Below are 115,343 nucleotides of genomic sequence, written 5' to 3'. Positions count from 1 at the left end.
GCTTTTTCTTGTGAAACACCCTGATTTAGCCGATAAACGTAAATCTTATGGTCATCTTTTCCAATCAGGACAGCAAGCGCTTCTTGCTGTTTATTACGACCAAGAACGCTGTAATAGGATTCCAAGCCATTGTACAAATCAACCTGATCAGCCTGCTCTAATCCTGCATACTGCTGAGCTAATTTTTCTCCTTCACTTTTAGCTGTTTGATAGGGTCTCATACTCAGAAACACTAGATACAGAAAGGATGTACTGATAACCACAAACAAAATCGTCATCCCTAGACCATACTGCCACAGTAGATTATTTTTTGCTTTGTTTTGTCTTTTTTTCACTCGTCTATTTTACCATCTATTGGGCTTTATTACAAGTGAATATAGGAACAATCGCATTTTATTTCCACCTTCAAACAAAACAGATTTTTCTTGTTTAAAACCGAGCAAGAAAAGTAAAGACACAAGCGAAATCAACGTATCAAAAAACCTGAGCTTGGCACTCAAGTTTTTAGAAGTTCTTTTAATCTATGGTATTATTTTATCATCTATTCTTTTAGCCATTTTTCCTAAAAATATAGGCAGTAGAAGGCTAATCATGACTAAAAAGAAGCCTAGATAAAGAAATGCTACTACAAAGCCTAAATTGTCAATCAACCAGCCTGTCAGTGGAAAGAACACAATCATACTTAGGCTAAACATCATAGAATAGACACTCAGCATGGTTGCCCTTACTTCACTTGGAAGACGCCCTTGCAAATCATTGTCAAAAATCGGCTTAAAAAGAGCATGCAGAGCATTACTAATCAAATAAATCAGAATATAGATTAGAGGTGTTCCAAAGTAGGACAGCATATAGGTGATTCCAGTCAGCAGGACGAGAATAGGAAAAAGCTTCAAGGCAGCATATTTCTTTCCAATCTTACTCGCTAGATAGATTGCGAGGATATTCAAGAGACTTCCAAGTAGCATAACTGCTGAAATTTGCCAACTACTTAAATCTGGCAACTGATTTTGATAGTAAAAATAAAACATATACATGAGTGTTCCGACAATCTGAGATAAAATCATCCAGTTTAAAAGCATGGGATTTCTCTTCAACTCATCCTTAACAGTCCAAATAATCTGTTTCATGGTCACACTATCAGCTTTTTCTACTTTGACACTGGGTTCTTTCAGCATCCAAATCAGGAAAAGAACTATGATAGAAGTGGCAATCATGATATAGTAGGTCAGGTGCAATTGACCATGAACAAAAAATCCTGCTAGCACTGTCCCCAAAGACTGGGTTCCTTCTGACACTCCTGATATGAAACTTGAAATGGATAGATAACGCTCCTTTAGTCCAGCCTCTACAGCCGAGTCATAGACCATTGCTGCGCTTGTTCCTGAATCAAAATTATAAGACAAGGCACTTACAGCCATAGCTAGTGCATAAATCCAAAAATTTCCCTGACCAGCCAACATAAGAATAGAAGACACAATCCCTGCTATTCGACTTAAATAAAGGTTGGTCTTATAGGAATAACGATCAGCCAACATTCCAGATGGAATTTCACAGAGAAGACTGGTCGTATGAAAAATACTCTCCAGAAGTCCAATCTGCCAAAGAGACATTCCGTTTTGACTGAGAAAGAGAATCCAAAAACTGGTAATCCCTAAAAATGCAAAAAACTCAACTCCGGCCATCAGGCCAATATTTTTCCGATAATTTCTTATTAACATCTTTTCTCCTTAACAAGTGTATTATCATTTCTTTTGTCCGTCACTTGTTAATCTGTGTCTTACATGATCTCCACCCCTTTTTAGAAGCATTCTTCAATGCCATGATTGTTCCTTTAATTATTTATGAAATGATACCAGAAAATAGCTGTTCTGCGGTTTCTATTGCGAGTTCTCTTGTTTATTTTAGCACTTATATCATCATATTACAAGAGAATGTTAGAATACTCTTCGAAAGTCAAATGCATTTCAGTCACAAATGACTAGAGCTTCTGTAATTTTATAATTTTCAAATAAACTCTGAGCAAATTTCTTGCAAGTTGTTTTATTTTGTTGTAATATATTTTATAACAACTAGAGAGTTCTCGTAAATTTAAATAAAGGAGACACATCATGTCTAAAAAAGTATTATTTATCGTCGGATCACTACGCCAAGGTTCTTTCAACCACCAAATGGCACTCGAAGCTGAGAAAGCACTTGCTGGCCAAGCGGAAGTTAGCTACCTTGATTATTCAGGCCTTCCTCTCTTCAGTCAAGATTTGGAAGTTCCAACTCATCCAGCCGTGGCTGCTGCTCGTGAAGCAGTTCTCGCTGCGGATGCTATCTGGATTTTCTCACCAGTTTATAATCACTCAATTCCTGGAACAGTAAAAAACTTGCTTGACTGGCTATCTCGTGCCCTTGACTTGACAGATACACGTGGTGCTTCTGCCCTTCAAGACAAGTTTGTCACAGTATCATCTGTAGCCAATGCAGGTCACGATCAACTCTTCGCTATCTATAAAGACCTCTTGCCATTTATCCGTACACAAGTTGTTGGTAATTTCACTGCTGCACGTGTCAATGACTCTGCCTGGGCAGATGGAAAATTGGTTCTTGAAGAAACAGTCCTAAATTCACTTGAGAAACAAGCTCAAGACTTGGTCAATGCTATCAAGTAACTAAACTAACTAACATAATAAAAGCGAACAAGACTACTTTTCTGACACTCAGAAGGTTAGCTTGTTCGCTTTTTTCTCATTTATAAACTAATACTCAATGAAAATCAAAGAGCAAACTAGAAAGCTAGCCGTAAGCTGCTCAAAGCACTGCTTTGAGGTTGTAGATAGAACTGACGAAGTCAGTAACATATATACGACAAGGCGAAGCTGACGTGGTTTGAAGAGATTTTCAAAGAGTATAAAATAGCTGATGATAGCTGATGATACCTATTGTCCAATACAAAATATCTTTTATACTTCCTTAACAAAAACTAATTCCTGTTGCTGTGACAGGTCTTCTCGGAAGCTAAATCCTGCAAAGCTTAAACGACGAGCTTCCTCCACCGTCTGTACTTGATTTTCTATCAGGGCTGTCAGGAAGGCACCACGCGCTTTCTTAGAAATAGTTGAGTGAATTTTCAGCTGACCGCCCTTATCCTCCATAAATTTGAAGGTCACCATTTTTTCTCTAATTTCCTTAGAAAATACAGTCTCAAACTCGGATGACAAGAGAGAAAAAATCACTTCTTCCGTCTTCACAGCTTCATCATAGGCTACCTTCCAATGACTCTTCAAAGTCTTACCAGCGACTTTTAATTTCATCAAAAAGTCCAAACGGTGAGGGGCTATGGGTGACAAGGCTGGAACGACACCATACAAAGCCGAGGTAATGAAGACATGATTTTCAAGATAGGCTTGTTCTGCCTCGATCAATTTATCTCGCTTGATATGGCGGTACATAAGCCCATCAAAAAGTTTTAGAGCTGGATAGTGTTGAGCAGTTTGTGTTTTCAAGGCTTGGATATTTTGAAATTCTTCCGCCGCCTTCTCAGCTGATACCTTATAAAAACTCTCCAATTGACTGGCAGAATAGAGAGCCAAGGCATCAAGCACAGCCTGACTTTCTGGTCTTAAAGGAGCAGCTTTGATACTTGGCAAATCTGTGTTCATTTCTTTTGCGGTTGGGATTAAAATTTTCATATTGATAGTGTAGCATATTTTTTAACCACTACCAAGAAATTTACCTGAAAAACCTCGGTTTGACCGAGGCTTCTCTGTTTATTTTGGCTATCCTAACCAGATAGCTACGAGAACAAGGGCTGTATCAGCCAAGCTTGTTAAGTCTGAGAAAACCTATTTTTACTGTACTTTAAAGGTCTTGAGATAGTTGTCTTTCCCTACTTGACCTTCGAAGCCTTTACCATTTTCAAGGTAAGGGAGGTCATCGGATACAGAGGCCTTGACCTTGTAAATCTTGCCATCAACTTTAAAGAAGTAGACAGTATCGCCCTTGATGACAGCTGATTTAAGGTCTGCTACCACACCCTTGATAGTTTCTGTTGTTGCATTGTCAATTTCAAGGTCGTTTTTATTGGCGTACTTACTGAGAAGTTCTTCCACTGTAGTAGCTACGATAACATTTTGGTATTCGACTGCGTCCACCAGAGCATACTCTTTGACCAAGCCAGCATTGTCCTTCAAGCCCATGATGTAGAGAGGCTTGTCATTGAGGTTGATGAGGATTGGGAAGGTTGCCTTGTAGGATTTCTCTTGGACAGCACCTTCGGCTGATTCCCGGGCTGATTCTTCGGTCGCAGAAGCCAAGCTATACTTAGTGATTTCTCCTGTTCGCATATTTTCAAGAATGAAACCAAGATTACTTTCATCCGCATTAGCAGAAGTTACACCTGTGTAGAGGTAGATGTCATTGCCTATAGACAAGTAGTTATATCCCTTGGTAGTCTGGGTCACATTTTTCTTGGAAATCAAGGCATTCCAAAAACCGTCCTTGTACTTGCCGTTGTAGTTGATTTGCTCGATGGTTTCCTCAGCTGGATAGACCCTGTCCACCCATTCTGGAACATCTGCCAAGCTGTATTCCTGACTTTCTCCATTGGTAGCATCCAAGATAATGACTGAAACAGGACGAGGCACTGCTAGGCCAAATTTTTTTTGATAGACGGTTGCAACATAGAAAGGATGACCCTCATCATCTACTTCGAAAGATGGAGTCTTGAAGATTTTGGTTGGGTATTGAAAACGGAGGTGGCGTTTGACATCACGATTAAAGTACTCTGAATCCGAATACTTGATTGGTGTCTTCAAGTCCACCAAGTTGGCATTTCCTGTGACCATGTCCACCTTGATATACTCGCCGATTCCCTTAGCTTGATTATTAAACCACTTGATAGGGTCTGCGTATTCTAGTGGCGTAACCCGATAAGGCTTCCCATCAATCGTCAATTGGGTATAGGTGTCTGCCGCTACGTACTGCGACACCTTATCCGTTAAGGAACCCAAGTAGCGGTCGCCAATTTTTTCAGCAGTACTTCTATCTAAAATAGGAACCTTACTGGTGTCAGTCTTAGGAAATTCAGTAAACTCTTTTTCCGTAACCGTGACTACATTGGCATAATTTTTAGCCTGAAAAATGCTGGAAGTCACCAAGGAAACCAAGGCTGCTAAGAGAAGAATTCCTCCAATAGAAGCAAAAAGAATTTTCCCTAACCGATTGATTTTGAAATCCTCAAAATTTAAAGCAGCCTCCACCTTACCGTGGCGCACATGAACCGTTTTAAGCAGATTGATTCCCTTGCCAAAGCCAAATAAGATTGCCACAACTAACAAATGCCCACAGAGGAAAAAGAGAAATTCCCAGCTGGTCAGGTTAAGGGGGGGTAAGAAGATATACCAAGTCGTTGCAATAAAAATAAGTTCAAAGATTATCCGTTTCATTTGCTTTCCTCCTATATGATACGTCCATCTAAGTGATCCAGTTCATGCTGGCAAATCTGAGCTGGGAAGCCTGTCAAGGTAATGGTCTGTTCCTGCCACTTGCTATCACGATAAGCAACCCTTATGGTTTCATAACGCTTAGTAGGTCTCACACCTATCAAGGACAAACAGCCTTCCTCTGTCTCATAAGCTCCTTCAGAGGACAGGAGCACTGGGTTAAACATGATCATGGGAACCATGCCCAGATTAAAGATAATCACACGCTTCTGCACCCCAATCATATTGGCAGCTAGACCAACACAGGTCTCACGATTAGCAAGCAGGGTATCCTGCAAATCTCTGGTAAGATACAAATCATCCTGACTTGCCGGCTGAGATACTTGAGATAAAAACAAAATATCCTTCACAATTTTCTTTTCCACTTCCTCACCCTCCTCTTGATCTTTACTATATTATAGCAATTATAGCACAAAAGCCGATAACTGCAAGCCCTTTCCCTCAACTGTAGCAAAAAGCCATCCGAAGATGACTTTCATACATTTCTTTAAATCGCATTCTTATCAAAGCCGAGTTTTCGTTGCATAAACTTGACAATTTCTACAATAAGAATCATTGAGAAACTTCCTGCCATAACAATTGCCCATTGAGACAAGTCTAGTTTGGTTACGTGGAAGATACCTTCAAGAGGTTCTACCACGATTGTTGCCATAAGAAGAATGAAGGATACTAGGATAGACCAGTTAAAGGTCTTAGACTTGAACGGGCCAACTGTCAAGATGGATTGGTAGACAGATTTGACATTGTAGGCATGGAAGAGCTGAATCAAACCAAGGGTTGCAAAGGCCATAGTAAGGGCATCTGCGTGAATGGCATGATTGTCACCCACATGTACTGGGTAAGCAATCGCAAGACCATAAACACTCATAACAATAGCTGCTTGGAGTACACCTTGATAGATGATAGAAGTCAAAACACCACCTGAGAAGAAGCTTGCCTTGCGTCCACGCGGTTTATGATTCATGACACCAGGCTCAGCAGGTTCAACACCAAGAGCGATAGCTGGGAAGGTATCGGTTACCAAGTTGATCCACAAGAGATGAACTGGCTGCAAGACATCCCAACCAAACAAGGTTGATAGGAAGATAGTTAATACTTCAGCAGTATTGGCAGAAAGAAGATATTGAATAGTCTTTTGAATGTTTGAGAATACCTTACGCCCTTCTTCAACTGCAACGATAATAGTCGCAAAGTTGTCATCAGCAAGAATCATGTCAGAAGCTCCCTTAGAAACCTCTGTACCAGTGATTCCCATACCGATACCGATATCGGCTGTTTTCAGAGCTGGCGCATCATTGACACCGTCACCTGTCATGGCAACGACCTTACCTTGTTTTTGCCATGCTTTCACGATACGAACCTTATGTTCTGGAGACACACGCGCATAAACAGAGTATTGACCCACTACTTTTTCAAAGTCTTCATCAGATAATTCGTTGAGTTCAGCACCAGTTAAAACGTGTCCTTCTGTATCATTTGCATCAATGATTCCCAAACGTTTGGCAATAGCTTCTGCGGTGTCTTGGTGGTCACCCGTAATCATGATTGGACGGATTCCCGCTTCCTTAGCTACACGAACAGCCTCAGCAGCTTCCGGACGTTCAGGGTCAATCATTCCAATCAAACCAGTGAAGATAAGATCATTTTCTAATTCTTCAGAAATCAAGTTTTCTGGAATACTATCAATAATCTTATAAGCACCCGCAAGGACACGCAAGGCTTGGTGAGCCATTTCAAAGTTGTTTGTATGGATGAGGTTTGTAACCTTCTCATCAATGGGAGCAATATCCCCAGCTTTATCACGAAGAACACAACGTTTCAAAAGTTGGTCTGGCGCACCTTTGACTGCTACAAGGAAACGACCATCTGGCAACGGGTGAACCGTTGACATGAGCTTACGTTCAGAATCAAATGGCAACTCAGCCACACGAGGATATTTCTCTAAAAATCCTTTAACATCATAGCCCTTATCCAAGGCATACTGGATGAAGGCTGTTTCGGTTGGGTCACCAATCAGGTTGCCTTCCACATCGATTTTCGTATCATTTGCCAAGACAACTGAACGAAGAAGGGGCATTTCAAGACCTAGTTCAATATCATCAGCTGAGTCATGTAGGACTGCATCGTAGAAGACTTTTTCAACTGTCATCTTGTTCATAGTCAGCGTACCAGTCTTATCAGAAGCGATGATTTCTGTTGAACCAAGTGTTTCTACTGCTGGCAACTTACGAACGATTGAGTTTCGTTTGGCCAAAACTTGAGTACCAAGGGCAAGAACGATGGTTACGATAGCTGGGAGCCCTTCTGGAATAGCTGCAACAGCAAGGGCAACAGAGGTCATCAACTCACCAAGTGGATTTTTTCCTTGAATGAAGACACCCACTACAAAAGTAACAAGGGCAATGACCAAAATTGCATAGGTCAAGACCTTAGAAAGGTTGTTCAAGTTTTGTTTGAGTGGCGTGTCTGTCTCATCCGCATCTTGAAGCATGCCCGCGATGTGACCAACTTCAGTGTACATACCTGTATTGACAACAACACCTATCCCACGACCATAGGTCACGTTAGAGTTTTGGAAGGCCATGTTGACACGGTCACCAATACCTGCATCTGCAGCAAGATCGACTGTCAAATCTTTTTCAACTGGAACAGACTCACCTGTAAGAGCTGCTTCTTCGATCTTAAGAGAGTTGGCTTCTAGCAAACGTAGATCTGCAGGTACTACGTCACCTGCTTCAAGGGCAACGATATCACCTGGTACCAATTCTTTAGAGTCAATCTCTGCCATGTGTCCATCACGAAGAACGCGAGCAGCTGGACTAGACATGGATTTAAGGGCTTCTATAGCTTCTTCTGCTTTCCCTTCTTGGTAAACACCAAAGGCAGCGTTGATGATAACCACGGCTAGGATGATAATGGCATCTGCGATATCTTCCCCACCAGAAGTCACGACTGATAAGATAGCTGCCGCAACTAGGATGATAATCATCAAATCCTTAAATTGCTCGATAAATTTAACTAAGATAGAACGCTTTTCACCTTCTTCGAGTTCATTGTGACCAAATTCGGCAAGACGTTTTTCCGCCTCGCTTGATGACAGACCTTGCTCGGTCGCATCCACAGCCTGCAAGACCTCTTCAGGACTCTGAGTGTAAAACGCTTGGCGTTTTTGTTCTTTTGACATGTGTCTCCTCCTTGACATTGTGTGCAAAACAGACTCTCCTTTTTCATCGTATCTTTTTACGACAAACAAAAAAGAGACCTGTTAATCATAACAAGTCTCGCTGTTTAAGATAGTGCCGGAAAGCATACTTTTCAGTATAAAATTCGGAATGACGACACTATCACAGGTTTCTGCCAGCTACTCCCTTGAGTAGTACTATTATACCAAATTTTGAACAATTTTCAAGAATTAATATCCGATGAAACACTATCTGTATCAAAAGTACGATCGCTGATAATATATCTAGGACGACGTTTCGTTTCTAAATAAATCTTTCCAACATACTCACCAATTACCCCCAAACTAATCAATTGAACTCCACCAAGTAGGTTAACTATTGCATAGGTACTTGCCCATCCAGCCACGACTGTACCCGCAAACTTACTCCATACAACCCAAATAATCAATAAAAAACTAAATAGTGATGTCAAGACACCAAGACTTGTAATCAACCGAATGGGTTTGATTGATAAACTGGTGATACCATCCATAGCCAAACCAAGCATTTTAGATAGTGGATAATGGCTCTCACCAGCAATTCGTTCATGACGTTTATATGAAACGTAAGAGTATTTAAAGCCAACTAAGGGCATTAAACCACGAAGAAAAAGATTAACTTCTTGGAACTTCTCTAACTCCTGCAAAAATCTTTTTGATACCAATCTATAGTCGGCATGATTGAAAACAACTTCTGCTCCAAATAGGCGTAGCACCTTATAGAAACCTTCAGCTGTAATTCGTTTAAAAGCAGAGTCTGTATCACGGTTATCACGTACACCGTATACAATTTCAGAACCACTTTTATATTCTTCAATCATTTTATCCATACAATTAATATCATCTTGCCCATCAGCATCGATAGTAATAACAATATCAGCAAACTGAATAGCCTCATACATACCTGCAAGAACACTACTCTGATGCCCCCTGTTACGACTTTGTGACACACCAACCACAGAAGGAATAGATTGAGCATAACTTTCTATCAGTTCCCAAGTCCGATCCTTACTACCATCATTTACATACATAATTTTACTAAGATGATGGATTTCTTCTTTATTTACTAATTGTTCAATTTTTTCAACAAACATTGGATTAGTATGTGGTAGGACTTGCTCTTCGTTGTAACACGGAATAACTATATATAAAATTGGCTTCTGTCTACTCATCTTTTTCTCCTACTCTTTTTATCCCAAAAGGAAAGTTAGTTCCTCTAAACATCCAAACTATTGATTCACAGCCTAAAATTGTCAGTATGACCACAATACTTGTCGTTATATATTGATTTATAAAAATTCCAGTGTATTTATTAGATAATTCTTTAATCAATTTCTCTACTAATACTAAGACTATCGGTGAATGTACCCCATAGTAAATCAATGTTTTTTGTCCGATTGATTTTAAAATCGAACTTTCAGGCAGTGCTTTAAAAAATATCAGAACACTCCAAATTCCTGAAATAGCTGCTATGTAAAATAATAGATGATTTCCTATTTGTTGATAATATAAATCCACAGTCTGTTTACCACTTAACCTATAGTTTATCCCTCCTATAAGAAGGGTTAATAATCCCCCTACTGGTAAAAAATAAACTGAGAAGTACTTTTCTAATTGATGTAAATTATTCTTAGTCCATACTCCCAACAAGATAAAAATCATAGCTACAGGAACTAAATCAATATTCCAAATTAAATAATAATCTTTCTCATATACCTTCTGCCCTAAGTAAACTAAAAATAAGAGAGAAACAATTATCATCAACCACTGACCTGCATTCCATCTTCTCTTTAAAATAAAATAGCTGAAAATATGTGCCAAAAATAAAACATTCAAAAACCATAATTGATAATAAATATGTAAACGATCTGAAATCAGTAACTGTTTTATAAAATGAAGAATATTAAAAGCAAGAACTTGATCAGGATACATGACAAAAAGTTGAAACAAAAATACAAAACTGTTCAATATGAAAAAAGGAACTACTAAACTTTTCAACTTATTTAAACAATAGTCTGAAAAGGTCTTAAATTTTCTTACATTTAAAGTAAATCCAGATAAGAAAAAAAATAATGGTATATGAAATATATATAGAATCATTCTAGCAAGAGGAGGAACAAAGTTACTATGTCCAACAATAACTAGTATAATAGCTAAACCTTTAGCCATGTCAACATATCCAATTCGTTTTTTCATCTTATTCTCCTTTTTCTAATTTTAATCGATAAACGCTCATATCTGAAGTGACAGATTCAACCTCCTCAAAGTAAACATCCTTCTGATAATGTTCTTTCATAATTTTTTTAACACTATCTATATTCCCTGAGGAAGTGGACCAAAAGAAGAGAATATTCTGATTGTTGATTGCAGAAGATAACAGATTTTCAGGTTCTTCAACTCCATATCTCTTCATTTGTTGATAATAATGAGGAGAAAAAGTTTGCCAATTTCCTAATGTTGTCGTATTTGTCACTAACTGATTGGATCTTAATTTAAATGTTGCCAATGTAGGCTGTGAAGATACCAAAGTGTTATATCCACCGATAACAATAAGCTTATTCGAATTCCTTTGTATAAGAGACTGGTACTCTGATACTACTGACGATTGAATATAGGGAAACCAATACAGTTCTTGTCCAAGCTTATTTATCCATACTGCTCCTCCTAATATTCCCATTATTTGTATGCTAAGGAACACCTTCCTCTTATCAAATAAACTTCTTTTTTCATAAAATGACCGAGCATAAAAAATAAATACTAATAAGAAACATACTATTAGAGGGATATATACGCGCTCTACTACCCTCTGTCTAACAAAAAGAGCTCCAATTAAAAGTAAAGGGAAAATCGGTACAAACCATCCGTATAGCTTCTTAGGCTTAAAAATCAAGAACCAACCAATCAGCATTAAAGAGAAGGTTGTCAGAATACTATTCTTAAAAAAATCTGATATCATTTGATGCAGATTAAATGAGTATTTCTCTGGAAGAGAACGAACAGATTGAATGTTTGTTAAAAGAGTATTGCTTAAAGCTTTTTTTTCAGCAAATAACCAATAGGTGGAGACATTCAAATCATTCTCACTTACCCCCAAAGTTTTAAATTCATTCGCATGTCTTTGATAATCAATAGCAGGATAATCTCTCAAATTCGTACTTAGGGAATTCCATGTCAAATACTCCTGTACATCAGCTTTCCCTAGTGTATATAGTTTATTGGAAGCAAAAATCAGCAAAATGACGCTAAATAATAAAACAATTTCTTTTCTTTTTTTAGAAGATATCCACTCGAAGAGCAGAAACGGTAATAAAAGTAAGATAAAACTAGATATTATTTGTGGTCTAATTGATAAACCAATGAACAATAATGATAGTCCTGAAATGTACTTTTTATCAAATAGTAAAAAAGTAGCCGCTGTAGCTGACAAATATGCAATAACGGAAAAAGAAAAATATTTAATAAGTATCAATTGAACTAAAAACACTATTGGAAGCAAAAGATACAATTTTTTCTTATAAAAAAAGATTGCATAGACGCCAAAACTAATACAGTAAATACTAACTAAAAAACAAAAATAAATATTCCAATTTGTAAAAATTTGTTGCAATAAAACTAAACCGGAAGATAACAGAATTCCCATATAAGGTAATAACATATTTTCCCCAGATAATATGGTTTGATTTACCATGATATCATCTACAACAGGATATTCAAAACCTCTAAATAATATATAGAGATAAAAAAATAAAAATGGAAAGAATAAAACACTTAAGCTAATTAGCCTACTGAGCATATTTTTATTTATCATTACAGACTCGCTTTCGAATAAATATTACCCTTTAATTCTAGCACATTTCCTTATAAAAAACTAGCTCACCTCCAACCTTGTAACCCTATATCGTTTGAATTTTCCCTTGAAAACCAGTATAATGGTAGAATGCTATATGACTAGAAAGGAAGTTGAATGAAGCAATCTATCTCAAATCTGAAATTGGCTGAACGTGGGGCCATTATTAGTATTTCGACCTACCTACTCTTGTCTGCAGCCAAGTTAGCAACTGGTCATCTCCTTCATTCATCCAGTTTGGTGGCCGATGGTTTTAACAACGTATCGGACATCATTGGAAATGTGGCTCTCTTGATTGGAATTCGTATGGCTCGCCAGCCTGCAGACCGTGATCATCGTTTTGGCCACTGGAAGATTGAGGATTTAGCTAGCTTAGTTACTTCCATCATCATGTTCTATGTGGGATTTGATGTTCTTCGAGATACCATTCAAAAGATTCTTAGTCGAGAAGAAACGGTTATTGATCCTCTGGGTGCGAGTCTAGGAGTCATTTCTGCAGCGGTTATGTTTGCAGTTTATCTCTATAATACTCGCCTCAGTAAGAAATCCAACTCCAAGGCCTTAAAGGCCGCAGCTAAGGACAATCTTTCCGATGCCGTTACCTCACTTGGTACTAGTATTGCCATCCTAGCTAGCAGTTTTAATTATCCGATTGTGGATAAATTGGTTGCTATCATCATCACCTTCTTTATCTTGAAAACTGCCTATGATATCTTCATCGAGTCTTCCTTTAGTCTTTCAGATGGTTTTGACGACCGTCTGCTGGAAGACTACCAAAAAGCTATTATGGAAATTCCAAAGATTAGCAAGATTAAATCACAAAGAGGTCGTACCTACGGTAGCAATATTTACCTGGATATCACTCTTGAAATGAATCCTGACCTGTCGGTTTTTGAGAGTCATGAAATTGCAGATCAAGTTGAGTCTATGCTAGAAGAACGATTTGGTGTTTTTGATACTGATATCCACATTGAACCTGCTCCCATTCCTGAAGATGAAATCATGGACAATGTCTATAAAAAACTCCTCATGCGCGAGCAATTGATTGACCAAGGAAATCAGTTAGAAGAACTCCTAGCCGAAGACTTTGTCTATATCCGCCAAGATGGAAAACAGATGGACAAGCTTGCTTATAAATCTGAAAAAGAGTTAGCTTCTGCTATCAAGGATATTGAAGTTACTTCCATCAGCCAAAAAACCAAGTTAATGCGTTATGAATTAGATGGCATTATTCATACCAGTATCTGGCGTCGCCATGAAACTTGGCAAAATATCTTTCATCAAGAAACAAAAAAAGAATAGAAAAATCCTGTCCATGAGACGGGATTTTTCTATTCTTCTAGCTATCAAACTCACTTAGATACTCATAGCGTTCGTATTTTTCAAGGAGTGCTTCGTTTTTCTCATCTAGCTCTTTCTGAAGAATGGCTAATTTCCCAAAATCAGAACCATTGGCCTGCATCTCCTCTTCAATAGCAACGATACGGTTTTCCAAGGCTTCAATATCGCCTTCAATGCTTGCCCACTCCTGCTTTTCTTGGTAGGTCATGCGTTTCTTATCTTCACGGACCTTGACCACTTTTTCTTTTTCTGCCTTTTGCACTTGATTGACCATATCTGTTTCAAAGACTTTTTCATCTAGGTAGTCGGTGTAATGACCAAAGAAAGGACGAATCTTGCCATCCTCAAAAGCGAGAATCTTGGTCGCTACCTTATCCAAGAAATAGCGGTCGTGACTAACTGTCAAGACAGGTCCCGCAAAACCTTGCAAGAAATTCTCCAAGACTGTCAAGGTTGCAATATCCAGGTCATTGGTCGGCTCGTCTAAGAGGAGAACATTTGGTTTTTCCAAGAGCAATTTGAGGAGATAAAGACGTTTTTTCTCTCCCCCAGACAATTTCTCAATCAAGGTTCCATGCGTCGAACGTGGGAAAAGGAACTGCTCCAGCAACTCTGCAATCGAAGTCGTAGAACCACCAATGGTCTTGACCTCTTCTGCCACTTCCTGCAGGTAATTGATCACTCGCTTGCTCTCATCCAATCCCTCAATTTGCTGAGAGAAATAGGCAATGCGAACTGTTTCCCCAATCACAACTTGTCCTGCTGTCGACTCAAGACTTCCTGCAATCAGATTAAGCAGGGTTGATTTCCCAACACCGTTATCCCCAACGATTCCGATACGGTCTTTGGCCTGCACCAAGAGATTAAAATTCTGTAAAATTGGCTTATCATCATAGGCAAAGGAAACATCCTTAAACTCGATGACTTTCTTCCCGATCCGACTGGTTTCAAAGTTCATGGTCAAGTCTGTCTCAGCACTACTGCCTGAAACTTCCTTTTTCAGGTCATGGAAACGATTGATACGAGCCTGTTGCTTGGTCGCACGCGCCTGTGGTTGTCTGCGCATCCAGGCCAGTTCTTGCTTATAGAGTTGTTCCTTTTTATGGAGAAGAGCTGCGTCGCGCTCGTCCTGTTCTGCCTTAAGGCGAACATAGTCCTGATAATTCCCTTGATACTCGGTCAATCCAGCTCGATCCAACTCGAAAATACGTGTTGACAAAGCGTCTAGGAAATAACGATCATGAGTGATAAAAAGGACGGTCTTCTTGGAATTTTTTAAAAAGAGGGTCAGCCACTCAATAGTCGCAATATCCAGATGGTTGGTCGGTTCATCCAGAAGCAAGAGGTCGTGGTTGCCAAGTAAGACTTGTGCCAACTGAACCCGTCTTCTTAGACCACCTGACAATTCTCCAACTAGTGTAGACAGTTCTTGAATTCCTAGTTTACTGAGAACTGTTTTAACCTGACTCTCAATTTCCCAAGCATGAAGTGAATCCATCTCTGCCATAACTCTTTCCAAACGAGCTTGTTTATCTTCACTATAGTTGAGCATAAGGAGTTCATACTCACGAATGAGTTGGATTTCTTTTAAGTCACTTGATAAAACAGTATCTAGGACTGTCTTACTGTCGTCAAAATCTGGATCTTGGGTCAAGTAGCCAATCTGATAATCATTTTTAGCAGAAAAAGGACTGACATCCCCATCAAAGCCAGAAATACCAGAAAGGACATCCAAGAGAGTTGTCTTACCTGTACCATTAACACCAATGAGACCAATCCTATCCAAATCATGGATAATAAAAGAGATATCTTTAAAGACAGTCTTATCTCCAACAGATTTGCTTAATTTTTCAACAATAAAATCACTCATTTTTTCTCCCTCAAATAAGCATGAATGGCTTCTAGGTCGTTTTCCAAATCTCCATCTACAATGGCATACTCAATCTCTGTTAAAATTTCTCCCAAATCAGGGCCCGGCTGGTAACCATATTCCTTGATGAGAATACCTCCATTGATCTTGATTTCTTTTTTATCATGAATGGTCAGACTCTGGTAGGTTTCTGTGATGACTTGTGGGTTGACTAGTTTTCCCTGAGCCTGACGAAGATTTTCAGCCTGAATGAGTAAATCCAAGTCAAAACGATAACAATCGCGCTTGCTTAATTCTCCTTGTTCCCGCAAAGCTAAAATAGTCAGTAAATCCTGTACCTGCTTGGCAAATTGGCGTGAAGTCTTCCAAGCTTTCAAAAATGGCTGTGCATTTTCAATCTCCAAAACCCACAGTAAAGCCGCCCATGCTTGTTCAGAGGATTCAAAAGTAAAATCAGTCTCCAAATCAAACAGTCTGTTGAGCTTGTCCTGGCTAGATGCCATATCAGGGAGATAGTCATAAGCTTGACTCTCAATCATGGAAGCCAAGCCCCTTCTCCAAAAGGGAGCCAGCAAGAGTTTATCAAACTCGACGAAGGTACGCTCTACAGAAATTTTCTCCAACAAAGGAGTCAAGGTCTGCATAGCTGTAAAGGTATCTTTCTCAATATTAAAACCAAGACTAGCTTGAAAACGAAAACCACGCATAATACGAAGTGCATCTTCATTGAAGCGTTCGCTAGCAATTCCTACTGCCCTCAAGACTTGATTTTCCAAATCGTCTAAACCATGGAACAAGTCAATGATTTCCCCTGTCTCGTCCAAGGCAAAGGCGTTGACTGTGAAATCACGACGCTTGAGGTCTTCTTCTAGCGAGCGAACAAAAGAAACCGCACTGGGTCTGCGATAGTCCACATAGACATCCTCAGTTCGAAAAGTAGTAACTTCATACTCCTCATCTCCATCTAGAACCAAAACTGTTCCATGCTCGATTCCGATATCGGCCGTGCGGGAAAAAATCTGCTTGGTTTCCTCTGGATAGGAGGAAGTAGCGATATCCACATCATGAATGGGACGATTAAGGAGGGCATCTCGAACAGAACCTCCAACAAAATAGGCCTCAAAGCCCGCTTCTTTAATTTTTTCTAATACTGGTAAAGCCTTCTGAAATTCAGAAGGCATTTGTGTTAATCTCATAATAAGTGTTCTAATCCATAGACAAGCTCATGACGCTTGACAACTTCTTTAATTCCCAAATTCACCCCTGTCATGAAGGAGCTGCGATCATAGGAGTCATGACGAAGGGTCAATCCTTCTCCCTGATTGCCAAAAATGACTTCCTGATGAGCTACCAAGCCTGGCAAACGAACTGAGTGGATGCGCATGCCATCAAAGTCAGCACCACGGGCACCTGCAATCAGCTCTTCCTCGTCTGCTACACCTTGCTGGATAGACTCTCGAACCTCTGCCATCAACTCAGCTGTTTTAATGGCTGTTCCACTCGGAGCATCCTTTTTCTTATCATGATGGAGCTCGATAATCTCCACATTTGGGAAATATTTGGCAGCCTGCGTTGCAAATTGCATGAGCAAGACAGCACCCAAGGCAAAGTTAGGAGCAATCAAGCCACCCAAATCTTGTTCACGAGAAAATTCTTTTAGCTCTGCAATTTCTTCACTTGTGAAACCTGTTGTTCCAACTACTGGAGCAAAGCCATTTTCAAGAGCAAAGCGTGTATTTTCATAGGCAACAGCTGGAGTTGTGAAATCTACCCAGACATCCGCTTCAAATCCTGCTAAATCAACCTTATCCTTGAAAACAGGAATACCCTGCCATTCTGACTCAGACTCAAAAGGATCCAAAACTGCTACCAAATCCAATTCTGGATCAGCCAAGACCATCTGACAAGCAGCCTGCCCCATCTTTCCCTTAAAACCAGCAATAATTACGCGAATACTCATCTCTACTCCTGTCTAAGATACAAAGCCTGTAAGAACACAAAGTGAAAATAGGAGTTCTGATCAAGGAGTGTCTACTCCTTGGAAGAACTATCTTTTCACACAGGGTTCCAGGCGTATTCAATTATCAAGATACAAAGGACCTTAGCTGTCCATGAAAAATAGGGAATGGCGCTGACTTTCCATGAAAGGCAAGACAGGCATTTTTTCAAGATGCAGATAGTCCATGTTCAATTTCTAAGATACAAGCCTTCTTAACTAGTCTAGAAGTGCTCACTAAATCACTGGAATATAACCCAATGCAATACTTCCTGCTCCCAAGTGTGTTCCAATGACACTACCAAATGTAGCAAGTGAAATATCCGTACCTACTCCAGATTCAAGTAAGTGCTGACGCAATTCTTCAGCCTTTTCAGGAGAATTTCCGTGAATGACAATGACACGGTATTGACCTGAAGCTGTGGTTTCCTTGATGATTTCAATCAAGCGCTTGGTTGCTTTCTTTTCTGTACGAACCTTTTCATAAACTTCAATCACACCATGTTTATTGAAATATAGAATTGGCTTGATACTAAGAAGATTTCCCAATAGAGCAGCACCATTTGAAAGGCGCCCTCCTTTAACCAAGTGATCCAAATCATCAACCATGATAAAGGCTGAGGTATGACTGATTTGAATAGCTAACTTATCTTGGATAATAACAAAATCATCCCCTTGGTCTCTCCAACTAAAAACACTCTCAACCATAATTCCTAGAGGTGCACTTGTAATCAAGGTATCTGGAAAAGCAATAGTTAATCCTTCATAGTCATCTACCATATATTGAATATTTTGATAAAATCCTGAAATTCCTGATGATAGGAATAACCCCAATACATGCGTATAACCCTTTTCTTTCAATGATGTTAAGATTTCATCCAACTTAGCAATACTTGGTTGACTTGTTTTAGGTAATTCAGAAGCTTGAGCCATCTTTTGATAAAATTCTTCAGCAGTAAGATTGACACCTTCAATATATTCCTGACCATCAATATTAACAGGGATATCTAGGACAAATAAATCTTCTCTGTTCAAAATTTCTTTATTAAGATAGGCAGAAGAATCTGTGATAACAGCTAGTTTCATCTTAGAACTCCAAATTAATTCCTGGTAAGTCTAGAGCAATTTCAGTTACTTCATAAGTCAAACGGTTCAACATATTCAAACATGGTCGAGCCAAAGTCTCAACTTCTTCTTGACTCAACTCACTTGGTTCATTAACGATACGATCGTTTACATGATTGACCTGAGAAATGGTTCCACTGATAACAAACTTGTCAAAAACAATCATGAAAGTTAAAATGACAATCAACGAAGTCACTTGATTTTCTTGGTCATGTTGGAGCAATTGAAAATTGACATCTACCTTTGTTTCAGGTGCGCCATTTTCATTTTCCCACTCAAAATTACGCGCATCAAAATGATACTGACTCACAAATTCTTGTTCACGTTTAAGATTCATTTTTCTCTCCCTTGGCTACAATATTCTAAGCTATTGTACCATATTTTTTTATTTTCATCTAGTTTTCTCAGTTTTAGTCAATCCCAATTTCAGCACGAACAAGGTCTGCAATGGTATCAACATAGTAGTCCACTTCTTCGATTGTTGGAGCTTCCGCCATCACTCGTAAGAGAGGTTCTGTCCCACTTGGACGGACAAGGATACGACCGTTACCAGCCATCTCTTCTTCCATCTTTTCGATAACAGCTTTAATAGATGGAACTTCCATGGCTTTCTCTTTCATAGCATTTTCTACACGAATATTCACTAGTTTTTGAGGGTAGATAGTTACTTCTGCTGCAAGCTGAGAAAGACTCTTTCCTGTTTCTTTCATAATTTTAGTCAATTGAACCGCAGATAACTGACCATCGCCTGTTGTATTGTAATCCATCAAGATAACATGACCAGACTGTTCTCCACCTAGATTATAGCCTGATTTTCTCATTTCTTCAACGACATAACGGTCACCAACTGCAGTGACTACTTTATTAATACCTTCACGATCTAAGGCCTTGTGAAAACCTAGATTAGACATGACAGTTGTTACGATAGTATTTTGAGTCAGTTGTCCTTTTTCAGAAAGGTATTTCCCAATGATGTACATAATCCTATCACCATCGACAATCTCACCATTTTCATCAACTGCAATCAAACGATCGCTGTCCCCATCAAAGGCTAAACCAATAGCTGACTGGCTCTCTCTTACCACTTTCTGTAAGGTTTCTGGATGTGTTGAACCAACATTTAAGTTAATGTTGAGACCATCTGGAGCTTCACCAATGACAGTCAACTGAGCACCAAGATCTGCAAAGATTTGACGAGCACTTGTAGAAGCTGCTCCATTTGCCGTATCTAAGGCTACTGTCATTCCCTCAAGAGTAGTTCCTGTTGAAACCAGATATGCTTCATACTTACGCAAGCCTTCTGGATAATCCACCAATGTTCCCAAGCCTTCTGCACTAGGACGAGGTAGAGTATCTTCAGCAGCATCCAGTAAGGCTTCAATTTCTGCTTCTTTATCATCGTCTAATTTAAAACCATCTCCACCAAAGAACTTAATCCCATTGTCTAGAGCAGGATTATGGCTAGCTGATATCATGACACCAGCACTTGCTCCTTCTGTCTTTACCAAGTATGCTACAGCTGGTGTTGCAAGGACCCCCAGCTTGTAGACATGAATCCCTACAGAAAGAAGTCCTGCCACCAAAGCAGATTCTAGCATTTCTCCAGAGATACGTGTGTCACGTCCCACAAAGACTTTAGGCGCTTCCGTCTCATGTTGGCTAAGAACATAACCTCCAAAGCGCCCCAATTTAAAGGCCAACTCTGGCGTCAGTTCTACGTTTGCTTCTCCACGGACACCGTCGGTTCCGAAATATTTACCCATTTTTTAATAAATTCCTTTTCTGTTTTTACTTAGTTTGGTTTAGAACTATTAGCTTTAGTCGTAGAAGAATTTTCTGATGAACTAGAGCTACTTGAACTTGGAGCTACTGGTTTAGTTGTTATCTTCATAATAGTATCAAACGGAGTAATCACTACTGGTAAGGCAACACCATTTCGATCAATAGCTTGAAGAGGTACTGAACCAGTATAGTTCCCAGTAATTCGTTCACTAGTTGGTAGAACGGCAATAATCCGATCAATTTTAGTTACTGTTTCCTGATCTGTTGTGACAGAAACTCGTTCGTTAGATACTGCTACGCTATCAATTTGTAACTTAGGATCAATTTGACTTTGTTCAATTTGTGGCACAACAGTCATATTATCACGTCTCACCTTTTTACCAACTTTGACAGTAATTTTTTGAGGGGTTGCCACAGCAGTTAGGCCGTTGGGGAGATTTTCAATTGTCAAAGGGACTTCAATAGTTCCTTCACTAGCATCTTTCAAATCGGCTGTCACTTTAAATTTCCTTGTACTTTCTTGCATTTCGCTAGCTAAGGTTACCCTATTGGCACCTGTCAATATTACAGACACCTCTGAAGCAAAGCCACTGATAAAATATTGATTATTATCGTATTGAATATCAATTGGTACATTTGGTATTGTATTGCTATAGGTCTCAGATTTTACCTGCCTTACAGTAGTGCTATTTTGAAAATTTGTAGAAGTTGCATAGACAAATAAAACAAAAGCAAAAAATAGAGAGGAAACAATATATAAACTATTTTTTCTCATATTTCCTACCTCCTAACAAACGATCTTTGAAAGTAACTTTTTCCTCAACCACTGGTAAAAGAAGGGCGCGTAGTTCAGCTTCAAATTCTTCAAGACTTAGGTTATGCTTAAATACTCCGTTGTATGTGATAGAGATGCCTCCTGTCTCTTCCGAAACAATGAAAGTCAAGGCATCCGAAACTTCAGATAAGCCAATTGCAGCTCTGTGCCTAGTTCCAAACTCTTTAGAAATTCCTGTTCTTCCTGTCAAGGGTAAATAAGCTGATGTTACTGCAATACGATTGTCCCGAATAATCACTGCCCCGTCGTGTAAAGGTGTGTTGGGGATAAAAATATTAATAAGGAGTTCTGCTGAGATTTTTGAATCTAAGGGAATACCTGTAGCAATATATTCCTGCAACGTACGAACTCGCTGAATTGCAACAAGTGCTCCAATTTTTCGAGGACTCATGTATTCAACAGACTTTACGAAGGAGCGAATCATTTGCTCTTCTGCACTGACTGTAGAATTAGAGAAAAAATCTGTCGCTCTACCCAATCGCTCCAATCCCGTCCGAATTTCTGGAGAAAAAATCACTACTGCGGCAATAACTCCATAAGTAATAATCTGATTAATCAACCAAGAAATAGTTGTTAACCCTAGGATATTTGCCACAAATTGCGCCAATACAAAAATGATTACCCCACGTACCAGAATCATAATTTTGGTACCTGCTATCGCTTTTGTAAAACGATATAAAATATAGGCAACAATCAAAATATCAAAAATATTGATGGCGATACTTAAAGGACTGGAAAATAAGCTAGTCCAATATTGCGAGTTGGTTAATTGTTGAAAATTCATCCACTATCTCCTCCTCATTCAAACAGGTTCTTTTCTATTATATCATTTTTCTGAAAATTCTTTAACTGATTTTGAAACAGTCCGTTCAAAAAAATAGATTTTGAGAAAAAGTATAGATAAAACTAAGATTGAAATAAACATTCTCATGACTTTATTTGATCAAATTCCAATTTAAAACTTTACAAAACTTTTTTAACGGCTATAATCTAACTTTAGTCATAGCTTTTCATGAACCAAAAATAAATAATAGAAGCCTGTTCATTTCGAAAGAATTAAAACTGTGAAAAACTATTCTCAACATCAATCATCTTTATTTCTGCTACTGTCTTAGTAGCTTGCTCACATAATAAATCAACTACCTCTGAAAACAAGGAATAGCCCAAAACCGAGCAAAGCACTTCTACCTCGTCTATCGAGCAAACAAAAGCAAAGAATAGTCAATATAAAGAAGTTACTTCCTTACTCAAAGGTCGTTTAAATCCTGGTGACACTGAAGCCGCTACTATTTCAATTGAAAATAATATCACGACACCAGATAATACTGAACCACATGATAATATCAAGATTTCGCTTATTGGACAAACAAAGGAATCTACTCACCAATCTCTTGATGCCCTAAACGCACATTCTGCTATAAGGGATCAAAACAATGATATCGTATTCATTTGCATGAGTATTTCAGAGTTTGCAAAATAATTACCCGATGATAAAACTACGATAACCATCGGCTATGAAAAAGCTGATGGACAATTTGAAATTGTTGCAAAATCTTCAAAAGAAAAAGATTTTATCCCTATCGGTGAATTCCAATAATTGCTTTTCGATTAACAAGTTATGCTCGAAAGCTATCTTAAAAAGAATTTGAATCATATTTTCTAATTTTAAATAAAATATGATAAAATAGAATCATTAGAAAAATAAGGAGAAATCATGTCTCAACTATATGATATTACTATTGTAGGCGGTGGCCCTGTAGGGCTCTTTGCAGCCTTTTATGCTCACCTTCGCCAAGCCAAAGTTCAACTTATTGACTCTCTACCTCAACTTGGAGGCCAACCTGCTATCCTCTACCCTGAAAAACAAATTCTTGATGTCCCAGGTTTTCCCAACCTAACTGGTGAAGAATTGACAAATCGTCTCATTGAGCAATTAAATGGTTTTGAGACCCCAATTCACCTCAATGAAACAGTTTTGGATATTGAGAAAACAGACAGTAGCTATACCATCACAACCAATAAAGGACAGCATCTGACAAAAACTGTCATTATCGCAATGGGAGGTGGTGCCTTCAAACCGCGTCCTCTAGAATTAGAAGGTGTAGAAGGTTATGAAAACATCCACTACCACGTTTCCAACATTCAGCAATATGCTGGTAAGAAAGTGACCATTCTTGGTGGCGGAGACTCCGCTGTAGATTGGGCACTGGCTTTTGAAAAAATTGCACCAACTACCCTTGTTCACCGTAGAGATAATTTCCGTGCCTTGGAGCATAGTGTACAAGCTTTGCAAGAATCTTCTGTAAGCATCAAGACACCATTTGTCCCTAGCCAACTCCTTGGAAATGGAAAAACGCTCAATAAACTTGAAATCACAAAAGTCAAATCTGATGAAACTGAAACCATTGACTTAGATCATCTCTTTGTTAACTATGGCTTCAAATCTTCTGTCGGTAACCTTAAAAACTGGGGTCTGGATCTCAACCGCCACAAGATTATCGTAAATAGCAAACAAGAATCTAGCCAAGCTGGAATCTATGCTATCGGAGACTGTTGCTACTATGACGGTAAGATTGATTTAATTGCTACTGGTCTCGGAGAAGCACCAACTGCTGTTAATAACGCTATTAACTACCTGGATCCAGACCAAAAAGTACAACCAAAACACTCTACAAGTTTATAAGAAAAGAACCACGAGTCGCATAGGATTCGTGGTTTTATAATTCTAATGTTTTCTATGAATTTGGGTACCGTCAAGCACTTGGTAAACTTGTCATTCCTATCATAGAAGAAGGACACTCTATCCTATTTGATGTCACCACTTTAAGAGCTATAAAATATGCTACAAATGATTTAGATAAAGCTAACACTGCAATAAAACGACTAAAGGAAACAATTGAAATTTTTGATTTTGAGAGCCAGTCTGATACCTCAACTCTCTCTTCATCAAATATAGATACATCTTTTTTGACAACTATAAATAATAAATTAGATGCCATCATGGGTCTTATCGCTCAAAATAATGCGACTATTATTAACACGGTAGCTGAACAAGTCGCTAAACACTCTAAACCAGAACAAACTATAGAAGAGCGTATGCTAGCTTTGATACTCCCTGAAATGATTAAAAACCCCGAATTGCTCAATGCTCTTACGAACTTAGCTCAGAAACAAACTGGTCAGTCCTAAGTTTTAAAGCATCTACGCTACCTTTTAAGAATGACGTAGTCAACTCTACTTCATCCAACTTCTCAGCAATATATATCACCGTCCTCAATATCTCACTGAGGGCTGTTCTTTCTAGTTCACTCATTTCCCTATTCCTTATCTTTTTTATCACATCGGTACTTCACTATCTGACGAATAGTAAAAGATACAATCACAAATCCTGCTAGGATTATCAATCCAATTTCTTCACTCATTGCTTTTCACGGCAAATGATGGTACACTATCAAGTAGAGGTTGGGGCTTCTGCCCCTTTCTCTACTTTTTCTTAAGCTCTTTGTCTTTGAGCTTGTAAGCTAAGTACTGCTTATGCCAAAGACGAGCTTCGTTGACTAAGCCTAGTACCAAGATGACGGTTGTGGTGTCCTTGGTTGCTAGGCTTTTTATGATGTGTTCCATCATTTGCCTTACCTCCTTTTCCTTAAGCTTGATTTAATTATAATACGATTTTTTCGTATTATAAATAGTTTTTTATCAAAAATAGGATTTTTTCGTATTTTTTATTGTTTATCAATCAAAAATGATATATAATGTAATTATAAAAAAATACGAGGTAATCGTAAATGGATGAAAAAAAACGAATGCAAATTATTGCTGAAAACATTACACACTTTAGAAAGCAACGTGGCATCACCCAAAAAGAGTTGGCTAAAGAAGTTGGGATTTCAGCAAGTACTATGACAGACTATATGAAGTTAAGAAGCGCTCCTTCTTTTGGTGTTATCCAAAAATTGGCTGATTATTTCGGTGTTAGAAAATCAGATATAGATACTACTTTTAAAGTAGAATCCACCGACTCCCTCGCAGACGCTCCAGATTTCCTCACACAACAGATAACAGATAAGGTAGTACAATTAACCCCAGATAATAAAAAAATCGTCCTATGGACTTCTGAGGAGCTTCTGAAGAGCCAAAAAGCAAACAGCGAGATGTACACAGAGCAAAACGAAGAAGAAACGAAGATAAACGAAGTATCGGAAGTTATCAGCTTGTACCAAGTTGAGGTTGTATCTGAGACGGCAGCAGCTTCTGGATTTAACTATGGATTTGGTTACGACGATACAGACAGAGAGACTATAGAGGTTGACGAGCAACCACCACGTCACGACATTGCTACTAAAGTCAGCGGAGATTCCATGCAACCTGACTATCAAGACGGAGATATTCTATATTTAGCAGACAAAGGACTGACCACCTACAACGGTGATTTAGCAGTTATCGCCTACGGAGACCGTTCTTACTTCAAAAAGATCTATACCGAAAACGGACGCTTACGCCTAGTGTCGCTCAATGACAAGTACGAAGACATCATCATAGACTTCCCACCAGCCGAAGACACACACATCAAGATTTTTGCGGTTGCTGGGGTGTATAGAGAGAAATAAAAACCATAGCCGACGAACTTATGGTTAAGGAAGAGTTTTATAGATTAACTGGTAGTTAAATATTTTAAAAAAGGAGTAAAATTATGGGAAGTAATAGAACAAACGAAGAAATAGCTATATATACTGCAACGATAATACAAGAACTGGAGGATTATCTTCACCACCTTCAGAGAATGGACGACGAAGAGAATAAACGATCTGATAAAATAGCGCAATGGATAGAGAATTGGGTAAAATACCTAAAACTTGAGAAAGTTTTTAACTCGCGAAGTATTCCAGCTTTAAAAAGAGGAAGTATCGTTTATGCTGATTTTGGTTTCAATGTTGGCAGAGAATATGGGGGACTTCATTATGCAATAGTTCTAAATAAAACAGATGCACGTTCAAACCATCTTCTTCATGTATTGCCTTTAACCTCTGTAAAAGAAACAACTGATATGTCTAATTTAAAATATTTTCAATTTCCAATTGGTGGCGAAGTGTTTCAGTTGTTAAAAAATGAGGCTACTCAAAAATTTATAGAATTAACTAAAATTCATCATCGTTTTTCAAAAAAAGATGATGAATTACATGAAAGAGCTTTAATGGTTAGATCGTTAATCGAAGATAATAAAAAAGCTTTGGAAGTAATTAAAAACTTACCAGCTTCTGATAGAGACGATTCTTTTCTCGAACAAATACAAACTATTGATAAAAATATAGACTTTACAAATGCTGAAGCAGATAAAATAAAACAGGAATTGAAAGATAATGCAGCTTTGCTTTCAGAACTTGGGGAGAAAATAGAGTATGCTAATAAATTTATTCTAAAAATAAAAAACATGAACAAAGATAGCATTGTTCTATTGAATCAAGTTACAACAATTAGTAAAATGAGGCTCTACGATCCCAAAAATAATAATTCAATTTTGAATGGTATTGTACTGTCTAATGATACTATGAACAAAATAGATGAGGCTCTGAAAAATATTTTTTAAAATTCGAGTATTTTTATTGACTTTTCTTAAAATTAGGGTTAGAATAGAATCATAAGGTCGCTTGACGACAAAATATATGATACTGTCCCAAGAGGACAATTCTAGCCCTGCTCTTATGAGTAGGGCTTTTAGTTATTAAAAAATCCCCCATATTCGCCAATAGCAACCATCTTTTCATGGTCTATTGTGCAAAATTGATATTTTTAGAAAATTATATTACAATACAGCTATCAGGAGTTTAGCTCCATAAAGTTTAGGTTTGGATTTTAGATCCATAACGTGATGGTAGCCGTATCAAATACAGCTACTTTTCTTTTTATCTAGCAACTATTTCCATTTTGGAAACAACTCAAAAAATCCCCACGCTCTCAAACTTTGGCGAGTCTGAGCGTGAGGATCAGCATTATAAGAAACAACCATTAAAAAGGTCGTTTTCTTATACCCATTTTATCAAAAAAGTGAGGTAAATACAATGTGGATGGAAGAACTTCCCAACAGAAAATACAAATTCTTTGAACGATACAAAGATCCTTATACTGATAAATTGAAAAAAGTATCGGTTACGATGGAAAAGAAAACTCCGCAAGCGAGAAATCAAGCTGCTATCTTGTTGCAAGAAAAGATACAACAAAAGCTTAATACGAAACAAGTAGAGAATATTACTTTCGGAGAAATCTATGAACGTTTCTATAAAAGTTGGGAGCAAACAGTAAAGGAGTCAACGAAATGCAATTGTAAGTCATTAGATAAGACTATGAAGCAAGTCGTACCATCTGATACTTTATTAGCCAATTTGGACAGACGTTTTCTTCAGGAAGCTATCGAAAAAATTATAGAATCTAATGGGCATATCGTAGCCAAGAAAGTCAGACACCGACTAAGAAGCATATTCAAGTACGCCGTTCAATACTCCTATATTGAAAACAACGAGGTCGATTATACTACGATTCCTCAAAAGCCAAAGACTTTAGAAGAACTGGAAAAAAAGCGTAACAACTTTCTCACCATGCAAGAAATAAAAGCACTTGTCGATGTCCTTAATCGTCGAGAATATCACCAAAAGTACGCTGATATGGTTCTTGTGCTGGCATTAACTGGTACGAGATATGGTGAGTTAACTGCCTTACAACTGAAGAATATAGACTTCGAAAACAACAAAATTGAGATCACAGGTAATTTTGATTCAGTAAACAAAATCAAGACGCTGCCAAAGACTACAAATTCAATACGGACAATCAAAGTATCAGAGAGTGTCATAGAAGCTATTCAAAGACAAATAGTACGACTTAGCGAACGTTTCCAGCCATTGTCAAGCGATGATTATATTTTCTGTTTTGAAAAATGGAATCAACCTACAACCATAGCTTGCTTCATACAGATATTAAAAAAATATGGAAAACAGGCTAAAATAGAAAAAAACTTATCTAGCCATATTTTTAGGCATTCTCATATTTCGTTTTTAGCAGAGTCTGGCCTTCCAATAAAATCGATAATGGATCGAGTTGGACACTCAAATGCAAAGATGACTTTGGAAATCTATTCTCATACAACTGAGGATATGGAAGATAAACTGGTCAATAAATTAGATACTATTTTTTAATTCTGCCCCTTGGTTGCCCTTTTTTGATTTCACAACACAACAAAACCCCTTGAAGATATTGATAATTCAAGGGATTGCTTTATATCGTTATAATTCATCGGCCATTTTATTTATTTTTCTTAATCTGTGGTTAACTCCGCTTTTAGTAAGAGGTTGACTTAAACTATCAGCTAACTGTTGAATAGAATAGTCTGGATGCTGAATTCGCAAGCGAGCTACCTCCTGTAAATCTACTGGCAAATTTTCCAAACCCAATCTGTCCTTAATTTTACTGATGTTATTAATAGTCTTCATACTAGCTGAAACTGTCCTAGCAATATTAGCTGTCTCAGCATTATTAGCTCTATTGAGATCGTTTCGAGTCTCACGCAAAATTTTGACCTTTTCGAAAGTGTCACGAGCTTGCATAGCTCCAATAACAATTAAGAAATCCATTATATCCTCTGCTCGCTGGAGATAGGTTACAGCTCCCTTCTTGCGCTCAAGCACCTTAGCATCCAGTAAAAAATGCTGTAGAAGGGAGGATAGTCCTTGCGCGTGATCCATATATACTGAATTGATTTCCAACTGGTATTTCCCAGACTCTGGGTCACGGATACTCCCATTAGCAAGAAAGGCTCCACAGAGATAGGCACGACCGGCTTCCTCATCAGATAAAATCTCTGCGTCAATCCCCGTTTCTAGGCCAAAGAAAGAGTCTGCCAAATGCATATCGCTCAACAAATCTTGTACCTTTTCATCTGTAAAAACTGTATAGACTCTATTTTTACGAAGATTGCTCCTTTGGTGATGGCGAATCTCGGACTTTATGCCATAGAAATGAAGAAACGATTCGTAAAGATGGCGAGCGAGCTTGGCATTCTCTGTAACAACTGATAAGGTTAAACCTGAACTTGACAGACCGATGCTACCAGACATCTTAATAATAGCTGCTAATTCATGACGACTTAAATGATGCTGGCCTAAAATTTCTTCTTTAACTGCAACTGTGAAACTCATTTTCTCACCTGTATGATTCGCATCAAATCATCAACAATTAAATCGCCATCATGAAAAGCACCACCATTTTCCAAACGTAAGAAGTTTGATGAAATGACTCGCGGTACTTGTTGACACAATCCAGCAAAATCATGTTCTACCTGTACCAAGTATTCATCAAATCTATTAGAATTCATATATTCTTTAGGTACCTTTTCAATATTGACCAAAACAGTATCAATAAAAGGTCTGCCAAGATGGCGATGCAATACTTCCACGTGGTCACTATCTGTAAAGTGTTCTGTTTCTCCGCGTTGAGTCATGATATTACATACATAGGCAATTTCAGCCTTAGTCTCAAGAAGTGCTTGACCGATTTCTTCAATCACAATATTGGGCAATATAGAAGTAAATAGAGACCCAGGACCTAAGACAATCATATCACTTTCAAGAATCGTATTGACGACTCGACGACTAGCTTCTGGTTTCTCATCTTCGAAAGTGTTTGTCACATAGACATAATCAATCATCCCTGGGTGATCCGCAATATGACTCTCTCCAGCGATTTCAGTCCCATCTTTAAAGACAGCATGGAGAGTCAAGGGATAATCACTAGAAGGATAAATTTTCCCCGTCGTATGAAAAAATTTACTCAGCAACTGCATAGCGTTATAGGTTGATCCTTGCATCTCAGATAAGCCAGCAATGATGAGATTTCCCAGTGGGTGACCAGCAAAGGCACCAGCCTCCTCAGAAAAACGATACTGAAATACCTTTTCATAAAACTTTGGCATATCAGACATAGCCACTAAGACGTTTCGGAGATCACCTGGTGGTGTCAATTGGTGCATATTTTTTCGAAGTTCACCCGAAGAACCACCATCATCAGCCACCGTTACAATGGCTGCAATATCAACATCTTTTTCCCGCAGGCTTTTTAAAATGACAGGAATCCCAGTACCTCCACCAATTACCGTAATTTTAGGTTTTCTCATGAACGGTTTACCGTTTCCTTTCTTCTGTCTTTATCTCGGTGACTTACATTTACGATCCAATCTTTACACAAATCATTTGACAAACGTTGAGCAAAGGCCACACTCCTATGTTGTCCACCAGTGCATCCCATAGCAATCGTTAAAACGGACTTCCCTTCCTTTTGATAAGAAGGTAAAATTGGTTCGATCAAAGCTAATAAATTCTTATAAAAGTCCTCTGACTCAGGCTGATTCATGACATAGTCATAAACGGGATTATCCAAACCTGTCTGATTGCGTAATTCTGTATGATAATAGGGATTAGGCAAAAAACGAACATCAAATAACAAGTCAGCATCAATAGGAATTCCATATTTAAAACCAAAGGACATGACTTCAATACGGAAAGACTGGCTCTGTTCTCGGTCTGAAAACTGCTCTACAATCGTTTTACGAAGTTCACGTGGTGTTAGTTCAGTCGTATCAACCACATTTTGACTCATGTTTTTGAGTGGAGCCAAAAGTTCTCTCTCTAACTTAATCCCATCTAAAATTCTGCCATCTGCAGCTAAGGGGTGACTGCGCCTCGTCTCCTTATAACGAGCTACCAATTCCTTATCCACAGCGTCCAAGAAGAGAATTTTAAAGTCTAAACCTTCCTTGTTTTCTAAATCATCTAAGACTGCCTGAATTTCTGAAAAGAAGGAACGGCTCCGCATGTCTACTACCAAAGCTAACTTATGGTCATCATCTTTAGTTTCTACCAACTGTAAAAATTTAGGCAAAAGAGCTGGAGGCATATTGTCAATTGTAAAATAACCTAGATCCTCAAAAGATTGAATGGCTACTGTTTTCCCTGCACCACTCATCCCTGTTACAATTACCAGATGAAGTTGTTTCTTTGTCATTATTCTCTCCTTATATCAAAAGAAGCTTGGTAGAACCAAACTTCAACTTACCTAGCTTATCTAATCTCTGCGATGACTTCAATTTCGACTTTTACATCACGAGGAAGACGAGCTACCTCCACAGCTGAACGAGCTGGGAATTCCTCTTTAAAGGCCGTTTGGTAAACCTCATTAAAAGGAACAAAGTCGTTCATATCGCTCAAGAAGCAAGTTGTTTTGACAACATGGTCAAAGTCAGTTCCTGCTTCTGCCAAAATAGCAGCAATATTTTTCAAGACTTGCTCTGTCTGTTCTTGGATCGTTTCTCCAACGATTTCCCCAGTTTCAGGAGATAGGGGAACTTGACCACTTGCAAACAAGAGATTACCAACGATTTTTCCTTGAACATATGGTCCGATCGCTTTTGGAGCTTTGTCTGTATGAATTGTTTTTGCCATTTTCTTTTCCTCACAATTTTTCTAAGATTGCATCCCAAGCCTCATCCATCCCTGCCTTGCTGACAGATGAAAAGAGGATAAAGTCGTCACTTGGGTCAAAGTTTAATTTCTTTTTGATTGCTGATTCGTGCTTGTTCCATTTACCACGAGGAATCTTGTCCGCCTTGGTCGCAACGATGATGACTGGAATTTCATAATACTTGAGAAATTCGTACATCTGCACATCATCTGCTGATGGGTCATGACGGAGGTCAACTAAACTGACCACTGCACGAAGATTTTCCCGAGTTGTTAGGTACTCTTCAATCATGAGTCCCCACTTTTCACGTTCCTTTTTGGAAACGCGGGCATAGCCATAACCAGGCACATCCACAAAGCGCATCTTATCATCGATATTAAAGAAGTTGAGCAACTGAGTTTTACCAGGTTTCCCTGATGTACGAGCGAGATTCTTGCGATTCAGCATGGTGTTGATGAAGCTAGACTTGCCAACATTTGAACGCCCTGCTAGGGCAATCTCTGGTAGTTCATCCTGCGGATAGTGGGATTTATTGGCCGCACTGAGCAAGATTTCAGCATTGTGTGTATTCAGTTCCATAGTCACCTCTAGGCTGTTTCTAGGATTGGTTTATCCGTTCCATCGACAGCTTCTTTTGTGATGCGGACCAATTTCACATTTTCCTGACTCGGTACTTCAAACATGACATCTAGCATGGTTTCTTCGATGATGGAGCGAAGACCACGCGCACCAGTTTTGCGTTCGATAGCCTTATTGGCGATTTCTTGTAGGGCTTCGTCGTCAAATTCCAACTCAACATCATCATAAGATAGCAAGGTTTGGTATTGTTTTACCAAGGCATTTCTTGGCTCTTTCAAGATGCGAACCAAGTCATCGACCGTCAATTGCTCAAGAGCCGCAAAGACAGGCAAGCGCCCAATCAACTCAGGGATAATCCCGAATTTTTGAATATCTTCTGCTATGATTTCTTGCATGTATGAGCTATTTTCATCAATCGCCTTATTATTTTGACCAAATCCGATGACTTTTTCACCCAGACGTTGTTTGACAATTTCTTCGATGCCATCAAAAGCACCACCCACGATGAAGAGGATATTTTTAGTATCCACCTGAATCATCTCTTGTTGTGGATGCTTGCGTCCACCTTGAGGCGGCACGCTAGCAACAGTTCCCTCAATAATCTTGAGAAGGGCTTGCTGCACCCCTTCACCAGAAACGTCACGTGTGATCGATACGTTCTCGCTCTTCTTGGCAATCTTGTCAATTTCATCCACATAGATAATCCCACGCTCTGCACGTTCGATGTTAAAATCAGCAGCCTGCAAGAGTTTGAGGAGGATATTTTCCACATCCTCACCTACATAACCAGCCTCAGTAAGAGCTGTTGCATCCGCAATCGCAAAAGGCACATTCAAGCTCTTAGCCAAGGTCTGAGCAAGGAAAGTTTTCCCAGAACCAGTTGGGCCAATCATCAAGATATTTGACTTCTGCAAATCCACATCTTCTGACTCTTCACGCGTATCGTGGAAATTGATGCGTTTGTAGTGGTTGTAAACCGCCACAGCCAAGGCACGCTTGGCACGATCTTGACCGATTACATAGTGGTTCAAGATATTGAGAAGTTCGATTGGTTTTGGCACTTCAGACAAGTCTGCCAAGACTTCCTCAGCCAACTCCTCCCGAATGATTTCTTGGGCTAACTCCACACATTCATTACAGATAAAGGCGTTGTTGCCTGCGATTATTTTTTGTACTTCTTCTTGGCTTTTGCCACAAAATGAGCAATAAACCATCATATCATTATTCCTATTTGTAGGCATGATTTCCTTCCGTTCTATTCTATACTGTCATTCTATCTAAAATAAGGTCATGTAAAAAGCATGGATACTATTGACCAAATTGGTAAAGGCATTTAACCAGAGCAGAACAGAAAGTCCATAACGCTTTTTACGAAAAGCCTGTGCTCCAGCAAGCAAGCAGACCAAACACAGCATGGCTGTGAAAAAACCAAATATACTACGTTCCATTAGACTTCCTTTCTCTTGCGGTATTGGATGGTAAAATCATAAGGATTCTTCTCATCTTTGGCGTAAAATTTGCTTGAAACTATCTCAAAAAGAGACAAGTCGAACTCTTCAGGAAAATAGGTATCGCCCTCCACCCGAGCATGAATGTGAGTCACAATCACTTCATCCAAATAAGGTTCAAAAGCCTGAAAAATCTGCTTCCCACCGAGAATATAGAGATTCTTGTCTTGAGCCTGATACCAGTCCAAGACAGACTGGACATCCTGAAAAGTAGCAACTCCGTCTATCTTTTCTTCCGAATTACGTGTCAAAATCAGGGTCTTCCGTTTTGGAAGCAAGCGACGCCCCAGCCCATCAAAAGTAACTCGTCCCATCAAAATAGCATGATTGAGAGTGGTTTCTTTAAAGTGTTGCAATTCTGCTGGTAAATACCAAGGCAAGCGATTATCCTTACCGATTATCCCCTCTTCATCCTGGGCCCAAATAGCTACAATTTTCTTTGTCATGCTTCCATCCTTTTTACTGATACTACTATTTTATCAAAAAACTCAAAAAAAGACTGGTTTGGAATAGCTTACAGAATAGAAAAAATCTGTAAGAAATTTCTTACAGATTTATATACATTGCTATTATTTCTTACAACCCAGGTGCTTGTCCAAGTTCTGCTGCAATCATCCAGATTGTTTTATCCGTTTCAGTTTTGGCATCCGCAAAAATACCATTTGTCACATCATCACCTTCTTCGTCAGTTACATCCAAACCTTTTTGGAACAACTCTGATAAGTAACGGAAGATAGCAAGAACACGCTCCAAACTTTCTTCAACATTACGGTATTCACCAGCTTCTTCTTCAATTTCACTGTGTTCAAGGAATTCTGTCAAAGTAGAATATGGGTTACCGCCAAGCGTAATCAAACGTTCGCTGATTTCATCCAAGTGAGCATCAAGGGCATCTTTGTACTCATCCATTTTTGGATGCCATACTAGGAAACCACGACCACGCATATACCAGTGTACTTGATGAAAAGCAACATGTGCTACATACAAATCTGCTACAGCTTGATTTAGAACTGCCTTTGTTTCAGCCAAAGCTATTGGTGCTGCCTTAGTTAGTGTTGCTACGTCTTTTACTGCTTCTTTTTTAATTTGAACCATTATTTTTACCTCATTCATTATTTTTCTAAGCAACCACATATTAGTGATTACATACTTAGTATACTACTCTTAAAAAACAATAGCAAGCCAAAAGACTCATATGAGAAAAGTTGCAATAGACTGATAATTTAAGGATTTATTAGAGAAAATTTTAAATCAAAAAACCTTTCAAATATCTCTTTAAAAAAGATTGTGATTTCAATTTCCTATAAAACAGCGAAGAGATTTTAAGTCAAATAAGTATAGTTTACTTTATCAAACTATTTTGAAATTGCATACTACTGTACTAGAAAATGAAAAAGAGTAGGCAAATGACTTGCATACTCCTTCTTCAAATATAGGTTTTAATACCAAACGCTGACGTCCACATTTCCTCGAATACCTGTTATTGATTCAGTAGATGTATATTGCCAACCTTTTGGTCCAGAATAATATGGATTTGTCCAATCAAGCGCATCTGTGTAGGCTGCAACCCAGTTGACATGTTGTAGAATATCAGGATGATTTAAACGTGTTTGCAATAAACTACGGTAACTATAAACTTTCACATTTTGATAACCCGCTTGTCTCATCTTTGCTATATACTTGTTAATAATCTTAACCCAGGTTCCAGTATCTGTTGGAGCTTTTTTGGTTTTATTATTATACTCCCAGTTTTCAACGTCATAGTAGATAGGGTAAGACAAATTCATATTATATTTTTTCAATAATGCAATAGTTTGTTTGGCATCATTTTCAGCATCTGTCTCATCTTCAGCGTAGGTATAAAGATAAACACCATAAGGTATACCTAATCTGTTTAACTCTTTGATATTGTATGCCAATTGCTTATCTTCAGCACCGCTATAACCCAAGCGAACAATAACCCCGTCTACGCCATTTTCATCAATTACTTTTTTCCAATCTGAGATATGACCATTATGTTCACTGATATCAATTATCTTTTTCGCTTGATCAGTTCCAATCTGTTCTTCTCTACGATTAAAGAAATAACGACTACCATCTTTATTAATCCATCCAGAATTCAAATCTTTCTTTTCTTTTAACTCACCTGAATCTGAAAAAATATAGCGAACTCCATCCAAAACCAACTCACCAGTAGCCATGGCACCACTACTTGTCAAATAGTAGTTACCTTGCCACTCATTTTTAGCCATATAGCCCCATTTCTTAAGGTAGTACCATTTCCCATCAACTTTTTGCCATTCTTGATTGGCATAAGAACCATCAGATTTTAGATAAAACCAACTTTGGTATGTATTATCATAAACCCATTCATTTTTAGCCATGTATCCACCCGATTTTAGGTAGTAGTTACCTTGCCATTCATTACGAGCATAGCGTCCATCAGATTTTAAATAAAACCAACTTTGGTAAGTTTTATCATACACCCATTCATTCTTGGCCATCGAACCATCGGATTTTAGATAATAATTACCCTGCCACTCATTACGAGCGATTTTACCATCAGATTTTAAATAAAACCAACTCTGATTAGCTTTATCATAAATCCACTCATTCTTGGCCATATAGCCACCCGATTTGAGGTAGTAGCCATCCTGCAACTCATTCTGAGCATAGCGTCCATCAGACTTTAAATAAAACCAGCTTTGATAAGCTTTATCATAAATCCATTCATTCTTGGCTAGGTAGCCACCTGATTTTAGGTAATAGTTACCCTTCCATTCATTACGAGCATAAGTTCCATCGGATTTTAAATAAAACCAACTCTGGTAAGTTTTATCATAAATCCATTCATTCTTGGCCATGGAACCATCATTTTTAATATAATAGTCACCTTCCCAATGTGCGATTTTCTGGGCAGGTTTCTCTTCTTCGGTTTTTTTATTTACACTAGCTTCATTTGTTTCATTTGTAGTAGTAACTGTTTGTTTGCCTTCTACCTTACTTACAGAATAGCGAATACTATTCTCGTCGGAGGATACTTGTGTTTCAGTTTCATTTGCAGCTACCTTACTAACTGCTAATCCTAGTACGACAACACTTACTAGACCAAGTTTTCAAATTTTTGTATTTAACATTTGATCTCCTATAAAAAATGGAACTGACACTTTAAATGTCGTTCCATCTATTATTTGCTTAAGATTATTTTACAAAATTAAGCAAAGCCAAGAAGCTTTCTGCTTCAAGTGATGCACCACCTACAAGGGCACCGTCAACATCTGGACAAGCCATATATTCTGCAACATTTTCTGGTTTAACTGAACCACCATATTGAACACGTACTTTATCAGCAACTTCTTGACCAAAGTCAGCAGCTACAACGTCACGTACAACTTTACACATTTTTTGTGCATCGTCTTGTGAAGCTGATTTACCAGTACCGATAGCCCAGATTGGCTCGTAAGCGATAACTGAAGCTGCAACTTGTTCCGCTGTCAATCCAGCCAATGCAGCAGAGACTTGAGCACCTACAAATTCCGCAGCTTTACCTGCCTCGTAAGTTTCAAGTGACTCACCACAACAGATGATTGGAAGCATACCGTTTGCAAAGATTGCTTTTGCTTTTTTGTTGATATCTTCATCAGTTTCATGGAAGTAATCACGACGTTCTGAGTGACCGATCACTACATAGTCAGTACCGATTTCTTTCAAAACTTGCGGACTAGTTTCACCAGTGAAAGCACCTGCATTTTCAAAGTAGCAGTTTTGAGCAGCAACTTTAAGACTAGAACCTTTAGCAGCAGCAAGTACAGTTGTCAAATCAAGAGCTGGAGCTGCGATCCCTGCTTCAACTAGATCTGATGAAGGAAGTTTTGATACAACTGCTTCAACGAACGCTTTTGCTTCTTCTGGATTTTTGTTCATTTTCCAGTTACCGGCGATAAATGGTTTACGTGACATTTCACATACCTCTTTTTTAAAAATTTATTTTCTTCTTATTTTATCACAATTATAAACAGCTTGCAAATCTTACTCAGATAGCAAGGTTAGTTTCAAAACCTAATCCTTCCAAAGATTCATTGCATTTATAAAATCTTCAGATACTTGTGTTTGTTGAGGCTGACTTGCTACTCTTTCTGCTCGCTTAGCTTCTACCTGAACCACACTTCTAATCCCCTCGTGACGCCAGTTCCGTAAAATAGCCTGAATGTATTTCCAATTAGTTTTTCCATTTAAAATAGCTTCCCGAAGAGCTTCCTTGATTACATCGACATTTGTTCCGTCGTCTTTGACAGTTTTAGTCAGATCTTCAATTTCAAAAGGTGTTAACAAGCGACCAAGTTCCTGCTCAAAAGTTTCAACCAAGTCTTTTAGTTGATTTTGTGGCGTCACTTTCTCAAGCGTTGACTTATGAACACCTAGTAAGTTATCCAAGCGTTCCAAGGCAGAACTCGCATCAAAAATTAACTCTATTTCACCATTTAATTCAATGGTTCGATATTGAAGTAAACCGTTCTCTGTCAAATTAGAAATTGCTTGATTGACATCTGGCAATTCTTTGCCAATAATCTCAGCAATTTGACTTGGAGAGAGCTCCTCCATAGAGGAGGTATTTACTAAATAGAAAAATTGCCAAACCAGAAAATCATCACTGGAAGGAAAGAGTTCCTTAAAATGCAATAGCAGGGCACTCGGCAAAACCAAGTTTCCTGATTTAAAAGCGTCTAAATATGTCATAATTCCTCTTATAAATATCCAAATGAAGATGCATCATCTTGAATTTTTCTCCAATCAAAGGGTGTTTCTTGATAGACAGCATAGTTAACCCAGTTACTGAAAAAAAGAGCCGCAGACGAAGACCAACAGAGACACGGGGTTTGATTAACATCATCATTCTTAAAGTAATTTTCCGGAATGTGCGGATTTAAACCAGCATCACAATCTCGAAAATACTCTTTTGCCAAGGTATCTCGATCATACTCCAAATGTCCAAAACTATAAATTTCACGCAAATCCCGACTAGCCAAAATTGAGACACCAACTTGGGGGCCTTCCGACAGAATTTCCAAATTGGTCTTATTCAATATCTCTTCTTTAGAAATCTCCGTATGCCGAGAATGAGGGGATACGTAGCTATCGTCAAACCCTCTAAAGAGAAGGTGTCCTTCCTTTAAAGTATCCTGAGGATAGATACCTGATAACTTACTGTCCATCTGGTATTTTTCCACCCCATATCGCAAATAGAGCCCAGCCTGAGCACCCCAACAAATATGAAGAGTAGAGTAAACATGGGTTTTAGACCACTCAATCACTTGACTAAACTCTTCCCAGTAATCTACTTCTTCAAAAGGTAGATGTTCGACTGGAGCACCAGTAATAATCATCCCATCAAAAAAGTCATCCTTCACTTCTCCAAAGGTCTTATAAAAAGTTTCCATATGCTCTGCACGAGTCGTCTTGGAACGGTGACTCTCCATATAGAGAAAGTCTATGTCCAATTGCAAAGGAGTATTTGCTAAATGCCGTAACAACTGGGTCTCTGTAACCACTTTTTTGGGCATTAAGTTCAAAATCAAAATCTTCAAGGGACGAATATCTTGGTGGGCAGCACGTTGATCATCCATAACAAAGATGTTCTCTGTCCGTAAAATCTCAACAGCTGGTAATTTTTTATCAATTCGAATCGGCATAACCCTCTCCTAACTGTACTCTTTCAGGAATCATGGCAGGTGTTTAAACATCCAATGTTAAACACTTCTTTCCTTTATTATACTGTAAGAAGATATAGTTTTCAATTATAGTTTTTCTCTAACTAGCTATAGTCTATTTTTATATCCTAATGTAGAGAAAACAGCCCTAAGGACTGTTTTTTAATAATGCATAAGAACCTTGTAATCGTAATCACCGATTTTCTCACGGCCTTTCAAGTCATCTAATTCCACAAGGAAGGCACAACCAGCTACAACACCACCAAGTTTTTCAATCATCTCGATGGTTGCCTTAACAGTTCCACCTGTTGCCAAGAGGTCATCTACGATAAGAACACGTTGACCTGGCTTAATAGCGTCAGCATGCATAGTCAAGGTATCAACACCGTACTCTTTCTCATAATCAGCAGAAATGACTTCACGTGGTAATTTTCCTGGCTTACGAACAGGCGCAAAACCAATTCCCAACTCAAAAGCGACTGGGCAGCCAACGATAAATCCACGAGCCTCTGGCCCTACAATCATATCGATTTTCTTGTCAGTAGCATACTGAACAATTTCACGAACAGCATAACTATAAGCATTTCCATCAGCCATCAAAGGGCTGATATCACGGAAGGTAATACCTTCCTTCGGGTAATTTTCAATAGTTGCAATATAATCTTTTAAATTCATCTTTTTCTTTCTTTCAAAGTTTTTTACTCTCTATTATAGCATATTTTTAAAGAAAGGAAAAGTTAACTTCAATGATTATCTAACGATTTGACGATTTATAACTAGCCATAGCAATAAAGCCCAATTTCTTTTTATTCTTATCAAACATTTTATACATCGTTAAAAACTGCTTTCTATTCTCTTTTTTACAAGCATTTATACAAATTTTCAAAGTCCCTAGCCAACCTTCGTCATAAATCATACCTGATAATTTCATTAATGTCATTTCACCAGTTAATACTTTCACATCACGATAACCTGATTCTATCATCACCTGTTCCCAACCATCTTGAGTTAAAGGACCTACATTTACATGAATTGCTTGTGACAATTCCTGTCTGACAGACTCTTTAGCTTCCTTAAGAAGCACATCATGTGTCAATAGAAGACCTCCAGGTTTTAAAACCCTTAGATACTCCATTACACATTTTTTCTTAGCTTGATCGGCTTGCATAGTCAGCATAGCTTCATTTATAACAATATCAAAACTAGCATCTTCATAAGGAAGTTTCATTGCATTGGCTCTTTCAAAACTGATTAAATGAGCAACACCTGCCTTTTCAGCAGATTTTTTTGCCACTTCTAAAGCTTGACCATCCATATCAACAGCAGTTATCTTACAACCAAAACGCTGTGCCAACTCAATTGCTGTGGTTCCTCTATTACACGCAACCTCTAGTATTCTCTTTTCTTTTGAAAATTCTCCTTCTGCAATTAACCAATCTGTGGCACGTTTTCCACCTGGACGTAAGCGTTTTTTCCCCAATTTTGCTAAAAACTTATGACCTGCTTCTGACATTTGAACACCTCTGTTTTTTCTTTATTATAACATAAAATTATATTATCTGACAATTCTAATCTATTATTTGATAAAAGAATTAAAATCATACAAACTACCATGACTATAGCATAAATCTATTAACTACCTCTCTAGTTCGAATTCAATTGCTCCCATCATTTACACGTATGGATTACGACTTCCTATTTTGACTTTAGTATTTCTAGTGCCCTCATCCGCTATATATGCCTAACTATCACGTTTCTATTCGTAGAGCCACGATTTCGCTATTCCTTCCTCTGACGATTCTTATTTTCAAGGTCAGACTTAAGAATTACTTTTGAGTTACTGGTAGCATGCCTACAGAGGACTTGCGCATCAGATGCACGGTATGCCCGTCGTATACTAAAAAATCAAAGACCCTGCCACTCACGTAAAGTTAGCACAATCTTTGATTTATTTTTTAATAATTGTATACTCATTTGCTAGTGATTTATTCAATATTACTAATAGAATATTGGAATACTCATCGTCATACTAAAACTACGAACACATCTTGCTCCTAAATCTTTATATTTATAAAAACAATTAATTTGTTAAAGAATAAAACTAAGAATCTTGAAAGTAATCTCATTTACTAACTTACAATTCCGTACGATTTTCAATCGCTCTTAATAACGTGACTTCGTCAGCATACTCAATATCTGCTCCTACAGCTAATCCTCGAGCCAAACGCGTCACTTTTATACCTGCTGGTTTAAGCAAACGAGATAAATACATGGAAGTCGCTTCCCCATCTGCTGTCGCATTGGTTGCTACAATGATTTCTGTAATTTCACTATCCATGAGACGAGTCATGAGACTTTTTAGATTGATATCATCAGGACCAACACCATTCATTGGAGAAATCAATCCATGTAAAACATGGTAGAGCCCGTGATATTCTTGGATATTCTCCATAGCTGCAACATCTCGGCTATCTTCGAGTACCAAGATGGTTGTCTGATCCCTAGTCGAATCAGTACAAATTGAGCACGGATCATCATCAGTCAAACGACCACAAATAGAACAATAGGTCAGCTCTCTCTTAGCAGAAAGGAGATTTTTTGCAAATTCATTGACATCGTCATCAGACATCCCAATCGTATAAAAGGCCAGACGCGTAGCCGTCTTAATCCCGATACCTGGTAACTTAGAATAACTGTCAATCAGCTTGGCAATGGGTGTTGGATAAAGCATGGCTTCCTTTCTAATTCATTGGATGGTGTTGGTTGTATAGATTGATAATGTCGCGAGCAATTGCTGGCCCAACATTTTTGGTTAAATTGGTATTATGAGGAAAGACTACTGCAACTGCAATTTGAGGATTTTCTGTTGGAGCATAGGCCACGGCATTGGTATTATTAGCTTCTTGACCACCAGCTACATAGCTTTCACCTGTACCGGTCTTACCACTGATAGAAACAGTGGCGCCATCTGAAAACGCCCGTCCTGTCGTAAGGGGACTAGTTCCATGCGATACTTGGTAAAATCCTTGGTGCAAGATTGCCATATCTGATTCAGAAATATTGACCTTGTTGATTTCCTTGGTATCTATTGCTTGGATTAATTCCCCAAGGCCACCCTTATCATTGTTGTCGTATATTCCCTCGACAATATGTGGAGCTAGACGAACACCATTGTTAGCAATAGTTGCAACGTACTGGGCTAATTGCATCGGTGTGTAGTTATCAAACTGGCCAAAAGCATTGGTGATGTAATTAGCAAAGCTATACTCTTTGGGAACAAATCCAGTAGATTCATCTGGTAGGTCAATTCCGGTCGCAGCCCCCAAGCCATATTCGCCAAAGGTCGCACGAAGTTTTCCCATAGCTGTTTCCAAATTGCTGGTTCCAACAAACATATTTGGTTGATAGGTCTGGCCCATGATTCCAAGAGCGGTTTGAACCATGTAAGCATTGGATGAATACTCCAAGGCTTCCACAGCTGTAATAGGAAAAGATCCATATGCCAATTTATACCAAGAATAAATTGGAGCTGAACCTTGGAAAACAATAGGCTGATCTGTTAAGGTTTGGTTTCCTGATAAAACACCATTTTCCCAACCGGAACTGATGGTCGCCGCCTTGACAACCGAACCTGGGACAAAGACATTGGTTACCGTTCCCAAGGAATCTGGCGTCAACTCTCCCGTTTTCAGGTCATGTTTGATCCCTGACATGGATAACACAGCACCTGTTTTTGGATTAAGGGCGACTGCATACACACCCTCAGAATACTTGGCTCCACCATTTCCTAGCTCGGAATTGAAATAACTTTTCAGCAAAGCATCCACACTATCTTGGAAGGCCAAATCAATGGTCAGCTTGATATTGTTTCCCTTACTACCTTCCTCAATTGTATCCACGCTTTCCATATTGCCATATTTATCCAGATGGATTTCTTTTACCGAGCGTTTTCCTTGTAAGGTCTCTTCATATTGCTTTTCCAAATACGAGGTTCCAACACGGTCATTTAGAGAATAGCCTTTTTTAAGATAGGCTTCTGCTTCTTCCGCTGGGAGACCAGCTTTTTCACTGGATACACTCCCTACTATAGAAGAAAGGGAAGTTTCCAAAATCTTTCGATCCCAAGAAGTAGAAATACTAATGCCAGGCATCTCCTTTGAAATAGAGGCAATAACAGCCACCTGAGAATCATTTAGAGGATCTGTCGCAATGGTTCCTGTCGCAAAGTTTCCAACAGCATTTAACTGACTAAAAAGATAGATTTCTTTCTTTTCATCCTCTGTATAGTTTAGTTGACTTGTTGGGACACTATCGACCGCATTGTTATACAGTTCTGATTCGGATAGGCGATTACCATCTGAATCCAAGCGTTTCTCCCTTGGGAGAGCTTCCACTGTTTTTTTATAGATTTCAGGATCAGCCAAATAATAATCAGCCAGCTGGCGTTCTGTCAAATTTGGCGAACTGATGCTCACATAAGTCAGTAACTTTTTAGCTGTTTCTTTTAAGTCTGTAGCCGTCATTTTATTGCTACGCGTAAAGGAAACAACCTGCTTTAACGTATTTTCTACCAAAGGTTTTCCACTAGCATCATAGATTTCCCCACGAGCAGAACTGGTTGTGACCTTGGTCTGACTAGCTGAGGCTAGCTTTTTTTCGTAAAAATCCTTGTTCAAAACCTGCATATACAACAAACGACCAATAATGGTCATAAAGAGTAAAATGACGATTGAAAACAATAAATTAAGCCGAATCGGAATCGAATGGCTGTTAAATTTTCTCATACAAATCAGTCTCATTTCTAACTTAAAATCTTACTCTTAATTGTACCACAATTTGAGCAGAAAATTATGGAAAAGAAAGAAGCTTTTTTTCGTTTTTACAGTAAGATACGTTTTTATTTATCCATCTCTATATTATATGTTATAATGAATGTAAAAGTTCAATAATCTAGTCTTTTTCCAACACGACTCATTTAAAGGAGCCTTCCCTATGGACAAACCAGATATCGCAACTGTCATTGATTCGCACTTTGAAGAAATGACAGACCTTGAGCAAGAAATTGCACGCTATTTTTTACAAGTAGAAACATTTACTGATGATTTATCTTCTCAACAAGTAACTAAAAAATTACATGTCTCTCAAGCTGCCCTCACTCGTTTTTCTAAAAAATGTGGTTTTACAGGATATAGAGAATTTGTTTTTCAATACCAACAGCAAGCAGGCAATCAAAATACTCATCTACCTAATCATAGCCCTCTTACCAAACGTGTTCTAAGAAGCTATAGCAATATGCGAGAACAAACACAAGATCTGATTAATGAAAAGCAACTCGAACGTGTTGCTCAATTAATCGAAGATGCAGAACGTGTTTATTTTTTTGGGACAGGTAGTTCTGGTCTTGTCGCTCGGGAAATGAAATTACGTTTTATGCGTCTGGGTGTTGTCTGTGAAGCTCTAACGGATCAAGATGGATTTGCATGGACAACAAGTATAATTGATGAAAATTGCTTAATCATTGGCTTCTCACTTTCTGGTACAACTCTTTCTATTTTAGATAGTTTACTCGATGCAAAAGAAATGGGAGCAAAAACTGTCCTTTTCACCAGTGTTCCTAATAAAAACAGTCAGGCTTATACAGAGATGGTTCTTGTCGCCGCACATAGTCAACCGTCTTACATTCAGCGCATTTCCGCTCAACTTCCTATGCTTTTTTTCATTGATTTAATTTATGCTTACTTTTTAGAAATCAACCGTGAAAATAAAGAAAAAATCTTTAATAGCTATTGGGAAAATAAAAAACTAAATGGTTATCGTAGACAAAATCGTGTTAGAAAATCCTAGTTTGGCTTAGCCAAACTAGGATTGTTTTGTTTTAAAATGATAGTAGGCTCCCAACATACCTGCAGTATTTTGATGCTGGGCGAATTCTAATCTTGTTTTCTCAGCCAAACTTGGTACCAAGGCTTCTTTCAAAGCTGCACGAATTTTTGGTTTCAGAATCGCTTCCTGTCCCATAATTCCGCCACCTAGAATAACTACTTCTGGATTGGCAACATAGCAGATATTAGCTAATCCTTTTCCAAGATAGTCTACCATGCGGTCAATACCTTCCATACAAAGCTTGTTCCCTTCAGTAGCTTCTTTGAAGATGCGTCGACCATTCCACTGATCAACTTCTTCTCCATGTGCCTCAGCTACATATTTCACTAAAGCTGTTGTAGAAGCTAAATCTTGGAATGCTCCATCCTGCATATGCATATATCCAACTTCACAAGCTGAATTGCTAAATCCATGGAAGACCTTACCATCCATAATCAAGCATCCACCGATACCTGTTCCGATTGTCAAGCAGACCGTCACACTTGCTCCCTTACCTGAGCCAGATACAGCTTCAGCAAGACCTGCACAGTTGACGTCATTTTCAATCTCACAAGGGATTTCAAAGGTAGTCTCAACTTCTTTTTTAAACTGAGTTCCAGCATAGTTAGGAATTTGAGGGCCTGCATAGAAGATCTCCCCTTTATCCGGATCCACCATTCCCGCTGAAGAAATGGCTACCCCTGCTACAGAACCTTTTTCTAAATAGCTGGCTACAATATCTTTGGTCTTTTGTAAAATGTGTGGACCACCCTTATAGGCCTCAGTTGGCATTTCATGCGATTCAACAAGTTGGCCTTCTTGGTCGATTAAACCATATTTGATATTAGTTCCACCGATATCAATTGCAACGTAGTGTGTCATATATACCTCCTTTTGGATTAGAGGAAGCGCTCCTTAGTTTCACGAATTAATTGCGCTGCTGCTTCTACAACTGGACGATCTTCTTCAGTAACTGGTGTTAATGGAGAACGAACAGATCCGATGTTAAGCCCTTCATTGATTTTTAATACTTCTTTAATAACGCAGTACATATTACCATGTGCAGAAGTTAATTTACCGATAATCGCATTGATTGCATATTGCAATTCACGCGCAGTTTCCAAATCTTTGTCTGCAATCAATTGGTTGAGTTTCAAGAAGAGTTCTGGCATCGCTCCATATGTACCACCAATACCAGCTTTGGCACCCATTAGACGGCCACCTAAAAACTGCTCATCTGGACCGTTAAAGACGATGTGGTCTTCTCCACCAAGGCTAACAAAAGTTTGGATATCTTGAACTGCCATAGATGAATTCTTAACACCGATAACACGTGGGTTTTTCAACATTTCAGTGTAAAGACTTGGTGTCAAAGCAACACCGGCTAATTGAGGGATGTTGTAGATAACATAGTCTGTATTTGGTGCAGCAGAGCTGATATCATTCCAATATTTAGCAACTGAATATTCAGGCAAACGGAAGTAAATTGGAGGAATAGTGGCAATGGCATCTACTCCCAAGCTTTCTGCGTGACGAGCGAGCTCCATACTATCTTTAGTATTGTTACAAGCTACGTGAGCAATAATCGTCAATTTGCCTTTAGCAACTGCCATAACTTCTTCCAAAATCAATTTGCGGTCTTCAACGCTTTGGTAGATACATTCACCAGAAGAACCATTAACATAAAGACCTTGAACACCTTTATCAATGAAGTATTGAACCAAGGCACGCGTACGTTCTGGACTCACTTCTCCTTGATCATCATAACATGCGTAGAAGGCTGGAATGACACCTTCGTATTTTTTCAAATCTGACATAGATTTTCTCCTATTATTTTTTATTTTCTGCTAAAGCAGATTCTTTCTTTACTATTTAAGTATACACTTTACCGAAAAGGCTTTCAATATCTTATAGGCACTTAGATTTTAGTTTCTTGCTTATAGAATAGCATTTGGAGCATTTGAAAGTAGTTTCAGAAATAATTGCAACCCTTACTCATACTTAGCAAATAGCTTTTCCATCACTCCTACTTGTAAAAAAGCAAGAAGTCCAAAACCAAAGAGAATAAAAGCGGATCCTCCCAATAGAAGGGTAAAGGCTGATAGATAGAGAACCATAATGATTAGTAAAAGAATGATCAACATCAGGAAGAACCATGGAAAGTTTAGACTTGCTAAAATCAATCCTTTTTGAAGAACTTCCTTCCAAGATAAATCATAACGTGCAGCGATAGGATAACTAGCCAACATCACAATGGTAAGGAAAATTAGAATACCTAAACAAATAGCTTTAACTAATTGAAAAGGAAGAGCTGTTTGTCCCCAGAAGAGATAAAGGTCAGACAGGCTTAGTAAGACAACGCTCAACTCTAAAAGACCCAATTGAAAACCCAGCTTTATATTTTGCCTGAAAACTCTTAGATAGGTTCTAAAAACTGGAACACGTCTACTTTTCTTTATCTCAAAAATTGTCTCGTAAAGGCTAATCTTAGCTACTCCAATCGTAACAATAGGCAAACAAGTTACTACAAAGAGAAGATTGACTGTTACAATATCTAAAACCTTCTCACTAATTCGCATTAGAAAATTATCTGTATCAAATGCAGCCTTTATGAGACTTCTTCCTTTTTGTGACATGTTTGCTCCTCCATCATTTTTCTTTGTAAACTGTTTTCTTTTTGTCAGTAAAGCTTTCATCAGTCTCTACCATGAACAAATCTATTTTTTCTTTTGGACTTTTTTCTATTTTTATCTATGGACATATAATCTATATATATCCCGGACAGCGAAACAATTAAAATAGTACTCCAAGTATGCTCATTAAATCCATCTAGCCCTCCACGGATTATCATTGCAAGCACTGTCCAAGCTAACATATTCAATAAAAAAATTAAAAGTACCTTCATTCTCATATTTTAAAAGTTTAGACGATCATTGCTCTGAACAAACATAGTGACAATAAGACCTCATCTCTCTACCTCACAAAGATCAATTTCATGGTAGAGCATTATAAAAGCTTTACAAAAAAACAGTTCTTATTATTTTTAATCAATCAAAATTTTAAAGAGATATTTACGAACTTGATCTTCCATACCTGCATAACCATTTGGTTGATGTGGCTCTCCTGGGAAGAAAATCGCAAAATTGTGATAACCTAACAATAGGGGATACTGTTCATGACAATGGACAAAACCAATGTCACTTGCTTCGTCAAAAGCTACTGCTTCATCTTTGATACGTGAACCGTAGCTCGAATATTCATGCCCTTCTACCAACAAATGCAAGTCAGCATAGTTCTTGTGATGTTCAAATTGATCATTTTCAACTTTATTTAGGACATTTTCTTGAACAACTAGAAAGACCTTATCTCCATCAATATCATATTTTCCTAATTCGAACGAATCTTTACGATGTTCATAAAGATAATCAATTGCCTTGTCAAGATTTGGATGGATTCCTTTATAAAAGCTAATATTTTTTAAATCGTCAAAAATCATTATTTTCTCCTTTAAAAATCGTCATTAAGCGATTAAAACTAACACCTCCAACAGTGTCATTCACTGTCGGAGGTTTTTAGATCATGCTAGCAATAGCAAATTTATACTGTGAAAGAAATCGTTTCTTATCCTTTAACAGCTCCCATAGTGATACCTTGTGTGAAGGATTTTTGGAAGACTAAGAAGACTGTTACGATTGGCACGGCTGCAAGAGCGGCACCTGCCATGATTAAACCATAGTTGGTTGCCATTTCGGCCTGCATGGTCGCAACCCCAAGTGAAATAGTCAAATTGTTACGTGAAGTCAACATAACCAACTGCATGAAGTAGTCGTTCCATGTATTGATGAAGGTAAAGATTGCAAGAGCCGCAAACCCTGGTTTCACAATTGGGAAGGCTACGCTCCAGAAAGTACGAATCTCACCACAACCATCAATTTTAGCTGATTCAAGCAACTCTGTTGGGATATTTTCACTAAATTGTTTCATGAGGAAGACCCCAAATGGCCATCCGATTAATGGCAAGATAACTGCCCAGAGAGTGTCATGAATTCCCATAAAGTTGACAATACGTACCAAAGGTACAAGAACAACTTGCTTTGGAAGTGCCATGGCTGCAATAAAGATTGCAAAGAGAATGCGTTGACCATAGAAACGTTTTTTAGCTAGTACATAACCTGCTAGAGAAGAGGTTGCACAGACTAAAAACATGGTTACAAGTGAGATGAACACTGAGTTCCACATCCACTGCAAAGCAGGGTTTTGCACCATAAGTTGTTGGAAGTTTTCCATGGTTGGCATTTTAGGGAACCATTGTGGTGGAATTACGATTGTATCTGGCTGAGATTTAAAGGCACCTGTCAAGATCCAGTAGAATGGAAAGATGAACAGCACAGTCAACAAGAGCAAGATAATAGTTGAAATAACAGTGAAAGCTGTTAAGGGTTTCTTTTGTGTAGATTGCATAGCTGTCTCCTTTCGTTAGTATTCTACATCGTTTCCAAGCACTTTAAATTGAACAAAGCTGACGATAGCAATCATAACCGCTAGGAATACACCGATTGTGTTGGCATATCCATACTCTGTCAATTGGAAGGCTTTTTCGTAGAGATAGTACATCAAGGTACTTGTTGAGTAGTTTGGACCACCTGAAGTCAAAAGCTGAATCAAGGCGAAACATTGGAATGAGTTAATTGTTGTAATAATAGCGATGTAAAGTGTTGTTGGAAGGAGGCTTGGCCATTTAATCTTCCAGAAAACTTGTAGCTCAGTCGCACCATCAACACGCGCTGCTTCGACTAATGAATTGTCGATATTACCCATGGCAGCGATATAAAGGATAATCGGTTGACCAACAGACGTTGTCAAAAGGATAATCATAATCGCCATCAAAGCCCAGTTTTTATCACCCAACCAAGAAATATTTTGACTGATAATATGACTTGACTTAAGGACAAAGTTCAAAATCCCTGATAGTGGATCGTAGATCCATTTCCAAACTACCGTAACGGCAACACTACCTGTTACAACTGGTAGGAAGAAGACAAAACGATAGAAAGATCTAGCAATGGCATTTTGATGATAGGTTTGAGATGCCACGAAAAGTGAGAATAGTACAACAACTGGTACAGATCCTATAACCAAAATAACTGTATTAATCAATGATTTTGTAAAGACTGGATCTTTAAACATACGAATATAGTTATCCAAACCTACAAACTCAAATTTAGTCATAGAGTAGTTAAAGAAACTTGTAATGAATCCCATAATCATAGGAGCCAATACAAAGATGACAAAGAAGAATAACACTGGTGCTAGGAAAGCATAGGAAATAACTGTTTCCCTCATACGAATTTTGTTAACTTTCACAGTCGGCACCTCTCTTTCAAATAGAATAGTTTTTTGATATTTTGGACTGTTTTAAAATCAAAATGAAATTTTTCAAACTCAACTTATGTAAGAACTTCATTTTAATTTTCATACGACAGTCCCATGCTTTTAAAATAAAAGCCTCCCTTTTCTTACATGGGCTATGTACAGGGAAAAGGGAGGACTCAATCTGACTTAGTGCTTATTATTTAGTAGCTTTTTTAATTGTTTCGTTAGCTTTTTCAGTGAAGGCTTTCAAAGCATCCGCTGGTTTTTCGTCACCATTTGATACAGATTGCAACATTGGGAACCAAAGTGTTCTCATTTCAGCAAAGCCATTGATAGTGTTGTAGTATGGTGAGTAGTATTTAGTCCAACCACTGATTGTTTCCATACGTTTGTCTTCATATAGTTTACCAAATGAAGTACGAACTGGGAATGCACCTGTACGTACAACGTCTTTTGGACCCCATTCTTTATCATCCGCGATAAATTGTACAAATTTCTTAGATGCTGCAACTTTCTTGTCATCTTTATTGTTAAATACCGCAAATCCGTTTACAAGGTACTCAAGAGCTGGTTTACCAGAATCTGATGGGAATGGCACTTCTACCACTTCTACTTTACTTGCTTCCAAGAGTTTCGCTTGGATTCCGTTTTGAGCTGGTGCCCAAAGGATTGTGTAAGATGTTTGTCCGTTCGCAAAGTTTTGGATATCTGCTCCACCGTCAAATTGTGAACCATTGTTCAACAAGCCATCTTTAATCCAGCCTGCTGCTTTTTCAAGACCTTTTACAAATTTAGGATCATCAGTTGTATATTTTGTTACTTCTTTATCTGTTACAGAAGCTCCATAAAGGTTAGAAATGAAGGCACGTGTTCCTTGGTCTCCCCCTTGACCAGAACTGAACAATGAACCTGGAGTATATCCTTTGCCTTTAAGAGCTTTCAAAACTTTTTCAAAGTCATCTGTTGTCCAACCTTCTTTTACAAGATTAGCAACTCCAGCCTCTTCCAACATTTTCTTGTTCATAGCCATATAGAATGGTGCTGAACTGATTGGATACATATACGCTTTATCTCCAGCTTTACTTGCTTGTACGATATTTTCGTTGTTAACATCCTTGACAAATTCGTCTGTGAAGAGGTCATTCAACTCAGCCAATTTACCATTCTTACCGTATTGGATGATACGTCCTGGTGCGTCAAAGAGTACGTCTGGAGCAGTTCCTGCTTCAATAGCTGTAGTGATTTTTTCAGGACCAGACTTAAAGTCGATTGTTTCCAATTTCACTTTGACATCTGGATTTGCTTTTTCAAAAGCTTCGATGATTGATTTTTCATAAGTACCAACACCGTCACCAGTTTTTTCTTGAGTGAAGACTGGGAATGCCCACCATGTAATCTCTGTTTTTCCGCTATCGCTACCAGATTTTGCAGCGTCTTTGCTTCCTCCAGAATTTCCACAAGCAGCAAGGCCAAGAACTGCAGCACCCGCAAGTACTGTACAAGCTAGTTTTCTAAATTTCATTTGTATTCTCCTATTTTTTAATTAGCGTATCCATATGGGATAGTGAGTAATTGACATTATATACGTTTTCATTTGTTTTGACGCATCTACCACTCTCCTCTGTTTTGAGATTGTGTTACTTGAGTCCGGCAACAAAACGTTCTGTAATCTCTTTTGGTCTAGTGATAGCTCCACCTACAACAATGCCTCGAACTCCATATTCATGGATTTGCTTAGCTTGTTCTGGTGTATGAATTTTTCCTTCAGCTATTACATCAACTCCTGCTTCACAGAGCTTTTTAATTAGTTCAAAGTCTGGACCATCCACCTTTGGACTATAAGATGTATATCCTGATAAAGTAGTACCTACAAAATCAATTCCTGCTTCAACTGCTGCTATACCTTCTTCAAAGGTACTTGTATCAGCCATCAATAGCTGGTTCGGATACTTCTCTTTAACCTGACGAATAAATTCTTGAATTTCTAGACCATCATAGCGTTCGCGCTTTGTACAATCCAGAGCAATTACCTCAATGTCGAGTTCAGCTAGTTCATCAACTTCTTTCATAGTAGCAGTGATGAAGGGTTCTTGTGGTGGATAATCTCGTTTGATAATCCCTATAATTGGAAGTTTAGTTACTTCCTTAATTTCTTTGATATCACGAACACTATTGGCTCTGATACCGACTGCTCCACCTTGCTCAGCCGCTTTGACCAGCAAGGGGATGACTCCTCCCGCTTCTGTATAAAGCGGTTCGTGAGGAAGGGCCTGACAAGAAACGATGATTCCATCTTTAATTTGTTCAATCAAAGCTTCTTTGCTAATTTGTGGCATCCTATCTCCTCCTTTTCTTTGTTTTTATGAGTTTATTATACCTCATTTTAAAAGCGCTTTCAATACTTTGTTATATGATAGATTGCAGTTTCAATAGTATTTTATTGAACAGATCAGCCTGAAAGTAGTTTTAGAATTTTAATTTTACTATAAAAGAGATGAACGAAATTAAAAAGACAGCAAGAATTAAACTTGCCATCTTTTCGTTGTGAATGATAATGATTATTTAATTAAGCAAAAACTAGTATTTTCGTTTCTTTCCTAAAGTTAAGATAGACAAGAAAGCAGTTATTAAACCAAGAGAAACTAATGTAGCAGTTTCCTTACTTCTAGTATTCGGAAGCACTTTTTCACGAATCACGGGAACTTGGTAAGTTTTATCTTGGCTTACAAATCGAGGAACAAGCGATACAGGTTCCTTATACTCTGAATATTCGGGTACAGCCGTATCAGCAACACCTGTTAATCCTGGATTTTCTTTTACAGTAACTACATTAGATGTGTGTTCTGGAAATTCATGGATTGCTACTTCTGTTCCATTGACGCCACCTCTGTACTCAGGCAACTCATTCAAAGTTGCTAAAACAAAATTAGCACCTCCTGTAAATTCTAGAATCTCAGTAACTAGAGTTTCTACTCCATTTAATCCACCTGTAAATTCTGGAACTTCATTTGTCGTAGCTTCACTTCCATTCATGCCATGAGTAATCTTAGAACCAACTACTGAAACTGGTAAATTATGCATACTTTCGATAGCGCCTTCTGCTAAGCCTGTAACTTTTTGACCAATATCCTCAGGATCTACTGTAAACAACAGAGTCTTGGTATCATACTGCGTCATAAACGTAGCTGTCTTGCCATTTGCAAGCTGTAATGTTGGTGCTTGATTGACCAATACTTCTGAATCAAATTCCATGGCAATAATGCCTTGCCCCATATGAACTGCATGTGTAACTCTTGCTTCGGTTGGAGAAACCATATCCTTACTTAAGAAATCCCAATTGAATTTCTTATAAGACAAGGTATATTCGTTTTGGTTGTTATCTGCATGCTCATAAAGCAAACCATATTCACCATTTCCAAGATCTTGAATAGAATTGTAGGCAAACTTACCACTTTGAATAGGGTTATGCTTAAGCCAAGTCAGCTCCCCATTTTCTTCGACACGAGCTAAGTGTACCAATCCGTTGAAACGCCCTGGTCCACCTGCGTTACTAAGAACAATATATTCCTTTCCATCATGCATCGTATGAATAGCGGCCAATTGAACATAAACATCCTTGACATCAGCATAACGTTTTATATCATTTTCCCAAGTTACCCCACCATCTTTACTAGTAGCAACTTGAAGATCCCCCGTCAAACCACGCATGAAGAGCTTGAGATCTCCATTATTTAATTGTACAACAGAAGACTCAGTATTTTGAGCACCTGGATTATTCATGGTACTTGAATCAATCACAGTTCCATCAGTCAGTGTACGCTGATCATTCACACCACCTCCCATATGCCAAGTCTTGCCATGGTCATCTGAGTAGATAATTCGAGATGATTGAGAACCGTTTAAGTGGTTGGTCTGGTTTGTTGTATAAACAGGTACAACGATTCGACCTTTATGAGGTCCAGTATGAAGAGTAATCCCTGTTCCAGGCCCAACCCCTAAGAATTTCATCCAATCAGCTTTTACCATTGGGGTAATATCTTGAGGTGCTGACCAAGTCTTACCATCATCATCACTGTAAGACATCCATAGATAAGAATCCTTAGCAACTCTAAATGGAGACGTTTTATTACTTGTGAAATAAATATTTCCTAATAGTTGATCTCCTTGATACAGATCTCCTTTATCGCTATAAGCTGGTTTCACTGGATTTACAACAACACGGTAATCTGTTGCTTTGCCATCTGGTGTATACACTGTACCATTTTCACGAATTGTGTAGGAACCTTCTTCGCCTTCTTTGTAGAGGATTTGGTAAGTTTTTCCATCGATTTGTTTATAGGCTTCTTCTCTTTGAGCAGCCATCCCAAAGATTCCTTTCCCTTCTGGGAACATATCATAGACTGAAAAAATTCGTTTTGTTGCAGGATCTTGAACCAAAACCATATCGATGTTCACTGGTGAACCGAGTGATGGATCAGAAGCTTTTGGATTGTCTCGTAAATTTGTAATAGTTACTCGGTCGCTCCATGTTTGCCCCTTATCCTCACTTCGTCTAATGACCATACCGATATCGCCCCAGTCATATTGGTGTAAGCGTCTCTCATCTGCACCAGCAATCAAAGTACCTTTATCTGTCTTAAGAAGTGCAGGAATACGATAACTCTTGATACCATCTTTATTTGGTTTGTTATGCATACCACCTTCAAAGACATCTTGTTTTTCAGTAACTTTAGCCCCTTCTGGTAGCTTTTGTTCCAGATCAGATCTCTCAAACAATTGACTCCGTTTTTGAACTTCCTCTGGAGTTAATACACGATCATAAACACTTAAATTACGAATCTGTAAATTTGCTCCCCAAACTGAGCTCCCTGCCCGATTTGTTGCACCAAGTTGAGCATGGGTAATATCTGGCATATCCTTGATAAATTTACCAGACTTCAAGCTAGTACGCGATAAAACACCATTTACATAGAGTCTAACTTTTCCTCCTGGATTTTCTGCATTCGGTCTTTCAACAGTAAAGGTAACTGAATTCCACTGTCCAGGCTTAATTTTCAATGGAGCATCTGTATATTTATCATAAAATTGTGTTCCATTTGCATCACGTCCCTCAATTAAGGCTGTATTATTGAGAACAGCCATGGTAAAGTACTCATCTTTTTTCTTATCACTAGACACTGAGAATAAATTATAAAATGCTGGAGCTTTTGCATCTGGCTTGAATTCCATATGAATGGTCGCATTTTGAAGTTTCTTTAATGTATCTAATTCACTGGCTAAGTCTACACGCTGACCATTCTTCGAATTTGTTTCAACATCTTCTTTTTCCACTACTGGAGTTGCGTTTGCGATGTCTCTAGCATAATAATCTCGAGGAATCACTCCCTCTTCTTCTTTATCTTGTTCCTTGTTAGTAGCTTCTGTGGATGTAGAATCTCCTTCTGGTCTATCAGTAGGAGCTGGTGTATTGTCAGCTACAGGTGTATTTGTTGGAGTGGCCGTCTCTGCTTCAGTAGTCTCGTTTTTCTTCAACTTATCTTGATCAACTTCCACACCATTGTCTTTCGCTGTTGCCAATTTTCCAGCTAGTTCACTATCTAAATGGGCAAGACTTCCTGAAGAGGGTTCTTTTGGTAATTCCGATAAGCCTGGATTGTTATTTTCAGCAGCGGTTACAGTTGAGTTTCCTTGTTCATTTGCCAATACAGGATTTACTCCAAAGATCACTGCACCAATGGTTACAGAGGCTACACCCACTGCAAATTTACGAATTCCATATCTCTGTTTTCTGTCAACATATTTCTTATCCATCTTTTTTCCTTTCACTTCTATATAATTAAAGCGCTTTCTTTTTATTTTAAAATTTTTACTCCCCATAAATATGGAGATACTATAAGAAAGTAAGAAACAAGCGGGAGCCCCCATCAGTCTCTCTTTCTCTGTCTAGCTATCTGAATGGCAAACAGTAGCTATTTTACTCCTTTCCTAGTGACTTTTCCTTTATTATACAATAAAGTTATTGTTTTATATCGGACTTATCATAGAATAGATTTTTCTTTCAGAGATATTTTGATATTTTAATATTTCTGAAAGTACTTTCTGTTTTTGAAATAAAAAGAGTGAACTCTATTGCACTAAATCCAAAAAGCTAGACTAAAATATCTAACTTTTTGAGGCTGTACAATAAGAATCTCTCAATAATTATTTCATATATTTAAAAGGAATTTCACTTCCACATAGCCAGTTGTAGACTTGGTCATTGACAAAGACATTCATGGCTTCGTGGGCATACTCAGGCATGATGCGATAGGACTTATCGCAGGTCAGGCGGTTGTAAATCGCAAACTGGGTAATAGGATAGCAAACATCATCATCCAAACCTGTAATCATCTTGACCTCACCCTTGATACGATGGGCAAGATTTTTCACATCGATATAGGCAAGGGTTGCCATAATTTCTTCTTCTGTCTCATGGAAAGGATCGTGAAACTTAAAGTATCGAAATAATTCATCATAGGCTTCGCTAGTATTACCAATTTCTAGAACACGTCTAAAATCTGACAAGAATGGATAGATAGCTACTGTTCGTTCAATACGAGGGTTGAGTGCTGCAGCAACCAAGGCTAGTGCTCCACCTTGCGAAGCACCATAGCTAGAAAGTCTCTTCTCATCGACTTGAGATAGACTAGCAATGATTTCAACCAACTGGTAAGTATCCAGATAAACATCCTTATAAAAGAGCTGGTCTCGTCCTTCCACTGCGCCCCTGATAATGTGCCCTTTCACAGTATTTCCCAGAGGTGAGCGCAAACCATCTTGAGAATAACCTGATTGACCTCGCACATCCATAGACACAACACCATAACCAGCTACAGTAAAGGCCAGCATATCTGTCCAATCCCAACCACGACCCATATAGCCATGGAAATGGAAAATCACAGGAACTTTTTCTTCAGTCTTTGGAAGGACTAGGCGCGCATAAACTTGACCTTCATTAGTACCTTTAAAACTTAGCTCATAGCACTTGACATGGGGAATGTGAAAATCTTGTTCCTCTAGCTGATATTCAGGAAGGGCTAATACATTTTTCAATTCTTCATTCCAGAAAGCATCAAAGTCCTCAGGAACCTCATCTCGTCCAAGATAAGTCTTCATTTCCTCTAACAAAGCTGGATTTTTCATAATATGCTCCTTTTAATTTTGTAATCGCTACCACAACTGTAGCATAACTAAGAAAGCAATGCAAGAAATAAAAGTAAATAGAAAGTGATTTTAACTCCTTTGATTATAGAAAAAGCTACTGAAAGTAGTTTTAAACAAGAAGAGCCTGGGATAAAAAGATTTTGATTTTAGGAATTCTTTATTATAATTTTTTAAAATCAATAGATTAGACAAAAAAACGAACAAGACAGAATTCTGAGTATCAGATAACTAGTTTTGTTCGCTTTTTATATTTAAGGTTAGACTTTTATCTCAGACTCTAATCTATTCACAATTTAGTTTTTGTCTTCTTTCTTTTGGAATGTACTTTGATAATGTACTTTAATCGTTACTGTCATGTGAGAGTCCTCATTTCTTTTTGATGACTCTAGTATAAGGGCCAAACCTGAAAGCTAGCTTAAGATTTCCTTAGAGAAAGCTTATACTCAATGAAAATCAAAGAGCAAACTAGGAAACTAGCCGTAGGTTGCTCAAAGCACTGCTTTGAGGTTGTAGATAAGACTGACGAAGTCAACTCAAAACACTGTTTTGAGGTTGTGGATAGAACTGACGAAGTCAGTAACCATACCTACGGCAAGGCGACGTTGACGTGATTTGAAGAGATTTTCGAAGAGTATTAATCTAAATGTTCTTTCTTTTCTAAATGAAGGGCAATCATACGCCATTCAGGATCCTCTTGCCATCCATCAATAGAACTGATATAGCTAGCCACCTTTCTAGCTTCTTCTAAAATCGGAAAATCTTCGATAATATCAGCTACTTGAAACTCAGGAAGTCCAGACTGTCTGGTTCCGAAAATTTCTCCAGAACCTCTCATTTTCAGGTCCTCCTCAGCAAGAACAAAACCATTAGTTGTTTCTGTCATGATTCGCATGCGGTCTTTCCCAGAATCCGTCTTGGGATTGGCAACGAGAACAGCATAGGACTGCTTGTCCCCCCGACCGACACGACCTCTGAGCTGGTGAAGCTGGCTGAGACCGAAGCGATCGGCATCCATGATGATCATGACGGTCGCATTGGGAACATTGACCCCGACCTCGATAACCGTCGTCGAAACCAGAATATCCGTTTTTCTCTCTTTAAAATCCTGCATAATCTGGTCTTTTTCATCACTCTTCATCTTACCATGTAGAAGAGCCACCTCTGCCTTACCTGCAAAATGAGCTGTCAGCTCCTCTGATAAAGCAATGGCATTTTTCAAATCCAGAGCTTCAGATTCTTCAATCAAGGGAGAAATGACATAGGCTTGGGAACCTTTTTGAATTTCCCCCTCTAACCAAGTCAAGACCTGAGGTAGTTGCTCATGCTTGATCCAGCGTGTCACAATGGGTTTCCGACCCGCCGGCAACTGGTCAATCATCGAAACATCCATATCTCCAAAGGCTGTGATGGCTAGCGTCCGTGGAATGGGAGTCGCCGTCATCATGAGTACATCTGGATTGTCGCCTTTTTCCCGTAAAATACGCCTTTGCCCCACACCAAAACGGTGCTGCTCATCGATGATAATCAAACCCAGGCGAGCATAATCCACCCCATCCTGAATCAGAGCATGAGTTCCGATAATCAAATCAGCCTCACCCTTGGCAATGGTCTCCAAAACTTCCCTCTTTTCTGCAGCTTTCAAGGATCCTGTCAAGAGAGCGAGTTTCAAGTCTGGAAAAAGGTTCTGTAAACTCTCAAAATGTTGCTCTGCAAGGATTTCTGTCGGTACCATGAGGGCTGCTTGGTAGCCAGCTGTCACTGCCGCAAACATGGCCAAGCCAGCGACTACCGTTTTTCCGCTCCCAACATCTCCTTGTAGGAGACGATTCATGTGGTGGTCCGACTTCATGTCTGTCAAAATTTCCTGCAAACTCTTTTCCTGAGCTTGAGTCAGAGAAAAAGGAAGATTTTCTTTGACAGCTGTCACTTTTTCCTGAGACCAGTTCAGAACCAAACCGCTTCCATGAACTCTATTTTCAGACTTGAGCGTCTGCAATTGCATTTGGAAATAAAAGAGTTCCTCAAATTTGATACGGCGAAGGGCCTGCTTGTATTCTGCCAAATCCTTAGGAAAATGCATGGCACGAACAGCCTGACAACGGGACAGGAGTTTGTATTTGTCCAGCAAAGACTGGGGAAGATTTTCCTCTATCAAGAGGTCCAGTCCCTGATCAAAGGCCGTTTTGATGACCTTAACCAAACTGACCTGACTGATTCCCTGAGCCAAGCGATAAACAGGTTGGAGGTCATCTTCCACCTGAGCCAGAACCTTCATCCCAGTCAAACTAGCCTTGGCACGGTCCCATTTTCCAAAGACGGCAAGAGTTGCTCCCAACTCTATCTTATCTGCTAGATAGGGCTGGTTAAAGAAATTCACCGCAAAAACGACTTCTCCCTGCTTGAGGCTAAAGCGTAGGCGATTACGCTTGAAACCATAGTACTGGACACTAGCAGGAGTCACGACTTGACCAGATAGGACTGCCTTCTCCCCGTCTTCCAGTTCCAGCACTTGCTTGGTTTTGAAGTCTTCATAACGGAAAGGAAAGTAGAGCAAGAGTTCTTGCAAGTTTTCAATTCCTAGTTTAGCGTATTTTTCTACTGATTTTGGTCCCACACCAGGTAAGACATGCAAGGGTTGATGTAGATTCATGCTCCACTCCTTTCTTTTCTAATCATATTCTCTCGGAATGCGGTCGCTGAGAAGACAAACCACCTCATAGTTAATAGTCCCGCGATAGGCTGCTACCTGAGTAGCTGTGATTTCCTTGCCCCCGTTAGAACCAATCAAAGTTACCTTGGTTCCCAGTGGGTAAGGCTTAGGCAGACGAATGGTGATTTGGTCCATAGAAACCCTGCCGACGATTGGGCAAGCTTGGCCATCTACCAAGACAGAAAAATTCTGCATGTCTCGTGTCCATCCATCCGCATAGCCGATTGGCACAGTCGCGATGACTTGCTCGCTATCCGCCTGATAGGTAGCTCCGTAGCCCATACAAGCTCCAGCTGGAACTGTCTTGACGTGAACCAAGGCAGATTCCAAGGTCAAGGCTGGAGTCAAGTCATAAGGCAAGTCCAAAACCTCTCCGCTTGGATTGAGACCATACATAGCATCTCCCATACGAACCGCATTGAAAATAGTCTCTGCATGCCAAAGAGTCGTTGCCGAATTACTGGCATGAATCAAGTCTGGAAGACCTTTCATACTTGACAGAATGGTTTTAAACCGTTCCAACTGCTCATTAAAGTAGGCATCTGATTCCTCATCAGCCGTAGCAAAATGGGTAAAAATCCCTTCAACACGAACCCCCTCTTGCTTAAGTATATCTTGAGCCTGATCAGCCTGACTTGCTTCTCTAAATCCAATCCGACCCATTCCAGAATCAATCTTGAAGTGGACCGTCAAGCCAGCTAAATCTGATTCCTTAGCTATAAGTGATTGAACCCACTCCAATCCTGCTACTGTCAAGGTGATCTTAAATTCTCGAGCTAGTTTAACGGATTCAATCTCCGTCACTCCTAAAATAAGTATTTTCTTGTCAATTCCAGCCTGACGAAGTTCAATGGCTTCATCAATATTCGAAACGCAAAAACCGTCTACATCTTCTTGGATCGCCTTGGCAACAGCGACTGCTCCATGACCATAGGCATTGGCCTTGACCACTGCCCATTTTAGCGTGCCTTCAGGGATATGATGTCCTATCTGCTCAATATTTTGTCGAATAACTCCAAGATTGATCAAAGCCTTGGTTGGTCTATGTGGACTAGCTTTCATGATTTTCCTCCAAGATGACACTGGCTGTCACAAACTGATCTGTATGGCTGATAGACAGCCAAATTTTTCCTGAAAATGGTGACTGACTAAAATAAGGCGCCCCGCGTTCATTGTTCAATACTTCCAAATCCTGAAAACCTAGTTTTCCAATACCAGTTCCCATAGCCTTGGAAAAGGCCTCCTTAGCCGACCAGCGACCAGCCAAATATTCTATTTGTCTGCGCTCTTTAAGACTGTTAAACCGTTCCATTTCCTTTGCAGTTAAGACTCGCTTGGCAAAATCTGCATGCCGTGCAACTGCTCTTTCTATCGAAGCCAACTCTTCGATATCAATTCCATGTCCAACTATCATACTCATCAAAAGGAGTTGAGAATCCCCCAACTCCATCCTTCTCACTTATTTTGTTAAGCTCTCATAGATTTCTTCTACCAAAGCTTCTGTATTTTCCCAACCCAAGCAAGGATCCGTAATTGAGCAACCAAAAACCTCTGGTTGATTCTGACGACCATCTGCTAAATAGGATTCAATCATAAACCCACGAACTGTCTTCTTAATTTTCTCATTCCAATCACGATTTTGTAAGGTCTGGCGAACAATCCGAATTTGCTCCATATATTGCTTACCTGAGTTATCATGGTTGGTATCAATGAGGATAAAAGGATTCTCAAGGCCCATAACTTCATAGCGCTCAATGGCATGTAATAAGGTTTCATAATAGAAGTTAGGTTCATTTTCCCCATATTCATTAACCGCCCCACGAAGGATAACGTGAGCCAAAGGATTTCCTGAAGTTTCTACTTCTTGTCCATGAAAGAGGAAGGTCTGTTTGTTCTGAGCAGCGTATATTCCGTTAAACATAACACCCAAATTTCCAGAGGTAGGATTTTTCATTCCTACTGGCGCATCAATCCCTGAGGCCACAAAGCGATGTTCTTGATCCTCTACAGAACGGGCACCAACGGCATGGTAGCTGACCAAATCATCTACCAAAACCAAGTTTGATGGATAAAGCATCTCATCTGCCGTCGTCAAACCAGTCTCTGTAATCACGCGGTAGTGCAACTGGCGCACAGCCTGTAAACCATTAATCAAACTAGGCGCCTTTGACGTATCAGGCTGGTGAACCAAACCCTTATAACCATCTCCATTGGTGCGAGGTTTAGCAGTATAAACACGCATAACCATGAAAATCTTGTCCGCCACCTTCTTCTGCAAGGCAGATAAACGGCGTGCATATTCCAAGACAGCCTCTTCGTTATCAGAAGAGCAAGGACCAATCACCAAAAGGATACGGTCATCTTCTCCTGAAATAATGTCTGCCAATTCTCTATCACGACGCTCCTTTAGACACAAGGCTTCCGCAGACAATTGGGTTTCTGCCTTGATTGCTTCAATATCGATTTCTTGACCTTTTTCAATAAATGCCATCTTATTCTCCTAGCGTTTGGTATATTTCTCGAACGAGGGCTTCCGTATTTTCCCAACCTAGACAAGGGTCTGTAATGGACTTACCAAAAACCTCTGGTTCGTTTTGACGGCCGTCTTCTAGATAAGACTCAATCATAAAACCTCGAACGTACTGCTTGATTTTTTGATTCCAGTCACGATTGATTAAGGTCTGACGAACAATCCGAATCTGGTCCATATATTGCTTACCAGAATTGTCATGATTGGTATCCACAATAATAAATGGATTTTCCAAGCCCATTTTCTCATAATGGGCAATGGTATCTAACAAATTATCATAGTAATAATTAGGAATGTTTTTCCCATAATCATCGGTTGCTCCACGAAGAATAGCATGAGACAGGGGATTTCCAGTTGTCTCTACCTCTTTCCCATGAAATAGGAAACTTTGCTTGTTTTGCGCTGCATAAATCCCATTAAACATAACATTGAGATTACCAGATGTAGGATTTTTAAAACCAGTAGCGAAATCTGCCCCACTTGCCACAAAACGATGCTGTTGATCTTCTACCGAACGAGCCCCTACCGCCATGTAAGAAATCAAATCATCCACTAGCGGAAGATTTTCAGGATAAAGCATTTCGTCAGCTGTCGTCATACCTGTTTCCGTAATGACACGATAGTGAAGATGGCGCACGGCCTTAATGCCATTAATTAAGCTAGGTGCTTCTGTCGCATTTGGCTGGTGAATCAAACCCTTATAGCCATCTCCGTTGGTACGAGGTTTAGCAGTATAAACTCGCATCACCATGAAGATACGGTCTGCTACTTCTTCTTGTAAAATTGCGAGACGTTTGGCATACTCAAGAACAGCCTCTTCATTGTCAGATGAGCACGGGCCAATTACCAAAAGAATACGTTGATCTTCCCCACGAATAATAGTTTCCAACTCTTGATCTCGTTGAGATTTTCTCTCCAAAGCCAGTCCTTCTAACTTAGATATGGAACGAACTTCTTCAATATTAATTTTAGGACTTTTCGCTCTAAATACCATAACTCATCTCCTTATAAAGTAAACGGACACCAAGTAAAAATTTACTTTTCACAAGGTATCCGCCTTTAAACTATCTCATTTTATTGTCTTTTTCCGTGACAGTTTTTAAACTTCTTACCAGAACTACATGGACAAAGTTCATTACGTTTGATTTGACTCAAATCAAGATTTTCTGGCATGTTTGCTTGTTGAGCAGCAATATTACGAGTAGCTGTTGTACTGATATGGTGTTCAGCTTGTGGTCTTTCTTGCTCATGAATTTGTGCTTTCATCATCAAACGAGTCACATCAAACTCAATGGAACCAATCATATCATTAAACATGCGGAAACCTTCTGCTTGATACTCAACAACTGGGTTATTTTGAGCATAACCACGGAGTCCAACTGCATTACGCAGTTGATCAAGGGCATCAATATGGTCTGTCCACTTGTTATCAACAACACGTAGAATCAAGACTTTTTGGAATTCCTTCACCGCTTCTTCATCGCGCAGTTTTGAAACCTGACTATCGTAAACTTTCAAAGCACGTTGGAAGAGTTCATCCTTGATTTCTTTATCAGACAAGTCTGACAAATCTTCAGAAGAAATTGAATCTTCAGGAAGCAAGTTGTATTTGGCAAAGTTTAAAACAGCCTCAAGTTTTTCATCTTGCTTGGCACGCACATGACCATCCACAACACGCTCAATAGTGCGTTTAATCATAGCATGGATTTCTGGAGCCAAGTCACGATCAGCAGTAATGACATCGTAACGTTGAGCATAGATGATTTCACGTTGTTCACGCATGACATCATCGTATTGAAGGACTTGTTTACGGGTATCGTAGTTATTACCTTCAACACGTTTTTGAGCCGCTTCAACTTGACGTGTCAACATACGAGACTCAATCGCCTCTTCAGACATGTTCAAGCGTTCAAAGATTCCCTTCAAGCGTTCAGAACCAAAACGTTTCATCAAGTCATCTTCAAGAGATAGGTAAAATTGGGACTCACCTGGGTCTCCTTGACGACCTGAACGACCACGTAACTGATTATCAATACGACGGCTTTCATGGCGTTCCGTACCGATAACGCAAAGACCTCCAAGTTCACGAACTCCTTCACCAAGCTTGATGTCGGTACCACGACCAGCCATGTTGGTCGCAATGGTAACTGCACCACGTTGACCTGCGTTCATGATAATTTGAGCTTCTCTATAGTGGTTTTTAGCATTCAATACTTCGTGAGGAACACCAGCTGCGACCAATTTCTTAGAAATATAGTCACTTGTTTCAACCGCAACTGTACCAACCAAGACAGGCTGACCTTTTTGGTAACGAGCCTTAACGTCTTCGACAACTGCTTTAAACTTAGCTTCAATGCTTGCATATAGAAGGTCTGAGTGGTCAATACGTTGAACTGGACGGTTGGTTGGAATTGGAATGACACGAATATTGTAAATTTCACGGAATTCTTCTTCCTCAGTCTTACCAGTACCCGTCATCCCCGACAATTTCTTATACATACGGAAAAGGTTTTGGTAAGTAATAGAGGCAGATGTCTTAGTTTCATCCTGAATTGGTACACCCTCTTTAGCTTCAATAGCTTGGTGCAATCCATCAGAATAACGACGTCCTTCCATAGTACGACCTGTAAATTGGTCGACGATCAAAATTTCCTGTTCTTCGCTCACCACATAGTCAATATCGAGAAGCATGATGTAGTTGGCACGAAGAGCGTTATCGATAAAGTGAGTAAGAGCCACATTTTCGATATCATAAAGATTTTCAAGTTTGAAGTAACTTTCAGCCTTGTCAATCCCTGAATCAGACAAACCAATAGTCTTAGACTGCACATCGATGATATAGTCGTCTTTGTCCAAAGATTTTACATAGTGGTCTGCCATGTGGTAGAGCTGACTTGTTTCAACTGCATTAGCGCCTGATACAATCAAAGGTGTACGAGCCTCATCAATCAAGATAGAGTCAACCTCATCGACCAAGGCATAGTTAAGCGGACGTTGTACCATGTTTTCAGCACGAACGACCATGTTGTCACGAAGGTAGTCAAATCCGATTTCTGAGTTGGTTGAGTAGGTAATATCACACTCATAGGCTTCTTTTTTCTCCATTGGAGACTTGGCAGCCAAGTTAATTCCCACTGACAAACCAAGCCATGAGTACAACTCACCCATTTCAGTCGCATCACGTTCTGACAGGTATTCATTGACCGTAACTACGTGAACCCCTTTACCTGAAAGGGCATTGAGGTATACTGGCATGGTCGCAGTCAAGGTTTTCCCTTCCCCTGTACGCATCTCTGGCACGTCACCATGGTGAAGAACGATTCCTCCCATAACCTGTACCTTATAAGGGAAGAGTCCTAGGACACGTTTGGCACCTTCACGGACAACCGCAAATGCTTCATAAAGCAATGAATCTAGTGATTCTCCATTTTGATAACGTTCTTTAAATTCAACTGTTTTTGCTTTTAGTTGGTCATCTGTCAAAGCAGCCATCTGGTCTTCGTATTTGAAAACCTTGTTAGCCATCTTTTCCAGACGACGGAGTTCTCCTTTATCATTTTCGATAATTGTTTTTAAAATATTAGCCATGTTTTTCCTTACTTTAAATTCCGAATATTTTAGAATGTTCTTTTAATTTTAGCACAATTACTGATTATTTTCAAGGAAGAATCCCTATTTTGAAAAGGAAAAAGAGGCTAGTTTTCAAGCTAACCTCTCTCTATTTTATGAAAATTTAATTACCAAAAATGGGTAAAATGGCAAAGAGGATAAATAGATTAATCCAAAGAGAAAAACAGCAGATCAATCCAAAAACAAAGAGACTGACTTTCTTGGACAGCAAGGCCATCAAAATAGACAGAATACCAAAAACTAGCAAGACTTTCTGTATGATGAAGAGGTCAATCTTTCCCCCCAGAATCGGACTGCCCCAAGGAAGAAAGAAGAAAGCAAGCCAGATAAGTAGGACTAAACCAATATAGACCTTAGAATAGCGTGTAATAAATGATTTTAGATGTACCATAAGCTACCTCCTATCAACAAAAACCATATAAATCAATGTCTCCCCGCTTTAGACTTCCCTAACTCCTTTCTTAGTCTAAGCATTTTTTTGAAAAAGATATAGGTTAACCAATCACTGGCAAAAGCGATAAGTAGTAATAATAACCAAATGCCCCAAGACTTGATGTCTGCCACATTTCTCAATAGAATATTGAAAAACAGGACTGAAAAAACTGTCCAAGCAAGGCTAAAAAGAGCATAGAGGGTGATGTAAATCCAGTAAAAATAGTAAAAAAATGGGAAAATTTTATTATCTCTATTATCCTTGTCAATCCAGCTGAAAAAGTAAATACAGGGGAATATGAGCAAGAATTTAAACAAATGTTCCATCATCAACACCCCTTCTTTGATAGCGTTTTCTTCACTTTCATTCTATCAAAAAAATCTGGAAATGTCATTCCAGATTCTACTTTTTTATTTGCGTTTTCTTGCGATCAGGTGAATCGGTGTTCCTTCAAAGACAAAGGCCTTGCGGATTTGATTTTCCAAGAAACGCAGGTAAGAAAAGTGCATGAGTTCTTCTTCGTTGACAAAGATAACAAAGGTTGGTGGTTTGGTTGCCACTTGGGTCGCATAGAAAATCTTGAGGCGTTTCCCTTTGTCTGTTGGTGTTGGGTTGATGGCAATGGCATCCATGATGACATCGTTCAAGACAGCTGATGGAATACGTGTGTTTTGACTTTCGCTGATTTGCTTGATCATCTCAGGAAGTTTGTGGAGACGTTGCTTGGTCAAAGCGGATACAAAGATAATCGGTGCGTAAGGCAAGTATTGGAACTGCTCACGGATATCTTCTTCCCAGTTTTTCATAGTGTGGTTGTCTTTTTCAAGCGTATCCCACTTGTTGACCACGATAATCATCCCTTTACCAGCTTCATGGGCAAATCCTGCGATACGCTTATCGTATTCACGAATACCCTCTTCCGCATTGATGACCATCAAGACCACATCTGAACGGTCAATAGCACGCATGGCACGCATAACAGAGTATTTCTCAGTGTTTTCATAAACCTTACCAGACTTACGCATACCAGCCGTATCAATCATGGTAAACTCTTGACCATCTGCATCGGTAAAGTGGGTATCAATAGCGTCACGCGTTGTTCCAGCAACAGGACTGGCAATAACACGGTCTTCTCCCAAGATAGCATTAATCAAGCTTGATTTTCCAACGTTAGGACGACCAATCAAGCTAAACTTAATGACATCTGGGTTTTCTTCCTCATATTCATTTGGAAGATTTTCTACGATGGCGTCTAGCACATCCCCTGTACCGATACCATGAACAGATGAGATAGGCAAGGGTTCACCCAAACCGAGGGCATAGAAATCATAGATATCATTTCGCATTTCAGGGTTGTCCACCTTATTAACCGCGAGGATAACTGGTTTGTTGGTTTTATAAAGCTTACGGGCTACGTATTCGTCTGCATCGGTAATTCCTTCCTTACCAGACACGACAAAGACGATAACATCGGCTTCTTCCATGGCAATTTCTGCCTGGTGCTTGATTTGTTCCATGAAAGGAGCATCGACATCATCGATTCCTCCTGTATCAATCATGCTAAAGGAACGATTGAGCCACTCACCCGTTGCATAGATACGGTCACGTGTCACTCCTTCGACATCTTCTACAATGGAGATTCGCTCACCAGCGATCCGATTAAATAGGGTTGATTTCCCAACATTGGGACGTCCTACAATGGCAATAGTTGGTAGGGCCATAATTTCTCACTTTCTACAATAACTTCTTCTGCTCAAGATTTTTTCTAGTTGAGCTTGGTTCAGCTTGACCAAACTGTTCTGCTAGGCGCTGACTCCAGCTTGTGGTCGCACGCGCTCCAGCATAGTCATCCTGTACACGGTCATAAGACTAAATCACATCAACTGTCTGCTCCTGATATTCTTCCTCAAATACCACCTGATTCAATGGCAAGCGAGGTTTGACTTCATGTTCTTCATTTGGTATTCCTAGTGCCATCCCAAAGACAGGATAGGTGTAGTCAGGCAGGTTAAAAAGCTCTGCCACTTCTTCTGACTTGTAACGCACCAAACCGATAATCACACCACCATAGCCCAAGCTTTCAGCTGCCAACAAGGCATTTTGACCAGCAAGAGCCGCATCGACCGAACTAATCAAAAGTCCTTCCACCCCTTGGGGTTGGAATGAATCCGTATGAAGTCGTGCTCCCTTTTCTGCTCAGTTCAAATCTCCGACAAAGAGAAGAAAAACAGCAGACTGGCGAATGGCTTCTTGAGGCACCAATTCATACAAGGAATCTTTCTTCTCTTGACTTCGAACCACAATCACAGAGTAGGATTGGAAATTCTTCCAAGACGAGGCCATCTGGGCCGCTGTTAGGATTTCAGTCAAGTCTTCCTGAGGAAGGGCTTGCTCCTTAAACCTGCGTACTGAAGTGTGAGTCTTCATTAATTTGATTGTTTCTGTCATCGACGGTTTACTCCTTCTAAACGAGTCTCCTCAGCCAAATAACGGATGCGTTCCATGACCCGTCTGGCTTCCCAGGTTTCGTCATTTCCATGTTTCCCTTTAGCAAAATGCTTCTCCAAATCTTCAAAGTTGAAGTTGGAGGTGAAAAAGGTCGGTAAATCTTCCTGCATCCGATATTGGAGAATAACTTGCAGGATTTCATCACGTACCCAAGCTGTTGATTGCTCGGCACCAATATCATCTAAAATCAGGACTTCAGAAAGCTTAAGCTCATCTACCAAGGTCTTGACATTGCCATCACTAATAGCATTTTTGACATCAATGACAAAACTAGGATAGTGGAGGAGAGTGGAGGAGACACCACGTTTTTCTGATAAATCATGGGCTAGGGCAGCCACCATGAAACTTTTGCCCACACCAAAGTCTCCATATAAGTAAAGACCTTTTCGAATAGCTGGATATTGCTCCACGAAGGCTAATAGCTTTTCAAAAACTGGCAAGCGCCCCAAATCATCCAAATCTACTTGAGCCAAACTAGCTTTCTTGAGACTGGCTGGCAGATTGATTAACTTAAGACGGTTCTTAATAGCCGCTTCTTTTTCAGCCGCAATTAGTTCAGGAGTTTCTTCATAAGAAACATCCGCATAGCCGTGATTCATAACTAAAATAGGCTTGTAGCCCTTGGCAATATAATCCGTATCACCACGAAGGAACTTGTCGCGCTCGGTTATGTACTGATTAAACTTGGAGATACTGCGATTTAATTCCTCTGGAGTCAGGGATTCTTGCTGGATAAAGGCCGCAACATCAGGGTCCTTCATGATTTTCTGGACCAAATCTTGATAATGAAAACGGCTAGGTTGACGCTTGAGTACGTCTCCGACACTTTCCATCTAATCTCCTCCTTTTTCTAATCGAGCTAATAGTTCTTGTTTTTTACGCTCTAATTCCAGACGAGTTTCCTCGCTGGTTTCATTCTTATAATCTGGGTTACTCCACTTGGGTACATTGGACTTGGTAGGACTAGAGTTACTGCTTTTTTGAGCCTGGCTCTTCTGCCCTCGATCACGAATGCGAAGAACTGCCTCTTCTGCCGAATGAATCTGTTGATAGGCATAGTCATTGGCTACCTTCATGGCATATTTCTCATTGATATTTGCCGAATCCACCTTATTAAAGGTCAATAAAAGAATAATATTAATAACTTCGTCCAGCAAGCCCAAGCCAGCCATCTGTTGCAAAAGTTCTCTTTCTGTTTGGGTAATGGTTCCCTTGCGTGTTTGCTTGATTTCTACTAAGAACTGCAGGGCAGTTTTGCTTTTGGCTTCTTTGATAATGGTTGCTTCCTTAGGACTAAAGTCAGAAGAAACAGGTTTTTGAGCAATTTTTTCCCGCATGCGCTTGGTTGAAATAACCTGAGAAACAGCTGTTGACTTAGCCAATTGATAGGTCTCAAACCAAGTCCATTTCTTTTCCTCAGCAATGGCAAAGAGGTTTAAGACATCGGACTGCTCATCCGCAAAACGAAGCCCATCTCGAGCCATAAGCTGACGAAAATGATCCAAGTCAAAATCATTGGCCACTTTCTTCTTGGGGATAAGGTCTTCTCCACTTCCTAGTTCTGGCAAATCTGGAAAGACTTGATTGAGTGAGACAGGTATTTCTTGACCTTCAGCACTCTCAACTTTCAAATCCTCCACAGCCGAGTCACCAATCTTCTTCTCCAAAAGTCTGCGATAAACAGGATGTTCCAAGAAGTCCTGACTAGATAGAGGGGCATGGAGGGCTAGCTGATAAACGTCTCCCTTTTGATAGAGGGTCAAGAGATTGAAAGCAGATAGGATTTTTAAGGATTTTATCAGTCTATCCATCCCAAAGTTAAGATGGTTAAGAATGCTTGAAAAAAGGTATTCCTTTCTGCCATTATCCCAAAAACTGATCGTATAAAGATAAAGGCTCAGTGCCTCCTGACCGATAATCGGGAGGTAACACTGCACCAGAGATGAGGTATCTTGCGACACCCGATTATTCTCTAAATAAGAAAAACGGTCAATTGGCTTCATTTAGTTATCCTTTTTCTTCTTTGAGGACTGAGTGATTTGTTGGAGCAAACTCTCAAGCTCGCTCACATCCTTAAAACTACGGTAAACACTGGCAAAACGTACATAAGTAATCTCATCCAATTCAGCCAATTCTTCCATTACCAATGAACCGATGTCCTCACTTAAAATTTCATTCTCATTTCGACTACGGAGTTTCTGCTCGATACGGTTGACGACCGTGTTAATTTCATCACTAGACACAGGACGCTTCTGGGCTGAACGGATAATTCCGTTAAAGATTTTATCTCTAGAAAATTGTTCTCGAGTGCCATCTTTTTTAACGACCACTAAGGTTCTCTCTTCTACACGTTCATAGGTTGTAAAACGGTGTTGGCATTCATCACACTCACGTCTTCTACGAATGGTGTTCCCTTCTTCTGCTTGGCGACTATCAATGACACTAGACTTTGTAGATTCACATTTTGGACAACGCATCCTTTCCCTCCTTGTCGTTTTTCTTTTCATTATACCATTTTTTAAGTAATTCCCAAAACAATTCTTATTTTTGCTTGACAAGTTTTTTGTTTTATTGTATTATTTGATTAGAACAAAAAAACATGCCAGAAAGGAGTACCCAATGTCCTGGATATTTGATAACAAAAAACCCATCTATTTACAGATTATGGAGAGAATCAAACTACAGATTGTTTCCCATACTCTCGAACCCAATCAGCAACTTCCAACCGTGAGAGAGTTTGCCGCCGAGGCCGGTGTCAACCCAAACACCATCCAAAGAGCCCTGTCAGAACTCGAACGTGAGGGATTTGTCTACAGCAAGCGCACCACTGGACGTTTCGTGACAGAAAATCAGGAACTGATCGCCCAATCGCGCAGACAGCTATCAGAAGAAGAATTAGAACACTTTATTTCTTCCATGACCCATTTTGGCTATGAAAAAGAAGAACTACCTGGCGTAGTTGCCGATCATATTAAAGGAGTTTAAACCTATGGCATTACTAGCATTTGAAAATGTATCCAAATCTTATGGAGCAACCCCAGCCCTTGAAAATGTTTCTCTTGACATTCCAGCGGGAAAAATTGTTGGTCTCCTTGGCCCAAACGGATCAGGAAAAACAACCCTGATTAAACTAATCAATGGCCTCTTGCAACCAGATCAAGGACGCGTCCTGATCAACGACATGGACCCAAGCCCAGCAACCAAGGCTATCGTAGCTTATTTGCCGGATACAACCTATCTCAATGAACAAATGAAGGTCAAAGAAGCCCTAACCTACTTCAAGACCTTCTATAAAGATTTCAATCTTGAACGCGCCCATCATCTACTTGCAGACCTTGGCATTGATGAAAATAGTCGTCTCAAGAAACTATCAAAAGGTAACAAAGAAAAGGTACAACTGATTTTGGTTATGAGCCGTGATGCTCGTCTCTACGTTCTGGACGAACCCATTGGTGGGGTGGACCCAGCAGCCCGTGAGTATATCCTCAATACCATTATCAACAACTACTCCCCAACTTCTACCGTTTTGATTTCTACCCACTTGATTTCTGATATCGAGCCAATCTTGGATGAAATTGTCTTCCTCAAAGACGGAAAAGTCGTCCGTCAAGGCAATGTAGATGACATTCGCTATGAGTCAGGTGAATCCATTGACCAACTCTTCCGTCAGGAATTTAAGGCCTAAGTAAAGGAGATTATTATGTTTTGGAATTTAGTTCGCTACGAATTTAAAAATGTTAACAAGTGGTATTTAGCCCTCTACGCTGCCGTGCTAGTCCTTTCTGCCCTTATCGGGATACAGACGCAAGCCTTTAAAAATCTATCTTACCCAGAAAGTCCATCTACTATGCTACTTTTTCTAGCTACAGTCTTTGGTGGCTTGATGCTTACACTTGTGATTTCAACCATTTTCTTGATTATTAAACGCTTCAAAGGTAGTGTCTATGACCGACAAGGCTATCTGACTTTGACACTACCAGTATCCGAACACCTAATCATCACAGCCAAACTAGTCGGTGCCTTTATTTGGTCGATAATTAGCACTGCTGTCTTAGTCCTATGTATTTATATTATCTTACTATCAACAAATTCTGATGAAGTTCAACTTTCTACTCTTCTATCATTTGTTGGAGAACATTTTACCGGCTTTGGTCTTACTGGCTTATCCTTCCTGCTTAGTACAATTTCAGGGATCCTCTGCATTTACTTGGCCATTTCCATCGGACAGCTTTTCAACGAATACCGCACAGCACTCGCTATTGTAGCCTACATTGGAATCCGAATCGTCATTGGATTTATTGAACTCTTCTTCAATACCAGTTCTAACTTCTATGCCAATTCACTAGCAGGATTTAATGATAATTTCTATATGGGAGCAAGCATAGGCATTGTTGAAGAACTCATTTTCATAGCTATTTTTTACCTCGGAACCTACTATATTTTGAGAAACAAGGTTAATTTGCAATAATCTTAGAGTCTAGCGACAATAACTCGCTAGGCTTTTTTCGTTCTCAGGAATTACATTTTTATATGAAGTATTTAATAAAAAGGAGTATAATGACTTTAAAACTGATTACATGTATGTCGATAAGGAGGTCAACTCTTTATGCTGAGAAGATTTGTTACCAAGAAGCACCTCGTACTTTACTTCTTTTCTATTGCCATTACTTGGCTGGAAGCAATTATCACGCCAGCCCTTGTTCAAAATATTATTGCTAGTTTTACCAATCAAGAACTAGGCCTTCTTTGGAAAGTTTTGATTTTGGGAATCCTTGGAAACCTCATCCTCTTACTAGGCTTGGCTGGGAAACGCTATTACTATGCCCGTTTGATTACGGATTTCAAATATGGAATCAAGAGTGCTATTTTCAAGCGATTTTTAAACAGTTATGAGATTGCTGAAAAGGATATTTTGTCTGACCTAGAAAACGACGTCAAGCAACTAGAAGAAAGCTATATTGAGCCAACGGTTATCATCATTTCTTCTCTTGGCTTCACAACTGTGTCCATTCTCTATGCCTTATGGACCAATTTTTACCTGGGCTTGATTTTCATTCTCTTTTACTCCTTTCCTGTCCTCTGCAGTGCTATCGGGGCAAAGCGTTTGGATTCACTTTCTGAAAAGCGGTCAACTGTTAACCAGAGCTACTTATCAAGCTTGACAAATTTTATTGGCGGTAGCCAACAAATTCGCCATTATCAGGGGCAAGGCTTCTTTTTTGCTCACTACCAAAAGCAATTACAAACCAGTCTAGATACCGAAATTAACTATGAAAAGCAACGAACTTTAAACAGTCTCTTGATCAATAGCATCGATGCCTTTTGTTCTGTCACACCAATCGTCATCGGTGGCTTTATGACCTACTATAATTATTTAGATGCGGCGAGTTTTGTGGCCATCTATCTAGTTTCCCATAATATCGGCTATCAATTCCAAGAGTTGGCTTACTTTACCAACACCCGAAAAGCGAATCGAACTCTTCTCAATAAATACCAAAAACTTTTGAACCAGTCTGATCCCATCTCGCCTAGAAGCATAGAAAACATTTTCCCTATCCAGCTTAACAGCATCTCCCTAGAAAAAGATGGGAATAGCCTCTTATCTCCGATTTCCATACACATCAAGCAAGGAGAAAAAATCGCCATTATCGGGGAAAGTGGCTCTGGTAAAACAACCCTGCTCAATATCATTCATGGAGAAGAGACACCGACAAGTGGACAGATTAGCTTTGCTGGTCAAAACCTGTCACGTCAAGAAATCACAAGTCTTAGTTCCTATATCCTCCAAGATAGCCATTACTTTGACACGCTCTCTCTGGACGACAATATTCTTCTGGGACTGGATAAAAAGGAGGAACGTCTAACTTACATCCTCAAAAAAACGGGATTAGATCATTTGAAAAATCGAACACTCAGCAATGACAGTCTATCTGGTGGCGAGAAACAACGACTTGAAATCGCTCGCGCCCTCTACCATGATAGCCAACTCATCCTAGCAGATGAGATTAAGGCCAATCTTGACTTGAAAAATAGCAAAAAGATTAGTGACTTGCTCTTCTCCCTACCTCAAACAGTCATTGAAGTCATTCACCACTACACGGAAGAAGACTTAAAACACTATGACCAAGTCATTCACTTAAGCAGAGAAAAGTAGTATTCTATATCATACGATTTTAAAAAGCAAGGAACCCGAATTCCTTGCTTTTTAACTCAGTATCAAACTGGCTACAATAGGGCTGACAAAGACATAGAGAATACCGGTGACACCGATAGCCAAACCACCCATGGCTCCTGCTACAGAGCCATATCGAAAGGCTGTTCCCGTTCCGACAGCATGACCTGTTCCTCCAAGGGAAAGACCAACAGCTACTGGATCATCTATTTTCAACCACTTCAAAAGTGTTGGTCCGATGACACTGGTTAAAATCCCAGTTGCCACTACAACCACCAAGGTCACAGTGGTCAGACCTTGCAATTTTTCTGTGATTCCCACTGCCATGGCGGTTGTCACTGACTTAGGAAAGAGAGAAATGGCTAAGAAAAAGTCCATGCCAAAGATTTTAGCCACAAGGGCTGTGAAAGATGTATTGACCACTACCGCTAACAGACTACCAAAGAGAATACTACGTGCATGGTGCTTCATCAGGTGAAAACTCTTATAAAGCGGAATCCCTAGAGCAACAGTCGATGGGACAATCAAGTTGTTCAAATAAACCCCACCTTGGTAGTAATCTTGGTAAGAAATACCCGTCACTTTTAGAAAGATGATAATAAAAACAGCTGACAAAAGCAAGGGCGTTGTCAATGGATGGGGAAAGCGTCTGTAAATCAGCATTCCCACTAGATAGGCTAGGATAGACAGGGCAAGCCCAAACAGGGGATTGGAAACAAATTCACTCATTTGGCATCTCCTTTCTCATAATCTCCCTCAAACCGTCTCTTGATGAACTGAACCACCAAGGCTATGAGGATAATATTGATGACTGCTGCAAAAAAGACAATCAAAACAATGGGCAAAAGATAGGGAGCAATCACATCAAACTTTTCCATGATTCCCACTGCTGGGGGCAAAAAGAGAATGGTCATATTGGCCAGCAAGAAATTCCCCACCATGTTGACATGCCTGGTTCTCAGCAACTTGAATTGCAGGGCTAGAAAGAGAATCATCAAGCCGATAATACTGCCTGGGATGGGCAGATGAAAGAAACTGGAAATTCCCTCTCCGATTAGAGAAATCACAAAGAGAATCATTAATTGCACATATAATTTCATCCTAAACTCCACGAAATAGACTTCTTGCATACCAGTTTACTCTTTTTTCAGAAAATTTCAAGGAAATTCACAAAAGTTAATAAAAATAGGGAGAAAAGGGAATACAGACAATTAAAGACTAGTGAAAACAGCGTAATTTAGGATAAAAGATTCAGTGTCTTTCTTGTCAGCTTTCTTGAAAAGTAGTATAATTATTGCATGCGCAATCAATTTATGAAATAAGGATTGTTCCAAGATCTATTTAATGTTTACAATTTTAATGAAAGGAGATACTATGACCTATTTGGAAAAATGGTTTGACTTCAATCGTCGGCAGAAAGAAATTGAAGGTCTCTTGGAAGAGACCATTGCCCAGCAGAGTGACCAAAGTCTGACCTTGAAAGAGTTCTACCTGCTCTACTATCTGGACTTGGCTGAAGAAAAATCTCTACGCCAGATTGACCTGCCAGATAAGCTTCATCTAAGCCCAAGCGCTGTTTCTCGGATGGTGGCTCGCTTGGAAGCTAAAAATTGCGGTCTGCTTAGTCGCATGTGTTGCCATCAAGATAGACGCTCTAGCTTTATCTGCCTGACAAGTGATGGGCAAAAAACTCTAGCCTCTCTACAAAAGGCTATCGAAGAAAGCTTGGAAACTGGTTTGGATTTCTTAATTTAAGATGATTTTAGAAAAAAGTTGCGTGCGCAATCATTTTTCTTGACATTCTCTTTTACAAGGAGTAAAATAAAGTCATCATTAAACAAAGGAGTTTTTAAAATGATTGAAATTACCTATCTAGATGCCAGCAAGAACGAAAGAACTGTGACTTTCGAGTCTTATGAAGATTTTGATCGTTCACAACAAGCTTGCCTTATCGGAGTCGCAGACTACTACCCTGTCCAAAAATTAACTTACAACGGTCATGATTTGGACTATCATGGGACTTACGGAGATGTCTTCTTCTATCTCATGAAACAAGATTTAAGCCAATATAACTAAAAAAGGAGAAATACAATGGCAAAAGCAATTACAGATGCAACATTCGAACAAGAAACAAAAGACGGTTTGGTCTTGGTAGACTTCTGGGCAACTTGGTGTGGTCCATGTCGTATGCAAGGTCCAATCTTGGATAAATTGTCTGAAGAACTTTCAGAAGATGTCTTGAAAATCGTTAAAATGGACGTTGATGAAAATCCAAACACAGCTCGTGCCTTTGGAATCATGTCTATCCCAACTCTTCTCTTCAAAAAAGACGGCCAAGTTGTGAAACAAGTTGCTGGTGTTCACACAGCAGAACAAATCAAGGCCATCGTTGCTGAATTGAGCTAATCAAACGAGAGACCAAGTACTTGCTTTGGTCTCTTTTTTCTTGCCCTTTGCCATTTTTCAAAAAATATGCTAGACTGTAGATAGAATATTACGATGTTTGGGACATGCCATCGCTAAAAAAAACCTTGACTTGGTATTTTTTAGCTCCCTCAAGGGAGCTTTTTGCGTGCTCTGAACATTTCCCATTTTAGAAGGAGTACTATGAAACGTCAATCTGCCTTGGTCGTCTTTAGTGGCGGTCAAGATTCTACAACCTGCCTCTTTTGGGCTAAAGAACACTATGAAACGGTCGAAGCCGTTACCTTTGCCTACGGTCAACGCCATCATCTCGAAATTCAAGTCGCTAGAGAAATCGCTGAGGAACAGGGGATTCGTCATCATATCCTAGATATGTCTCTGCTGGGGCAAATCACTGAAAATGCCTTGACTTCTGATCTAGAGATTGAGCAAAAAGAGGGAGAGGTTCCCAATACCTTTGTTGATGGTCGCAACCACCTCTTTCTATCCTTTGCGGCAGTCCTTGCTAAGCAACGAGGTATTAAAGATATCGTGACAGGTGTCTGCGAGACAGACTTCTCAGGTTACCCTGATTGTCGAGATGTCTTTGTCAAATCCCTTAATGTTACCCTCAACCTTGCTATGGATTACGACTTTGTTATCCAAACACCTCTCATGTGGCTAGACAAGGCTGAAACTTGGGAATTAGCCGACCAACTCGGTGCCTTTGACTATGTTCGTGAAAAGACCTTAACCTGCTACAACGGGATTATCGGAAGTGGCTGTGGAGATTGCCCAGCCTGCCATCTACGTCAGCATGGTCTAGATGTTTATCTCTCACAGAAAGGAGAGGACTAATGTTTTTTGCACCCAAAGAAATCAAACAGGAAACTGGGGAGTCTCTTATCTACGATCCTCACAGAACCTTGGTATCAAAAGAATTTACCTTTGATGCTGCCCACCACCTCTTTCACTATGAGGGAAAATGTAAATCCCTTCATGGTCACACCTATCATCTGCAGATTGCTGTCAGTGGATTTTTAGATGAACGGGGTATGACCTACGATTTCGGAGATATCAAAGCAATCTACAAGAACTACTTAGAGCCCCACTTGGATCATCGCTATCTAAACGAAACCCTTCCCTATATGAACACGACTGCTGAAAATATGGTTTACTGGATTTTCCAAACCATGAACCAAGAGTTGCCAGACGAACGTGGTCTCCGTTTGGAATACGTTCGCCTCTATGAGACTCCGACTGCCTTTGCGGAATTTAGACGGGAGTGGTTAGATGACTAGGGAACGTGTCCTCAAACTACCAGTTTTGGAAATTTTTGGCCCAACCTTTCAAGGCGAAGGCCGTGCAATCGGGCAGAAAACCATGTTTGTCCGCACTGCTGGTTGCGACTACCACTGCGACTGGTGCGATTCTGCCTTTACTTGGGATGGCTCTGAAAAGCCAACTCGCATGACAGCTGATGAAGTAATCGCTGAGTTAGATAAACTAGGAAGCTATGACTACGTCACCCTATCTGGGGGAAATCCTGCTATCCTAGCAGCCAACATGGCTCAATTGGTCACTAAACTCAAGGAACGTGGTGTCACTCTGGCTGTTGAGACCCAAGGCTCTCGCTGGCAAAATTGGTTAAAAGACATCGACCAAGTCACCCTGAGTCCCAAACCACCTTCATCAAAAATGGAAGTCAACTTTGAAACTTTGGACTTTATCGTTTCCCAACTAGATCCAGACAAGGTCACCTTTAAAATCCCTGTCTTTGATGATGCAGATTTAGCCTTTGCCAGAGGCATACAAGAACGCTACCAACCAGATGTTCTCTTCTTATCAGCAGGAAATCCTGAGCCTAAGGCTACGGGTAATATTGTCCAAGACCAACTGGACCGTCTCAAAGAACTCTGGGAACGCATCGCTGCCGACGATAACTGGGGCAATGTCCGCGTCCTTCCTCAACTGCATACCCTCCTCTACGATAATCAACGTGGTGTTTAAAATTAGAAAGAAAAAATCATGTCACAACAAGAAGAAATGAAAAACCTTAGCCTCCTCGGCAACAAAGAAACCAACTACATTTTCGAGTATCAACCAGAAGTCCTCGAATCCTTTGACAACCGTCATGTGGAAAATGACTATTTCATCAAATTCAACTGTCCTGAATTTACCTCACTGTGTCCAATCACTGCTCAGCCAGACTTTGCGACGATTTATATTTCCTACATTCCTGACAAGCTCTGTGTCGAGTCAAAATCCCTCAAACTCTACCTCTTTAGCTACCGAAACCACGGAGATTTCCACGAAAACTGTATCAACACCATCGGGAAAGACTTGGTCAACTTGCTAGACCCTCGCTATTTGGAGGTTTGGGGAAAATTCACACCGCGCGGTGGCATCTCAATTGATCCCTACTACAACTACGGTAAGCCAAGAACTAAGTATGAAGACTTGGCAGAACAACGCCTCTTCCAACACGACCTTTATCCAGAGAAAATTGACAACCGCTAAACTCATACTCAATGAAAATCAAAGAGTAAACTAGGAAGCTAGCCGCAGGCTACTCAAAGCACTGCTTTGAGGTTGTAGATAAGACTAACGAAGTCAGCTCAAAACATGATTTTGAGGTTGTAGATGAAACTGACGAAGTCAGCTCAAAGCACTGCTTTGAGGTTGTAGATGAAACTGATGAAGTCAGTAACCATACATACAGCAAGGTGAAGCTGACGTGGCTTGAAGAGATTTTCGAAGAGTATCATACGAAAAAGCCCTGTTCCTCAAAATGAGGAGCAAGGCTTTTTAAGTTTCAATTATTCTTCTGTTCCAAGGAAGTTTTTAGCAACAAGGGCTGCAAGAACTCCACCAACAATTGGGGCAAGGATGAAAATCCATACTTGTTGAAGGGCTGCGCCACCTACCAAGACAGCTGGTGCCAAGCTACGAGCTGGGTTTACTGAAAGTCCAGTAATGTTCAATCCGACAAGAATCATCGCCATCAAGGACAAACCGATTACCAAACCAGCAATCGCGCCATTTCCTTTACTTTCTGAAGTAACAGTCATGATAACCAAAACAAACAAGAAGGTTGCGATAACTTCAAACAAGAAACCACCGAATACAGTAACACCGCTTGCCAAAGCATTTTCACCAAGACTAGCAGTTGACATGCCTGAGTTAGACAAGAGGAAGAATACCGCAGCTGACGCAAGGAAAGCTCCAACTACTTGTCCAAGGATGTAGTTTACAAGCTCTGAAGATGACAAACGTTTGTCTATAAACATAGCGATTGAAACATCTGGATTCAAGCGAGCACCTGAAACAGTTACGATTGAGTAGGCTGCGACTACGATTCCCAAACCAAAGTCAAAAGCAATTCCAAGGTGAGCAAGACCATCAAGACCGTTTCCAAAAACAACAGCTCCTGTGCCGACGAACACAAGCATGAAAGTACTGATTAACTCAGCAACAAATTTTTTCATTTTCTTTCTCCTTTTTTCAAAAACTAGATATTAGTCTATCAAAAGAAGGAAAGGGGGCCAAGAAAATTGATTGGAAAGTTTCTTGAAAATCTGACTCGCTTTTTCTTAGTATTGAAAAGACTGAATAGCTTCTTTCAAGTCATCTTGTAAACAATTTCTCTGGTCAAGTTGGACATAGACTTCCAACAGACAGGATCTAAAGTTGGAAAATTTATAAAAATCTTCCCTTTCTTCTATCGGAAAGTCAACAGTTTTTATCCAAGAAGCTACTTGCTCTTGCTCCAACTTTCCTTGTAAAATCGGTTCATAGATTACTCTCGCTAAACGCCAATCTTCATCATCTGTAAAACGAATCGCAATTCTTTTAAACAGTTGGCCAAGTATGTCAAATACTTCATGAATTTTGTTTATAGGAAAGTCTGGATGACAAACTACCTCTGTCAGTAGATCAGCTCCATGCGCAAAAGCGTGAACCCAACCATACTGACTTGAAAAACCTGTCGTGTCCTTTTCTTTTGAAAGATAGGACAAACCTTGATTTAAAAGGATATTGCGAATTTCTGCTTTTAATCCCTGATAAAAAACCGATTGCTGGTTGGCATCCGCAGACAAGAGATTTGCATAAATAAGCGCCCTAAAAGAACGTTCAAGTGTTGACAAGCCTACCTTATCAATCTTTTTATCTAATCCTCCATCAGATAAAATTTCCTCAGCAATGAAATGAAATTGTTCCTGTGTAAATAGTTCTTCCTGAATCCCTCTAGCAAAGCTTGTAAAAACAAGATCATCACGAATTTCTGAAGAAGGATCTCCCAAATGGTCAAGCAACCACTGGATTTCTTCCTGATGATAACTTGGTTTTTCTTCTGTTATTTTTCTAAGTAACTCTTGATACATGGGCAATACCTCTACATTTCTAGCAACTGTTCAAAAAGCCATCCTTAAACAACTCAATATTGAATTTTCAATCAAATACAATCTGATATAAAATGAAGTAAATAACTATCAATATCAACTCTAGAGCAAGTTAAAATGTAACATCACAACCCTCAACGACATTTTTGAAAATAGCTACAGCTAAAACAAATAGAATGACGCTTAACAAGCTCATAAACATCATTCTAGAACAACCTCTCTATTCCCCTACTCTCCCAACTGGGCACTGTAGGCGATAATCTGGTCAACTGTGTCTGACAAGAACTGGATGGTATCACGAAGTGGTTTGTCTGTTGAAATATCGGCTCCGATAATCATGGCTGACTCAAGCGGTGTCTTACTACCACCTGATTTAAGGAGACTGAGCCAATCTTCAGCTCCAGTTTCTGAATGTTTCAAATGAAGGTAACCCGCAGTCGAGATGACTAGTCCTGCTGAGTAAGTGTAACTATACAAGCCCATGTAGTAGTGAGCTTGGCGCATCCAAGTCAAAGCTGCATCATCGTCGATTTCAATGGCATCTCCCCAGAAATCCGTCAAAACTTCCTTCATAATGCTGTTGAGCTTGCTTGCTCCGAAGGTTTCTCCTTCTTCAATCAATGTATACACCTTACGCTGGAAGGCTGCTTCCAAGAGGTGAGTGATAAAGTTATGGAAGTAGGTGTCTGTCAAGCGGTGGGCAAGGGCAAAGCGTTTTTGACGTGGGTCGTCAGACTGGTGCTCCAAGTAGTCACTGAGGAGCAATTCATTGAAGGTTGACGGTGCTTCAACATAGTAGGTTGACATATGGGCATTGAAGTAACTTTGATGATTATCTGAAAAGATAAATTGACCAGAATGCCCGATTTCATGAATCAAGGTATAGACATCACTCAAACGGCCTGTCCAGCTCATGAGGACATATGGATGCACGCGATATGGATCCGCCGCATAACCGCCAGAATCCTTGCCACTGTTGGCAGCAAAGTCCACCCAGCGCTCTTCTTGATAGCGATCAACTTCCTGACAATATTCTTGTCCCAAAGGTTCTACCGACTTCATGACCAAATCATAGGCATCGTCAATAGTCACTTCAGGATTCAGGGCACTATCCAAGTCCAATTTCCAGTCTGCAAAGGTCATCTTTTCAAGACCATTTACCTTAGCAACATGCTTGAGGTATCTCTGAGCGACTGGCGCAAAATCCTTCATGATAAGGTCAATCTGGCGGTCAAACATGGCACGATCCACTTCTTGTTCAGCCAGAAGATAATCAAAGACTGAGTCGTAGCCCTTCATATCAGCCAATAGTTTTTCAGACTTGACTTGGGCTAAATAGGCTGCTGCAGCCGTATTTTGGTGCTTACGAAGTCCCTCTGAGAAGGAACGGAAAGATTTTTCACGAACCTCAGCATCCTCATGGTTTTGGTAGAAATTCTCATAAGTCACAAAGCTGTTTTTGTAGATCTTGCCATTGACTTCAAAGTCGGCCATTTCAAAATCCCCAGCTCGCATCTTAGTGTAAATATCCTGCGGACTGTAGAAAACTTCACCGAGATTGGTCAAGGCCTTCTCCACATCAGCCCCTAGATAGTGGGCTTTTTTGATTTTGGCCTGACGAATGGCAGCTGTTAAATGTGGCAATTTACCCAAACGGTCCAAGACTTCCTCATCAGCTTCCACCAAGGCATCGTCAAAAAAGGTCAATGCTACGCTGGCATCTGTTTCAAATTCCATCCCAGCTTGAGCAATATTAGCAAATTCTTCATTACTATAGTCTGTCGTCTGCGGCATAAAACCATAGTTACCAATATGGCTCATCTGAATATAGATTTGTTCCAATTCCGCAAAGGCCTTTTCAAAATCCTCAAAAGTATGAAGATTGCCCTTGTAATCACGGCTAAACTGGTTGATGTCTTCGCGAGCCTTCTCGATCGCACGTAAGAAATCCTCACGGTCTTGGTATAGGGCTGTTAAATCCCAAAGTTCCTTCTCTGGAAATTCTGAACGGTGTTTTTGTTCCATTTTCTTCCTCTTATTTCTCTAATTCTAATAAAACACTAAGGGCTGATAAGGCGTAAAGTGGTGCTGTTTCTGCTCGCAAAATGCGAGGGCCAAGTCCTGCCAATACTGCTCCCTTAGCTTCAAAACTCTCAATTTCTGCAGGTGACAGACCACCTTCTGGACCAAAGACAAAGAGTAATTTTGCTCCTTTTTCAAGACCACTAACTGCTTGTAAAAGTGCAGCGGATTCTCCTTCTTTGGCCGACTCTTCATAAGCCACTACGATCGAGTCAAACTGGTCAAGCTGAGCTAGAAAGTCTGATTTTTTCTCGAAAAGCTGAATACTTGGAACGATATTACGCTTGCTTTGCTCTGCTGCTCCAAGGGCGATTTTTTCTAATTTTTCAACCTTTTTACCCAATTTCTTGCCGTCCCACTTAGCAACGGACCAATCGGCAGGGAAGGCCCAAATCTGGCTGGCACCCAGTTCGGTTACTTTTTGAGTGATAAACTCCAGCTTGTCCCCCTTGGGAAAGCCGGATGCGATGATCACTTGGACTGGTAGTTCCACATTGTCAGCTAACTCTTCAACCAACTCAAACTGACGATTTTCAACATCCAGCACGCGCGCCAAACGTTTAATGCCATCATCAAAGACCAAAGTAACCTCATCATTTTCTTTCAAGCGCATTACCTGAAACATGTGCTTGCTGGTTTCCTTGTCCTCTATGGTGACAGGAGAGACTGCACTCCCCTTGACAAAATACTGCTGCATGCTAGCCTCCAATCACACCGGAAATATCCTTGGTTTTCTTAAAGACACAGGCATTCCATTCCCCTTGAACCATATGGGTTTCAAGGAAAAATCCAGCTGACTCAGCCGACTCACGCACCATATCCCACTTATCCTTGATAATCCCACTCATGATCAGGTAGCCTTCGTCCTTAACCAAGCGATAAGCATCATCTGTCAGATGAATCAGGATATCCGCCAAGATATTAGCTACAATCACATCTGCCTCAATCTCAACCCCCTTAAGCAAATCTCCTGCTGCTACGTGGATGTTTTCCATGCCAGGGTTGAGCTCAATATTTTCCTGAGCGACACGAACTGCCACATCATCTAGGTCATAGGCGAAAATTTCCTTAGCACCAAGTAGCGAGCTGGCAATAGAGAGGACACCTGATCCAGTACCCACATCCAGCACCGTTTCGCCACCACGAAGGACCTGCTCCAAGGCAAAGAGGCTCATCTTAGTGGTTGGATGGGTCCCCGTACCAAAAGCCATACCTGGATCCAGCTTGATAATCTTTTCTCCCGCAGTCGCCTCATAGTCTGTCCACGACGGCACGATGGTCAAATCATGAGTGATACGAGCTGGCTCATAGTATTTCTTCCAGTTGTCTGCCCAGTCTTCCTCAGCCAAGGCAGTCGTCCCCATTTTGACCTCTCCCAAATCCATAAAATCCGTCAATTCTGCTAAGCGAGCCTGCAAGTCTGCCTCAACCACTTCCACTTCTACCGTGTCAGGGTAGTAGGCTGTCACAACGATTTCTTCTTGCTGCTCGACCTCTGGGAAAATCTCGCCGAAGCGGTCAACGTTTCCCACATAGTCCATACTATCTTCGATCGCAACACCTTGCGCTCCTAGCTCAATCAAGAGATTGGAAACCAACTCCTCTCCCTCACGCTTGACTGTAACTTTTAACTCTTGCCATGTTTCCATATTTAAGATACCAAGCCCGTAAAACACAAAGCCAAAATAGGAAATTCTCTGAAGACGCTTGTGTCTAAGAGAAGTTTATCTTTTTGGCACAGTGTTTAGGGCGGGTTCAGTTTAGAAATGTAACCGAACCATCCTTTCTAATCACTTACTTTTAAATAATCTCTCACTCTATCCTGTAACTGAGGGACAACTTGACTGGAACTAAGAAATTCCTCAACATTCATGAGCTGATAGCCCTGTCCCTCGTCTCCAAAGATGATATTGTCAAATTGTTCTTGACTTAACTGACCAGCCATAAAGACAGACTGCCGACCTTCAAAAAGCATGCTTGGATAAACCTTACTCCAATGCAGACAATCCTCAGTCAAATGAATTCCCAGTTCTTCATAAACTTCACGCGCCGCGCACTCAAAAGGACTTTCATCCCCCTCGCGTCCCCCACCAGGCAGTTCCCACATATTGGGCCAGGGAATGCTTGCCTTATCATCGCGTAAGATGGTCAAGAGCTTATCCCCACAAAATAAAGCAATCTTACAACCTGTAAAATCAGAAATCTCTATTTCCATGTTAGACTCCTTCGGTTAATTCCTTTTCCAGCTCGGCTAACCAGTTTTGATAATAGATTTTCTCATCCCGTAACATCCGGCTGCTATTCATTTTCTGTCTAGCAATCTTCATAGCCTTGTGAGTTTGAACTACATCTTTCTTTACCTTAAATTGATACCAAGCTTGAATGACCTGCATATCTGCTGTTTTTATAGATAAAAAGGATTTGACCCCTCGAATACTTGCATATTTCTCTGCTTTCTCATTATCATCTTCTAGCAAGGCGATTTGAAGAAGGCATAGCTGGCAAGAAGTTTCAGATAGCGAGTGTTCTGTTCTCTCTAGTAAAGATTGAAATAGCTTTTTAGCTGCCTCTAACTGACCATCCAATATGAGAACCACTCCCTCAAGAGTCTGAACACTTTCTGCAAGGCTCCCACTTGCATCCTCAGGAACAGGCATGGTAAAGTCTTTCAAATCATATTCTTGAGGAGCCAGCAAAGTTTGAGCAGAATGCCTCAACACCAAGTAAGCGTATTTGGTATTTTCAGGGTGTTGTAACAATTCCCAGATTTTCGCTCCATCGGTAATGTCGACTGGCAAAGCGTTGTTTAGGAAGAAAGACAAATTAAGAAAAATCAAAGTACCAGCAAAATACCAGCTTCTTGTCAAAAATCCAAACAATATCGCCAATAATATCAAGCTAAGATGAACCAGCAAACCTCCTGAAAGCATCAAGATGATTCTTTGATCGCTTTCATCTTCTTTCAATCCGATGTACTGAGCACCAACATTTTTCAGAATGGCTGTTCGACTAAGATGAAACCTGCCTGACTTTTTTGTCAAAAGAAAATGTCCTAATCCAAAAGCCACCAGCCGATAGCCTGTCAAGTAGCCACAAAAAGCATGACCCAACTCATGAAGAATAAAGATTACATACATGCTTAGAAGAGCGAAGGTATAACCAAAAGTAAAGGCTAAAACTGCGGAATACCCCAACTCTGCAAATGCGATAGTGCCACAAGCAAAAGCTAGCATAATAAAGACAAAAGCTAGCACATAAACCAAATACGTCCCAAATTTTTTCATACTACCTTCTCCAAACTCCTAGTATCTCGGATAAGGATAAAACTCTCCCTCTTCCAAGAATTCTTCCTTAAGGACTTTCTTCATTCTCAAAGTAATTCTTAGCAAAAATAAATGACATAACATTACCAAAATATTCTTTAGTTCATTAAAACATCTAATCAATCATGACTAACTATAAAAATAATTTTTAACACATCTATAAAACGCATACTTAGCATGTTATAATAGAAAGATTTAATCGATTATTTATGAATCCATAGACAAAACGATTAAACCTCCAGCAATTAAAATAGTTAAAAAAGCGGTGACAATTGGATCCCAAAATATAACCCAAAAAATAATTAAGAAAACAATATAAATCAAAGATGCTATATATTTTCGTTCTTTAATCCCCCAAAAAATAAGAACTATAAGGGATAGCGCCCATAATAATCCTAAAATTAAATAAAAATAATACCCATTTACTTGCACAATTTCAAACGCTTCACGAAGTGCTCCTAATTTTTGTTGTTTTATACGAGTAAGTTCTTGGCTATGCTTAAATGTGTATATCACACAAGACATGAAAATCTCAACAATAGATATCAATCCTAATTTCATTGGATTTTCAACATAATCTTCAAAGTTGTTCATAAATTCACCATCATTTCTATTTTAAAAGTAATCCTAAGAGAAAAGCAATAATTGCCCATATAAGTGATAGTTTCGGAGCTTCAATACTTTTATTTGTTCCAATTAACCATTTATAAATCGCCTCAAAAGTATCATACACTATAAGTGATACTACAAAAACCGTGACCAATAGAAGGACTAAAAAACAAGAATTTCCTAGCACGCTCTTATCTATCTTCAGAAAATAAAAGCCACTACTGTCAAAATTAACAAATGAATCTTTGTCTATCCAAAAGAACAATAAATCTATAGCCAGCACAACAAACATTAATATAACATTGTATTTTTTCTTTGGAATAAGAAACAAAAGAAATAGAATACAAAAAATTGTAAGCATCAATGGTAAATTCATAAAATTATCAATTTTAGATGCATGATTAATTTTTATATGAGATAGATAAGAAATATTGGTCCCCATCCAACTTAAAGTCGAATAATTTATCAGCCCCGTAATCGCAAATATTCCAAGTACTTTTACCCTAATTTTCTTTAAGAAATTTACTAAATTTACGTATGTTTGCCCAATTAAGTCATTTAATTGAATGAGTAATGAAAATTGAGTTTCTTTTGATGAAAAAATTTCACTTAAACGCCTTTCCATCCTCTTTGATAATTGTACATGCTTCTTTTGTAATTTTTGTTGTGCATCCACATAGTCTTTTGCAAATATAGAATGCGTAGCTATCTTTTTGGTACCTATGACAACAACCTTTGTCTTATCTTTTTGGTAATATATTTTCTTCATATACTCCCTCGCTAGTTTCTAATACCTAGGATAAGGGTAAAATTCTCCCTCTTCCAAGCCAACTTTTCCTTCTTCAAAGACTTCTTGGTTCCATTCCATGACGAATTCTTCTGCTTCTGGATCTTCCAAAAAGTCCATAAGCGCATCTAGCCCAACCTCAGCAGTATCTTTAAGGAATAGCGTAAAATAAGCTAAAAATTCACGAGAAAAACCTTTTTTAGGCAGGTAAGGAATAACCGTCAAATAGTCTTCCTCATTGACGGTTGACTTGGCAGGATTGTAAAAAAGCACTGCTTCTTCAAAGAGAATGTCATCTGATGAAACCTCTCCGTCTTCATCCACCATCTCTACACCTGCAGCATTTTGCGCTTCCAATAGAAAACTCACTTCAACCGCGTGGTTACGCTTGTCCCAACTAATCTCAAAGTCAAAGGGAAAGTTCTTCTCCAACTCTTCCTCTAAAACATCTAAAAATCCATATGTTGCCATTTTGTCCTCTTTCTATGCGACTCTTTAATCGCCCCGATTGCTCGGAAATATGCTAAAATAGATACTACCATCTTACCACATATACATCAGAAAATCCACGTTAGAAAGGACTGCTATGCCAGACAATCTCGCGCTTCGCATGCGCCCTAAAACCATCGACCAGGTCATCGGTCAGGAGCATCTGGTCAGGCCTGGAAAAATTATCCGCCGCATGGTGGAAGCCAACCGCCTGTCCTCCATGATTCTCTATGGTCCTCCGGGAATCGGCAAGACCAGTATTGCCTCTGCCATCGCAGGGACGACCAAGTATGCCTTTCGTACCTTCAATGCGACAGTTGATAGTAAAAAGCGACTGCAAGAAATCGCCGAAGAGGCTAAATTTTCTGGTGGCTTGGTGCTACTGCTAGACGAGATTCATCGTCTTGATAAGACCAAACAAGACTTTCTCTTACCTCTCTTGGAAAGTGGTCTGGTCATCATGATTGGGGCTACGACTGAAAATCCTTTCTTTTCTGTCACTCCTGCCATTCGTAGCCGTGTTCAAATTTTTGAGTTGGAACCTCTGTCTAACCAAAACGTCAAAGAGGCTCTTCAGATAGCTCTAAATAATCCTGAGCGTGGTTTTGATTTTCCAGTAGAACTAGATGAGGATGCGCTGGATTTCATCGCAACTTCTACAAACGGAGACCTGCGCTCTGCCTTTAACTCACTGGATTTGGCTGTTCTCTCTACTCCCAAAAATGACAAGGGCATCCGCCATATCACTCTAGACATCATGGAAAATAGCCTGCAACGGAGCTACATTACCATGGATAAGGACGGAGATGGACACTATGATGTTCTCTCAGCCCTGCAAAAATCCATCCGTGGCTCCGATGTGGATGCCAGTCTTCACTATGCTGCCCGCTTGATTGAGGCTGGTGATTTGCCAAGTCTCGCTCGTCGCTTGACTGTTATCGCCTATGAAGATATCGGCTTAGCCAATCCTGAAGCCCAGATTCACACCGTGACTGCTCTGGATGCTGCTCAAAAGATTGGTTTTCCAGAAGCCCGCATTCTCATTGCCAATGTCGTGATTGATTTGGCCCTTTCTCCAAAATCCAACTCAGCCTATGTAGCTATGGATAAGGCACTTGCTGACCTCAAAACATCGGGGCACTTGCCTATTCCGCGACACCTGCGTGATGGGCACTACAGTGGAAGCAAGGAACTGGGGAATGCCCAAGACTATCTCTATCCACACCACTATCCTGGACATTGGGTCAAACAAGATTACCTACCAGAAAAAATCCGCAATCATCACTATTTTATAGCAGAAGATACAGGTAAATATGAACGCGCCTTGGCACAAAGAAAAGAAACGATTGATCGTTTGCGTGAAAATTGAAATCCTTTTCAAAAAGTTAAATTTTCCTCTTGATTTTTTTTAAAAAAGTGGTATCATATAAACATAGAAACGCTGTGGTGTACGACTTCACACTTAAGTGTTGACCGACTATTTTTTGTATTTTTAGGGAAACAAAAGTCTTCTAACAGCATGTAGGCCGTCTCACACGGAAACAGCTTCAGTTAGAGCGAGTTGCCCACCTGCTTAATTGCGCGGGTTCAATACAAACCGTGAAGTTTCGGCACCAATACAGCTTTTTATTTGCCTCCTTAGCTCAGTTGGTAGAGCAGTAGACTCTTAATCTATGGGTCACAGGTTCGAGCCCTGTAGGGGGTATAAATACAACAGGAAAAGCCTTAGTACAAGGCTTTTTTGTGTATCTGTTCTACTTTTGGTCAACCAATGGATATTAAAGATATAATTTTGTAAACACCCCTTCCAGACAGCTCTAATATGATTGCACTTAAAATTTTAAACAAAAGTCTTGCTTTTCTTTTTATTTTTGATATACTTGTTCTTGTACCTGATACAAGTTTATCAAAAGAGGAGTTCAGATGGATACAAAATTCTCAGTTGCTTTGCATATCCTAACAATGATCAGTGAGAGCAAGGAAACCTTAAGTTCTCAAGCATTAGCTATTAGTGTTGGTACTAACGCTAGCTACATTCGAAAGGTGATTGCCTTATTGAAAAATGCAGATTTGATTCATTCCCAGCAAGGAAAAACAGGCTATCAACTCAGTAAGTCTCCAAAGAAAATGACTTTACTAGAGATCTACTATGCTACTCAAGAAATCAATCACATTAGTTTATTCCCTGTTCATCAAAATAGCAATCTCGATTGTCCCGTTGGAAAACATATCCAAGGAGCAGTCTCACCGCTTTTCGCTAGTACCGAATCTCAATTAGAGAAGGAATTAGCAAACCAAACCTTAGAAGATGTCATTGACAATCTATATAAACAAGCCAAACAAGTCCGAAACTGATTTGCTAGCAAGTCAGTTTTTACTGGAAACATAGTGTACTTGTATTAGATACAGGTATATTAAATAAAAAGAAAAGAGATTACACATGAAAGTCGCACAACATACTACTTATAACAAAAACAATATCACACTGAACATCACAGAAATCGCTAAACCAAGTATTACAGACAAACAAGTCTTGGTGAAAGTATCCGCAGCTGGCGTTAACCCTCTCGATAACATGATCTCTCGTGGTGAGGTCAAGATGATTGTTCCTTACAAACTTCCTCAAACTGCAGGTAACGAAGTGGTTGGAATCGTTGAAAGAATTGGAAAGAAAGTTAATAACTTTCAGGTAGGAGATCGTGTCTTTGGCCGTCTGCCACTTAATCATATCGGCTCCTTTGCAGAATACCTAGCTGTCGATACCCAAGCCTTAGCCAAGGTTCCAGACTATCTATCAGACGAGGAAGCTGCTGCTGTGCCGCTTACTGCCTTGACTATCATGCAGGCTCTTGACCTCATGGGCGCTCAAGCTGGGAAAACGATCTTTATTTCTGGTGGTACTGGAGGTGTCGGTGGCATGGCCATTCCGATTGCCAAGGCCAAAGGATTGAAAGTCATCACCAATGGAGCTGAAGATAGTGCTGAGCGTGTATTGAACCTCGGAGCAGATAGATTTATCGATTACAAAACAGAGGATTATACAAAAACTGTTAGCCAGGTTGATTATGTCCTCGATACTCTCGGTGGAGCTGAAACTGAAAAACAAATGTCTATCATGAAAAAAGGTGGACAGCTTGTTTCCCTTCGTGCCATGCCAAACGGTGCCTTTGCCAAACGTATGAATCTACCAAAATGGAAACAGATGATTCTTGGCTTAGCGGGTCGCAAATTTGATAAAATGGCGGAAAAATATGACGCCCACTACCATTTTATCTTTGTAGAAAGCAATGGTGCTCAATTACAAGAGGTAGCTGACCTCTTTAGTAAATTAGAAATCAAACCCTCTATCGATACAGTTTATCCATTTGAAGAAGTGAATAGCGCCTTAGACAAGGTAGCTAATGGTCGCTCTCGTGGAAAAACTGTCCTCAGCTTTAAGAAATAAACAGGAAAACACAATGTCATATCTTACAACTAAAAATCAATACATCACTGTCCAAGGAAATCAAATTGCCTATCGCGAACTTAGTAAAGGCAAATCAAAACTACCTCTTCTGATGCTGGTCCATTTGGCAGCAACTCTCGATAACTGGGATCCTAAACTCTTAGACCTTATTGCTGAAAAGCACCATGTCATTGTAGTCAATCTTCCTGGAGCAGGAGCCAGTCAGGGCAAAGTTGCTTCGACTATTCCTTGAATGGCTAAGCAGACAATTGACTTTGTAAAAGCGCTTGGTTACGATAAAATCAATCTTCTTGGCCTCTCTATGGGAGGTATGATTGCCCAAGAAATCATCCGAATCAAGCCTGCTCTAGTCAATCGTTTAATCTTGGCTGGAACAGGACCTCGAGGCGGAAAAGAGGTCGATAAGGTCACAGGGAAAACCTTTAACTATGTGTTTAAAGCGGGACTCGAGCGCATCGATCCTAAACGCTATATCTTCTATAATCATGATGAACAAGGAAAAATTGAAGCTTTGAAAGTCCTAGGACGAATGAGGATGAGAACAAAGAAATTTGCGGATAAAGATATGAACCTATCAGGATTCCTAACTCAACTCAAAGCTATTAAACGTTGGGGGAAAGATTCGCAAGACGACCTAACATTTATCACTCAACCAACCTTAATCGTCAACGGGGATAAGGATATGCAGGTTCCAACAGAAAATTCTTATGATATGCATGAGAAAATAAAAGATAGTAAGCTGATTATCTATCCAAATGCTGGTCACGGTTCGATTTTCCAATATGCAGAGGAATTTTCAACAGAACTAATAGCTTTCTTGGAGGACTAAGATGATCAAAACGATTCTGATTCAGGAGAAAACGAAGCAAATCTTCCCACAATAAAATAAAACGCATAATATCAGGTGTTGAAAGCCTAGATACTATGCGTTTTTTCTGATTTCAAAGACTTTTTCTAGCCTCTTTTTTTGCTTCTATCTCCCCTTTTTCATAATGTATTTTCGTACAGGTGCTTCAACTATTTGAACGATTTCAAATCCTTCTTTTTGATAAAGGTGCTGGGCTGCTTGATTTGCCTCGAAGACATTTAGAGAGATGCTGTCTATATCTCTATTTTCAAAGGCCAAACTAACAAATTTCCTTAAAGCCTGCCTACCTAAGCCCTGCCCCTGTTTCTGGGGGTTGATAAAAAATCTTCCAATATGAAGATTGCTGTCTTCTAGCCTAATTTTCTGGATAAGGCCCACAAACTCTCGTCCATCAAAGATAGAAAAGATTCCTTCCAAATCTTGCAAGACTTGAATGGTTAAGGGAAAAGGAATCATTGTTCCCATCCATTGTTCTTGAAAGGATTTGCCAAGGGAGTTGGACCATTGGCAGACGAGCTGAGCATTTTCTGTGCTCACCTTTTCTTCAAAACGAATTGTCATCTTGACCTCACTATCTTGTTTATGTTTCTCCATTATACTACTTCTCCTATTTTTTACGAATAGATAAGTATGATTGATATTTATTTTTTTCTTGTAGGGAGCATTCTCGCTTCTTTTCTTGGTTTGCTCATTGACCGTTTTCCTGAGCAATCCATTATCAGTCCAGCTAGTCACTGCGATTCCTGTCAGACTCGCTTGCGCCCCTTAGATTTGATTCCGATTCTCTCGCAGGTCTTCAATCGCTTTCGCTGTCGCTACTGCAAGGCTCCTTATCCTGTCTGGTATGCCCTCTTTGAACTAGGCTTAGGACTCCTCTTTCTATCTTGGTCTTGGGGATTTCTTTCCTTGGGGCAAGTCATCCTAATCACTGCTGGTTTGACCTTGGGCATCTACGACTTTCACCATCAGGAATATCCCTTACTGGTCTGGATGATTTTCCACCTAATCCTCATGGCTTCCTCTGGCTTGAACCTGGTCATGGTCTTCTTCCTTGTCCTTGGAATGTTGGCTCATTTTATCGATATCCGCATGGGCGCAGGGGATTTTCTCTTTTTAGCTTCTTGTGCTCTCGTCTTTAGCGTAACGGAGTTACTGATCTTGATTCAGTTTGCTTCTGCAACAGGGATTCTAGCCTTTCTCCTGCAAAAGAAAAAGGAAAGACTTCCTTTTGTGCCTTTCCTCTTACTCGCTGCTTGTGTGATTATTTTTGGTAAGCTACTGCTTGTTTTATAAAGTCCTGAATCGGCTCTCCTTGATGGAGAGCTTTTACAATTTTTGAACCGACGATGACACCATCTGACACCGCATTGAAGCGTTCTACATCGGCTTGACTAGATACACCAAAACCTGTCAAGACTGGGATATCGGCCACTTGATGCAATTGTGCCAAGTGCTTATCCAAGTCTGCACGGTAATTGCCCGATTTCCCTGTCACCCCATTGATGGCAACTGCATAGACAAAGCCTTCTGCCCCTTTAATCAACTCTTTCTGACGCTCAATTCCTGTTGTCAAACTAACTAGGGGAATCAAGGCAATGTCTGTGTCTGCTAAAAAGGGCTCCACAAAGTTGGCATGTTCATGGGGCAGGTCTGGGATAATCAAGCCCTTCACAGCTGTATCTGCCAGATCTTTGACAAAATTCTCCACACCGTACTGAAAGAGGGGATTGAAGTAGGTCATGATGACAAGTGGAACTTCTGTTTGAATGCTTTTCAAGGTTTCAACCAAAGCCTGAGTAGAGGTCCCGTGGGCTAAACTGCGCAAGCCAGCTTCTTCGATAACAGGTCCATCTGCAACAGGATCAGAAAAGGGAATACCCACTTCAATGGCAGAGACACCCAAATCTTCTAAAAAGTGGATTGTTTCTCCGAGTCCATCCAAACCTTTTTCGTGGTCACCAGCCATGATATAGGGAACGAAAATTCCCTTTCCAGCTACTTTTATAGCATTTAATTTTTCTGTTAGTGTCTTAGGCATGAGCTTCTCCCTTCTTTGCTGCATCTGCTTCCAAGCGGTCTTTGACTTGAACCACATCCTTGTCCCCACGACCTGATAGACAGACTATCATGGATTTGTCTGGACCGAGTTCTTTGGCCAATTTCACCGCAAAGGCGATAGCATGACTAGATTCCAAGGCTGGGATAATCCCTTCCACACGAGACAAGAGTTGGAATCCCTCCAAGGCTTCTTCGTCTGTCACAGGAACATAGCTGGCACGTTTAATATCGTGGTAGTGAGAATGTTCTGGACCGATACCAGGATAGTCCAAGCCTGCTGAGATAGAGAAGGCTTCAAGAATTTGACCATGGGCATCTTGGAGCACATCCATGAGAGAACCGTGAAGAACACCAGGACGACCCTTGGTCAAGGTAGCTGCGTGGTGCTCCGTATCCACACCAAGCCCAGCTGCTTCAGCCCCATACATAGCTACAGACTTATCTTCTACAAAGGGATGGAAGAGCCCGATAGCATTCGACCCACCACCAACACAGGCTACTAGGGCATCTGGTAGATCTTGACCTGTCAAGTCACGGTACTGTTGTTTAGCTTCTCGACCAATGACACTTTGGAAGTCACGAACGATTTCTGGGAAAGGATGAGGCCCTAAGGCAGAACCAAGGATATAGTGGGTATCATCGATATTAGCCACCCATGAACGAAGGGCTGCATTGACCGCATCCTTGAGCACGCGCGAACCATCTGTTACAGCCTCGACCTTGGCTCCTAAAAGCTCCATGCGGAAGACATTGAGAGCTTGGCGTTTGACATCCTCTTCACCCATATAGATGGTACATTCCATGTTAAAGAGGGCTGCAGCTGTTGCAGTTGCCACACCGTGCTGACCAGCACCTGTTTCAGCGATAATTTTCTTTTTACCCATGCGTTTAGCCAGAAGAACTTGTCCCAAGGCATTGTTAATCTTGTGGGCCCCTGTATGGTTGAGGTCTTCCCGTTTGAGGTAAATCTTGGCTCCGCCGATATGCTGGGTCAAGTTTTTTGCGTAGTAAAGGGGAGTTTCACGTCCTACATACTGGCGTAAGAGCTGGTTTAATTCCTCTTGGAAACTTGGGTCTGCCTGACTTTCACGGTAGGCCTTCTCCAACTCTAAAACTGCTGTCATCAATGTTTCTGGGACAAAACGTCCGCCGAATTTCCCGTAAAATCCATCTTTATTTGGTTCCTGATATGCCATGCTTTACCCTCTCTATAAATCTTCTAATCTTTTCATGATCTTTTTGTCCATCTGTCTCCACTCCGCTTGATACATCTACTGCATAGGGAGTAAAGTGTTGAATTGCTTTTACAACATTATCTTCATTAAGCCCACCTGCGATAAAGAAAGGCTGAGTTAATCCAGTCGTATCCAGTTGACCCCAATCAAAGGTCTGGCCACTCCCAGCTACAGGGGCATCAAAGAGTAGATAGTCTGCCTGAGAATTGGGCACATGACCCTCTCCATCCACCTGCACAGCCTGAATACTGGCACAAGGCACATTCTCAAATAAATTATCCGCCACTTGACCGTGAACTTGAACTAAGTCCAAGCCAACTTTGTCAATGACTTCTAGCAGTTGAGCCCGACTTGGTGAAACAAATACACCAACCTTTTTTACATCTGCAGGAATGAGCTTTGCCAACTCGACAGCCTGATTCAAGGTCACCTGTCTTTTACTAGGTGCAAAGACAAAACCGATGTAGTCGGCTCCTGCTGAAACGGCTGTTACCACCGCTTCTTTGGTCGATAATCCACAAATTTTAACCTTTGTCAATCTGCAACTCCTTGATTCTCTGGGCCACATCTTCTGCCTGCATGAGAGCTGTCCCAACCAAAATTCCGTTAAAGTACGGTGCTACTCGCTCCGCATCCTGCCCTGTGAAAATAGCAGATTCAGAAATGTACAAGCAATCATCTTTGAAATGTTTAGCCAAGTCTACACTGGTCTGTAAGTCAACCTCAAAGGTGGTCAAGTTTCGGTTATTGACCCCAATAATCTGAGCACCAAGTCTGTGGGCTACTTCTAGTTCAGCAAGATTGTGAGTTTCCACCAAGACTTCCAGACCAAGCTCTGTCGCATAGTCATAGAGTTCCTTAAGACGTTCTTCGGATAAGGCGGCGACAATGAGCAAGATGACTGTCGCACCTGCATTGCGAGCACGGATGATTTGCTTTTCATCGATGATAAAGTCCTTGTTGAGCGTTGGAATCTGTACCTGACTGGAAATCTCCCGTAGATAATCCAGGTGCCCTTTAAAGAAAACTTCATCTGTCAGAACAGAAATCATCACTGCTCCGTTCGCTTCATAAGTCTGGGCCTGTTGCACGATATCCACATCGAGATTGATATCTCCCAGACTAGGACTAGCTTTCTTGACCTCAGCGATTACCTGCAAGCGTTCCTGATGATTCTTCAAAAATTCTGCCAAGCGATAGGTTTGACGCAGGGGCTGGATTTGCTCCAGCTTCATCTGCTCGACCTCACGCGCCTTCTGCTCCAAGATTCGTGCTAAAAATTCCTGACTCATTTTTGGTACTCCTGTAACAGTCTGAGTTTTTCAAGAGCCTTGCCACCAGCAATCACTTGACGGGCCAAGGCAACACCTTCCTTGATACTAGCTACCTTACCATTAGCATAGAAACCAAGACCAGCATTTAAAACTGTCGTTTCCAAGAATGGACTTGCTTCGTTCTTCAGAACGCTGAGCAAAATTTCTGCATTTTCCTGGGCATTGCCACCACGGATATCTTCGATAGCGTAGCGCTCCATCCCCAAATCCTCTGGACTAAAGCTTGATAAGGTGATTTCGCCATTTGCAAGAAGTGCAATCTTGGTTGTTCCATTCAAACCAGCTTCATCCAATCCTTCTGGCCCAGCAACCACAATGGCACGTTTGCGACCCATATTTTTCAAAACCTGAGCTGTACTTTCTAGCAGTTCTGGACGACTAATTCCAAGAAGCTGTGTTTCCAAAGCCATTGGGTGAATCAGGGGACCAGTCAAGTTCATGATTGTTGGAATTCCTAGTTCCAAACGAGCTGGCATGATGTATTTCATAGCTGGGTGCATATTTTTAGCAAAGAGAAAGACGATTCCAGTCTTATCAAAGACTTTACCTAGATCAGCTGGTTTGAGGTCTAGGTTGATACCCAAGGCTTCGAGGACATCTGCAGAACCAGATTTAGAAGAAATCGAGCGGTTACCGTGTTTTGCCATGTGAACACCACCACCAGCCAAGACAAAGGCTGCAGTTGTCGAAATGTTAAAGCTGAAAGACTTGTCCCCACCTGTACCACAGTTATCCATGGCATCATGAATTTCAGTTGGAATATGTTGAGCATGGCCTCTCATGACTTGGGCAATGGCTGTGCGTTCTTCAGGTGTTTCCCCCTTCATCTTAAGCGCCAAGAGAAGAGAAGCAATCTGTGCCTCTGTTACACGCCCAGTTACGATACGCTCAATGACATCCGTCATTTCCACACCTGATAAATTTTCAAATTTTGCTAGTTTTTCAATAATCTCTTTCATCCTAGTTCCCTCACTTTACAACCTTCTCGATAAAATTCCGAATAGACGACAAGCCATCTGGCGTTCCGATACTCTCTGGATGGTACTGGAAGCCATAGATCGGCAGGTTTTTATGTTGAATCCCCATGATGGCTTGGTCATCAGTCGAACGAGCTGTCACTTCAAAGTCTTCTGGCATTTCTTCAATCAAAATACTGTGGTAACGCATGACCGCACGGCCATCCTCGATGCCTTGATACAAAACAGATGGCGCTTCAAAGCTGATATTGCTCTGTTTCCCATGCATGACTTTGGGAGCCAAGCCTAACTTACCACCAAAGACTTCTGCGATGGCTTGGTGGCCCAAACAAATCCCTAAAATCGGCTTCTTGCCAGCAAAATCACGAATCATGTCTTCCATCTTTCCAGCATCAACTGGCCAACCAGGACCAGGAGAAAAGACCAGACCATCTGCTTTTTCAGCTTCTTCATACAGCTTGGGATCATCATTTCTCAAGACCTGCACTTCTGCAAAATTCCCAATGTATTGAGCCAAGTTATAGGTAAAAGAATCATAGTTATCAATCAATAAAATCATGGTCTTAGTTCTCCAATTCTAGTCATAGATTTTGCTTTGTTAATGGTTTCTTGGTATTCGTTTTGGGCGATGGAGTCGTAGACAATCCCTGCCCCAGCCTGCACATAGGCTGTTTGATTTTTTAGAATCATCGTTCGAATGGCAATGGCGAAATCCATATCACCCGTCGCAGACAAGTAGCCAATCGCTCCTGCGTATACGCCCCGTTTTTCCGTTTCCAGTTCATAGATGCGTCTCATCGCCCGAATCTTTGGTGCTCCAGAAACGGTTCCAGCTGGAAGTGTTGATTTCAAGGCATCCATAGCAGTGAGTTCTGGAAGCAAACATCCCTTGACCACACTGGTCAAATGCATGACATAACGGAAAAGTTCCACTTCCATATACTTGGTGACTTGGACACTGGCCGTCTCAGAGATGCGGCCAATATCATTTCGTCCCAAGTCTACTAACATCCGATGCTCTGCTGTTTCCTTCTCATCCGAAAGCAGGTCTGTCGCCAAAGCCTTGTCTTCTTCATCCGTAGCGCCTCTTGGTCGTGTACCCGCAATCGGATTGGTTGTCACGATGCCATTTTTGACAGAAACCAAACTTTCTGGACTGGCACCGATGATTTGATAATCCCCAAAGTCATAGAAATAAAGGTAATTAGATGGATTGGTCACGCGGAGATTTCTGTAGAAGTCAAATGGATTTCCAGTAACCTCTGCTGAGAAGCGCTGACTGAGCACGCACTGGAACATGTCGCCATTACGAATCAAGTCACGAGCTGTTTCCACCATTTCCTCAAACTTTTGAGGAGCGATATGCGGTTTGAAGTCTAACGGAGATAGATCCAAGTCTTCAAATTCATTTGGAGCAGGGATACGTAATTCCTCAAGCACTTGATTCAAAGCTTTTTCCAAGTCTTCTTGACTGCGCTCGCTATAAAGAGCATCCTCGATGACATGGATTTTTTCCTTCTTGTGGTCAAAGACAATGTAACTCTCATAGACGAAGAAATGCATGTCTGGCGTTCCAATTGTATCTTCAGGAATTTGACCAATTTCTTCATAAAGCGAAATCATATCGTAACCCACAAAACCAATGGCTCCCCCACCAAAAGGTAGATCTGAATGGTGCTGGCTCTTATGAGTCACTTCATAAAGGAAATCCAAGGGATCCCGATCAATCACTTGACCATTTTGATAAAGGACTCCATTTTCAAACTTAATCTCAAAAACTGGATTATAAGCTAGGATAGAAAAACGAGCTGTTTCCTTGTCTCTCGGAATACTTTCTAAAATAACCTTATGTTGCCCCTTTAGACGCATATAAGCCAAGATTGGTGATAAGACATCTCCATGAATGATTCGTTCCATTGTAATTTCCCTTTCAGTTCTAATTCTAGTTCGTGGCGACTGTATGAAAAATCCCCACGCAAAATAACTTGCGTGAGGACGAAATTCGCGGTGCCACCTCAATTATAGGACTTCTCCTATCTCTCATTCCTGTCTCAGATACCTCCTGTAACAGGCTGTGCGATAAAGGGCACTCCCTTGAGAATTATGTTTTCTTCTCCCATTTCAGATAGACCCAACCTTACAGCTTTCTCTGCTTGTTCCCAGCAACCACAAGCTCTCTGTGAGAGAAAAGACTGTAATTTTTCCATCTATTATTTTTTAGCTTCTAGGTAGTCTGCAATCGCAGCTACGTCCTTATCTCCACGACCAGAGACATTGATGATGATTTCATCTTTACTAAGTTTTAATGCTCGTTTGACTGCTTCATTGATAATTCGCATATATGAAAAAAAAGCCCACACACAGAAAATTACTCTGCGTGAGGGCGTTAGTAACGCGGTGCCACCTCAATTGTAAAGGGACTATCCCCTTTACATCTCTGCCTTGTCTAACAACAAGTTGCACTGTAAGGTGTGCGCACCGAATTTTCATTGTTTCAAACTCATTTTTAAAATCAGCCCACTTTCACTACTTCCAACCACCTGTTCACAATCACCACAGGCTCCCTGAAGATCAAAAATAGTTACTTTTCTGATTTGTTGAATTTATTTTAATACTTTGTTTTTTCTTTGTCAATACTTTTTTACGATTTTTTTGATGAAGCTAGCACTTTTTCAGAAACTGTTTTGAAAGTCTCAATGATATAGTCCACTTCTTCATCGCTTAGTTTAGTGTGAAGAGGAAGGGTAATTTCATTTTCAAAGAAGGCATAGGCCTTGGGATAATTCGCCATATCAAAGCCAAGATTCTTATAGGCTGTCAAAAGAGGAAGTGGTTTGTAGTGTACATTACTTGCAATTCCTGCTTTGGCCAATTCTTGGATGATAAGATTGCGTTCTTCTAGACTTGCTCCTTCTACATGGGTGATGTAGAGGTGGCGTGAAGATTCTACAGTATCAGTCTTGTGTGCCAAAGGATGGATGCGAGAACCTGCAAAACCACGATCATAGCGATCCACAATGTCCTTACGGCGTTGCAACAAACTTGGGTATCGATCTAATTGGACCAAACCAAGTGACGCCATGATATCGGTCATGTTGCACTTGTAAGCTGGTGTTACGATATCGTATTCCCATGAACCCAGTTGCATCTTAGCAAGAGCATCTTTAGTCTGACCGTGAAGAGAAAGGATTTGGAATTCTCTGTACATCTCTTCGTCATCAATAGCTGGATTGGCCTTCCAAGTCGCACTTCCACCCTCTGCCGTTGTAAAATTCTTAACAGCATGGAATGAGAAGGAAGTAAAGTCAGCGATAGAACCAGCTGGTTGTCCTTTATAAGTAGATCCCAAGGCATGGGCACTATCAGAGACAATCACAATACGGTTAAAGGCCTTTTGCCACTTGCTTGAAGCAGTAAAGAGGTCACGTTTGTTTTCCACAACTTGGAACAAGCGGTCATAGTCGCAAACAATCCCTGCAAGCTCTACTGGGATGATCACCTTGGTTTTTTCAGTGATAGCTTGCTCAAGTTGGTCATAGTCCATCTCAAAGGTATCTGCTTGGATATCTACCATGACAGGAGTCGCTCCTACGTGAGTGATAACACTACATGAAGCTGTATAGGTCATGGCTGGAACGATGACTTCATCACCAGGCCCCACTTCCAATACTCGCAAAATCAACTCAAGAGCTGCAGTCGCTGAATTCAGGCAGACCGTTTTGGGAGTCTGTGTGTAGAGAGACAGACGACGTTCCAGTTCTTTTGTCTTAGGACCTGTTGTAATCCAACCAGAACGAAGAGTATCTGCTACTTCAGCAATTTCTGCTTCTGTGATATCGGGTGGCGAAAATGGAATATTGTAATTTGGCATTGATTTGCTCCTTTTATCTGTACTCATTTTCTCATGACTACTTTACTTTAGCACTTCAAACACGGTTTGAAACATGATTTTAATGTCCCCAAGAAAACTAAACTCTCGGAGATAGGCAAGGTTATAGCGCATCTTCTCAGGAAGGACGTGCTCCATATAGACTTGGTCGACGGACAGACCTTTCTCCGTCATTTGACTGATGATAGTATCCTCATCCTTGTAGTTGATGCTGGCTGGAGAGGTAATCCCTGCCGGTAAGAGCAAGGTCGCCATCATCTCAGGACTATACTGGTCTGTATAGTGTGGCACTTCAGGTCGTGTCCCCACAAAGGACATCTCTCCTTTGATGACATTGACTAATTGTGGCAATTCATCCAAACGCACACGACGGATGAAATTTCCCACCTTGGTAATCCGACTGTCGTTAGCAGATGTCACTAGGCTACCCTTTTTATCTGCATCTGTCACCATGGTACGGAACTTCCAGATTTTAAAGCGACGGTTGTACTGGGTCACTCGCTCTTGTTTGTAAATGACCGGCCCCTTACTGTCTAACTTGATCCATAAGCCCAAGATTAGAAAGACTGGGGAAGTCAAAATTAACAAAATCAAAGCCAGAAAACAATCTAGGAACCGCTTGAAAATCAGCGAACCTTTCCTTTTAGAGACAAGCTGGTAGTAAGACTCAACCTCGCTTGATTGCATTTCTACGGGCAAGTCTTCCCATTTCAGCATCTTGTTTCTCCTTTGTTTTTAGTATAGTATTTAGCAACAGTTTTCATTATACCACAAAATGGAAAAGGTGGAGCAAGAAATCTGTGTTTTAAAGGATTCCCTCCTTAAGACATGGCCCCAGCCTGCAAGCTATACATCTTGTGGTAAGTACCTCCCAAGTCCAAGAGTTCCTCATGAGTTCCACTCTCGATAATGCTCCCCTTGTCCAAAACATAGATACAGTTGGCGTCTTGGATAGTAGAAAGGCGATGGGCGATAGCAATGGTTGTCCGCCCCTGTCTCATCTTAGCCAGAGAAGCTTGAACCAGACTTTCTGTTTCAGAGTCAATATTGGCTGTCGCTTCATCCAAAATCAGGATTTTAGGCTGACTGGCGACTGTTCTAGCAAAGGCAAGAAGCTGGCGCTGACCAGTCGAAAAGCTGGAACCACGCTCAGAAACAGGCGAATCATAACCCTGGGGAAGTTCTTGAATAAAGGAATCTGCATCCACGAAGACTGCTGCAGCCTGGACCTGCTCATCATTGATATCTTGGTACATGGCGATATTGGACTTAATGGTTCCATGATAGAGGAAGGGTTCCTGCAAGACCAGACCGATGTTTTTTCTCAACTCTTCCTGACTATAGTCCCTGATATCCACACCATCCAAGAGAATGCGCCCTGACTGAAATTCATAAAAGCGCATGAGAACATTGATGATCGACGATTTTCCTGAACCTGTATGACCTACAAAGGCAATGGTCTCCCCCTTGTTAACTGAAAAGGAAATGTCATCCAGAATCGGATGTTTGCCATCATATGAGAAGCACACATGTTCAAATCGAATATTGCCTTCTTTGACTTTAGCCTGCCCATCTTCTTGAAGAGGCTCATAGGTCGTCTCGTCAATCAAGGCAAAGACACGGCCAGCAGACACCATAGACGTTTGAAGGGTTGAAAAGTTTTGCGTCACCTCAATCAGGGGATCAAAGAGACGATTGATATACTGGATAAAGGCATACATGGTTCCCGCCGTTATCCCGATAGAAAGGCCACGGTAGCCAAAATAGGCCATTAGAACTGCATATCCTAGGAGTTTAAGCAAACTCATGGCAGGGCGCAAAAAAAGGGCATCCAAGGCTACAGAACGGTTGGCAAAGACCAAGTGTTCTTGGTTGATTTCATCAAACTCTGACTGTAGACGTTTCTCTTGATTAAAGGCCTGGATAATCCTGATTCCTTCGATGTTTTCGGCCAGCTTACTATTGATATCTGACAAGAGACTTCTGGTTTTCTCAATGATTTTCACTGATTTTTTCCGATAGAGATTGACCAAAAGGAAAATCAAGGGGAGAAAGAGCAAGACTAAAGCAGTCAAACGAAAATCCAGCACCAACATAGTATAAAGAGTTGTCAGAAAGATGAAAACTGCTGAGATAAAGCTGGATAAAATTCCCGAAAACATATCGCTGATGGTCTCAGTATCATTTGTCAAACGAGAGACGATGGAGCCTGCTGGCGTCTTGTCAAAATAAGACATACCCAGCCTCTCCATATTAGCAAAGGCATCGCGACGAATATCCCTTACAATACTGTAGGACACCCGCGCAAAGAGAAGATTGCCGACATACTGAACTAGAGTTTGCAGGATATAAAGACCATAGTAGGCCAGCAAAACGGTCACAGCGAGTTGGTTAAGATTGCTCAGATACTGGTCGATAAAGTGGGAAGCCACGAGGGGAATAACACTTTTAATAACCGTCGTCGCTAGGAGAAAACTGAGTGCCAAAAAGGTCAGGAGGCCATAGGGCTTGAGATAGGACATCAAGCGCTTTAATACATCCCATTGTTCTTGCTTATTCTGCATCTTCTTCTCCTTTCATTTCCAGCTGCTGAGACTGATAGGTTTGGGCATACCAGCCATCCAGGGCTAGCAAGTCATCGTGCATGCCTCGTTCGATAATCTGTCCATTTTGCAGAACCAAAATCAAATCTGCATGGACAACTGCACTGAGGCGATGAGCCGTGATAATGGTTGTCTTGTCCTTCCGCGTCTCCTTGAGATTGTCAATAATCGCATACTCTGTCTTGGCATCCACGGCTGACAAGGAATCATCTAAAATCAAGATATCAGGGTCTAAAATCATAGCCCGACTCATAGCCAGACGTTGCTTTTGCCCACCAGAAAGACTGACTCCCTTTTCACCAATCAACGTATCAAACCCTTGAGGCATGGCTACAATGTCTTGGTATACTTGAGCTAGCTTAGTCGATTCCTCGACCGCTGAAAGGGGCAAATTAGGATTGCCAAAGCGGATATTGTCTAATATCGAAGTCGCAAAGAGAAACTGGTCCTGAGGAACATAGCCCATGAGACTGCGAATGTCTGTCAGACGATAGTCGCGAATATCATGACCGTTTAGGTAAATGGCTCCCCTATCCACATCATATTCACGCAAGAGGAGTTTGATTAAAGACGTTTTCCCAGAGCCTGTCTGCCCGACCAAGCCTAGAGTTTGCCCTTTTTCTAAACTAAAGTGAATATCCGTCAGTGTTTCCTCATTTTCAAAGGCAAAGCTATCAATGGCATACTGCAAGCGCCCATTTTCAATACTGTCTAGAGGAAACTCAGGGTCTTGTACAGGTGATTCCTGAGACAAAAGTTCCTCAATCCGCTGGTAAGAAACCTTCCCTCGCTGAGTAATATTAAAGAGGAATCCAATAGCCATAAGAGGCCAAACCAGCATATCCAAATAGCTGATAAAGGTAACCAGATTTCCAACCGTAATCTGCGCTTTCTGAACCATCAAGGAGCCGACCAAGAGGGTTAAAACATAGGAGGAACCAACAAATAAGAGAACCATAGGGTCAAAGAGACTATCGTATTTCATGGTTTGCAGGTTCTTTTGGAAGGTCAATTCATTGACTGCCTGAAAAGACTTCAACTCGTCCGCCTGATACCCGAAAGACTTGGTCACTTTAATACCTGATACAGACTCCTGCACCTTGTTATTGAGTTCAGAAAAGGCAGCCTGTGATTCACCAAAAGCCTTGTGGGTCTTTCTCCCTAGACGACTGGTGGCATAAGCCATGAAAGGCAGGGGAAGAATGGCAACCAAGGTCATCTGCCATGAAATGCTAAAGAGCATGGTCAGCAAGGTCACTAAAGCCGTGATTGAGGCATCCACTGCTGACATGACTCCGCCACCTGCCAGACGCGTTAGGGCATTGATATCGTTGGTGGCATGTGCCATCAGGTCCCCCGTCCGATAGGTTTGATAAAAAGCTGGAGACATTTTTGTGAAATGCTCAAATAAGCGAGAGCGCATAATCTGCCCCAAACGGTAGGAAGTCCCAAGGATATACATACGCCAAACATAGCGCAGATAGTACATCCCAAAGGCCGCAAGAAGCAAGTAAAATAGGTCAAAAAGGAGGTCCTGCTGGGTTAATTTCCCCGATGTGATGGCATCGATGACCCGCCCCATGACCATAGGGGGAATGAGATTGAGGACGGAAACCAAGACCAAGGCCACAATTCCGACTAGATAACGGCGTTTTTCTAACTTGAAAAACCACCAAAGTTTTTGAATAATGGACATAAAATCCCTTTCTGATTGCAAATGGAAACCTGAGGCCTAGACCCCAGGTTCTTCTTATTCATAGGTTACGACTGTGACCGCACCCTTATCATACTCAGCGATAAAGATATTGGCCACATTGTCATGCCCTTGTTTGCTTAGATTATCAAGCAGCCAGTCTTCGCTACGGCCAATCGATTCCAAGACATCGACTTGGATCACACCGTCAGTCACAACTGGATACTTAGGATTTTCATCTCCCATTTGAACCACGATGAGTTGGCCATTTTGCTCTTGCACAGCTCGTTTGACCTGTTTCATCTGGAAAATCCCTTGGCTACGAAGTTTTAGGGCTACATCCGATGCAGACAAGCCAACTGAACGACAGGCTTCTGGGTTAATCTGCCCATTTTTGATGAGGAGAGTTGGTTTCCCATCAATCAAGCGTTTGACAAAACGAACATTGTTATTGAGCCACTTGAGGGTCAAAACCAAAATCGTCCACATCATCAAAATCACTGCATACTGGAGAATGCTGATAGAACTATTGTAAATTACCCCACCGATGATACCACCAAGAACATAGTTCTGAATTTGGTCTGTCGCAGAGTTAGGTGCCAAGTTTCCCTTCCCAGTCACATTGATAACAAAAACAAGCGAGAAAAGACCCAAGGCCAGTTTGATTAAAATTTCCATATAGTTGAGTGTCATTTGTTTACCTCCACCAATTCAATAGCGTCTGTTTGATTCAATTCTAATTTCTCTAAAAGATACTTGTCTGGTTGGCTCCCGTTCATGGCACGGTAGAAATTTGAACCTACCTTGACAAGCGCTCCATCAGTGGCAGCTGAAGTATTGACATAAACTTCTGATTTATCCACTCCCAAGTCTTTGGAAACAACCTCTATAAAATGAAGGGAGGTTTGAAATTGATTGTTAGAGGCTTGATTGGTCTGGTATTTTGAAATTGTCACCAAAAGCATGGCCACTAAGGTCAAGGCTAAAATCATGACCAATTCCCGAAACTTAGTCCCCTTTTTATCACGATAGGCCTTAAAAGCAAAAAATCCTGTGATAGCTAGGAGCACAATCCCAAAGCCAATCATGATGCCATTTTGCTGACTGATTTGGCTAAGCACATAGTCATATGAGTAAAATTTCATTTATTTTCACTCCCTTTCATAAAATCATTCTTAATTATAAACGAAAGAGGGTGATTTTTCAAACCATACGTTGGGGAAATAAGGCTTTTTTTGGTATAATAAAATCTATAATCTGAATGAAAAAGGTAACTTTATGAAACTTATCTCATGGAATATTGATTCCCTAAACGCTGCCCTCACTAGTGACTCAGCTCGTGCCAAATTGTCCCAAGAAGTCCTACAAACCTTGGTCGCTGAAAATGCTGATATCATTGCTATCCAAGAAACCAAGCTTTCTGCCAAAGGGCCTACAAAGAAACACTTGGAAATTTTAGAAGAACTCTTCCCAGGTTATGAAAACACGTGGCGTTCTTCCCAAGAGCCTGCCCGTAAAGGCTATGCTGGAACCATGTTCCTCTATAAGAAAGAACTCACACCCACTGTCACTTTCCCAGAAATCGGTGCCCCTTCTACCATGGACTTGGAAGGTCGTATCATCACTCTAGAATTTGATGATTTTTTCGTGACCCAAGTTTATACACCAAACGCTGGCGATGGCCTCAAACGCTTGGAAGAACGTCAAGTTTGGGATATCAAATATGCTGAGTACTTGGCTGAACTAGACAAAGAAAAACCAGTCCTTGCAACCGGTGACTACAACGTAGCCCACAATGAAATCGACCTTGCAAATCCTGCCAGCAACCGCCGTTCACCTGGATTTACCGACGAGGAACGTGCTGGATTTACCAACCTTTTGGCAACTGGATTTACCGACACCTTCCGCCACATTCACGGTGATGTCCCAGAACGCTACACTTGGTGGGCACAACGCAGCAAGACTTCTAAAATCAACAATACAGGCTGGAGAATAGACTACTGGCTCACAAGTAACCGTCTCGCAGACAAAGTCACTAAGTCTGACATGATTGACTCAGGAGCTCGTCAAGACCACACACCCATTGTCTTGGAGATTGAACTCTAAGGAGAAAACGAATGGACTATCAAGCTGTCATTCCTGAATTTGTAGTATCTGATATCGAAAAATCACGTCACTTCTACTGCGACCTGCTAGGATTCTCTGTCGAATATGATCGTCCAGAGGAGAAATTTCTCTTCCTCTCGCTTGAAGACTGCCAACTTATGCTAGAAGAAGGCAGCGCAGAAGAATTAGCTCAGCTGACCTATCCTTTCGGGCGAGGTGTCAATATTTCCTTTGGCATTGCAGATGTTCCTCAGCTCCACCAACAACTGCTGGAAGCTGACTATCCTATTTATCGTCCCTTAACCAAAAGAAAGTTTCGTGTTGGGGATCATTATATCTATCCACATGAATTTGCAGTTTTGGATCCAGATGGCTATTTTTTAAGATTTAGCGAGTAGAGTAATAAAGGTTTAGCAAAAAATATTTCAAATCAGAAAAAGGCATATTGTCAGGTCTTGAAAAATCTTGATAATATGCTTTTTATGATAAAAAAATCTTCTAAACGTTTGCCAATAACCGAGTTTTCCGTCCGTTTTCCTTCTATTTGTTCGTTTTTTAATCAAAAAATAAACAAAATATTTGATTTCTAAAGCTTTTTAGTGTAGAATAAGAACGTTAGCTCAAGCCTGTTTAAAATTAAATATCGTTTTACTTGTTTATGTCGTGAATTGGTACGACGTTTCTACAAGGTGCCGGAACACCTAACAATAAGTAAGTCAGAAGTGAGGTATGGTCGTTTTTGCCATGCCTATTTTGGGGACTTACTTAGAGATTAAGTAGGTCCTTTTTCTATTTCTTGCTAGAAACTACAAACAAGCAAATGGATTGGCTTTTAGACTTTAGGAGGTCTTATGAAATTATTAGAAGAGCGTATCCTCAAGGATGGGCATATCTTGGGTGACAACATCCTCAAGGTGGATTCCTTCTTAACCCACCAAGTTGACTTTAGCTTGATGCGAGAGATTGGTAAGGTTTTTGCGGAAAAATTTGCTTCTACTGGCATTACCAAGGTTGTAACTATTGAAGCTTCAGGCATTGCCCCAGCCGTTTTTACAGCTGAAGCCTTAAACGTTCCAATGATTTTTGCTAAAAAAGCTAAAAACATCACCATGAACGAAGGCATCTTAACTGCCCAAGTTTACTCCTTTACCAAGCAAGTGACCAGCACGGTTTCTATCGCTGGAAAATTCCTCTCACCAGAGGACAAGGTTTTGATTATCGACGATTTCCTTGCTAATGGCCAAGCTGCCAAAGGCTTGATTCAAATCATCGAACAAGCTGGTGCCACAGTCGAAGCTATCAGTATTGTGATTGAAAAATCCTTCCAAGATGGACGTGATCTGCTTGAAAAAGCAGGCTACCCTGTTCTATCACTCGCTCGTTTGGATCGTTTTGAAAATGGTCAAGTCATATTTAAGGAGGCAGATCTCTAATGCAAACTCAAGAAAAACACTCGCAAGCAGCCGTTCTTGGCTTGCAACACTTACTAGCCATGTACTCAGGATCCATCCTGGTTCCTATCATGATTGCGACAGCCCTTGGCTATTCGGCTGAGCAGTTAACCTACCTGATTTCTACTGATATCTTCATGTGTGGGGTGGCAACTTTCCTCCAACTCCAACTCAACAAATACTTTGGGATTGGACTCCCAGTCGTTCTTGGAGTTGCCTTCCAATCCGTCGCTCCCTTGATTATGATTGGGCAAAGCCATGGAAGTGGCGCTATGTTTGGTGCCCTTATCGCATCAGGGATTTACGTGGTTCTTGTTTCAGGCATCTTCTCAAAAGTAGCCAATCTCTTCCCATCTATCGTAACAGGTTCTGTAATTACCACGATTGGTTTAACCTTGATTCCTGTCGCTATTGGAAATATGGGAAATAACGTTCCAGAGCCAACTGGTCAAAGTCTCTTGCTTGCCGCTATTACTGTTCTGATTATCCTCTTGATTAACATCTTTACCAAAGGATTTATCAAGTCTATCTCCATTTTGATTGGTCTAGTTGTTGGAACAGCCATTGCTGCTAGCATGGGCTTGGTTGATTTCTCACCTGTCGCTGCAGCTCCTATCGTACATATTCCTACACCTCTCTACTTTGGAACACCAACCTTTGAAATTTCATCAATCGTGATGATGTGTATCATCGCAACCGTTTCTATGGTTGAGTCTACCGGTGTTTACCTAGCTCTTTCAGATATCACTAATGATCCAATCAACAGCACACGTCTTCGTAACGGTTATCGTGCAGAAGGTCTGGCCGTTCTTCTCGGTGGTATCTTCAATACCTTCCCTTACACAGGATTCTCACAAAACGTTGGTTTGGTTAAACTGTCAGGTATCAAGACTCGTCTGCCAATCTACTACGCAGCTGGTTTCCTGATTCTCCTTGGACTTCTTCCTAAGTTTGGTGCCCTTGCCCAAATCATTCCAAGTCCTGTCCTCGGTGGTGCCATGCTGGTGATGTTTGGTTTTGTATCTATTCAAGGGATGCAAATCCTCGCTCGTGTTGACTTTGCTAACAATGAACATAACTTCCTTATCGCAGCAGTTTCAATCTCTGCAGGTGTCGGACTCAACAACAGTAATCTCTTTGTCAGCATGCCAACAGCCTTCCAAATGTTCTTCTCAAACGGAATCGTCGTAGCCAGCCTACTTGCCATAGTACTCAATGCCGTATTAAATCATAAAAAGAAATAAGAAAAAGAGGTACGAACCTCTTTTTTTATATTATATCCTCACCTGTCTGTCTTCTGACCGCTGGCCTGTGACAAACATGGTAAAGGTTGCTTTGCAGACATTTCTGCCTTCTTGATTAGTGATATCGACATCTACTACGCAGGTTGTGCGACCTTGATGGACACATTCTCCTTTGATGGTCAGGACATCGTCGAGTTTTCCTGCCTTGAGGTAGTTGATAGAGGATTGGAGAGTCACTCCATCAAGTCCTAGCGAGATGACCACCAAACCACTAATCTGGTCGCAAAGGGTAAAGAGATAGCCACCATGGGCATTGCCATAGTAGTTGAGCGACGAGTCCACTACTTTCGTCGTCACCACAACGTGACCATCTCTCATTTGTTCAATTTCGTAATTTTCAAAGGCAGATATAGCGTCAAAATGAAAGTCTTTCATCGTTTCCTCCTGATAGTTCAAACGACACTATGATACTACTTTTTATAGGACTGTGCAAGGAGAAAGCTCCTAGTCTGGCAAAATTCCGACCTGCTCCACAAAGCGCATAAAGGCTGTCTGCCCTTGTTCTGTCTGCTTGTAGACTCCTGCGTCCTCAAGTACACGCGCAAAGATAGCACCCACAGAGTCCTTAACGATTTCAAGGGCTCTTTCTTTATCCGCTAGATCTGGATGTTGGGCTTTGAGTTGGTCTGCCCATTCCTGATGATAATCGACAACTGAGACAGCTTCTCCTACAAGATAGCTAGCGACTTGCTCCACTTCTGCTTTCAGACGTGGTGGCAAGATTGCCAAGCCCATGACCTCAATCAAGCCGATATTTTCCTTCTTGATATGTTGGACATCCTTGTGGGGATGATAGATGCCATCAGGATGTTCTGCAGAAGTCTGATTGTCCCGCAAGACCAAGTCCAACTCAAACTGGCCATCGCGTTTACGGGCAATCGGTGTGATGGTATGATGCGGTATTCCGTCTGTTTCTGCCAAAATCTGCACTGCAGGATCTGAATACTGGCGCCATTTCTGCAAAATCTTATCAGCCAAGTTGATCAAATCCTCTTTGGAATCCGAAGTCAAACGCAACACTGACATTGGCCACTTGACAATCCCAGCCTTGACCTGCTCAAAACCAGCAAATCGAAAGGTATTTTGCAAGGGAGCCAATTCCATAGGAAATACGTGACGGCCTCCCTGATAGTGATCATGAGTTAGAATAGAGCCCCCCACAATCGGCAGGTCGGCATTAGAGCCAGCAAAATAGCCTGGAAACTGCTCTACGATAGCCAACAGACGTTCAAAACTCTGACGACTAATGGCCATAGGACGATGCTGGCCATCTAAAAAGATACAGTGCTCATTAAAGTAAGCATAGGGCGAATACTGGAAGCCCCATTCCTGACCAGCCATTTCAAAACGGATAATACGGTGGTTGCTGCGAGCTGGGTGGTTTACCCGACCATGGTAGCCCTCATTCTCTAGACAAAGCTGACACTGAGGATAATTACTAGCTTGCACAAACTTGGCTGCCGCAATTTCTTTGGGATCCTTCTCAGGCTTAGAGAGATTGATGGTAATTTCAAGCTCTCCGTAGTCAGACGGTACACGATAAGCGATATTTTTAGTAATGGCCTTGAGTTTGATGTAGTCATTCTTCTGACTGAGTTGGTAGAAATCCTCTATCGCATGCTCAGGAGAGTGGGCATAGGTTTCCCAGAAGTCACGATTGACCTGACTGGGACAAGGGGTCACCAAGTCCATCAGTTCAGCACCAAGGATTTCACGCGCAGTCTGACTATCCTCAATCGTCTCTAATCGAACGGCTTCCTCAACCAGCTGGTCCTTGAGGTCAATCAATTTATCCAGATTGGTCTCAACTTCCAAAACACCATCTCCCACTCGTGCCAAAACACGATTAGTCAGGTAGATTCGATCCATTTCTTCAAATGAACTTTCAGAAATGATATGCGTTACAAATTTATCTACTAAGGTCACTATAGAACCTCCTTTGGACTAGTCAAGGACGCGAGTGCCACCTGCAACTTCAGCAATATAGAAGCTTGGAGCATAGCCAACTACTTCTTCGTAGTGTTTGCCAACAGCTTCCT

Annotated in this window: 117 protein-coding genes, 1 tRNA gene, 2 pseudogenes, 1 riboswitch and 2 other annotated features (2 of these 123 only partly in view); of the genes and pseudogenes, 30 read left to right on the top strand and 90 right to left on the bottom strand. The window is 40.4% G+C overall.

Features of this window, described 5'->3' with window-relative positions:
• A protein-coding gene (locus QZ114_RS04940; RefSeq protein ID WP_295500236.1) for a DUF5590 domain-containing protein crosses the window boundary here: on the bottom strand, positions 1-335 show its 5' portion. Its footprint begins 154 nt before the window's first position; the window shows 335 of its 489 coding nt (coding positions 1-335); the start codon lies at positions 333-335; its stop codon lies beyond the left edge, outside the window.
• Positions 336-521: 186 nt separating this feature from the next.
• On the bottom strand, positions 522-1,718 hold the full coding sequence (locus QZ114_RS04935; protein ID WP_295500233.1) for an MFS transporter: 1,197 nt from the start codon (positions 1,716-1,718) through the stop codon (positions 522-524).
• 390 nt (positions 1,719-2,108) lie between these two features.
• On the opposite strand from QZ114_RS04935, the gene QZ114_RS04930 reads away from it, so the two are divergent.
• Positions 2,109-2,657 (top strand): NADPH-dependent FMN reductase, encoded by a 549-nt coding sequence (locus QZ114_RS04930; protein WP_295500230.1) that lies wholly within the window; start codon positions 2,109-2,111, stop codon positions 2,655-2,657.
• Between the two features lie 291 nt (positions 2,658-2,948).
• Here QZ114_RS04930 and yaaA read toward each other — a convergent pair whose 3' ends face one another.
• The 7 genes from yaaA to QZ114_RS04895 form a co-directional block, all read right to left on the bottom strand.
• Entirely contained in the window at positions 2,949-3,677 is a 729-nt protein-coding gene (gene yaaA / locus QZ114_RS04925) for a peroxide stress protein YaaA (RefSeq protein ID WP_295500226.1), read from the bottom strand.
• Positions 3,678-3,836: 159 nt separating this feature from the next.
• Positions 3,837-5,432, bottom strand: coding sequence for a hypothetical protein (locus QZ114_RS04920; RefSeq protein ID WP_295500223.1), 1,596 nt, complete (start codon positions 5,430-5,432; stop codon positions 3,837-3,839).
• Between the two features lie 11 nt (positions 5,433-5,443).
• Positions 5,444-5,854, bottom strand: a complete 411-nt coding sequence (locus QZ114_RS04915) for a peptide deformylase (RefSeq protein WP_295500220.1) — start codon at positions 5,852-5,854, stop codon at positions 5,444-5,446.
• Positions 5,855-5,976: 122 nt separating this feature from the next.
• A complete protein-coding gene (locus tag QZ114_RS04910; RefSeq protein WP_295500217.1) occupies positions 5,977-8,673 on the bottom strand; it encodes a cation-translocating P-type ATPase in 2,697 nt (898 codons plus the stop codon).
• A gap of 221 nt (positions 8,674-8,894) precedes the next feature.
• Positions 8,895-9,881, bottom strand: coding sequence for a glycosyltransferase family 2 protein (locus QZ114_RS04905; RefSeq protein WP_295500214.1), 987 nt, complete (start codon positions 9,879-9,881; stop codon positions 8,895-8,897).
• Positions 9,874-10,905 carry an acyltransferase family protein gene (locus QZ114_RS04900; RefSeq protein WP_295500212.1) on the bottom strand — a complete coding sequence of 344 codons (1,032 nt, stop codon included), beginning with the start codon at positions 10,903-10,905 and terminating at the stop codon, positions 9,874-9,876. Before QZ114_RS04900 ends, QZ114_RS04905 begins: the two co-directional genes overlap by 8 nt.
• 1 nt (position 10,906) lies before the next feature.
• A complete protein-coding gene (locus tag QZ114_RS04895; RefSeq protein ID WP_295500210.1) occupies positions 10,907-12,397 on the bottom strand; it encodes a hypothetical protein in 1,491 nt (496 codons plus the stop codon).
• Positions 12,398-12,673: 276 nt separating this feature from the next.
• On the opposite strand from QZ114_RS04895, the gene mntE reads away from it, so the two are divergent.
• Complete coding sequence (gene mntE / locus QZ114_RS04890; RefSeq protein WP_295500207.1) at positions 12,674-13,858, top strand: CDF family manganese efflux transporter MntE; 1,185 nt, start codon at positions 12,674-12,676, stop codon at positions 13,856-13,858.
• 37 nt (positions 13,859-13,895) lie between these two features.
• Here the strand turns inward: mntE and QZ114_RS04885 are convergent, their stop codons facing one another.
• The 8 genes from QZ114_RS04885 to cdaA all read right to left on the bottom strand — a co-directional run bounded on the left by QZ114_RS04885 (position 13,896) and on the right by cdaA (position 22,289).
• Complete coding sequence (locus QZ114_RS04885) at positions 13,896-15,767, bottom strand: ABC-F family ATP-binding cassette domain-containing protein (RefSeq protein ID WP_295500204.1); 1,872 nt, start codon at positions 15,765-15,767, stop codon at positions 13,896-13,898.
• Positions 15,764-16,963, bottom strand: coding sequence for a CCA tRNA nucleotidyltransferase (locus tag QZ114_RS04880; protein WP_295500202.1), 1,200 nt, complete (start codon positions 16,961-16,963; stop codon positions 15,764-15,766). Before QZ114_RS04880 ends, QZ114_RS04885 begins: the two co-directional genes overlap by 4 nt.
• Complete coding sequence (gene dapB / locus QZ114_RS04875; protein WP_295500199.1) at positions 16,960-17,727, bottom strand: 4-hydroxy-tetrahydrodipicolinate reductase; 768 nt, start codon at positions 17,725-17,727, stop codon at positions 16,960-16,962. Before dapB ends, QZ114_RS04880 begins: the two co-directional genes overlap by 4 nt.
• Before the next feature lie 273 nt (positions 17,728-18,000).
• On the bottom strand, positions 18,001-18,849 hold the full coding sequence (locus QZ114_RS04870; RefSeq protein ID WP_295500196.1) for a DegV family protein: 849 nt from the start codon (positions 18,847-18,849) through the stop codon (positions 18,001-18,003).
• A 1-nt stretch (position 18,850) separates the two neighbouring features.
• Positions 18,851-19,225 carry a DUF1149 family protein gene (locus QZ114_RS04865; protein WP_295500193.1) on the bottom strand — a complete coding sequence of 125 codons (375 nt, stop codon included), beginning with the start codon at positions 19,223-19,225 and terminating at the stop codon, positions 18,851-18,853.
• 73 nt (positions 19,226-19,298) lie between these two features.
• Positions 19,299-20,651 (bottom strand): phosphoglucosamine mutase, encoded by a 1,353-nt coding sequence (gene glmM / locus QZ114_RS04860; protein ID WP_295500190.1) that lies wholly within the window; start codon positions 20,649-20,651, stop codon positions 19,299-19,301.
• Positions 20,652-20,680: 29 nt separating this feature from the next.
• Entirely contained in the window at positions 20,681-21,445 is a 765-nt protein-coding gene (locus QZ114_RS04855; RefSeq protein WP_295500187.1) for a YbbR-like domain-containing protein, read from the bottom strand.
• Entirely contained in the window at positions 21,432-22,289 is an 858-nt protein-coding gene (gene cdaA, locus QZ114_RS04850) for a diadenylate cyclase CdaA (protein ID WP_295500184.1), read from the bottom strand. The genes QZ114_RS04855 and cdaA overlap by 14 nt, the downstream gene beginning before the upstream one ends.
• A 930-nt stretch (positions 22,290-23,219) precedes the next feature.
• Here cdaA and QZ114_RS04845 point away from each other — a divergent pair.
• Positions 23,220-24,188, top strand: a complete 969-nt coding sequence (locus tag QZ114_RS04845) for an NAD(P)/FAD-dependent oxidoreductase (protein WP_295500182.1) — start codon at positions 23,220-23,222, stop codon at positions 24,186-24,188.
• 70 nt (positions 24,189-24,258) lie between these two features.
• Here the strand turns inward: QZ114_RS04845 and QZ114_RS04840 are convergent, their stop codons facing one another.
• Positions 24,259-24,507 (bottom strand): hypothetical protein, encoded by a 249-nt coding sequence (locus QZ114_RS04840; protein WP_295500179.1) that lies wholly within the window; start codon positions 24,505-24,507, stop codon positions 24,259-24,261.
• On the opposite strand from QZ114_RS04840, the gene QZ114_RS04835 reads away from it, so the two are divergent.
• Positions 24,506-24,694 (top strand): hypothetical protein, encoded by a 189-nt coding sequence (locus QZ114_RS04835; RefSeq protein ID WP_295500176.1) that lies wholly within the window; start codon positions 24,506-24,508, stop codon positions 24,692-24,694. The two genes, QZ114_RS04840 and QZ114_RS04835, sit on opposite strands and share 2 nt — an antisense overlap.
• A gap of 294 nt (positions 24,695-24,988) precedes the next feature.
• On the opposite strand, the gene QZ114_RS04830 is transcribed toward QZ114_RS04835, so the two are convergent.
• Complete coding sequence (locus tag QZ114_RS04830; RefSeq protein WP_000969964.1) at positions 24,989-25,132, bottom strand: hypothetical protein; 144 nt, start codon at positions 25,130-25,132, stop codon at positions 24,989-24,991.
• 161 nt (positions 25,133-25,293) lie between these two features.
• On the opposite strand from QZ114_RS04830, the gene QZ114_RS04825 reads away from it, so the two are divergent.
• The 3 genes from QZ114_RS04825 (at position 25,294) to QZ114_RS04815 (ending at position 28,692) form a co-directional block, all read left to right on the top strand.
• Complete coding sequence (locus tag QZ114_RS04825; RefSeq protein WP_295500171.1) at positions 25,294-26,115, top strand: XRE family transcriptional regulator; 822 nt, start codon at positions 25,294-25,296, stop codon at positions 26,113-26,115.
• 83 nt (positions 26,116-26,198) lie between these two features.
• Complete coding sequence (locus QZ114_RS04820) at positions 26,199-27,092, top strand: type II toxin-antitoxin system PemK/MazF family toxin (RefSeq protein ID WP_295500168.1); 894 nt, start codon at positions 26,199-26,201, stop codon at positions 27,090-27,092.
• A 472-nt stretch (positions 27,093-27,564) separates the two neighbouring features.
• Entirely contained in the window at positions 27,565-28,692 is a 1,128-nt protein-coding gene (locus tag QZ114_RS04815; RefSeq protein WP_366926341.1) for a site-specific integrase, read from the top strand.
• An 87-nt stretch (positions 28,693-28,779) separates the two neighbouring features.
• Here the strand turns inward: QZ114_RS04815 and whiA are convergent, their stop codons facing one another.
• From whiA to pbp2b, 17 genes are all read right to left on the bottom strand, one after another.
• Positions 28,780-29,691 (bottom strand): DNA-binding protein WhiA, encoded by a 912-nt coding sequence (gene whiA / locus QZ114_RS04810; protein ID WP_295500162.1) that lies wholly within the window; start codon positions 29,689-29,691, stop codon positions 28,780-28,782.
• On the bottom strand, positions 29,688-30,665 hold the full coding sequence (locus QZ114_RS04805; RefSeq protein ID WP_295500160.1) for a YvcK family protein: 978 nt from the start codon (positions 30,663-30,665) through the stop codon (positions 29,688-29,690). Before QZ114_RS04805 ends, whiA begins: the two co-directional genes overlap by 4 nt.
• Positions 30,662-31,552: an RNase adapter RapZ gene (rapZ, locus tag QZ114_RS04800; protein WP_295500157.1), complete on the bottom strand. Its 891-nt coding sequence runs from the start codon at positions 31,550-31,552 to the stop codon at positions 30,662-30,664. Before rapZ ends, QZ114_RS04805 begins: the two co-directional genes overlap by 4 nt.
• Positions 31,553-31,608: 56 nt before the next feature.
• Complete coding sequence (locus tag QZ114_RS04795) at positions 31,609-31,989, bottom strand: RidA family protein (protein ID WP_295500154.1); 381 nt, start codon at positions 31,987-31,989, stop codon at positions 31,609-31,611.
• 10 nt (positions 31,990-31,999) lie between these two features.
• Positions 32,000-32,587, bottom strand: coding sequence for a ribosome biogenesis GTP-binding protein YihA/YsxC (gene yihA, locus QZ114_RS04790; protein WP_295500151.1), 588 nt, complete (start codon positions 32,585-32,587; stop codon positions 32,000-32,002).
• An 8-nt stretch (positions 32,588-32,595) separates the two neighbouring features.
• A complete protein-coding gene (gene clpX, locus QZ114_RS04785) occupies positions 32,596-33,828 on the bottom strand; it encodes an ATP-dependent Clp protease ATP-binding subunit ClpX (protein ID WP_295500148.1) in 1,233 nt (410 codons plus the stop codon).
• A gap of 36 nt (positions 33,829-33,864) precedes the next feature.
• A complete protein-coding gene (locus QZ114_RS04780) occupies positions 33,865-34,035 on the bottom strand; it encodes a hypothetical protein (protein WP_000442260.1) in 171 nt (56 codons plus the stop codon).
• A complete protein-coding gene (locus QZ114_RS04775; protein ID WP_295500146.1) occupies positions 34,035-34,541 on the bottom strand; it encodes a dihydrofolate reductase in 507 nt (168 codons plus the stop codon). The genes QZ114_RS04780 and QZ114_RS04775 overlap by 1 nt, the downstream gene beginning before the upstream one ends.
• Positions 34,542-34,671: 130 nt before the next feature.
• Positions 34,672-35,190 carry a DNA starvation/stationary phase protection protein gene (locus QZ114_RS04770; RefSeq protein WP_295500144.1) on the bottom strand — a complete coding sequence of 173 codons (519 nt, stop codon included), beginning with the start codon at positions 35,188-35,190 and terminating at the stop codon, positions 34,672-34,674.
• A 344-nt stretch (positions 35,191-35,534) separates the two neighbouring features.
• Positions 35,535-37,115: a GH25 family lysozyme gene (locus QZ114_RS04765; protein ID WP_366926344.1), complete on the bottom strand. Its 1,581-nt coding sequence runs from the start codon at positions 37,113-37,115 to the stop codon at positions 35,535-35,537.
• 181 nt (positions 37,116-37,296) lie between these two features.
• Entirely contained in the window at positions 37,297-38,055 is a 759-nt protein-coding gene (gene tpiA, locus QZ114_RS04760; RefSeq protein ID WP_295500140.1) for a triose-phosphate isomerase, read from the bottom strand.
• Between the two features lie 99 nt (positions 38,056-38,154).
• Positions 38,155-38,832, bottom strand: a complete 678-nt coding sequence (locus tag QZ114_RS04755; protein WP_295500138.1) for a DnaD domain-containing protein — start codon at positions 38,830-38,832, stop codon at positions 38,155-38,157.
• A gap of 8 nt (positions 38,833-38,840) precedes the next feature.
• On the bottom strand, positions 38,841-39,785 hold the full coding sequence (gene metA / locus QZ114_RS04750) for a homoserine O-succinyltransferase (RefSeq protein ID WP_295500136.1): 945 nt from the start codon (positions 39,783-39,785) through the stop codon (positions 38,841-38,843).
• Between the two features lie 180 nt (positions 39,786-39,965).
• Positions 39,966-40,478, bottom strand: coding sequence for an adenine phosphoribosyltransferase (locus tag QZ114_RS04745; RefSeq protein WP_001049317.1), 513 nt, complete (start codon positions 40,476-40,478; stop codon positions 39,966-39,968).
• A gap of 79 nt (positions 40,479-40,557) precedes the next feature.
• The gene (locus QZ114_RS04740; protein ID WP_295500133.1) at positions 40,558-41,316 is read right to left on the bottom strand and encodes a class I SAM-dependent methyltransferase; all 759 of its coding nucleotides are present in this window, start codon (positions 41,314-41,316) and stop codon (positions 40,558-40,560) included.
• Between the two features lie 621 nt (positions 41,317-41,937).
• Positions 41,938-42,534, bottom strand: coding sequence for a recombination mediator RecR (gene recR / locus QZ114_RS04735; RefSeq protein ID WP_295500131.1), 597 nt, complete (start codon positions 42,532-42,534; stop codon positions 41,938-41,940).
• Positions 42,535-42,544: 10 nt separating this feature from the next.
• Positions 42,545-44,602, bottom strand: a complete 2,058-nt coding sequence (gene pbp2b, locus QZ114_RS04730) for a penicillin-binding protein PBP2B (protein WP_295500129.1) — start codon at positions 44,600-44,602, stop codon at positions 42,545-42,547.
• Positions 44,603-44,795: 193 nt separating this feature from the next.
• On the opposite strand from pbp2b, the gene QZ114_RS04725 reads away from it, so the two are divergent.
• Positions 44,796-45,647 carry a MurR/RpiR family transcriptional regulator gene (locus QZ114_RS04725; protein WP_295500127.1) on the top strand — a complete coding sequence of 284 codons (852 nt, stop codon included), beginning with the start codon at positions 44,796-44,798 and terminating at the stop codon, positions 45,645-45,647.
• A 15-nt stretch (positions 45,648-45,662) separates the two neighbouring features.
• On the opposite strand, the gene QZ114_RS04720 is transcribed toward QZ114_RS04725, so the two are convergent.
• The 11 genes from QZ114_RS04720 to QZ114_RS04670 form a co-directional block, all read right to left on the bottom strand.
• Positions 45,663-46,547, bottom strand: coding sequence for an ROK family protein (locus QZ114_RS04720; protein ID WP_295500125.1), 885 nt, complete (start codon positions 46,545-46,547; stop codon positions 45,663-45,665).
• A 17-nt stretch (positions 46,548-46,564) separates the two neighbouring features.
• On the bottom strand, positions 46,565-47,482 hold the full coding sequence (locus tag QZ114_RS04715; protein ID WP_295500123.1) for a dihydrodipicolinate synthase family protein: 918 nt from the start codon (positions 47,480-47,482) through the stop codon (positions 46,565-46,567).
• A 174-nt stretch (positions 47,483-47,656) separates the two neighbouring features.
• Positions 47,657-48,301, bottom strand: a complete 645-nt coding sequence (locus tag QZ114_RS04710) for a YesL family protein (RefSeq protein WP_295500121.1) — start codon at positions 48,299-48,301, stop codon at positions 47,657-47,659.
• A gap of 59 nt (positions 48,302-48,360) precedes the next feature.
• Positions 48,361-48,570: a hypothetical protein gene (locus tag QZ114_RS04705; protein ID WP_295500118.1), complete on the bottom strand. Its 210-nt coding sequence runs from the start codon at positions 48,568-48,570 to the stop codon at positions 48,361-48,363.
• A gap of 138 nt (positions 48,571-48,708) precedes the next feature.
• Positions 48,709-49,161 (bottom strand): YhcH/YjgK/YiaL family protein, encoded by a 453-nt coding sequence (locus QZ114_RS04700; RefSeq protein WP_295500116.1) that lies wholly within the window; start codon positions 49,159-49,161, stop codon positions 48,709-48,711.
• Positions 49,162-49,286: 125 nt separating this feature from the next.
• Positions 49,287-50,126, bottom strand: a complete 840-nt coding sequence (locus QZ114_RS04695; protein ID WP_049521897.1) for a carbohydrate ABC transporter permease — start codon at positions 50,124-50,126, stop codon at positions 49,287-49,289.
• A gap of 15 nt (positions 50,127-50,141) precedes the next feature.
• Positions 50,142-51,008 (bottom strand): carbohydrate ABC transporter permease, encoded by an 867-nt coding sequence (locus tag QZ114_RS04690; RefSeq protein WP_295500284.1) that lies wholly within the window; start codon positions 51,006-51,008, stop codon positions 50,142-50,144.
• 226 nt (positions 51,009-51,234) lie between these two features.
• Positions 51,235-52,560, bottom strand: coding sequence for an ABC transporter substrate-binding protein (locus tag QZ114_RS04685; RefSeq protein ID WP_295500113.1), 1,326 nt, complete (start codon positions 52,558-52,560; stop codon positions 51,235-51,237).
• Between the two features lie 115 nt (positions 52,561-52,675).
• Complete coding sequence (locus tag QZ114_RS04680) at positions 52,676-53,374, bottom strand: N-acetylmannosamine-6-phosphate 2-epimerase (protein ID WP_295500111.1); 699 nt, start codon at positions 53,372-53,374, stop codon at positions 52,676-52,678.
• A 241-nt stretch (positions 53,375-53,615) separates the two neighbouring features.
• On the bottom strand, positions 53,616-56,849 hold the full coding sequence (locus tag QZ114_RS04675; RefSeq protein WP_295500109.1) for an SIALI-17 repeat-containing surface protein: 3,234 nt from the start codon (positions 56,847-56,849) through the stop codon (positions 53,616-53,618).
• A gap of 390 nt (positions 56,850-57,239) precedes the next feature.
• On the bottom strand, positions 57,240-58,220 hold the full coding sequence (locus QZ114_RS04670) for an acetylxylan esterase (RefSeq protein WP_295500107.1): 981 nt from the start codon (positions 58,218-58,220) through the stop codon (positions 57,240-57,242).
• 467 nt (positions 58,221-58,687) lie between these two features.
• Here QZ114_RS04670 and QZ114_RS04665 point away from each other — a divergent pair, with 467 nt between their 5' ends.
• Positions 58,688-58,852, top strand: a complete 165-nt coding sequence (locus tag QZ114_RS04665; RefSeq protein ID WP_295500104.1) for a hypothetical protein — start codon at positions 58,688-58,690, stop codon at positions 58,850-58,852.
• Between the two features lie 23 nt (positions 58,853-58,875).
• On the opposite strand, the gene recG is transcribed toward QZ114_RS04665, so the two are convergent.
• The 13 genes and pseudogenes from recG to nrdR form a co-directional block, all read right to left on the bottom strand.
• Positions 58,876-60,891: an ATP-dependent DNA helicase RecG gene (gene recG, locus QZ114_RS04660; RefSeq protein WP_295500102.1), complete on the bottom strand. Its 2,016-nt coding sequence runs from the start codon at positions 60,889-60,891 to the stop codon at positions 58,876-58,878.
• Between the two features lie 18 nt (positions 60,892-60,909).
• Positions 60,910-62,013 carry an alanine racemase gene (alr, locus tag QZ114_RS04655; RefSeq protein ID WP_295500100.1) on the bottom strand — a complete coding sequence of 368 codons (1,104 nt, stop codon included), beginning with the start codon at positions 62,011-62,013 and terminating at the stop codon, positions 60,910-60,912.
• Positions 62,003-62,365, bottom strand: coding sequence for a holo-ACP synthase (acpS, locus tag QZ114_RS04650; protein ID WP_295500282.1), 363 nt, complete (start codon positions 62,363-62,365; stop codon positions 62,003-62,005). Before acpS ends, alr begins: the two co-directional genes overlap by 11 nt.
• 45 nt (positions 62,366-62,410) lie before the next feature.
• Positions 62,411-63,442 carry a 3-deoxy-7-phosphoheptulonate synthase gene (locus QZ114_RS04645; protein ID WP_295500098.1) on the bottom strand — a complete coding sequence of 344 codons (1,032 nt, stop codon included), beginning with the start codon at positions 63,440-63,442 and terminating at the stop codon, positions 62,411-62,413.
• Between the two features lies 1 nt (position 63,443).
• Positions 63,444-64,475, bottom strand: coding sequence for a 3-deoxy-7-phosphoheptulonate synthase (locus QZ114_RS04640; RefSeq protein WP_295500096.1), 1,032 nt, complete (start codon positions 64,473-64,475; stop codon positions 63,444-63,446).
• Positions 64,476-64,555: 80 nt separating this feature from the next.
• Positions 64,556-67,069, bottom strand: coding sequence for a preprotein translocase subunit SecA (gene secA / locus QZ114_RS04635; protein ID WP_295500094.1), 2,514 nt, complete (start codon positions 67,067-67,069; stop codon positions 64,556-64,558).
• Between the two features lie 145 nt (positions 67,070-67,214).
• On the bottom strand, positions 67,215-67,502 hold the full coding sequence (locus QZ114_RS04630) for a hypothetical protein (RefSeq protein ID WP_295500092.1): 288 nt from the start codon (positions 67,500-67,502) through the stop codon (positions 67,215-67,217).
• A gap of 32 nt (positions 67,503-67,534) precedes the next feature.
• Positions 67,535-67,870: a hypothetical protein gene (locus QZ114_RS04625; protein WP_295500279.1), complete on the bottom strand. Its 336-nt coding sequence runs from the start codon at positions 67,868-67,870 to the stop codon at positions 67,535-67,537.
• An 84-nt stretch (positions 67,871-67,954) separates the two neighbouring features.
• The gene (gene der / locus QZ114_RS04620) at positions 67,955-69,265 is read right to left on the bottom strand and encodes a ribosome biogenesis GTPase Der (RefSeq protein ID WP_295500090.1); all 1,311 of its coding nucleotides are present in this window, start codon (positions 69,263-69,265) and stop codon (positions 67,955-67,957) included.
• Between the two features lie 13 nt (positions 69,266-69,278).
• A pseudogene (locus tag QZ114_RS04615) lies at positions 69,279-69,992 on the bottom strand (NADPH-dependent oxidoreductase).
• The gene (dnaI, locus tag QZ114_RS04610) at positions 69,989-70,885 is read right to left on the bottom strand and encodes a primosomal protein DnaI (RefSeq protein ID WP_102211327.1); all 897 of its coding nucleotides are present in this window, start codon (positions 70,883-70,885) and stop codon (positions 69,989-69,991) included. The pseudogene QZ114_RS04615 and the gene dnaI overlap by 4 nt, the downstream one beginning before the upstream one ends.
• Positions 70,886-72,055, bottom strand: coding sequence for a replication initiation and membrane attachment family protein (locus QZ114_RS04605; protein ID WP_295500088.1), 1,170 nt, complete (start codon positions 72,053-72,055; stop codon positions 70,886-70,888). It abuts the gene before it with no gap.
• Positions 72,056-72,529 carry a transcriptional regulator NrdR gene (gene nrdR / locus QZ114_RS04600; protein ID WP_265476584.1) on the bottom strand — a complete coding sequence of 158 codons (474 nt, stop codon included), beginning with the start codon at positions 72,527-72,529 and terminating at the stop codon, positions 72,056-72,058.
• Between the two features lie 142 nt (positions 72,530-72,671).
• Between nrdR and QZ114_RS04595 the strand changes: the two genes are divergently transcribed.
• From QZ114_RS04595 to QZ114_RS04580, 4 genes are all read left to right on the top strand, one after another.
• Positions 72,672-73,037 (top strand): GntR family transcriptional regulator, encoded by a 366-nt coding sequence (locus QZ114_RS04595; protein ID WP_102211324.1) that lies wholly within the window; start codon positions 72,672-72,674, stop codon positions 73,035-73,037.
• Between the two features lie 4 nt (positions 73,038-73,041).
• Positions 73,042-73,737 carry an ABC transporter ATP-binding protein gene (locus QZ114_RS04590; protein ID WP_102211323.1) on the top strand — a complete coding sequence of 232 codons (696 nt, stop codon included), beginning with the start codon at positions 73,042-73,044 and terminating at the stop codon, positions 73,735-73,737.
• A 15-nt stretch (positions 73,738-73,752) separates the two neighbouring features.
• Positions 73,753-74,520, top strand: coding sequence for a hypothetical protein (locus QZ114_RS04585; protein ID WP_295500082.1), 768 nt, complete (start codon positions 73,753-73,755; stop codon positions 74,518-74,520).
• Between the two features lie 138 nt (positions 74,521-74,658).
• Positions 74,659-76,206: an ABC transporter ATP-binding protein gene (locus QZ114_RS04580; protein WP_295500080.1), complete on the top strand. Its 1,548-nt coding sequence runs from the start codon at positions 74,659-74,661 to the stop codon at positions 76,204-76,206.
• A gap of 51 nt (positions 76,207-76,257) precedes the next feature.
• Here QZ114_RS04580 and QZ114_RS04575 read toward each other — a convergent pair whose 3' ends face one another.
• Positions 76,258-76,953, bottom strand: a complete 696-nt coding sequence (locus tag QZ114_RS04575) for an LrgB family protein (protein WP_001288952.1) — start codon at positions 76,951-76,953, stop codon at positions 76,258-76,260.
• The gene (locus QZ114_RS04570) at positions 76,950-77,324 is read right to left on the bottom strand and encodes a CidA/LrgA family protein (RefSeq protein WP_295500077.1); all 375 of its coding nucleotides are present in this window, start codon (positions 77,322-77,324) and stop codon (positions 76,950-76,952) included. The genes QZ114_RS04575 and QZ114_RS04570 overlap by 4 nt, the downstream gene beginning before the upstream one ends.
• A gap of 274 nt (positions 77,325-77,598) precedes the next feature.
• On the opposite strand from QZ114_RS04570, the gene QZ114_RS04565 reads away from it, so the two are divergent.
• The 7 genes from QZ114_RS04565 (at position 77,599) to queF (ending at position 81,147) form a co-directional block, all read left to right on the top strand.
• On the top strand, positions 77,599-77,979 hold the full coding sequence (locus QZ114_RS04565) for a MarR family transcriptional regulator (protein ID WP_295500075.1): 381 nt from the start codon (positions 77,599-77,601) through the stop codon (positions 77,977-77,979).
• 99 nt (positions 77,980-78,078) lie between these two features.
• Positions 78,079-78,300 (top strand): DUF4649 family protein, encoded by a 222-nt coding sequence (locus tag QZ114_RS04560; RefSeq protein WP_000570256.1) that lies wholly within the window; start codon positions 78,079-78,081, stop codon positions 78,298-78,300.
• A gap of 15 nt (positions 78,301-78,315) precedes the next feature.
• Positions 78,316-78,630, top strand: a complete 315-nt coding sequence (gene trxA, locus QZ114_RS04555) for a thioredoxin (protein WP_001029581.1) — start codon at positions 78,316-78,318, stop codon at positions 78,628-78,630.
• 201 nt (positions 78,631-78,831) lie between these two features.
• The gene (gene queC, locus QZ114_RS04550; protein WP_020901662.1) at positions 78,832-79,485 is read left to right on the top strand and encodes a 7-cyano-7-deazaguanine synthase QueC; all 654 of its coding nucleotides are present in this window, start codon (positions 78,832-78,834) and stop codon (positions 79,483-79,485) included.
• Positions 79,485-79,928, top strand: coding sequence for a 6-carboxytetrahydropterin synthase QueD (gene queD / locus QZ114_RS04545; protein ID WP_295500072.1), 444 nt, complete (start codon positions 79,485-79,487; stop codon positions 79,926-79,928). The genes queC and queD overlap by 1 nt, the downstream gene beginning before the upstream one ends.
• Entirely contained in the window at positions 79,921-80,637 is a 717-nt protein-coding gene (gene queE / locus QZ114_RS04540) for a 7-carboxy-7-deazaguanine synthase QueE (RefSeq protein WP_295500070.1), read from the top strand. Before queD ends, queE begins: the two co-directional genes overlap by 8 nt.
• A gap of 18 nt (positions 80,638-80,655) precedes the next feature.
• Positions 80,656-81,147 (top strand): preQ(1) synthase, encoded by a 492-nt coding sequence (queF, locus tag QZ114_RS04535; protein ID WP_295500068.1) that lies wholly within the window; start codon positions 80,656-80,658, stop codon positions 81,145-81,147.
• Between the two features lie 299 nt (positions 81,148-81,446).
• Here the strand turns inward: queF and QZ114_RS04530 are convergent, their stop codons facing one another.
• The 10 genes from QZ114_RS04530 to QZ114_RS04485 form a co-directional block, all read right to left on the bottom strand.
• Positions 81,447-82,115 (bottom strand): MIP/aquaporin family protein, encoded by a 669-nt coding sequence (locus QZ114_RS04530; RefSeq protein WP_295500066.1) that lies wholly within the window; start codon positions 82,113-82,115, stop codon positions 81,447-81,449.
• Positions 82,116-82,220: 105 nt separating this feature from the next.
• The gene (locus QZ114_RS04525; protein WP_295500064.1) at positions 82,221-83,012 is read right to left on the bottom strand and encodes a DUF2785 domain-containing protein; all 792 of its coding nucleotides are present in this window, start codon (positions 83,010-83,012) and stop codon (positions 82,221-82,223) included.
• 246 nt (positions 83,013-83,258) lie between these two features.
• Complete coding sequence (pepF, locus tag QZ114_RS04520; RefSeq protein ID WP_295500061.1) at positions 83,259-85,055, bottom strand: oligoendopeptidase F; 1,797 nt, start codon at positions 85,053-85,055, stop codon at positions 83,259-83,261.
• Between the two features lie 10 nt (positions 85,056-85,065).
• The gene (locus QZ114_RS04515; RefSeq protein ID WP_295500059.1) at positions 85,066-85,809 is read right to left on the bottom strand and encodes a 16S rRNA (uracil(1498)-N(3))-methyltransferase; all 744 of its coding nucleotides are present in this window, start codon (positions 85,807-85,809) and stop codon (positions 85,066-85,068) included.
• 1 nt (position 85,810) lies between these two features.
• Positions 85,811-86,761 (bottom strand): 50S ribosomal protein L11 methyltransferase, encoded by a 951-nt coding sequence (gene prmA, locus QZ114_RS04510; RefSeq protein WP_295500057.1) that lies wholly within the window; start codon positions 86,759-86,761, stop codon positions 85,811-85,813.
• A gap of 137 nt (positions 86,762-86,898) precedes the next feature.
• Positions 86,899-87,327, bottom strand: a complete 429-nt coding sequence (locus tag QZ114_RS04505; protein WP_295500054.1) for an NUDIX hydrolase — start codon at positions 87,325-87,327, stop codon at positions 86,899-86,901.
• Between the two features lies 1 nt (position 87,328).
• Positions 87,329-88,396, bottom strand: a complete 1,068-nt coding sequence (locus tag QZ114_RS04500; protein WP_295500052.1) for a site-2 protease family protein — start codon at positions 88,394-88,396, stop codon at positions 87,329-87,331.
• Between the two features lie 246 nt (positions 88,397-88,642).
• Positions 88,643-89,029, bottom strand: a complete 387-nt coding sequence (locus QZ114_RS04495; RefSeq protein WP_295500050.1) for a hypothetical protein — start codon at positions 89,027-89,029, stop codon at positions 88,643-88,645.
• A gap of 16 nt (positions 89,030-89,045) precedes the next feature.
• Positions 89,046-89,813 (bottom strand): hypothetical protein, encoded by a 768-nt coding sequence (locus QZ114_RS04490; protein WP_295500048.1) that lies wholly within the window; start codon positions 89,811-89,813, stop codon positions 89,046-89,048.
• An 18-nt stretch (positions 89,814-89,831) separates the two neighbouring features.
• Positions 89,832-90,302 carry a DUF3013 family protein gene (locus tag QZ114_RS04485; RefSeq protein WP_173225591.1) on the bottom strand — a complete coding sequence of 157 codons (471 nt, stop codon included), beginning with the start codon at positions 90,300-90,302 and terminating at the stop codon, positions 89,832-89,834.
• A gap of 115 nt (positions 90,303-90,417) precedes the next feature.
• Between QZ114_RS04485 and QZ114_RS04480 the strand changes: the two genes are divergently transcribed.
• The 5 genes and pseudogenes from QZ114_RS04480 to QZ114_RS04460 all read left to right on the top strand — a co-directional run bounded on the left by QZ114_RS04480 (position 90,418) and on the right by QZ114_RS04460 (position 94,615).
• Positions 90,418-91,689, top strand: coding sequence for a replication-associated recombination protein A (locus tag QZ114_RS04480; protein ID WP_295500045.1), 1,272 nt, complete (start codon positions 90,418-90,420; stop codon positions 91,687-91,689).
• A gap of 263 nt (positions 91,690-91,952) precedes the next feature.
• A tRNA-Lys gene (locus QZ114_RS04475) sits at positions 91,953-92,025 on the top strand.
• A gap of 218 nt (positions 92,026-92,243) precedes the next feature.
• Positions 92,244-92,675 (top strand): Rrf2 family transcriptional regulator, encoded by a 432-nt coding sequence (locus tag QZ114_RS04470; RefSeq protein ID WP_295500044.1) that lies wholly within the window; start codon positions 92,244-92,246, stop codon positions 92,673-92,675.
• A gap of 85 nt (positions 92,676-92,760) precedes the next feature.
• Entirely contained in the window at positions 92,761-93,765 is a 1,005-nt protein-coding gene (locus QZ114_RS04465) for an NADP-dependent oxidoreductase (RefSeq protein WP_295500043.1), read from the top strand.
• A gap of 13 nt (positions 93,766-93,778) precedes the next feature.
• Positions 93,779-94,615, top strand: a pseudogene (locus tag QZ114_RS04460) (alpha/beta hydrolase).
• A gap of 144 nt (positions 94,616-94,759) precedes the next feature.
• Here QZ114_RS04460 and QZ114_RS04455 read toward each other — a convergent pair.
• On the bottom strand, positions 94,760-95,215 hold the full coding sequence (locus tag QZ114_RS04455) for a GNAT family N-acetyltransferase (protein WP_295500276.1): 456 nt from the start codon (positions 95,213-95,215) through the stop codon (positions 94,760-94,762).
• Positions 95,216-95,284: 69 nt separating this feature from the next.
• On the opposite strand from QZ114_RS04455, the gene QZ114_RS04450 reads away from it, so the two are divergent.
• Complete coding sequence (locus QZ114_RS04450; protein ID WP_295500042.1) at positions 95,285-95,947, top strand: A24 family peptidase; 663 nt, start codon at positions 95,285-95,287, stop codon at positions 95,945-95,947.
• Here QZ114_RS04450 and trpA read toward each other — a convergent pair.
• The 14 genes from trpA to QZ114_RS04380 all read right to left on the bottom strand — a co-directional run bounded on the left by trpA (position 95,916) and on the right by QZ114_RS04380 (position 109,588).
• Positions 95,916-96,692, bottom strand: a complete 777-nt coding sequence (trpA, locus tag QZ114_RS04445) for a tryptophan synthase subunit alpha (RefSeq protein WP_295500041.1) — start codon at positions 96,690-96,692, stop codon at positions 95,916-95,918. The genes QZ114_RS04450 and trpA overlap by 32 nt on opposite strands.
• On the bottom strand, positions 96,685-97,908 hold the full coding sequence (gene trpB / locus QZ114_RS04440) for a tryptophan synthase subunit beta (RefSeq protein ID WP_261012257.1): 1,224 nt from the start codon (positions 97,906-97,908) through the stop codon (positions 96,685-96,687). Before trpB ends, trpA begins: the two co-directional genes overlap by 8 nt.
• Entirely contained in the window at positions 97,886-98,485 is a 600-nt protein-coding gene (locus tag QZ114_RS04435) for a phosphoribosylanthranilate isomerase (RefSeq protein ID WP_295500040.1), read from the bottom strand. The genes trpB and QZ114_RS04435 overlap by 23 nt, the downstream gene beginning before the upstream one ends.
• Positions 98,472-99,239 (bottom strand): indole-3-glycerol phosphate synthase TrpC, encoded by a 768-nt coding sequence (gene trpC, locus QZ114_RS04430; protein WP_295500039.1) that lies wholly within the window; start codon positions 99,237-99,239, stop codon positions 98,472-98,474. Before trpC ends, QZ114_RS04435 begins: the two co-directional genes overlap by 14 nt.
• Positions 99,236-100,240, bottom strand: coding sequence for an anthranilate phosphoribosyltransferase (gene trpD, locus QZ114_RS04425; RefSeq protein WP_295500038.1), 1,005 nt, complete (start codon positions 100,238-100,240; stop codon positions 99,236-99,238). Before trpD ends, trpC begins: the two co-directional genes overlap by 4 nt.
• A 10-nt stretch (positions 100,241-100,250) precedes the next feature.
• Entirely contained in the window at positions 100,251-100,817 is a 567-nt protein-coding gene (locus tag QZ114_RS04420) for an aminodeoxychorismate/anthranilate synthase component II (protein WP_000601909.1), read from the bottom strand.
• Positions 100,814-102,175, bottom strand: coding sequence for an anthranilate synthase component I (trpE, locus tag QZ114_RS04415; RefSeq protein ID WP_295500037.1), 1,362 nt, complete (start codon positions 102,173-102,175; stop codon positions 100,814-100,816). The genes QZ114_RS04420 and trpE overlap by 4 nt, the downstream gene beginning before the upstream one ends.
• Positions 102,176-102,246: 71 nt before the next feature.
• Positions 102,247-102,478, bottom strand: a binding site (T-box leader).
• Entirely contained in the window at positions 102,469-102,597 is a 129-nt protein-coding gene (locus QZ114_RS04410) for a hypothetical protein (protein ID WP_295500295.1), read from the bottom strand. It overlaps the preceding feature by 10 nt.
• Positions 102,598-102,634: 37 nt before the next feature.
• Positions 102,635-102,865, bottom strand: a binding site (T-box leader).
• A 34-nt stretch (positions 102,866-102,899) separates the two neighbouring features.
• Positions 102,900-104,129 (bottom strand): DegT/DnrJ/EryC1/StrS aminotransferase family protein, encoded by a 1,230-nt coding sequence (locus QZ114_RS04405; protein ID WP_295500036.1) that lies wholly within the window; start codon positions 104,127-104,129, stop codon positions 102,900-102,902.
• A 42-nt stretch (positions 104,130-104,171) separates the two neighbouring features.
• Positions 104,172-104,864: a sugar transferase gene (locus QZ114_RS04400; RefSeq protein WP_295500035.1), complete on the bottom strand. Its 693-nt coding sequence runs from the start codon at positions 104,862-104,864 to the stop codon at positions 104,172-104,174.
• A gap of 104 nt (positions 104,865-104,968) precedes the next feature.
• Positions 104,969-106,711 (bottom strand): ABC transporter ATP-binding protein, encoded by a 1,743-nt coding sequence (locus QZ114_RS04395; RefSeq protein WP_295500034.1) that lies wholly within the window; start codon positions 106,709-106,711, stop codon positions 104,969-104,971.
• Positions 106,701-108,446 (bottom strand): ABC transporter ATP-binding protein, encoded by a 1,746-nt coding sequence (locus QZ114_RS04390; protein WP_295500033.1) that lies wholly within the window; start codon positions 108,444-108,446, stop codon positions 106,701-106,703. Before QZ114_RS04390 ends, QZ114_RS04395 begins: the two co-directional genes overlap by 11 nt.
• Positions 108,447-108,500: 54 nt before the next feature.
• Positions 108,501-109,136, bottom strand: coding sequence for a DUF421 domain-containing protein (locus QZ114_RS04385; RefSeq protein WP_295500032.1), 636 nt, complete (start codon positions 109,134-109,136; stop codon positions 108,501-108,503).
• Positions 109,133-109,588, bottom strand: coding sequence for a DUF3290 family protein (locus tag QZ114_RS04380; RefSeq protein WP_295500031.1), 456 nt, complete (start codon positions 109,586-109,588; stop codon positions 109,133-109,135). The genes QZ114_RS04385 and QZ114_RS04380 overlap by 4 nt, the downstream gene beginning before the upstream one ends.
• 133 nt (positions 109,589-109,721) lie before the next feature.
• Between QZ114_RS04380 and QZ114_RS04375 the strand changes: the two genes are divergently transcribed.
• From QZ114_RS04375 to QZ114_RS04360, 4 genes are all read left to right on the top strand, one after another.
• Complete coding sequence (locus tag QZ114_RS04375) at positions 109,722-110,549, top strand: exodeoxyribonuclease III (RefSeq protein WP_295500030.1); 828 nt, start codon at positions 109,722-109,724, stop codon at positions 110,547-110,549.
• Between the two features lie 11 nt (positions 110,550-110,560).
• Positions 110,561-110,947 carry a VOC family protein gene (locus QZ114_RS04370; protein ID WP_295500029.1) on the top strand — a complete coding sequence of 129 codons (387 nt, stop codon included), beginning with the start codon at positions 110,561-110,563 and terminating at the stop codon, positions 110,945-110,947.
• Positions 110,948-111,181: 234 nt separating this feature from the next.
• Positions 111,182-111,277: riboswitch (purine riboswitch) on the top strand.
• A gap of 123 nt (positions 111,278-111,400) precedes the next feature.
• Positions 111,401-111,982 carry a xanthine phosphoribosyltransferase gene (locus tag QZ114_RS04365; RefSeq protein ID WP_295500028.1) on the top strand — a complete coding sequence of 194 codons (582 nt, stop codon included), beginning with the start codon at positions 111,401-111,403 and terminating at the stop codon, positions 111,980-111,982.
• On the top strand, positions 111,982-113,244 hold the full coding sequence (locus tag QZ114_RS04360; protein WP_295500027.1) for a nucleobase:cation symporter-2 family protein: 1,263 nt from the start codon (positions 111,982-111,984) through the stop codon (positions 113,242-113,244). Before QZ114_RS04365 ends, QZ114_RS04360 begins: the two co-directional genes overlap by 1 nt.
• Positions 113,245-113,274: 30 nt before the next feature.
• Here the strand turns inward: QZ114_RS04360 and QZ114_RS04355 are convergent, their stop codons facing one another.
• The 3 genes from QZ114_RS04355 to QZ114_RS04345 all read right to left on the bottom strand — a co-directional run.
• Positions 113,275-113,679, bottom strand: a complete 405-nt coding sequence (locus tag QZ114_RS04355; protein ID WP_000651223.1) for a PaaI family thioesterase — start codon at positions 113,677-113,679, stop codon at positions 113,275-113,277.
• Positions 113,680-113,748: 69 nt separating this feature from the next.
• Positions 113,749-115,230 carry a UDP-glucose--hexose-1-phosphate uridylyltransferase gene (locus QZ114_RS04350; RefSeq protein WP_295500026.1) on the bottom strand — a complete coding sequence of 494 codons (1,482 nt, stop codon included), beginning with the start codon at positions 115,228-115,230 and terminating at the stop codon, positions 113,749-113,751.
• 18 nt (positions 115,231-115,248) lie between these two features.
• On the bottom strand, positions 115,249-115,343 hold the 3' portion of the coding sequence (locus QZ114_RS04345) for a galactokinase (RefSeq protein ID WP_295500025.1). It continues 1,084 nt past the right edge of the window; 95 of the gene's 1,179 nt are visible here — the last part of the coding sequence; the start codon falls outside the window, past its right edge; the stop codon is at positions 115,249-115,251.

Source organism: uncultured Streptococcus sp. (assembly GCF_901875575.1).
In the GTDB taxonomy this organism is placed as follows: Bacteria; Bacillota; Bacilli; order Lactobacillales; family Streptococcaceae; genus Streptococcus.
This window is presented reverse-complemented; position numbering and strand designations above follow the sequence as displayed.

What these genes read in the sequence shown, in the direction of transcription:
- rapZ (WP_295500157.1), bottom strand. Translation starts at nt 31,552, where the DNA reads ATGACAAAGAAACAACTTCATCTGGTAATTGTAACAGGGATGAGTGGT.
- QZ114_RS04795 (WP_295500154.1), bottom strand. Translation starts at nt 31,989, where the DNA reads ATGGCAAAAACAATTCATACAGACAAAGCTCCAAAAGCGATCGGACCA.
- QZ114_RS04720 (WP_295500125.1), bottom strand. Translation starts at nt 46,547, where the DNA reads ATGACACACTACGTTGCAATTGATATCGGTGGAACTAATATCAAATAT.
- QZ114_RS04505 (WP_295500054.1), bottom strand. Translation starts at nt 87,327, where the DNA reads ATGGAAATAGAGATTTCTGATTTTACAGGTTGTAAGATTGCTTTATTT.
- QZ114_RS04820 (WP_295500168.1), top strand. Translation starts at nt 26,199, where the DNA reads ATGGGAAGTAATAGAACAAACGAAGAAATAGCTATATATACTGCAACG.
- QZ114_RS04490 (WP_295500048.1), bottom strand. Translation starts at nt 89,813, where the DNA reads ATGAAGAAAATATATTACCAAAAAGATAAGACAAAGGTTGTTGTCATA.
- queC (WP_020901662.1), top strand. Translation starts at nt 78,832, where the DNA reads ATGAAACGTCAATCTGCCTTGGTCGTCTTTAGTGGCGGTCAAGATTCT.
- QZ114_RS04675 (WP_295500109.1), bottom strand. Translation starts at nt 56,849, where the DNA reads ATGGATAAGAAATATGTTGACAGAAAACAGAGATATGGAATTCGTAAA.
- QZ114_RS04775 (WP_295500146.1), bottom strand. Translation starts at nt 34,541, where the DNA reads ATGACAAAGAAAATTGTAGCTATTTGGGCCCAGGATGAAGAGGGGATA.
- QZ114_RS04690 (WP_295500284.1), bottom strand. Translation starts at nt 51,008, where the DNA reads ATGAGGGAAACAGTTATTTCCTATGCTTTCCTAGCACCAGTGTTATTC.
- QZ114_RS04390 (WP_295500033.1), bottom strand. Translation starts at nt 108,446, where the DNA reads ATGTCCATTATTCAAAAACTTTGGTGGTTTTTCAAGTTAGAAAAACGC.
- der (WP_295500090.1), bottom strand. Translation starts at nt 69,265, where the DNA reads ATGGCCCTACCAACTATTGCCATTGTAGGACGTCCCAATGTTGGGAAA.
- glmM (WP_295500190.1), bottom strand. Translation starts at nt 20,651, where the DNA reads ATGGGTAAATATTTCGGAACCGACGGTGTCCGTGGAGAAGCAAACGTA.
- queF (WP_295500068.1), top strand. Translation starts at nt 80,656, where the DNA reads ATGTCACAACAAGAAGAAATGAAAAACCTTAGCCTCCTCGGCAACAAA.
- QZ114_RS04400 (WP_295500035.1), bottom strand. Translation starts at nt 104,864, where the DNA reads ATGCTGAAATGGGAAGACTTGCCCGTAGAAATGCAATCAAGCGAGGTT.
- QZ114_RS04405 (WP_295500036.1), bottom strand. Translation starts at nt 104,129, where the DNA reads ATGCCAAATTACAATATTCCATTTTCGCCACCCGATATCACAGAAGCA.
- QZ114_RS04880 (WP_295500202.1), bottom strand. Translation starts at nt 16,963, where the DNA reads ATGAGATTAACACAAATGCCTTCTGAATTTCAGAAGGCTTTACCAGTA.
- QZ114_RS04570 (WP_295500077.1), bottom strand. Translation starts at nt 77,324, where the DNA reads ATGAAATTATATGTGCAATTAATGATTCTCTTTGTGATTTCTCTAATC.
- QZ114_RS04590 (WP_102211323.1), top strand. Translation starts at nt 73,042, where the DNA reads ATGGCATTACTAGCATTTGAAAATGTATCCAAATCTTATGGAGCAACC.
- QZ114_RS04370 (WP_295500029.1), top strand. Translation starts at nt 110,561, where the DNA reads ATGGACTATCAAGCTGTCATTCCTGAATTTGTAGTATCTGATATCGAA.
- QZ114_RS04740 (WP_295500133.1), bottom strand. Translation starts at nt 41,316, where the DNA reads ATGTCAGAAGCAGGTCATAAGTTTTTAGCAAAATTGGGGAAAAAACGC.
- QZ114_RS04485 (WP_173225591.1), bottom strand. Translation starts at nt 90,302, where the DNA reads ATGGCAACATATGGATTTTTAGATGTTTTAGAGGAAGAGTTGGAGAAG.
- acpS (WP_295500282.1), bottom strand. Translation starts at nt 62,365, where the DNA reads ATGATAGTTGGACATGGAATTGATATCGAAGAGTTGGCTTCGATAGAA.
- trxA (WP_001029581.1), top strand. Translation starts at nt 78,316, where the DNA reads ATGGCAAAAGCAATTACAGATGCAACATTCGAACAAGAAACAAAAGAC.
- QZ114_RS04565 (WP_295500075.1), top strand. Translation starts at nt 77,599, where the DNA reads ATGACCTATTTGGAAAAATGGTTTGACTTCAATCGTCGGCAGAAAGAA.
- QZ114_RS04770 (WP_295500144.1), bottom strand. Translation starts at nt 35,190, where the DNA reads ATGGTTCAAATTAAAAAAGAAGCAGTAAAAGACGTAGCAACACTAACT.
- QZ114_RS04815 (WP_366926341.1), top strand. Translation starts at nt 27,565, where the DNA reads ATGTGGATGGAAGAACTTCCCAACAGAAAATACAAATTCTTTGAACGA.
- QZ114_RS04395 (WP_295500034.1), bottom strand. Translation starts at nt 106,711, where the DNA reads ATGCAGAATAAGCAAGAACAATGGGATGTATTAAAGCGCTTGATGTCC.
- whiA (WP_295500162.1), bottom strand. Translation starts at nt 29,691, where the DNA reads ATGAGTTTCACAGTTGCAGTTAAAGAAGAAATTTTAGGCCAGCATCAT.
- QZ114_RS04495 (WP_295500050.1), bottom strand. Translation starts at nt 89,029, where the DNA reads ATGAACAACTTTGAAGATTATGTTGAAAATCCAATGAAATTAGGATTG.
- queE (WP_295500070.1), top strand. Translation starts at nt 79,921, where the DNA reads ATGACTAGGGAACGTGTCCTCAAACTACCAGTTTTGGAAATTTTTGGC.
- nrdR (WP_265476584.1), bottom strand. Translation starts at nt 72,529, where the DNA reads ATGCGTTGTCCAAAATGTGAATCTACAAAGTCTAGTGTCATTGATAGT.
- QZ114_RS04605 (WP_295500088.1), bottom strand. Translation starts at nt 72,055, where the DNA reads ATGAAGCCAATTGACCGTTTTTCTTATTTAGAGAATAATCGGGTGTCG.
- QZ114_RS04530 (WP_295500066.1), bottom strand. Translation starts at nt 82,115, where the DNA reads ATGAAAAAATTTGTTGCTGAGTTAATCAGTACTTTCATGCTTGTGTTC.
- dnaI (WP_102211327.1), bottom strand. Translation starts at nt 70,885, where the DNA reads ATGGAAAGTGTCGGAGACGTACTCAAGCGTCAACCTAGCCGTTTTCAT.
- QZ114_RS04885 (WP_295500204.1), bottom strand. Translation starts at nt 15,767, where the DNA reads ATGAGTGATTTTATTGTTGAAAAATTAAGCAAATCTGTTGGAGATAAG.
- QZ114_RS04855 (WP_295500187.1), bottom strand. Translation starts at nt 21,445, where the DNA reads ATGAGAAAAAATAGTTTATATATTGTTTCCTCTCTATTTTTTGCTTTT.
- QZ114_RS04525 (WP_295500064.1), bottom strand. Translation starts at nt 83,012, where the DNA reads ATGTATCAAGAGTTACTTAGAAAAATAACAGAAGAAAAACCAAGTTAT.
- QZ114_RS04930 (WP_295500230.1), top strand. Translation starts at nt 2,109, where the DNA reads ATGTCTAAAAAAGTATTATTTATCGTCGGATCACTACGCCAAGGTTCT.
- QZ114_RS04410 (WP_295500295.1), bottom strand. Translation starts at nt 102,597, where the DNA reads ATGCGAATTATCAATGAAGCAGTCAAACGAGCATTAAAACTTAGTAAA.
- QZ114_RS04725 (WP_295500127.1), top strand. Translation starts at nt 44,796, where the DNA reads ATGGACAAACCAGATATCGCAACTGTCATTGATTCGCACTTTGAAGAA.
- QZ114_RS04685 (WP_295500113.1), bottom strand. Translation starts at nt 52,560, where the DNA reads ATGAAATTTAGAAAACTAGCTTGTACAGTACTTGCGGGTGCTGCAGTT.
- QZ114_RS04755 (WP_295500138.1), bottom strand. Translation starts at nt 38,832, where the DNA reads ATGACATATTTAGACGCTTTTAAATCAGGAAACTTGGTTTTGCCGAGT.
- QZ114_RS04585 (WP_295500082.1), top strand. Translation starts at nt 73,753, where the DNA reads ATGTTTTGGAATTTAGTTCGCTACGAATTTAAAAATGTTAACAAGTGG.
- QZ114_RS04625 (WP_295500279.1), bottom strand. Translation starts at nt 67,870, where the DNA reads ATGGAACATTTGTTTAAATTCTTGCTCATATTCCCCTGTATTTACTTT.
- QZ114_RS04575 (WP_001288952.1), bottom strand. Translation starts at nt 76,953, where the DNA reads ATGAGTGAATTTGTTTCCAATCCCCTGTTTGGGCTTGCCCTGTCTATC.
- recR (WP_295500131.1), bottom strand. Translation starts at nt 42,534, where the DNA reads ATGCTTTATCCAACACCCATTGCCAAGCTGATTGACAGTTATTCTAAG.
- trpA (WP_295500041.1), bottom strand. Translation starts at nt 96,692, where the DNA reads ATGCCTAAGACACTAACAGAAAAATTAAATGCTATAAAAGTAGCTGGA.
- QZ114_RS04865 (WP_295500193.1), bottom strand. Translation starts at nt 19,225, where the DNA reads ATGAATCTTAAACGTGAACAAGAATTTGTGAGTCAGTATCATTTTGAT.
- QZ114_RS04355 (WP_000651223.1), bottom strand. Translation starts at nt 113,679, where the DNA reads ATGAAAGACTTTCATTTTGACGCTATATCTGCCTTTGAAAATTACGAA.
- QZ114_RS04845 (WP_295500182.1), top strand. Translation starts at nt 23,220, where the DNA reads ATGTCTCAACTATATGATATTACTATTGTAGGCGGTGGCCCTGTAGGG.
- trpE (WP_295500037.1), bottom strand. Translation starts at nt 102,175, where the DNA reads ATGGAACGAATCATTCATGGAGATGTCTTATCACCAATCTTGGCTTAT.
- QZ114_RS04830 (WP_000969964.1), bottom strand. Translation starts at nt 25,132, where the DNA reads ATGATGGAACACATCATAAAAAGCCTAGCAACCAAGGACACCACAACC.
- QZ114_RS04380 (WP_295500031.1), bottom strand. Translation starts at nt 109,588, where the DNA reads ATGAAATTTTACTCATATGACTATGTGCTTAGCCAAATCAGTCAGCAA.
- QZ114_RS04515 (WP_295500059.1), bottom strand. Translation starts at nt 85,809, where the DNA reads ATGCAGCAGTATTTTGTCAAGGGGAGTGCAGTCTCTCCTGTCACCATA.
- mntE (WP_295500207.1), top strand. Translation starts at nt 12,674, where the DNA reads ATGAAGCAATCTATCTCAAATCTGAAATTGGCTGAACGTGGGGCCATT.
- metA (WP_295500136.1), bottom strand. Translation starts at nt 39,785, where the DNA reads ATGCCGATTCGAATTGATAAAAAATTACCAGCTGTTGAGATTTTACGG.
- QZ114_RS04385 (WP_295500032.1), bottom strand. Translation starts at nt 109,136, where the DNA reads ATGACACTCAACTATATGGAAATTTTAATCAAACTGGCCTTGGGTCTT.
- queD (WP_295500072.1), top strand. Translation starts at nt 79,485, where the DNA reads ATGTTTTTTGCACCCAAAGAAATCAAACAGGAAACTGGGGAGTCTCTT.
- alr (WP_295500100.1), bottom strand. Translation starts at nt 62,013, where the DNA reads ATGAAAGCTAGTCCACATAGACCAACCAAGGCTTTGATCAATCTTGGA.
- prmA (WP_295500057.1), bottom strand. Translation starts at nt 86,761, where the DNA reads ATGGAAACATGGCAAGAGTTAAAAGTTACAGTCAAGCGTGAGGGAGAG.
- QZ114_RS04715 (WP_295500123.1), bottom strand. Translation starts at nt 47,482, where the DNA reads ATGTCAGATTTGAAAAAATACGAAGGTGTCATTCCAGCCTTCTACGCA.
- QZ114_RS04455 (WP_295500276.1), bottom strand. Translation starts at nt 95,215, where the DNA reads ATGACAATTCGTTTTGAAGAAAAGGTGAGCACAGAAAATGCTCAGCTC.
- QZ114_RS04580 (WP_295500080.1), top strand. Translation starts at nt 74,659, where the DNA reads ATGCTGAGAAGATTTGTTACCAAGAAGCACCTCGTACTTTACTTCTTT.
- QZ114_RS04360 (WP_295500027.1), top strand. Translation starts at nt 111,982, where the DNA reads ATGCAAACTCAAGAAAAACACTCGCAAGCAGCCGTTCTTGGCTTGCAA.
- QZ114_RS04840 (WP_295500179.1), bottom strand. Translation starts at nt 24,507, where the DNA reads ATGATGGCATCTAATTTATTATTTATAGTTGTCAAAAAAGATGTATCT.
- pepF (WP_295500061.1), bottom strand. Translation starts at nt 85,055, where the DNA reads ATGGAACAAAAACACCGTTCAGAATTTCCAGAGAAGGAACTTTGGGAT.
- QZ114_RS04680 (WP_295500111.1), bottom strand. Translation starts at nt 53,374, where the DNA reads ATGCCACAAATTAGCAAAGAAGCTTTGATTGAACAAATTAAAGATGGA.
- dapB (WP_295500199.1), bottom strand. Translation starts at nt 17,727, where the DNA reads ATGAGTATTCGCGTAATTATTGCTGGTTTTAAGGGAAAGATGGGGCAG.
- QZ114_RS04365 (WP_295500028.1), top strand. Translation starts at nt 111,401, where the DNA reads ATGAAATTATTAGAAGAGCGTATCCTCAAGGATGGGCATATCTTGGGT.
- recG (WP_295500102.1), bottom strand. Translation starts at nt 60,891, where the DNA reads ATGAATCTACATCAACCCTTGCATGTCTTACCTGGTGTGGGACCAAAA.
- QZ114_RS04645 (WP_295500098.1), bottom strand. Translation starts at nt 63,442, where the DNA reads ATGGCATTTATTGAAAAAGGTCAAGAAATCGATATTGAAGCAATCAAG.
- QZ114_RS04700 (WP_295500116.1), bottom strand. Translation starts at nt 49,161, where the DNA reads ATGATTTTTGACGATTTAAAAAATATTAGCTTTTATAAAGGAATCCAT.
- QZ114_RS04665 (WP_295500104.1), top strand. Translation starts at nt 58,688, where the DNA reads ATGAAAATCAAAGAGCAAACTAGGAAACTAGCCGTAGGTTGCTCAAAG.
- cdaA (WP_295500184.1), bottom strand. Translation starts at nt 22,289, where the DNA reads ATGAATTTTCAACAATTAACCAACTCGCAATATTGGACTAGCTTATTT.
- QZ114_RS04900 (WP_295500212.1), bottom strand. Translation starts at nt 10,905, where the DNA reads ATGAAAAAACGAATTGGATATGTTGACATGGCTAAAGGTTTAGCTATT.
- QZ114_RS04745 (WP_001049317.1), bottom strand. Translation starts at nt 40,478, where the DNA reads ATGAATTTAAAAGATTATATTGCAACTATTGAAAATTACCCGAAGGAA.
- QZ114_RS04560 (WP_000570256.1), top strand. Translation starts at nt 78,079, where the DNA reads ATGATTGAAATTACCTATCTAGATGCCAGCAAGAACGAAAGAACTGTG.
- QZ114_RS04695 (WP_049521897.1), bottom strand. Translation starts at nt 50,126, where the DNA reads ATGCAATCTACACAAAAGAAACCCTTAACAGCTTTCACTGTTATTTCA.
- QZ114_RS04710 (WP_295500121.1), bottom strand. Translation starts at nt 48,301, where the DNA reads ATGTCACAAAAAGGAAGAAGTCTCATAAAGGCTGCATTTGATACAGAT.
- QZ114_RS04705 (WP_295500118.1), bottom strand. Translation starts at nt 48,570, where the DNA reads ATGAAGGTACTTTTAATTTTTTTATTGAATATGTTAGCTTGGACAGTG.
- QZ114_RS04935 (WP_295500233.1), bottom strand. Translation starts at nt 1,718, where the DNA reads ATGTTAATAAGAAATTATCGGAAAAATATTGGCCTGATGGCCGGAGTT.
- yihA (WP_295500151.1), bottom strand. Translation starts at nt 32,587, where the DNA reads ATGGAACTGAATACACACAATGCTGAAATCTTGCTCAGTGCGGCCAAT.
- QZ114_RS04825 (WP_295500171.1), top strand. Translation starts at nt 25,294, where the DNA reads ATGGATGAAAAAAAACGAATGCAAATTATTGCTGAAAACATTACACAC.
- QZ114_RS04780 (WP_000442260.1), bottom strand. Translation starts at nt 34,035, where the DNA reads ATGGAACGTAGTATATTTGGTTTTTTCACAGCCATGCTGTGTTTGGTC.
- QZ114_RS04920 (WP_295500223.1), bottom strand. Translation starts at nt 5,432, where the DNA reads ATGAAACGGATAATCTTTGAACTTATTTTTATTGCAACGACTTGGTAT.
- QZ114_RS04465 (WP_295500043.1), top strand. Translation starts at nt 92,761, where the DNA reads ATGAAAGTCGCACAACATACTACTTATAACAAAAACAATATCACACTG.
- QZ114_RS04895 (WP_295500210.1), bottom strand. Translation starts at nt 12,397, where the DNA reads ATGGTAAATCAAACCATATTATCTGGGGAAAATATGTTATTACCTTAT.
- QZ114_RS04375 (WP_295500030.1), top strand. Translation starts at nt 109,722, where the DNA reads ATGAAACTTATCTCATGGAATATTGATTCCCTAAACGCTGCCCTCACT.
- QZ114_RS04500 (WP_295500052.1), bottom strand. Translation starts at nt 88,396, where the DNA reads ATGAAAAAATTTGGGACGTATTTGGTTTATGTGCTAGCTTTTGTCTTT.
- QZ114_RS04630 (WP_295500092.1), bottom strand. Translation starts at nt 67,502, where the DNA reads ATGGTACATCTAAAATCATTTATTACACGCTATTCTAAGGTCTATATT.
- QZ114_RS04805 (WP_295500160.1), bottom strand. Translation starts at nt 30,665, where the DNA reads ATGAGAAAACCTAAAATTACGGTAATTGGTGGAGGTACTGGGATTCCT.
- QZ114_RS04670 (WP_295500107.1), bottom strand. Translation starts at nt 58,220, where the DNA reads ATGAAAAATCCAGCTTTGTTAGAGGAAATGAAGACTTATCTTGGACGA.
- secA (WP_295500094.1), bottom strand. Translation starts at nt 67,069, where the DNA reads ATGGCTAATATTTTAAAAACAATTATCGAAAATGATAAAGGAGAACTC.
- QZ114_RS04870 (WP_295500196.1), bottom strand. Translation starts at nt 18,849, where the DNA reads ATGAAACTAGCTGTTATCACAGATTCTTCTGCCTATCTTAATAAAGAA.
- yaaA (WP_295500226.1), bottom strand. Translation starts at nt 3,677, where the DNA reads ATGAAAATTTTAATCCCAACCGCAAAAGAAATGAACACAGATTTGCCA.
- QZ114_RS04470 (WP_295500044.1), top strand. Translation starts at nt 92,244, where the DNA reads ATGGATACAAAATTCTCAGTTGCTTTGCATATCCTAACAATGATCAGT.
- QZ114_RS04595 (WP_102211324.1), top strand. Translation starts at nt 72,672, where the DNA reads ATGTCCTGGATATTTGATAACAAAAAACCCATCTATTTACAGATTATG.
- trpD (WP_295500038.1), bottom strand. Translation starts at nt 100,240, where the DNA reads ATGAAAGAGATTATTGAAAAACTAGCAAAATTTGAAAATTTATCAGGT.
- pbp2b (WP_295500129.1), bottom strand. Translation starts at nt 44,602, where the DNA reads ATGAGACTGATTTGTATGAGAAAATTTAACAGCCATTCGATTCCGATT.
- QZ114_RS04905 (WP_295500214.1), bottom strand. Translation starts at nt 9,881, where the DNA reads ATGAGTAGACAGAAGCCAATTTTATATATAGTTATTCCGTGTTACAAC.
- QZ114_RS04910 (WP_295500217.1), bottom strand. Translation starts at nt 8,673, where the DNA reads ATGTCAAAAGAACAAAAACGCCAAGCGTTTTACACTCAGAGTCCTGAA.
- QZ114_RS04450 (WP_295500042.1), top strand. Translation starts at nt 95,285, where the DNA reads ATGATTGATATTTATTTTTTTCTTGTAGGGAGCATTCTCGCTTCTTTT.
- QZ114_RS04420 (WP_000601909.1), bottom strand. Translation starts at nt 100,817, where the DNA reads ATGATTTTATTGATTGATAACTATGATTCTTTTACCTATAACTTGGCT.
- QZ114_RS04835 (WP_295500176.1), top strand. Translation starts at nt 24,506, where the DNA reads ATGGGTCTTATCGCTCAAAATAATGCGACTATTATTAACACGGTAGCT.
- clpX (WP_295500148.1), bottom strand. Translation starts at nt 33,828, where the DNA reads ATGCCTACAAATAGGAATAATGATATGATGGTTTATTGCTCATTTTGT.
- tpiA (WP_295500140.1), bottom strand. Translation starts at nt 38,055, where the DNA reads ATGTCACGTAAACCATTTATCGCCGGTAACTGGAAAATGAACAAAAAT.
- QZ114_RS04480 (WP_295500045.1), top strand. Translation starts at nt 90,418, where the DNA reads ATGCCAGACAATCTCGCGCTTCGCATGCGCCCTAAAACCATCGACCAG.
- QZ114_RS04640 (WP_295500096.1), bottom strand. Translation starts at nt 64,475, where the DNA reads ATGGTATTTAGAGCGAAAAGTCCTAAAATTAATATTGAAGAAGTTCGT.
- trpB (WP_261012257.1), bottom strand. Translation starts at nt 97,908, where the DNA reads ATGGCATATCAGGAACCAAATAAAGATGGATTTTACGGGAAATTCGGC.
- trpC (WP_295500039.1), bottom strand. Translation starts at nt 99,239, where the DNA reads ATGAGTCAGGAATTTTTAGCACGAATCTTGGAGCAGAAGGCGCGTGAG.